The organism is Xanthomonas sp. 3075, assembly GCF_014197275.1.
GTDB classification, from domain to species: domain Bacteria; phylum Pseudomonadota; class Gammaproteobacteria; order Xanthomonadales; family Xanthomonadaceae; genus Xanthomonas; species Xanthomonas campestris_B.
The window spans coordinates 1-112,133 of record NZ_JACIFI010000004.1; the positions used below are offsets into that span (position 1 = coordinate 1).

The 112,133-nt window shown below is 63.0% G+C and carries 112 protein-coding genes, 9 tRNA genes, 1 other RNA gene and 4 pseudogenes (1 of these 126 running past the window's edge); 92 read left to right on the top strand and 34 right to left on the bottom strand.

Annotated features, from left to right (window positions below):
* The 29 genes and pseudogenes from GGR62_RS04885 to GGR62_RS05025 all read left to right on the top strand — a co-directional run.
* A pseudogene (locus GGR62_RS04885) lies at window positions 1-171 on the top strand (elongation factor Tu); the annotation flags it as partial.
* A 469-nt stretch (window positions 172-640) separates the two neighbouring features.
* Window positions 641-952: a 30S ribosomal protein S10 gene (rpsJ, locus tag GGR62_RS04890; protein WP_003486723.1), complete on the top strand. Its 312-nt coding sequence runs from the start codon at window positions 641-643 to the stop codon at window positions 950-952.
* An 11-nt stretch (window positions 953-963) separates the two neighbouring features.
* Window positions 964-1,614, top strand: a complete 651-nt coding sequence (rplC, locus tag GGR62_RS04895; RefSeq protein ID WP_184406854.1) for a 50S ribosomal protein L3 — start codon at window positions 964-966, stop codon at window positions 1,612-1,614.
* A gap of 13 nt (window positions 1,615-1,627) precedes the next feature.
* Complete coding sequence (gene rplD, locus GGR62_RS04900) at window positions 1,628-2,233, top strand: 50S ribosomal protein L4 (protein WP_184407024.1); 606 nt, start codon at window positions 1,628-1,630, stop codon at window positions 2,231-2,233.
* Window positions 2,230-2,529 carry a 50S ribosomal protein L23 gene (gene rplW / locus GGR62_RS04905; RefSeq protein WP_002811694.1) on the top strand — a complete coding sequence of 100 codons (300 nt, stop codon included), beginning with the start codon at window positions 2,230-2,232 and terminating at the stop codon, window positions 2,527-2,529. Before rplD ends, rplW begins: the two co-directional genes overlap by 4 nt.
* A 10-nt stretch (window positions 2,530-2,539) precedes the next feature.
* Window positions 2,540-3,367: a 50S ribosomal protein L2 gene (gene rplB, locus GGR62_RS04910; protein WP_003486715.1), complete on the top strand. Its 828-nt coding sequence runs from the start codon at window positions 2,540-2,542 to the stop codon at window positions 3,365-3,367.
* Window positions 3,368-3,373: 6 nt separating this feature from the next.
* Window positions 3,374-3,643 carry a 30S ribosomal protein S19 gene (gene rpsS, locus GGR62_RS04915; RefSeq protein WP_005993369.1) on the top strand — a complete coding sequence of 90 codons (270 nt, stop codon included), beginning with the start codon at window positions 3,374-3,376 and terminating at the stop codon, window positions 3,641-3,643.
* 12 nt (window positions 3,644-3,655) lie between these two features.
* Window positions 3,656-3,991, top strand: coding sequence for a 50S ribosomal protein L22 (gene rplV / locus GGR62_RS04920; RefSeq protein WP_002811686.1), 336 nt, complete (start codon window positions 3,656-3,658; stop codon window positions 3,989-3,991).
* A 17-nt stretch (window positions 3,992-4,008) separates the two neighbouring features.
* Entirely contained in the window at window positions 4,009-4,743 is a 735-nt protein-coding gene (gene rpsC, locus GGR62_RS04925) for a 30S ribosomal protein S3 (RefSeq protein ID WP_184406855.1), read from the top strand.
* Between the two features lie 5 nt (window positions 4,744-4,748).
* Complete coding sequence (gene rplP / locus GGR62_RS04930) at window positions 4,749-5,162, top strand: 50S ribosomal protein L16 (RefSeq protein ID WP_184406856.1); 414 nt, start codon at window positions 4,749-4,751, stop codon at window positions 5,160-5,162.
* A complete protein-coding gene (gene rpmC, locus GGR62_RS04935) occupies window positions 5,162-5,347 on the top strand; it encodes a 50S ribosomal protein L29 (RefSeq protein ID WP_003486703.1) in 186 nt (61 codons plus the stop codon). Before rplP ends, rpmC begins: the two co-directional genes overlap by 1 nt.
* An 11-nt stretch (window positions 5,348-5,358) precedes the next feature.
* Entirely contained in the window at window positions 5,359-5,628 is a 270-nt protein-coding gene (rpsQ, locus tag GGR62_RS04940) for a 30S ribosomal protein S17 (protein WP_102252624.1), read from the top strand.
* 14 nt (window positions 5,629-5,642) lie between these two features.
* Window positions 5,643-6,011 (top strand): 50S ribosomal protein L14, encoded by a 369-nt coding sequence (gene rplN / locus GGR62_RS04945; protein ID WP_003486699.1) that lies wholly within the window; start codon window positions 5,643-5,645, stop codon window positions 6,009-6,011.
* A gap of 15 nt (window positions 6,012-6,026) precedes the next feature.
* On the top strand, window positions 6,027-6,344 hold the full coding sequence (gene rplX / locus GGR62_RS04950; protein ID WP_006450639.1) for a 50S ribosomal protein L24: 318 nt from the start codon (window positions 6,027-6,029) through the stop codon (window positions 6,342-6,344).
* Window positions 6,345-6,355: 11 nt separating this feature from the next.
* A complete protein-coding gene (gene rplE, locus GGR62_RS04955; protein ID WP_184406857.1) occupies window positions 6,356-6,898 on the top strand; it encodes a 50S ribosomal protein L5 in 543 nt (180 codons plus the stop codon).
* Between the two features lie 18 nt (window positions 6,899-6,916).
* Entirely contained in the window at window positions 6,917-7,222 is a 306-nt protein-coding gene (gene rpsN / locus GGR62_RS04960; RefSeq protein ID WP_005917137.1) for a 30S ribosomal protein S14, read from the top strand.
* Between the two features lie 205 nt (window positions 7,223-7,427).
* Window positions 7,428-7,826 carry a 30S ribosomal protein S8 gene (gene rpsH / locus GGR62_RS04965; protein ID WP_010371096.1) on the top strand — a complete coding sequence of 133 codons (399 nt, stop codon included), beginning with the start codon at window positions 7,428-7,430 and terminating at the stop codon, window positions 7,824-7,826.
* Between the two features lie 15 nt (window positions 7,827-7,841).
* Window positions 7,842-8,369: a 50S ribosomal protein L6 gene (rplF, locus tag GGR62_RS04970; RefSeq protein ID WP_184406858.1), complete on the top strand. Its 528-nt coding sequence runs from the start codon at window positions 7,842-7,844 to the stop codon at window positions 8,367-8,369.
* Between the two features lie 91 nt (window positions 8,370-8,460).
* Entirely contained in the window at window positions 8,461-8,820 is a 360-nt protein-coding gene (gene rplR, locus GGR62_RS04975) for a 50S ribosomal protein L18 (protein WP_005993383.1), read from the top strand.
* A gap of 158 nt (window positions 8,821-8,978) precedes the next feature.
* Window positions 8,979-9,521 (top strand): 30S ribosomal protein S5, encoded by a 543-nt coding sequence (gene rpsE / locus GGR62_RS04980; RefSeq protein WP_184406859.1) that lies wholly within the window; start codon window positions 8,979-8,981, stop codon window positions 9,519-9,521.
* A complete protein-coding gene (rpmD, locus tag GGR62_RS04985) occupies window positions 9,514-9,705 on the top strand; it encodes a 50S ribosomal protein L30 (protein WP_006450646.1) in 192 nt (63 codons plus the stop codon). The genes rpsE and rpmD overlap by 8 nt, the downstream gene beginning before the upstream one ends.
* A 4-nt stretch (window positions 9,706-9,709) precedes the next feature.
* Window positions 9,710-10,153: a 50S ribosomal protein L15 gene (gene rplO, locus GGR62_RS04990; protein WP_012439114.1), complete on the top strand. Its 444-nt coding sequence runs from the start codon at window positions 9,710-9,712 to the stop codon at window positions 10,151-10,153.
* Between the two features lie 7 nt (window positions 10,154-10,160).
* A complete protein-coding gene (gene secY / locus GGR62_RS04995; protein WP_039412801.1) occupies window positions 10,161-11,528 on the top strand; it encodes a preprotein translocase subunit SecY in 1,368 nt (455 codons plus the stop codon).
* A 333-nt stretch (window positions 11,529-11,861) separates the two neighbouring features.
* Window positions 11,862-12,218, top strand: coding sequence for a 30S ribosomal protein S13 (rpsM, locus tag GGR62_RS05000; RefSeq protein WP_003486672.1), 357 nt, complete (start codon window positions 11,862-11,864; stop codon window positions 12,216-12,218).
* 10 nt (window positions 12,219-12,228) lie between these two features.
* Entirely contained in the window at window positions 12,229-12,621 is a 393-nt protein-coding gene (gene rpsK, locus GGR62_RS05005; protein WP_003486671.1) for a 30S ribosomal protein S11, read from the top strand.
* Window positions 12,622-12,636: 15 nt separating this feature from the next.
* Window positions 12,637-13,263 carry a 30S ribosomal protein S4 gene (rpsD, locus tag GGR62_RS05010; RefSeq protein ID WP_184406860.1) on the top strand — a complete coding sequence of 209 codons (627 nt, stop codon included), beginning with the start codon at window positions 12,637-12,639 and terminating at the stop codon, window positions 13,261-13,263.
* Window positions 13,264-13,316: 53 nt separating this feature from the next.
* Window positions 13,317-14,315 carry a DNA-directed RNA polymerase subunit alpha gene (rpoA, locus tag GGR62_RS05015; protein WP_002811635.1) on the top strand — a complete coding sequence of 333 codons (999 nt, stop codon included), beginning with the start codon at window positions 13,317-13,319 and terminating at the stop codon, window positions 14,313-14,315.
* Window positions 14,316-14,496: 181 nt separating this feature from the next.
* Window positions 14,497-14,880 (top strand): 50S ribosomal protein L17, encoded by a 384-nt coding sequence (gene rplQ / locus GGR62_RS05020; protein ID WP_003486665.1) that lies wholly within the window; start codon window positions 14,497-14,499, stop codon window positions 14,878-14,880.
* Between the two features lie 302 nt (window positions 14,881-15,182).
* Entirely contained in the window at window positions 15,183-15,701 is a 519-nt protein-coding gene (locus tag GGR62_RS05025) for a disulfide bond formation protein B (protein WP_184406861.1), read from the top strand.
* 403 nt (window positions 15,702-16,104) lie between these two features.
* Here the strand turns inward: GGR62_RS05025 and GGR62_RS05030 are convergent, their stop codons facing one another.
* Entirely contained in the window at window positions 16,105-18,231 is a 2,127-nt protein-coding gene (locus GGR62_RS05030) for a TonB-dependent receptor (RefSeq protein WP_184406862.1), read from the bottom strand.
* A gap of 241 nt (window positions 18,232-18,472) precedes the next feature.
* On the opposite strand from GGR62_RS05030, the gene GGR62_RS05035 reads away from it, so the two are divergent.
* The gene (locus GGR62_RS05035; RefSeq protein WP_184406863.1) at window positions 18,473-19,870 is read left to right on the top strand and encodes a 3-deoxy-7-phosphoheptulonate synthase class II; all 1,398 of its coding nucleotides are present in this window, start codon (window positions 18,473-18,475) and stop codon (window positions 19,868-19,870) included.
* Window positions 19,871-19,955: 85 nt separating this feature from the next.
* Window positions 19,956-21,083, top strand: a complete 1,128-nt coding sequence (locus GGR62_RS05040) for a mechanosensitive ion channel domain-containing protein (RefSeq protein ID WP_184406864.1) — start codon at window positions 19,956-19,958, stop codon at window positions 21,081-21,083.
* Here the strand turns inward: GGR62_RS05040 and GGR62_RS05045 are convergent.
* The 3 genes from GGR62_RS05045 to typA form a co-directional block, all read right to left on the bottom strand.
* Complete coding sequence (locus GGR62_RS05045; RefSeq protein ID WP_184407025.1) at window positions 21,073-22,662, bottom strand: amidase; 1,590 nt, start codon at window positions 22,660-22,662, stop codon at window positions 21,073-21,075. The two genes, GGR62_RS05040 and GGR62_RS05045, sit on opposite strands and share 11 nt — an antisense overlap.
* Before the next feature lie 104 nt (window positions 22,663-22,766).
* On the bottom strand, window positions 22,767-23,186 hold the full coding sequence (locus tag GGR62_RS05050; protein WP_184407026.1) for a DUF2127 domain-containing protein: 420 nt from the start codon (window positions 23,184-23,186) through the stop codon (window positions 22,767-22,769).
* A gap of 69 nt (window positions 23,187-23,255) precedes the next feature.
* Window positions 23,256-25,085 carry a translational GTPase TypA gene (typA, locus tag GGR62_RS05055; protein WP_184406865.1) on the bottom strand — a complete coding sequence of 610 codons (1,830 nt, stop codon included), beginning with the start codon at window positions 25,083-25,085 and terminating at the stop codon, window positions 23,256-23,258.
* Window positions 25,086-25,305: 220 nt separating this feature from the next.
* Between typA and GGR62_RS05060 the strand changes: the two genes are divergently transcribed.
* Window positions 25,306-25,800 (top strand): peptidylprolyl isomerase, encoded by a 495-nt coding sequence (locus tag GGR62_RS05060; RefSeq protein ID WP_184406866.1) that lies wholly within the window; start codon window positions 25,306-25,308, stop codon window positions 25,798-25,800.
* Between the two features lie 116 nt (window positions 25,801-25,916).
* A complete protein-coding gene (locus tag GGR62_RS05065) occupies window positions 25,917-26,903 on the top strand; it encodes a malate dehydrogenase (protein WP_184406867.1) in 987 nt (328 codons plus the stop codon).
* 171 nt (window positions 26,904-27,074) lie between these two features.
* On the opposite strand, the gene GGR62_RS05070 is transcribed toward GGR62_RS05065, so the two are convergent.
* From GGR62_RS05070 to GGR62_RS05085, 4 genes are all read right to left on the bottom strand, one after another.
* A complete protein-coding gene (locus GGR62_RS05070) occupies window positions 27,075-27,689 on the bottom strand; it encodes a glutathione binding-like protein (RefSeq protein WP_184406868.1) in 615 nt (204 codons plus the stop codon).
* Between the two features lie 696 nt (window positions 27,690-28,385).
* Window positions 28,386-28,847: a cell wall hydrolase gene (locus GGR62_RS05075; RefSeq protein WP_184406869.1), complete on the bottom strand. Its 462-nt coding sequence runs from the start codon at window positions 28,845-28,847 to the stop codon at window positions 28,386-28,388.
* A 1,357-nt stretch (window positions 28,848-30,204) separates the two neighbouring features.
* Window positions 30,205-32,244: an NADPH-dependent 2,4-dienoyl-CoA reductase gene (locus GGR62_RS05080; RefSeq protein WP_184406870.1), complete on the bottom strand. Its 2,040-nt coding sequence runs from the start codon at window positions 32,242-32,244 to the stop codon at window positions 30,205-30,207.
* A 178-nt stretch (window positions 32,245-32,422) separates the two neighbouring features.
* Window positions 32,423-33,445 carry a zinc-binding alcohol dehydrogenase family protein gene (locus GGR62_RS05085; protein WP_184406871.1) on the bottom strand — a complete coding sequence of 341 codons (1,023 nt, stop codon included), beginning with the start codon at window positions 33,443-33,445 and terminating at the stop codon, window positions 32,423-32,425.
* A gap of 254 nt (window positions 33,446-33,699) precedes the next feature.
* Here GGR62_RS05085 and GGR62_RS05090 point away from each other — a divergent pair, with 254 nt between their 5' ends.
* From GGR62_RS05090 to GGR62_RS05105, 4 genes are all read left to right on the top strand, one after another.
* Window positions 33,700-33,864 carry a hypothetical protein gene (locus GGR62_RS05090; protein ID WP_184406872.1) on the top strand — a complete coding sequence of 55 codons (165 nt, stop codon included), beginning with the start codon at window positions 33,700-33,702 and terminating at the stop codon, window positions 33,862-33,864.
* Window positions 33,861-34,958, top strand: a complete 1,098-nt coding sequence (locus GGR62_RS05095) for an OmpA family protein (RefSeq protein WP_104532906.1) — start codon at window positions 33,861-33,863, stop codon at window positions 34,956-34,958. The genes GGR62_RS05090 and GGR62_RS05095 overlap by 4 nt, the downstream gene beginning before the upstream one ends.
* 190 nt (window positions 34,959-35,148) lie before the next feature.
* Window positions 35,149-35,667 (top strand): hypothetical protein, encoded by a 519-nt coding sequence (locus GGR62_RS05100; protein ID WP_184406873.1) that lies wholly within the window; start codon window positions 35,149-35,151, stop codon window positions 35,665-35,667.
* A 19-nt stretch (window positions 35,668-35,686) separates the two neighbouring features.
* Complete coding sequence (locus GGR62_RS05105) at window positions 35,687-36,547, top strand: pseudouridine synthase (RefSeq protein ID WP_184406874.1); 861 nt, start codon at window positions 35,687-35,689, stop codon at window positions 36,545-36,547.
* Here the strand turns inward: GGR62_RS05105 and GGR62_RS05110 are convergent.
* Both GGR62_RS05110 and kbl read right to left on the bottom strand, forming a co-directional pair.
* Window positions 36,501-36,890, bottom strand: a complete 390-nt coding sequence (locus GGR62_RS05110; protein ID WP_184406875.1) for an HNH endonuclease — start codon at window positions 36,888-36,890, stop codon at window positions 36,501-36,503. The genes GGR62_RS05105 and GGR62_RS05110 overlap by 47 nt on opposite strands.
* A 2-nt stretch (window positions 36,891-36,892) precedes the next feature.
* Complete coding sequence (gene kbl, locus GGR62_RS05115; protein ID WP_184406876.1) at window positions 36,893-38,101, bottom strand: glycine C-acetyltransferase; 1,209 nt, start codon at window positions 38,099-38,101, stop codon at window positions 36,893-36,895.
* Window positions 38,102-38,288: 187 nt separating this feature from the next.
* Between kbl and GGR62_RS05120 the strand changes: the two genes are divergently transcribed.
* From GGR62_RS05120 to GGR62_RS05140, 5 genes are all read left to right on the top strand, one after another.
* Window positions 38,289-39,308 carry a sulfate ABC transporter substrate-binding protein gene (locus GGR62_RS05120; protein WP_326520236.1) on the top strand — a complete coding sequence of 340 codons (1,020 nt, stop codon included), beginning with the start codon at window positions 38,289-38,291 and terminating at the stop codon, window positions 39,306-39,308.
* Between the two features lie 3 nt (window positions 39,309-39,311).
* A complete protein-coding gene (gene cysT / locus GGR62_RS05125) occupies window positions 39,312-40,172 on the top strand; it encodes a sulfate ABC transporter permease subunit CysT (protein WP_184406877.1) in 861 nt (286 codons plus the stop codon).
* Complete coding sequence (gene cysW / locus GGR62_RS05130; RefSeq protein ID WP_184406878.1) at window positions 40,169-41,122, top strand: sulfate ABC transporter permease subunit CysW; 954 nt, start codon at window positions 40,169-40,171, stop codon at window positions 41,120-41,122. The genes cysT and cysW overlap by 4 nt, the downstream gene beginning before the upstream one ends.
* A gap of 7 nt (window positions 41,123-41,129) precedes the next feature.
* Window positions 41,130-42,161 (top strand): sulfate/molybdate ABC transporter ATP-binding protein, encoded by a 1,032-nt coding sequence (locus tag GGR62_RS05135; protein WP_184406879.1) that lies wholly within the window; start codon window positions 41,130-41,132, stop codon window positions 42,159-42,161.
* A 307-nt stretch (window positions 42,162-42,468) separates the two neighbouring features.
* Window positions 42,469-43,185, top strand: a complete 717-nt coding sequence (locus GGR62_RS05140) for a TorF family putative porin (RefSeq protein ID WP_184406880.1) — start codon at window positions 42,469-42,471, stop codon at window positions 43,183-43,185.
* Between the two features lie 686 nt (window positions 43,186-43,871).
* Here the strand turns inward: GGR62_RS05140 and tdh are convergent.
* Both tdh and GGR62_RS05150 read right to left on the bottom strand, forming a co-directional pair.
* The gene (gene tdh / locus GGR62_RS05145) at window positions 43,872-44,906 is read right to left on the bottom strand and encodes an L-threonine 3-dehydrogenase (RefSeq protein WP_184406881.1); all 1,035 of its coding nucleotides are present in this window, start codon (window positions 44,904-44,906) and stop codon (window positions 43,872-43,874) included.
* Window positions 44,907-45,428: 522 nt separating this feature from the next.
* On the bottom strand, window positions 45,429-47,858 hold the full coding sequence (locus GGR62_RS05150; protein WP_184406882.1) for a TonB-dependent receptor: 2,430 nt from the start codon (window positions 47,856-47,858) through the stop codon (window positions 45,429-45,431).
* 102 nt (window positions 47,859-47,960) lie between these two features.
* On the opposite strand from GGR62_RS05150, the gene GGR62_RS05155 reads away from it, so the two are divergent.
* The 13 genes from GGR62_RS05155 to GGR62_RS05215 all read left to right on the top strand — a co-directional run bounded on the left by GGR62_RS05155 (window position 47,961) and on the right by GGR62_RS05215 (window position 63,103).
* Complete coding sequence (locus GGR62_RS05155; protein ID WP_184406883.1) at window positions 47,961-50,042, top strand: phospholipase C, phosphocholine-specific; 2,082 nt, start codon at window positions 47,961-47,963, stop codon at window positions 50,040-50,042.
* Window positions 50,043-50,288: 246 nt separating this feature from the next.
* On the top strand, window positions 50,289-52,373 hold the full coding sequence (locus GGR62_RS05160) for a S46 family peptidase (RefSeq protein ID WP_184407028.1): 2,085 nt from the start codon (window positions 50,289-50,291) through the stop codon (window positions 52,371-52,373).
* 92 nt (window positions 52,374-52,465) lie between these two features.
* Window positions 52,466-53,110 (top strand): histidine phosphatase family protein, encoded by a 645-nt coding sequence (locus tag GGR62_RS05165; protein ID WP_184406884.1) that lies wholly within the window; start codon window positions 52,466-52,468, stop codon window positions 53,108-53,110.
* A gap of 63 nt (window positions 53,111-53,173) precedes the next feature.
* Window positions 53,174-53,731 carry a hypothetical protein gene (locus GGR62_RS05170; protein ID WP_184406885.1) on the top strand — a complete coding sequence of 186 codons (558 nt, stop codon included), beginning with the start codon at window positions 53,174-53,176 and terminating at the stop codon, window positions 53,729-53,731.
* Window positions 53,732-53,869: 138 nt separating this feature from the next.
* A complete protein-coding gene (locus GGR62_RS05175; protein WP_184406886.1) occupies window positions 53,870-54,418 on the top strand; it encodes a hypothetical protein in 549 nt (182 codons plus the stop codon).
* A gap of 186 nt (window positions 54,419-54,604) precedes the next feature.
* Entirely contained in the window at window positions 54,605-55,897 is a 1,293-nt protein-coding gene (folC, locus tag GGR62_RS05180; protein ID WP_184406887.1) for a bifunctional tetrahydrofolate synthase/dihydrofolate synthase, read from the top strand.
* Window positions 55,898-55,957: 60 nt separating this feature from the next.
* Window positions 55,958-57,016: an SPOR domain-containing protein gene (locus GGR62_RS05185; RefSeq protein WP_184406888.1), complete on the top strand. Its 1,059-nt coding sequence runs from the start codon at window positions 55,958-55,960 to the stop codon at window positions 57,014-57,016.
* Window positions 57,017-57,245: 229 nt separating this feature from the next.
* Window positions 57,246-57,992: a CvpA family protein gene (locus GGR62_RS05190; protein ID WP_184406889.1), complete on the top strand. Its 747-nt coding sequence runs from the start codon at window positions 57,246-57,248 to the stop codon at window positions 57,990-57,992.
* Between the two features lie 30 nt (window positions 57,993-58,022).
* Window positions 58,023-59,489, top strand: a complete 1,467-nt coding sequence (gene purF, locus GGR62_RS05195) for an amidophosphoribosyltransferase (RefSeq protein WP_184406890.1) — start codon at window positions 58,023-58,025, stop codon at window positions 59,487-59,489.
* Between the two features lie 7 nt (window positions 59,490-59,496).
* On the top strand, window positions 59,497-60,063 hold the full coding sequence (locus tag GGR62_RS05200) for a hypothetical protein (RefSeq protein ID WP_326520237.1): 567 nt from the start codon (window positions 59,497-59,499) through the stop codon (window positions 60,061-60,063).
* Complete coding sequence (locus GGR62_RS05205; protein ID WP_184406892.1) at window positions 60,060-60,866, top strand: ferritin-like domain-containing protein; 807 nt, start codon at window positions 60,060-60,062, stop codon at window positions 60,864-60,866. Before GGR62_RS05200 ends, GGR62_RS05205 begins: the two co-directional genes overlap by 4 nt.
* Window positions 60,867-61,296: 430 nt before the next feature.
* The gene (locus tag GGR62_RS05210; protein WP_184406893.1) at window positions 61,297-62,550 is read left to right on the top strand and encodes a zinc-dependent metalloprotease; all 1,254 of its coding nucleotides are present in this window, start codon (window positions 61,297-61,299) and stop codon (window positions 62,548-62,550) included.
* 133 nt (window positions 62,551-62,683) lie between these two features.
* Window positions 62,684-63,103, top strand: a complete 420-nt coding sequence (locus GGR62_RS05215; RefSeq protein ID WP_184406894.1) for a hypothetical protein — start codon at window positions 62,684-62,686, stop codon at window positions 63,101-63,103.
* 326 nt (window positions 63,104-63,429) lie between these two features.
* Here GGR62_RS05215 and lpxH read toward each other — a convergent pair whose 3' ends face one another.
* The 8 genes from lpxH to GGR62_RS05255 form a co-directional block, all read right to left on the bottom strand.
* Window positions 63,430-64,173, bottom strand: a complete 744-nt coding sequence (gene lpxH / locus GGR62_RS05220; RefSeq protein ID WP_184406895.1) for a UDP-2,3-diacylglucosamine diphosphatase — start codon at window positions 64,171-64,173, stop codon at window positions 63,430-63,432.
* A gap of 758 nt (window positions 64,174-64,931) precedes the next feature.
* The gene (locus GGR62_RS05225) at window positions 64,932-65,474 is read right to left on the bottom strand and encodes a phosphatase PAP2 family protein (protein ID WP_184406896.1); all 543 of its coding nucleotides are present in this window, start codon (window positions 65,472-65,474) and stop codon (window positions 64,932-64,934) included.
* Complete coding sequence (locus GGR62_RS05230; protein WP_184406897.1) at window positions 65,455-66,591, bottom strand: glycosyltransferase family 1 protein; 1,137 nt, start codon at window positions 66,589-66,591, stop codon at window positions 65,455-65,457. The genes GGR62_RS05225 and GGR62_RS05230 overlap by 20 nt, the downstream gene beginning before the upstream one ends.
* Window positions 66,592-66,806: 215 nt before the next feature.
* The gene (ppx, locus tag GGR62_RS05235) at window positions 66,807-68,327 is read right to left on the bottom strand and encodes an exopolyphosphatase (RefSeq protein WP_184407029.1); all 1,521 of its coding nucleotides are present in this window, start codon (window positions 68,325-68,327) and stop codon (window positions 66,807-66,809) included.
* A 184-nt stretch (window positions 68,328-68,511) separates the two neighbouring features.
* Complete coding sequence (gene ppk1 / locus GGR62_RS05240) at window positions 68,512-70,614, bottom strand: polyphosphate kinase 1 (RefSeq protein ID WP_184407030.1); 2,103 nt, start codon at window positions 70,612-70,614, stop codon at window positions 68,512-68,514.
* A 121-nt stretch (window positions 70,615-70,735) separates the two neighbouring features.
* Window positions 70,736-72,064, bottom strand: a complete 1,329-nt coding sequence (gene phoR, locus GGR62_RS05245) for a phosphate regulon sensor histidine kinase PhoR (RefSeq protein ID WP_184406898.1) — start codon at window positions 72,062-72,064, stop codon at window positions 70,736-70,738.
* A 70-nt stretch (window positions 72,065-72,134) separates the two neighbouring features.
* A complete protein-coding gene (gene phoB, locus GGR62_RS05250) occupies window positions 72,135-72,824 on the bottom strand; it encodes a phosphate regulon transcriptional regulator PhoB (protein WP_184406899.1) in 690 nt (229 codons plus the stop codon).
* A gap of 181 nt (window positions 72,825-73,005) precedes the next feature.
* Window positions 73,006-74,652 carry a M48 family metalloprotease gene (locus GGR62_RS05255; RefSeq protein WP_184406900.1) on the bottom strand — a complete coding sequence of 549 codons (1,647 nt, stop codon included), beginning with the start codon at window positions 74,650-74,652 and terminating at the stop codon, window positions 73,006-73,008.
* Window positions 74,653-74,946: 294 nt separating this feature from the next.
* Between GGR62_RS05255 and grxC the strand changes: the two genes are divergently transcribed.
* From grxC to GGR62_RS05270, 3 genes are all read left to right on the top strand, one after another.
* Window positions 74,947-75,252, top strand: a complete 306-nt coding sequence (grxC, locus tag GGR62_RS05260; protein ID WP_184406901.1) for a glutaredoxin 3 — start codon at window positions 74,947-74,949, stop codon at window positions 75,250-75,252.
* Window positions 75,249-75,644, top strand: coding sequence for a carboxymuconolactone decarboxylase family protein (locus tag GGR62_RS05265; RefSeq protein WP_184406902.1), 396 nt, complete (start codon window positions 75,249-75,251; stop codon window positions 75,642-75,644). The genes grxC and GGR62_RS05265 overlap by 4 nt, the downstream gene beginning before the upstream one ends.
* Before the next feature lie 395 nt (window positions 75,645-76,039).
* Complete coding sequence (locus tag GGR62_RS05270) at window positions 76,040-77,047, top strand: isocitrate dehydrogenase (RefSeq protein WP_184406903.1); 1,008 nt, start codon at window positions 76,040-76,042, stop codon at window positions 77,045-77,047.
* Between the two features lie 121 nt (window positions 77,048-77,168).
* On the opposite strand, the pseudogene GGR62_RS05275 reads toward GGR62_RS05270, so the two are convergent.
* Window positions 77,169-77,930 (bottom strand): annotated as a pseudogene (locus GGR62_RS05275) (Bax inhibitor-1/YccA family protein).
* Between the two features lie 152 nt (window positions 77,931-78,082).
* Here GGR62_RS05275 and GGR62_RS05280 point away from each other — a divergent pair.
* From GGR62_RS05280 to GGR62_RS05300, 5 genes are all read left to right on the top strand, one after another.
* Window positions 78,083-78,159, top strand: a tRNA-Pro gene (locus GGR62_RS05280).
* A 42-nt stretch (window positions 78,160-78,201) separates the two neighbouring features.
* Window positions 78,202-78,278 (top strand) — tRNA-Arg (locus tag GGR62_RS05285).
* A gap of 32 nt (window positions 78,279-78,310) precedes the next feature.
* A tRNA-His gene (locus tag GGR62_RS05290) sits at window positions 78,311-78,387 on the top strand.
* A gap of 83 nt (window positions 78,388-78,470) precedes the next feature.
* A tRNA-Lys gene (locus GGR62_RS05295) sits at window positions 78,471-78,546 on the top strand.
* A 207-nt stretch (window positions 78,547-78,753) separates the two neighbouring features.
* The gene (locus GGR62_RS05300; RefSeq protein ID WP_326520238.1) at window positions 78,754-79,200 is read left to right on the top strand and encodes a hypothetical protein; all 447 of its coding nucleotides are present in this window, start codon (window positions 78,754-78,756) and stop codon (window positions 79,198-79,200) included.
* 75 nt (window positions 79,201-79,275) lie between these two features.
* On the opposite strand, the pseudogene GGR62_RS21105 reads toward GGR62_RS05300, so the two are convergent.
* Window positions 79,276-79,368, bottom strand: a pseudogene (locus GGR62_RS21105) (PAS domain S-box protein); the annotation flags it as partial.
* Between the two features lie 267 nt (window positions 79,369-79,635).
* On the opposite strand from GGR62_RS21105, the gene GGR62_RS05305 reads away from it, so the two are divergent.
* From GGR62_RS05305 to GGR62_RS05350, 10 genes are all read left to right on the top strand, one after another.
* Window positions 79,636-79,720: transfer RNA gene (locus tag GGR62_RS05305), tRNA-Leu, on the top strand.
* Between the two features lie 204 nt (window positions 79,721-79,924).
* Window positions 79,925-81,217: a trigger factor gene (gene tig, locus GGR62_RS05310; RefSeq protein WP_184406904.1), complete on the top strand. Its 1,293-nt coding sequence runs from the start codon at window positions 79,925-79,927 to the stop codon at window positions 81,215-81,217.
* A 121-nt stretch (window positions 81,218-81,338) separates the two neighbouring features.
* Window positions 81,339-81,965 carry an ATP-dependent Clp endopeptidase proteolytic subunit ClpP gene (gene clpP, locus GGR62_RS05315; RefSeq protein WP_184406905.1) on the top strand — a complete coding sequence of 209 codons (627 nt, stop codon included), beginning with the start codon at window positions 81,339-81,341 and terminating at the stop codon, window positions 81,963-81,965.
* A gap of 125 nt (window positions 81,966-82,090) precedes the next feature.
* Window positions 82,091-83,377 (top strand): ATP-dependent Clp protease ATP-binding subunit ClpX, encoded by a 1,287-nt coding sequence (gene clpX, locus GGR62_RS05320; protein WP_055845975.1) that lies wholly within the window; start codon window positions 82,091-82,093, stop codon window positions 83,375-83,377.
* Between the two features lie 144 nt (window positions 83,378-83,521).
* Window positions 83,522-85,993 carry an endopeptidase La gene (lon, locus tag GGR62_RS05325; protein ID WP_184406906.1) on the top strand — a complete coding sequence of 824 codons (2,472 nt, stop codon included), beginning with the start codon at window positions 83,522-83,524 and terminating at the stop codon, window positions 85,991-85,993.
* Window positions 85,994-86,207: 214 nt separating this feature from the next.
* Complete coding sequence (locus GGR62_RS05330) at window positions 86,208-86,480, top strand: HU family DNA-binding protein (RefSeq protein ID WP_024938423.1); 273 nt, start codon at window positions 86,208-86,210, stop codon at window positions 86,478-86,480.
* Window positions 86,481-86,491: 11 nt separating this feature from the next.
* Window positions 86,492-86,566: transfer RNA gene (locus GGR62_RS05335), tRNA-Val, on the top strand.
* Between the two features lie 28 nt (window positions 86,567-86,594).
* Window positions 86,595-86,671 (top strand) — tRNA-Asp (locus GGR62_RS05340).
* A 90-nt stretch (window positions 86,672-86,761) separates the two neighbouring features.
* Window positions 86,762-86,838 (top strand) — tRNA-Asp (locus tag GGR62_RS05345).
* A 163-nt stretch (window positions 86,839-87,001) separates the two neighbouring features.
* A complete protein-coding gene (locus tag GGR62_RS05350) occupies window positions 87,002-88,972 on the top strand; it encodes a peptidyl-prolyl cis-trans isomerase (RefSeq protein WP_184406907.1) in 1,971 nt (656 codons plus the stop codon).
* 601 nt (window positions 88,973-89,573) lie between these two features.
* Here GGR62_RS05350 and GGR62_RS05355 read toward each other — a convergent pair.
* The gene (locus tag GGR62_RS05355; RefSeq protein ID WP_184406908.1) at window positions 89,574-90,749 is read right to left on the bottom strand and encodes a lytic transglycosylase domain-containing protein; all 1,176 of its coding nucleotides are present in this window, start codon (window positions 90,747-90,749) and stop codon (window positions 89,574-89,576) included.
* Window positions 90,746-91,513: a hydroxyacylglutathione hydrolase gene (gene gloB / locus GGR62_RS05360; RefSeq protein WP_184406909.1), complete on the bottom strand. Its 768-nt coding sequence runs from the start codon at window positions 91,511-91,513 to the stop codon at window positions 90,746-90,748. The genes GGR62_RS05355 and gloB overlap by 4 nt, the downstream gene beginning before the upstream one ends.
* A gap of 12 nt (window positions 91,514-91,525) precedes the next feature.
* Between gloB and GGR62_RS05365 the strand changes: the two genes are divergently transcribed.
* Genes GGR62_RS05365 through dnaQ form a run of 3 tightly spaced genes read left to right on the top strand, consistent with a single transcriptional unit; the run spans window position 91,526 to window position 93,417 of the window.
* The gene (locus GGR62_RS05365; RefSeq protein WP_184406910.1) at window positions 91,526-92,182 is read left to right on the top strand and encodes a hypothetical protein; all 657 of its coding nucleotides are present in this window, start codon (window positions 91,526-91,528) and stop codon (window positions 92,180-92,182) included.
* Between the two features lie 28 nt (window positions 92,183-92,210).
* Window positions 92,211-92,663 carry a ribonuclease HI gene (gene rnhA, locus GGR62_RS05370; protein WP_184406911.1) on the top strand — a complete coding sequence of 151 codons (453 nt, stop codon included), beginning with the start codon at window positions 92,211-92,213 and terminating at the stop codon, window positions 92,661-92,663.
* 19 nt (window positions 92,664-92,682) lie between these two features.
* Window positions 92,683-93,417: a DNA polymerase III subunit epsilon gene (gene dnaQ / locus GGR62_RS05375; RefSeq protein ID WP_184406912.1), complete on the top strand. Its 735-nt coding sequence runs from the start codon at window positions 92,683-92,685 to the stop codon at window positions 93,415-93,417.
* A 235-nt stretch (window positions 93,418-93,652) separates the two neighbouring features.
* Here dnaQ and GGR62_RS05380 read toward each other — a convergent pair whose 3' ends face one another.
* Window positions 93,653-94,357: a PP2C family serine/threonine-protein phosphatase gene (locus GGR62_RS05380; protein ID WP_184406913.1), complete on the bottom strand. Its 705-nt coding sequence runs from the start codon at window positions 94,355-94,357 to the stop codon at window positions 93,653-93,655.
* A gap of 196 nt (window positions 94,358-94,553) precedes the next feature.
* On the opposite strand from GGR62_RS05380, the gene GGR62_RS05385 reads away from it, so the two are divergent.
* Together GGR62_RS05385 and GGR62_RS05390 are read left to right on the top strand one after the other, a co-directional pair.
* Window positions 94,554-94,644 (top strand) — tRNA-Ser (locus GGR62_RS05385).
* A gap of 257 nt (window positions 94,645-94,901) precedes the next feature.
* The gene (locus GGR62_RS05390) at window positions 94,902-95,306 is read left to right on the top strand and encodes a DUF6165 family protein (protein WP_184406914.1); all 405 of its coding nucleotides are present in this window, start codon (window positions 94,902-94,904) and stop codon (window positions 95,304-95,306) included.
* Between the two features lie 236 nt (window positions 95,307-95,542).
* Here GGR62_RS05390 and GGR62_RS05395 read toward each other — a convergent pair whose 3' ends face one another.
* Window positions 95,543-96,592, bottom strand: a complete 1,050-nt coding sequence (locus tag GGR62_RS05395) for a glycosyltransferase family 9 protein (protein ID WP_184406915.1) — start codon at window positions 96,590-96,592, stop codon at window positions 95,543-95,545.
* 20 nt (window positions 96,593-96,612) lie between these two features.
* Between GGR62_RS05395 and GGR62_RS05400 the strand changes: the two genes are divergently transcribed.
* Genes GGR62_RS05400 through GGR62_RS05430 form a run of 7 tightly spaced genes read left to right on the top strand, consistent with a single transcriptional unit; the run spans window position 96,613 to window position 100,720 of the window.
* On the top strand, window positions 96,613-97,362 hold the full coding sequence (locus GGR62_RS05400; protein ID WP_184406916.1) for a 3-deoxy-D-manno-octulosonic acid kinase: 750 nt from the start codon (window positions 96,613-96,615) through the stop codon (window positions 97,360-97,362).
* On the top strand, window positions 97,362-98,111 hold the full coding sequence (locus GGR62_RS05405; RefSeq protein WP_184406917.1) for an MBL fold metallo-hydrolase: 750 nt from the start codon (window positions 97,362-97,364) through the stop codon (window positions 98,109-98,111). Before GGR62_RS05400 ends, GGR62_RS05405 begins: the two co-directional genes overlap by 1 nt.
* Entirely contained in the window at window positions 98,111-99,142 is a 1,032-nt protein-coding gene (gene moaA, locus GGR62_RS05410) for a GTP 3',8-cyclase MoaA (RefSeq protein WP_184406918.1), read from the top strand. The genes GGR62_RS05405 and moaA overlap by 1 nt, the downstream gene beginning before the upstream one ends.
* A complete protein-coding gene (locus GGR62_RS05415; RefSeq protein WP_184406919.1) occupies window positions 99,139-99,519 on the top strand; it encodes a nuclear transport factor 2 family protein in 381 nt (126 codons plus the stop codon). The genes moaA and GGR62_RS05415 overlap by 4 nt, the downstream gene beginning before the upstream one ends.
* A gap of 24 nt (window positions 99,520-99,543) precedes the next feature.
* Window positions 99,544-100,041, top strand: a complete 498-nt coding sequence (gene moaC / locus GGR62_RS05420) for a cyclic pyranopterin monophosphate synthase MoaC (RefSeq protein ID WP_184406920.1) — start codon at window positions 99,544-99,546, stop codon at window positions 100,039-100,041.
* On the top strand, window positions 100,038-100,283 hold the full coding sequence (locus GGR62_RS05425) for a MoaD/ThiS family protein (RefSeq protein WP_184406921.1): 246 nt from the start codon (window positions 100,038-100,040) through the stop codon (window positions 100,281-100,283). Before moaC ends, GGR62_RS05425 begins: the two co-directional genes overlap by 4 nt.
* Window positions 100,280-100,720: a molybdenum cofactor biosynthesis protein MoaE gene (locus tag GGR62_RS05430; protein ID WP_184406922.1), complete on the top strand. Its 441-nt coding sequence runs from the start codon at window positions 100,280-100,282 to the stop codon at window positions 100,718-100,720. The genes GGR62_RS05425 and GGR62_RS05430 overlap by 4 nt, the downstream gene beginning before the upstream one ends.
* An 89-nt stretch (window positions 100,721-100,809) precedes the next feature.
* Here GGR62_RS05430 and ffs read toward each other — a convergent pair.
* Window positions 100,810-100,906, bottom strand: an RNA gene (gene ffs, locus GGR62_RS05435) — signal recognition particle sRNA small type.
* A gap of 302 nt (window positions 100,907-101,208) precedes the next feature.
* Between ffs and GGR62_RS21110 the strand changes: the two genes are divergently transcribed.
* Window positions 101,209-103,221, top strand: coding sequence for an ATP-binding protein (locus GGR62_RS21110; RefSeq protein WP_260305514.1), 2,013 nt, complete (start codon window positions 101,209-101,211; stop codon window positions 103,219-103,221).
* Complete coding sequence (gene vsr / locus GGR62_RS05445; protein WP_081327671.1) at window positions 103,214-103,624, top strand: DNA mismatch endonuclease Vsr; 411 nt, start codon at window positions 103,214-103,216, stop codon at window positions 103,622-103,624. The genes GGR62_RS21110 and vsr overlap by 8 nt, the downstream gene beginning before the upstream one ends.
* Window positions 103,625-103,636: 12 nt before the next feature.
* Here the strand turns inward: vsr and GGR62_RS05450 are convergent, their stop codons facing one another.
* The 4 genes from GGR62_RS05450 to GGR62_RS05465 all read right to left on the bottom strand — a co-directional run bounded on the left by GGR62_RS05450 (window position 103,637) and on the right by GGR62_RS05465 (window position 106,298).
* Window positions 103,637-104,683 (bottom strand): DNA cytosine methyltransferase, encoded by a 1,047-nt coding sequence (locus tag GGR62_RS05450; protein ID WP_081327672.1) that lies wholly within the window; start codon window positions 104,681-104,683, stop codon window positions 103,637-103,639.
* A gap of 131 nt (window positions 104,684-104,814) precedes the next feature.
* A complete protein-coding gene (locus GGR62_RS05455; protein WP_223571040.1) occupies window positions 104,815-105,198 on the bottom strand; it encodes a hypothetical protein in 384 nt (127 codons plus the stop codon).
* Window positions 105,195-105,509, bottom strand: coding sequence for a hypothetical protein (locus GGR62_RS05460; RefSeq protein WP_039512368.1), 315 nt, complete (start codon window positions 105,507-105,509; stop codon window positions 105,195-105,197). Before GGR62_RS05460 ends, GGR62_RS05455 begins: the two co-directional genes overlap by 4 nt.
* 36 nt (window positions 105,510-105,545) lie before the next feature.
* Complete coding sequence (locus GGR62_RS05465; protein ID WP_184406923.1) at window positions 105,546-106,298, bottom strand: hypothetical protein; 753 nt, start codon at window positions 106,296-106,298, stop codon at window positions 105,546-105,548.
* Between the two features lie 104 nt (window positions 106,299-106,402).
* Here GGR62_RS05465 and GGR62_RS05470 point away from each other — a divergent pair, with 104 nt between their 5' ends.
* Window positions 106,403-106,726, top strand: coding sequence for a helix-turn-helix transcriptional regulator (locus GGR62_RS05470; RefSeq protein WP_184406924.1), 324 nt, complete (start codon window positions 106,403-106,405; stop codon window positions 106,724-106,726).
* 235 nt (window positions 106,727-106,961) lie between these two features.
* On the opposite strand, the gene GGR62_RS05475 is transcribed toward GGR62_RS05470, so the two are convergent.
* The 3 genes from GGR62_RS05475 to GGR62_RS05485 all read right to left on the bottom strand — a co-directional run bounded on the left by GGR62_RS05475 (window position 106,962) and on the right by GGR62_RS05485 (window position 110,037).
* Window positions 106,962-108,017 carry a hypothetical protein gene (locus GGR62_RS05475; protein ID WP_184406925.1) on the bottom strand — a complete coding sequence of 352 codons (1,056 nt, stop codon included), beginning with the start codon at window positions 108,015-108,017 and terminating at the stop codon, window positions 106,962-106,964.
* A complete protein-coding gene (locus GGR62_RS05480; RefSeq protein ID WP_184406926.1) occupies window positions 107,962-108,480 on the bottom strand; it encodes a hypothetical protein in 519 nt (172 codons plus the stop codon). Before GGR62_RS05480 ends, GGR62_RS05475 begins: the two co-directional genes overlap by 56 nt.
* A gap of 156 nt (window positions 108,481-108,636) precedes the next feature.
* The gene (locus GGR62_RS05485; RefSeq protein ID WP_184406927.1) at window positions 108,637-110,037 is read right to left on the bottom strand and encodes a site-specific integrase; all 1,401 of its coding nucleotides are present in this window, start codon (window positions 110,035-110,037) and stop codon (window positions 108,637-108,639) included.
* A gap of 545 nt (window positions 110,038-110,582) precedes the next feature.
* Here GGR62_RS05485 and GGR62_RS21115 point away from each other — a divergent pair.
* The 4 genes and pseudogenes from GGR62_RS21115 to GGR62_RS05505 all read left to right on the top strand — a co-directional run.
* A complete protein-coding gene (locus GGR62_RS21115; RefSeq protein ID WP_104645224.1) occupies window positions 110,583-110,807 on the top strand; it encodes a hypothetical protein in 225 nt (74 codons plus the stop codon).
* A 403-nt stretch (window positions 110,808-111,210) separates the two neighbouring features.
* Window positions 111,211-111,690, top strand: a complete 480-nt coding sequence (gene radC / locus GGR62_RS05495) for a DNA repair protein RadC (RefSeq protein ID WP_184406928.1) — start codon at window positions 111,211-111,213, stop codon at window positions 111,688-111,690.
* 70 nt (window positions 111,691-111,760) lie between these two features.
* A pseudogene (locus GGR62_RS05500) lies at window positions 111,761-111,942 on the top strand (hypothetical protein).
* A gap of 89 nt (window positions 111,943-112,031) precedes the next feature.
* On the top strand, window positions 112,032-112,133 hold the 5' end (the start) of the coding sequence (locus tag GGR62_RS05505; RefSeq protein WP_184406929.1) for a hypothetical protein. It continues 606 nt past the right edge of the window; only the first 102 of its 708 coding nucleotides appear in the window; its start codon is at window positions 112,032-112,034; its stop codon lies beyond the right edge, outside the window.

Sequence of the window (112,133 nt, forward strand, 5' to 3'; positions counted from 1 at the left end):
ACTGGCGCTTGCCAGTTGCCGGAAGGCGTGGAGATGGTGATGCCGGGCGACAACGTGAAGATGGTCGTGACCCTGATCAACCCGGTCGCGATGGACGAAGGTCTGCGCTTTGCCATCCGTGAAGGCGGTCGTACCGTCGGCGCCGGCGTGGTTGCCAAGATCATCAAGTAAGTAGCCTGCAGTTCGGCGACTTCGGTCGTCGACGCGGCAACAAGGGTCGGCGCAAGCCGGCCCTTTTTTTTATGGAAGTCTTCATTGCGCTGAAGTGTTTCTGTGCGATGGGATTGATGGGTCAGGGTGCTTGCGCAGGGAAAACACCCTCGCTATAATGCGCGGCTCGGTGTCCCTGGGTAGGGCGCTGAGTTACAGCGAAAAGAACGGCAGGATGCCGCTCGTGTTCGCCAGACCGGGAAGGTCGCGTTGCTTGGAGCACTCAACAACTCATGCGTTGTTGACCGTGCTCTTGTTGCGCACTATACTTTTCCGTCTGGGCAGACCGGTTTACCGGTCTGCCTCAGTTTTTGGGCGGAGGAAGTGCCCTCGTCGGCAGGATGCGCGGCGATTTCATCTACGCAGGAATATCGGGGCAGGTATCCCAGAGGCCTTGCCCGTCGCTCTTTTAACGAAGGAAGCTTCCGTCATGTCGGAACAAAAGATCCGGATTCGGCTGAAGGCGTTCGATCATCGTTTGATCGACCGTTCGGCCAGCGAGATCGTCGAGACAGCCAAGCGGACCGGCGCGCAAGTGCGTGGCCCGATCCCACTGCCGACCAAGATTGAACGTTACACCATCCTCGTCTCCCCGCATGCCGACAAGGATGCGCGTGACCAGTATGAAACCCGCACGCACAAGCGTGTGCTCGATATCGTCGATCCCAACGACAAGACCGTGGACGCGCTGATGAAGCTCGAGCTCGCGGCTGGCGTCGACGTTCAGATCAAGTTGACCTGAGGACTACGACCATGACGAAGAAATATTCGTTGGGCTTCGTGGGCCGCAAGGCTGGTATGAGCCGCGTCTTCACTGAAGACGGCCGTGCAATACCAGTCACGCTGATCGAAGCAACTCCAAACCGCATCGCGCAGATCAAGACCGTCGAAGCCGACGGCTACAGCGCAGTGCAGATTACCGTTGGCGCGCGTCGCGCCGCACTGGTCAACAAGCCGGCCGCCGGTCACTTCGCCAAGGCGAAGGTCGAAGCGGGTCGTGGCTTGTGGGAATTCCGCGTTGAAGATGCGCAGCTCGGCGATTTCGCCGTCGGCGGCGAAATCAAGGCGGACATCTTCGAGGTCGGCCAGAAGGTCGACGTCCAGGGCGTCACCAAGGGTAAGGGTTTCCAGGGCACCATCAAGCGCTACAACTTCCGTATGGGCGATGCAACTCACGGTAACTCGCTGTCGCATCGCGCGCCGGGTTCGTTGGGTCAGCGCCAGACCCCGGGTCGCGTTTTCCCGGGTAAGAAGATGTCGGGCCACATGGGCGCCGTGCAGCAAAGCACGCAGAACCTGGAAGTGGTCAAGGTCGACGTCGAGCGTGGTCTGATTGCTATCCGCGGCGCCGTGCCTGGCGCAGCTGGTGGCGACGTGATCGTCCGTCCGGCGAGCAAGGCATAAGGGAGAGATGACGATGGAACTCGTTATCACGGGTAGCAACAACAAGGTCTCGGTCTCCGATGCCGTGTTCGGTCGCGAATTCAGCGAAGATCTGGTTCACCAGGTCGTCGTCGCTTATCGCAATGCCGGTCGCGCTGGTACCAAGGCACAGAAGACGCGTTCGGAAGTTGCGGGCACGACCAAGAAGTCGAAGAAGCAGAAGGGCGGCGGTGCGCGTCATGGCGCGCTGACGGCTCCGATCTTCGTCGGCGGCGGCGTGACCTTCGCGGCCAAGCCGCGCAGCTTCGAACAGAAAGTCAACCGCAAGATGTACCGTGCGGCCATCTGCGCGATCTTCTCTGAGCTTAATCGCCAGGGTCGCCTGATGATCGTCGATGCGTTCGACGTCGAAACCACCAAGACCCAGGCTCTGATCGAGAAGCTGAAGGGACTGGATGTGGGCAAGCGCCCGCTGATCGTCACCGAAGAAGCCTCCGAGCACCTGTATCTGTCCGCTCGCAATCTGCCGTATGTGCAGGTGCGTGATGTGCAGGGTCTGGATCCGGTCGCTCTGGTCGGGGCCGATACGGTCGTGATCACCGCCGATGCGGTCAAGAAGGTCGAGGAGTGGCTGGCATGAGCAGCAACGAAAAAATCTTCAGCGTGCTGCGTGCTCCGCGAGTCTCCGAAAAGACCGCGCGCCTGCAGGAAATCTCCAACCAGTATGTCTTCGAAGTTTCGAACGAAGCCACCAAGGCCGATGTAAAGGCCGCGGTTGAGCAGCTGTTCGACGTCAAGGTCAAGGCAGTCAACGTGGTCAACGTCAAGGGCAAGAGCAAGTCCTTCCGTAACCGTGCTGGCAGCCGTGGCAATTGGCGCAAGGCGTACGTCCGCCTGGTTGATGGTCAGTCCATCGACGTAACGGCCAAGGCCTGAGGTCCATCCCATGCCATTGATGAAGTTCAAACCCACCTCTCCCGGCCGTCGTTCCGCCGTGCGCGTGGTTACTCCCGATCTGCACAAGGGCGCACCGCACGCGGCGCTGCTCGATTCGCAGAGCAAGTCCGGTGGTCGTAACCACCATGGCCGCATCACCGTGCGTCACGTCGGTGGTGGCCACAAGCAGCACTACCGCATCATCGACTTCAAGCGCAACAAGGAAGGCATTCCGGCGCGTGTGGAGCGGATCGAATACGATCCGAACCGTACCGCCCATATCGCCCTGCTGTGCTACGTCGACGGCGAGCGTCGCTACATCATCGCCCCCAAGGGCCTGAAGGCTGGCGACCAGGTCATTGCCGGTGCCAACGCACCGATCAAGACCGGCAACACGCTGCCGCTGCGCAACATCCCGGTCGGTACGACGGTTCACGGTATCGAGCTGAAGCCGGGTAAGGGCGCTCAGATCGCACGTGCTGCCGGTGCAGCCGTCCAGCTGGTCGCTCGCGAAGGCATCTACGCCACGCTGCGTCTGCGCTCGGGCGAAATGCGCAAGGTGCCGGTCGAGTGCCGCGCCACCATCGGCGAAGTCGGCAACGACGAGCACAACCTCGAGAAGTTGGGCAAGGCCGGCGCCAAGCGCTGGCGCGGTGTTCGCCCGACCGTTCGCGGTGCGGCCATGAACCCGGTCGATCACCCGCACGGTGGTGGTGAAGCGAAGGCTGGTCAGGGTAATCCGCATCCGGTCACCCCGTGGGGTGTGCCGACCAAGGGTTACAAGACGCGCAAGAACAAGCGCACCCAGCAATTCATCGTCCGCGATCGTAGGGGCTAATCGACCATGGCACGTTCACTCAAGAAGGGCCCGTTCGTCGATCACCACCTTGCAAAGAAGGTGGAGTCCGCTGCGGGTAGCAAGAAGCCGATCAAGACCTGGTCGCGCCGTTCGATGATCCTGCCGGAAATGGTAGGCATCACCATCGCCGTGCATAACGGCAAGAACCACATTCCGGTGCTCGTCAACGAGAATATGGTCGGCCACAAGCTCGGCGAATTTGCCGTCACCCGGACCTTCAAGGGTCACGGTGGCGACAAGAAGTCGAGCAGGTAAGGAGAGATGACGATGGAAGCGAAAGCAATCCTGCGCACCGCGCGCATCTCCCCGCAGAAGGCCCGCCTGGTCGCTGACCAGGTGCGTGGTTTGTCCGCCGAGCGTGCGGTCAATCTGCTGAAGTTCTCGGACAAGAAGGCTGCACACCTGATCAAAAAGGTGGTGGAGTCGGCTATTGCCAATGCCGAGAACAATCAGGGCGCGGATGTCGACGAGCTGAAGGTCAAGACCATCATGGTTGATGAAGGTCCGTCCCTGAAGCGTTTCATGGCGCGGGCGAAAGGCCGCGGTACCCGCATCCTCAAGCGCACCAGTCACATCACTGTGATTGTTGGCGCCGCCAAGTAAGCGGAAAGGAAAAGACCATGGGTCATAAAGTTCATCCGACTGGAATCCGTCTTGGCATCGCCAAGGACTGGAATTCCAAGTGGTACGCAAACAAGGCCGACTTCGCCGGTTATCTGGCAGCCGACCTGAAAGTGCGTGAAATGCTGCGCAAGAAGCTCGCGCAGGCAGGTATCAGCAAGATCTTGATCGAGCGCCCTGCCAAAACCGCCCGCGTGACGATCCACACTGCCCGTCCGGGCGTTGTGATCGGCAAGCGTGGTGAGGACATCGAAAAGCTGCGCAAGGAAGTGAGCGAGATGATGGGCGTTCCCGCCCACATCAACGTCACCGAAGTGCGCAAGCCGGAGCTGGATGCGCAGCTGGTCGCCGAGTCGATCGCGCAGCAGCTCGAGCGTCGCATCATGTTCCGCCGTGCAATGAAGCGCTCGGTCGGCAACGCGATGCGCCTGGGTGCCCTGGGCATCAAGGTCAACGTGGCTGGCCGCCTCAACGGTGCAGAAATCGCCCGTTCGGAGTGGTACCGCGAAGGTCGCGTGCCGCTGCACACGCTACGTGCCGACATCGATTACGGTTTTGCCGAAGCGTCCACGACGTACGGCATCATCGGTATCAAGGTTTGGATCTATAAGGGCGAGGTCTTCGACTTCTCCCAGGTTGGCCAGGAGAAGCAGGACGACAGCCCGCGCAACGATCGTAACGATCGCGGCGACCGTGGTGACCGTCCTTCGCGCCCGGCTCGTGAAGCGAGGTAACGGCAATGTTGCAACCCAAGCGAACCAAATATCGCAAGATGCACAAGGGCCGCAATGACGGCCTGGCATGGAGCGGAAACGCCGTCAGCTTCGGCGAGTACGGTCTCAAGGCAACCGCGCACGGTCAGCTGACCGCGCGTCAGATTGAAGCAGCACGTCGCACGATCAGTCGCGTCGCCAAGAAGGGCGGCAAGATGTGGATCCGTGTGTTCCCCGACAAGCCGATCACCAAGAAGCCGATCGAAGTCCGCATGGGCTCCGGTAAGGGCAACGTGGAGTACTGGGTCGCGCAGATTCAGCCGGGCCGCATGATCTATGAAATCGAGGGTGTTCCCGAAGATGTCGCACGTGAGGCCTTCCGCCTTGCCGCCGCCAAGCTGTCGGTGACCACCACTTTCGTGACCCGGACGGTGCGCTGATGGATATCAAACAACTCCGCGAGAAGTCGGCTGACGAACTGAAGGCCCACCTGACCGATCTGCGTAAGGAGCAGTTCTCGCTCCGCATGCAGCAGGTCACCGGCCAGCTGCCGAAGACCCACGAAACCCGCCGGGTGCGCCGCGAGATTGCTCGCGTCAAGCACCTGCTCGGCAGCACCAAGTAAGGACGGCCGCGATGAGCGACAACAACGAAAAGCAAACGCTGCGCACGGTCGAAGGCCGTGTCGTCAGCAACAAGATGGACAAGACGGTCACCGTGTTGGTAGAGCGCCAGGTCAAGCACCCGTTGTACGGTAAGTACATCAAGCGCTCGTCCAAGCTCCACGCACACGATGCCGACAATGCCTGCAACGAAGGCGACGTCGTGCGTGTGACCGAGATTGCTCCGATGTCCAAGACCAAGAACTGGCGGGTGGTCGAAATCGTCACCCGTTCGGCCGAATAAGGGAGATCTGAATCATGATCCAGATGCAGAGCTACCTCGATGTCGCCGACAATTCGGGTGCCAAGGAAGTGATGTGCATCAAGGTGCTGGGCGGCTCAAAGCGCCGCTACGCACACATTGGCGACATCATCAAGGTGACCGTCAAGGACGCCATTCCGCGCGGTAAGGTCAAGAAAGGCGAAGTCTACGACGCCGTCGTGGTGCGTACCCGCAAGGGTGTGCGCCGTCCCGACGGTTCGCTGATCCGCTTCGACGGCAACGCCGCTGTGCTGTTGAACAATAAGCAGGAGCCGATCGGGACCCGCATCTTCGGGCCGGTGACGCGCGAGCTGCGTTCCGAGAAGTTCATGAAGATCGTCTCGCTCGCTCCCGAAGTGCTGTGAGCGGAGGACATACACATGGCTAACCGTATCAAGAAGGGCGACCAGGTCGTCATCAACACCGGCAAGGACAAGGGTAAGCAGGGTGAAGTGGTGCGTGTGGACGGCGATCGGGTGATCGTTTCCAACGCCAACATCATCAAGCGCCATACCAAGCCGAACCCGCAGGCGGGTGTCGCCGGCGGCGTGGTCGAGCGTGAAGCGTCGATCCATATCTCCAACGTCAATATCGTCAACCCGGCAACGGGCAAGGGCGAGCGCGTTGGCTTCAAGGTGCTGGAGGATGGACGCAAATTGCGTGTGTTCCGCTCCAGCGGTGAGGCGCTCGACGCCTGAGGAATGAGATCATGAACACTCGTCTCGAAAAGTTTTACAAGGAAAACGTGGTGCCGGCCCTGATGAAGGAATTCGGCTACACCAATCCGATGGAAGTGCCGAAGCTGGTCAAGGTCACGCTCAACATGGGCGTGGGCGAGGCGGCTACCAACAAGAAGATTCTGGAAAATGCGGTCGCCGACATGTCCAAGATCTCCGGCCAGAAGCCGGTGGTCACCAAGTCGCGCGTTTCGGTCGCATCGTTCAAGATTCGTGACGGTTGGCCGATCGGCTGCAAGACCACGTTGCGTCGCGCCAAGATGTACGAGTTTATGGATCGTCTGATCAACATCTCGTTGCCGCGCGTGCGCGACTTCCGTGGTGTTTCCGGTCGTTCCTTTGACGGTCGTGGCAACTTCAACATGGGTGTGAAGGAACAGATCATCTTCCCGGAAATCGATTTCGACGCTGTCGACGCGATCCGCGGTATGGATATCGCCATCACCACCACCGCCAAGACGGATGCGGAAGCGAAGGCGCTGCTGGCAGCGTTCAAGTTCCCGTTCCGTAACTGACCGTCGAGGACATCCGAAATGGCAAAGACCTCCATGATCCACCGCGACATCAAGCGTGCAAAGCTGGCGAAGAAATTCGCCGGCAAGCGTGATGCGCTGAAGAAGATCCTCTCCAGTCAGGATGCGTCCTACGAAGAGAAGATCGATGCATCGACCAAGTTGCAGAAGCTGCCGCGCGATTCGTCGCCGAGCCGTCACCGCAACCGTTGCGAGTTGTCCGGTCGTCCGCGCGGTGTCTACCGCAAGTTCGGTCTGGGTCGCAACATGCTGCGCAAGGCCACGATGAACGGCGACGTTCCGGGTCTGCGCAAGGCAAGCTGGTAACAGCATTGCCGGCCGTTCGCGGCCGGCTGGAACAGGATTGTTCTGTTCAACAAGGGAGTCCGACGCAAGTCGGGCTCTTTTGTCGTATACTTCCGCTTCTGTCTTGCCCGTACGGGCTCGGCATGGCGTCAAGGGTCCTGGCCCGTCCCCAGGAAAACACAAGATTTTCGCGAAAGCGGATATCGGTGCACTCAAAGGTACTCATATGAGCATGACTGATCCCATCGCCGACCTGCTGGTACGCATCAAGAATGCGGCCGCGGTTGGTAAGCAGACGGTGAAATTGCCGTCGTCCAAGATCAAGGTTGCGATCGCCCAAGTCCTGAAGGACGAGGGTTACATCACCGACCTGCGCGTTACGGCCACCGAAAACAACAAGTCGGAGCTGGAAATCGTGCTGAAGTATTTCGAAGGCCGTCCGGTCATCGAGACCCTGAAGCGTTTCTCGCGCTCGGGTCTGCGTCAGTACCGCGGCAAGACCGAGCTGCCCAAGGTCCTGGGTGGCCTGGGTATCGCCATCATCTCCACGTCGAAGGGCATCATGACCGATGCGCAGGCTCGCGAAGCCGGCGTTGGTGGTGAAGTTCTGTGCTTCGTGGCCTAAGGGAAGGAATCGAACATGTCCCGTGTAGCCAAGAAGCCTGTGTCCCTCCCGAAGGGTGTTGAGCTCAACGTCCAGCCTGAGCTGGTCAGCGTCAAGGGCCCGAAAGGCACCCTGACTCTGCCCAAGCCGGTTGGCGTCGAAATCGCTGTCGATGGCGGCGTCGCCACCCTGTCGGCCAACGATCCGTCGCAGATCGCCATCACCGGTACCGTGCGTGCCATCCTGGCCAATATGGTCAAGGGTGTCTCCGAAGGCTTCGAGCGCAAGCTGGAGCTGGTCGGCGTCGGTTACCGCGCTGCCATGCAGGGCAAGGATCTGAGCCTGGCGCTCGGTTTCTCGCACCCGCTGGTGTTCGTGGCGCCGGAAGGCATCACGCTGTCGACCCCGACCCAGACCGAAATCCTGGTGCAGGGTGCAGACAAGCAGCGCGTCGGCGAAGTTGCCGCCAAGATTCGCGGTTTCCGTCCGCCGGAGCCCTACAAGGGCAAGGGTGTGAAGTACGCCGGTGAAGTCATCATTCGCAAGGAAGCCAAGAAGGCGTAAGGCAGGTCCCTCTGCTAGGAGCCCGGCCATCCATGGCCGGACTTTTCAATGCAAAAGCCTGTTTTCCTTCAGCTTTCGTAGGATAAATATCATGAGCATCAACAAGAACATTGCCCGTCTGCGTCGCGCCAAGTCCACCCGTGCGCACATCCGCGAACTGGGTGTCGCCCGTCTGTCGGTGCTGCGCACCGGCCAGCATCTGTATGCGCAGGTGTTCACTGCCGACGGCTCCAAGGTGATCGCTGCGGCTAACACGCTGCAGGCCGACGTCAAGGACGGCCTGAAGAACGGCAAGAACAGCGATGCGGCCGTCAAGGTCGGCAAGCTGATCGCCGAGCGCGCCAAGGCTGCGGGCATCGAGAAGGTCGCATTCGACCGCTCGGGCTACCGCTACCACGGCCGTATCAAGGCGCTGGCCGACGCAGCTCGCGAAGGCGGCCTGCAGTTCTAAGCACTGCTGCGGATGTGGCCTTCGGCCGCATCCGCAATCCCGCCGGCAGGGAGATGCCGGGCCGTCCCGTTCTTTTGCAACGGAGCCGGGAACACAGCGTGACTTCCCAACCATAAGCGGCTTCGAGCCGTACATACTCAATCAATCAAGGATTCAAAATGGCAGAAGAACGTGCACCGCGGGGTCGTGATCGCGACCGTAACCGCGAAGAGAAAGTCGACGATGGCATGATCGAAAAGCTGGTCGCGGTCAATCGCGTCAGCAAGACGGTCAAGGGCGGTCGCCAGTTCACCTTCACCGCGCTGACCGTGGTCGGCGATGGCTTGGGCAAGGTTGGTTTCGGGTATGGCAAGGCGCGCGAAGTGCCGGTCGCCATCCAGAAGTCGATGGAGCAGGCGCGCAAGAACCTGGCCACTGTCGATCTGAACAACGGCACCTTGTGGCATGCCGTCAAGTCGGGTCATGGCGCAGCACGCGTCTACATGCAGCCGGCGTCGGAAGGTACGGGCGTCATCGCAGGCGGCGCCATGCGCGCTGTGCTGGAAGCGGTTGGCGTGAAGAACGTGCTGGCCAAGGCCGTCGGTTCGCGTAACCCGATCAACCTGGTCCGTGCAACCCTGAAGGGTCTGTCGGAAGTGCAGTCGCCGTCGCGTGTTGCGGCCAAGCGCGGCAAGAAGGTGGAGGAGCTCAACCATGGCTAAGGACACTGGCAAGACTGTGAAGGTGCGCCTGGTGCGTGGCCTGCGTGGTACCCAGTCGCGTCACCGCCTGTCGGTGCATGCGTTGGGCCTGAATAAGATCAACGATGTGCGTGAACTCAAGGACAGCCCGCAGGTGCGTGGCCTGATCAATACGGTTCACTACCTCGTCAAGGTTGAGGACTAATCCCATGACTATGCATCTCAATGACCTCAAGCCCGCCGACGGCGCCCGTACCGAGCGCACCCGCGTCGGTCGTGGCATCGGCTCCGGCCTTGGCAAGACCTGCGGCCGCGGCCACAAGGGTTCGTTCGCGCGTAAGGGTGGCGGCAAGATCAAGGCCGGCTTCGAAGGCGGCCAGACCCCGATGCAGCGTCGTCTGCCGAAGATCGGTTTCCGTTCCAAGATGGCGCGTGACAGCGCAGAAGTGTTGTCCTACCAGCTGGACAAGCTGGAAGCCGGTGAGATCGACTTTGCAGCGCTGCGTGCGGCCAATCTGGTCCCGAGCCGCGCCAAGAAGGCGAAGATCGTGCTGAAGGGCGAGCTGAGCAAGAAGTTTGTGCTGAAGGGTGTCGCTGCAACTGCAGGCGCCAAGGCGGCAATCGAAGCTGCCGGCGGCAGCGTAGAGGAGTAATCGGCAGATGGCGCAGGCTGGCATTGGTAACCTCGGTGGCGGGCTCGGCAAGTTCACGGAACTTCGCCAGCGGCTACTGTTCGTCCTCGGGGCATTGATCGTCTACCGCATCGGCTGCTATGTGCCAGTGCCAGGCGTCAATCCCGATGCCATGCTTTCGTTGATGCAGGCGCAGGGCGGCGGCATCGTGGACATGTTCAACATGTTCTCGGGCGGCGCCCTGCACCGTTTCAGTATTTTTGCGTTGAATGTGATGCCGTATATCTCGGCGTCGATCGTGATCCAGTTGGCCACGCATATCTTTCCCGCCCTCAAGGCGATGCAGAAGGAAGGTGAGTCCGGCCGACGCAAGATCACCCAATATTCGCGCATCGGTGCGGTGTTGTTGGCGGTGGTGCAGGGCGGCAGTATCGCGCTCGCACTGCAGAACCAGACCGCGCCCGGTGGCGCACCGGTGGTGTATGCGCCGGGCATGGGCTTTGTGCTCACCGCAGTGATTGCATTGACCGCCGGCACCATCTTCTTGATGTGGGTGGGCGAGCAGGTCACCGAGCGCGGCATCGGTAACGGTGTGTCGCTGATCATCTTTGCAGGCATCGTGGCGGGTTTGCCGTCGGCGGCGATCCAGACCGTGGAGGCCTTCCGCGAAGGCAACCTGAGCTTCATTTCGCTATTGCTGATCGTCATCACCATCCTGGCGTTTACGCTGTTTGTGGTGTTTGTCGAGCGCGGGCAGCGGCGGATCACGGTCAACTACGCGCGCCGCCAGGGCGGTCGCAACGCGTACATGAACCAGACCTCGTTCCTGCCATTGAAGCTCAATATGGCCGGTGTGATTCCGCCGATCTTCGCGTCGAGCATCCTGGCCTTCCCGGCGACGTTGTCGATGTGGTCGGGTCAGGCAGCATCGGGCAGTGGCGTGGGGTCATGGCTGCAGAAGATCGCCAATGCGCTTGGACCGGGTGAGCCGGTGCACATGTTGGTGTTCGCGGCGCTGATTATCGGGTTTGCGTTCTTCTATACCGCGCTAGTGTTCAATTCGCAGGAAACGGCAGACAACCTCAAGAAGTCGGGTGCACTGATTCCGGGTATCCGTCCGGGCAAGGCCACGGCGGATTACGTCGACGGCGTGCTGACGCGCCTGACGGCGGCCGGTTCGCTATACCTGGTCATCGTTTGCCTGCTGCCGGAAATCATGCGTACGCAGCTGGGCACCTCGTTCCACTTTGGTGGCACCTCGCTGTTGATCGCGGTGGTGGTGGTGATGGACTTCATTGCGCAGATCCAGGCGCACCTGATGTCGCATCAGTATGAGAGTCTGCTGAAGAAGGCCAACCTGAAGGGCGGCTCGCGCGGCGGTCTGGCGCGCGGTTAAGTGGTACACTAGAGCTTCATTACGTGAAGACGGCCTGGTTCCCGGGCCACGATCTTCCGATCAGAAGGGCGGCTCGCGCGACGTCTCGCGCGCGGGTGTGACGAGGTGGTCCTGTGCGGGAGTAGTACAGGCGATTCGGAGAAGTTTTCTGGATCAACATCGTCCGGCGCCGGAGCGAGGGCACACTCCCCACGCCGGGTCCATGGAACTTTTTGGTTCCACGGGCTTCAAAGCAATCCGAGGCCTTGCTACAATTCCGAGTTCACTTTTGATCCATCCTGCCGGATGGCGCCTGGGCGCTGTCGGGCCATCACTCAGTTGGAGAATCGCGTCATGGCGCGTATTGCAGGCGTCAACCTGCCAGCCCAGAAGCACGTCTGGGTCGGGTTGCAAAGCATCTACGGCATCGGCCGTACCCGTTCGAAGAAGCTCTGCGAATCCGCAGGCGTTACCTCGACCACGAAGATTCGTGATCTGTCCGAACCCGAAATCGAGCGCCTGCGCGCCGAAGTCGGCAAGTATGTCGTCGAAGGCGACCTGCGCCGCGAAATCGGTATCGCGATCAAGCGACTGATGGACCTGGGCTGCTATCGCGGTCTGCGTCATCGCCGTGGTCTCCCGCTGCGTGGTCAGCGCACCCGTACCAACGCCCGCACCCGTAAGGGTCCGCGCAAGGCGATCAGGAAGTAAGGGATAGATCATGGCAAAGCCAGCAGAAAAGAAAACGAAGAAGAAGATCAAGCGCGTCATCACTGACGGCGTCGCCCACGTCCACGCTTCGTTCAACAACACCATCGTCACCATCACCGATCGCCAGGGCAATGCACTGTCGTGGGCTACGTCCGGCGGCGCCGGTTTCCGTGGTTCGCGTAAGTCGACCCCGTTCGCTGCTCAGGTTGCCGCCGAAAAGGCCGGCCGCGCTGCGCTCGACTACGGCGTGAAGTCGCTGGAAGTACGTATCAAGGGTCCGGGTCCGGGCCGTGAGTCGGCCGTGCGTTCGTTGAACAACGTGGGCTACAAGATCACCAACATCATCGACGTGACGCCAATCCCGCACAACGGGTGCCGTCCGCCGAAGAAGCGTCGCGTCTAAAGGGAGCGATAAGAAATGGCTCGTTATATCGGTCCTACCTGTAAGCTCGCCCGCCGCGAAGGCGCCGATCTTTCCCTCAAGAGCCCGGCGCGTGCGCTGGACTCCAAGTGCAAGCTTGAGCAGAAGCCCGGCCAACACGGCGCGGCGCGTAAAGGCAAGCTCTCCGACTATGCTACCCAGCTGCGTGAAAAGCAGAAGGTCAAGCGTATCTATGGTTTGCTGGAGCGTCAGTTCCGCAACTACTACAAGAAGGCCTCGACCAAGAAGGGCAACACCGGCGAGAACCTGCTGCAGTTGTTGGAAACCCGTCTGGACAACGTCTGCTATCGCATGGGCTTTGCGGTCACCCGTCCGGCCGCGCGCCAGCTGGTGTCGCACCGTGGCGTGCTGGTCAACGGCAAGTCGGTGAATCTGGCTTCGTACCAGATCAAGGCTGGCGATGCGATCACGCTGTCGGAAAAAGCACAGAAGCAGCTCCGCGTGCAGGAAGCCCTGACCGTGGCTGAGCAGCACGAGATGACGCCGTCGTGGGTTGAAGTCGATTCGAAGAAGTTCAGCGGCGTGTTCAAGGCCGTGCCGGATCGCGCTGACCTGCCTTCGGATATCAACGAAGCGCTGATCGTCGAGTTGTATTCGAAGTAATTCACATTGGAGAGCCTCCGGCACCGCCGGAGGTTCGCAGGAGACCCCGCAACATGACGGTTACCGCCAACCAGGTTCTGCGCCCCCGTGGTCCGCAGATCGAACGTCTTACCGACAATCGCGCAAAGGTCGTGATCGAGCCCTTGGAGCGCGGTTACGGGCACACGCTGGGCAATGCCCTGCGTCGTGTGCTGTTGTCGTCGATCCCGGGTTTTGCGATCACCGAGGTCGAGATCGACGGCGTGCTGCACGAGTACACCACGGTCGAAGGGCTGCAGGAAGACGTGCTTGACGTCCTGCTCAACCTGAAAGACGTGGCGATTCGTATGCACAGTGGCGACAGCGCAACGCTGTCGTTGTCCAAGCAGGGTCCGGGGACGGTCACTGCGGCCGACATCAGGACCGATCACAACGTTGAGATCATCAACGGCGACCATGTGATCTGCCACCTGACCAAGGACACGGCGCTGAACATGCGCCTGAAGATCGAGCGTGGCTTCGGCTATCAGCCGGCTGCCGCACGTCGTCGTCCGGACGAAGAGACCCGTACCATCGGTCGTCTGATGCTGGATGCGTCGTTCTCGCCGGTGCGTCGCGTTGCCTACGCCGTGGAAGCTGCACGCGTTGAACAGCGTACCGACCTCGACAAGCTCGTCATCGACATCGAAACCAACGGCACGATCGATGCCGAGGAAGCCGTGCGCACCGCCGCCGACATCCTCAGCGATCAGCTGTCGGTGTTCGGCGATTTCACCCACCGCGATCGCGGTGCGGCCAAGCCGGCTGCCAGCGGTGTGGATCCGGTGCTGCTGCGCCCGATCGACGACCTCGAGCTGACCGTGCGTTCGGCCAACTGCCTCAAGGCCGAGAGCATCTACTACATCGGCGATCTGATCCAGAAGACCGAAGTGGAGCTGCTCAAGACCCCGAATCTTGGCAAGAAGTCGCTGACCGAAATCAAGGAAGTGCTGGCACAGCGCGGCCTTGCGCTGGGCATGAAGCTGGAGAACTGGCCGCCGGCCGGTGTCGCCCAGCACGGCATGCTTGGTTAATGTGTCAAGACATGGGCGTCTTCGGGCGCCCATGTTTGTTTTTTCTACATCGACGGGCCAAAGCCCGCGGTGACACCCGGTCAAAGGACGGCCGGCTCGGACCAACCGCAGTCCATTCAACAGCGCCAGGATGGCGACAACGTCTCTCAAGCAGTCTCAATATTCTTAGGAAATCACACTCATGCGTCACCAGAAATCCGGTCGTAAATTCAACCGCACCAGCGCGCACCGCGAAGCCATGTTCCGCAATATGGCCGCGTCGCTGTTCAAGCACGAGCTGATCAAGACCACCTTGCCGAAGGCCAAGGAACTGCGTCGCGTCGCCGAGCCGCTGATCACCATCGGCAAGGTCGATGGCGTGGCAAATCGTCGTCTGGCGTTCGCTCGCCTGCGCGACAAGGAAGCGGTGGGCAAGCTGTTCGTCGAACTGGGCCCGCGTTATGCGACCCGTCCCGGCGGCTACCTGCGCATCCTGAAGGCCGGCTTCCGTGCCGGCGACAATGCGCCGATGGCGTATGTCGAACTGGTCGACCGTCCGGTCGTCGCCGAGGAAGTGGCCGAGTAATCGGATCGCTCTTCGCAAAGATTCTTGAAAAGCCCGGCTTGCGCCGGGCTTTTTCATTGGCGGACGGAGCGAAGCGTGTCGAAGCAATCAGATAGCTACTGTGGCGTTGCAGGTCGGCCACGTGAGACGTTTTGGCCGGCTGTTTCGTTCCGGTTTTTTTGCTGCGGAGCATTGCGAAGACACTGCCGATAGGCGCCGGACCTGGTGTGCTACGTGGCGTGCGACACCGCATCCACCGCATCCGTGGTCATGGCGGCGGCAATGGCTGATAATCGGCCAATGATCCTAGGCAAGCAGTGGCGATGAATCCATTCCGTTGGAGCTTTCGGGCGCAGTTTCTGCTGGGCTTTCTTGCATGCGCGGGTCTGCTCGGCTACGCCATCTATGTGCAGTTGCACCTTGGGCTGGAACCTTGTCCGCTGTGCATTTTCCAGCGGATCGCGTTTGCTGCGTTGGCGCTATTGTTCCTGCTCGGTGCGCTGCATGGGCCACGCGCGGCGGGCACGCGCAAGATCCACGGCGTCCTGAGTTTCATCGCTGCCGGAGTGGGCATGGGCATCGCGGCGCGGCACGTCTGGGTGCAGATCCGTCCCAAGGACATGATGTCTTCGTGCGGGCCGCCGTTGAGCTTTTTGAGCGAGACGATGGGGCCGTTCGAAGTGTTCCGCACCGTACTGACCGGCACCGGCGACTGCGGCACTATCGATTGGCGTTTTCTGGGCTTGAGCATGCCGATGTGGAGCATGGTGTGGTTCGTGGCGCTGGCGCTTTGGGCGCTATATGCCGGCTTCAAGGCACGGCGGAGTTCGGTCCATCACTGATCGGTGATGCGTTGTGCGGATGCAGAAGATACTTGCGTGCCGTGAGCGTTGGTGTCGATCGGTGGGGATTCGCGTTACAGGGTGAGTTGGCCAAGGTTGTCGCCCTGACCTCGATCGTTCGAGGGATCGACAGCCTCGCGTCGTTCATGCATTCGTCGTTGAATGCACGAAGAACGCCGCCGTTGAGGGACTGTACGCCTAGGATTGCATCAATGCGTGCAGAGCGCATCGAGCGATGGGCGTAAGCGCCAACGAGCCAGCCTGGCAAACGAGCTTTTCCGCTGGCGGGCTGAGCGGTTGACGGTAAGGCAATCGCCACGCCAATCGATCCAGCCGGCGCGCCGGGTCCTGCAGTCTGACGGACCTGCTTCTGTCAGGTCCGTGCGCTGTTCCTGCTCGGCGGTCAGAAGTCCTGCTGCAGACTCAGATAGACCCCGCGGCGTGGTGCCCATTGCGGCGCGAACACGCCGATGCCACCGCCATCGCGTAGCTGGTAGCTGCGATCTAGCACGTTGAGCACCGCCAGCTGTGCGTGCAGCGGATGCGCACTGACGTCGAAGTCGTGGCCGGCACTGAGGTTCAACTGGAAGTACGACGGCAACGCTGCGCCATTGGGTACGGTGTCGGTATCGGTGCGTAGGCCGCTGCCGTACAGGTAGTTGGCGCCGATCCTGCTGCTGTCGTCGATGGCGTAATTGATGCCGCCGGAGGACGTCAGCTTCTGGTCGTGATCCAGATGGATCCAGTTGTTGTAAGCGTAGGCCAGTGCATCCGGGTCGAAGTTGTACAGGCTGGTCATGACCCGCTTGCCCATCGCCTTGCTGTAGGCAACGTTGAAATACGCCGTCACCGGGCCGTTGCTGTAGTCGGCGCTGAACTCGGCGCCACGGATGCGGCCGTAGCGGTAGTTGAAGGTGGAATAGACGTAGGCTGCGCCAAACTGGCCCTCGTCCTGCAGCCGGTCTGCCTTGCGGTAGTAAGTATCCAGGCCCAGGGTCAGATGCTCGCCGACCGCTTGCGAGATGCCCAGATCGTAGTAATCGCTGCGTTCGCTCAGTGGCGTGGTCGAGCCGCCATCGGTGGATTGCTGATTGGTGGTGCCGTCGTAGAGCGCGATATCGCTGGTGGAGATCAACTCGCTGGCCGGCGGGGTGAAGTAGCGTGCGTAGCCGGCATGCACGGTGGTGCTGTCACTGGCGCGCCAGACCACGCCCAGGCGAGGGCTGAGCTGGCCTTCGGTGTTGCCGAAGGCCTTGTATTTGTCGCCACGGACGCCGTAATTGACGGTCCAGTCGTCGCCGATTTTCCATTCGTCCTGCAGGTACAGCGCGTAAGTGCTGGCATGAAAGCGACTGCCATCGGGAATGAACAGCGGCGTGTTGCTGGTCTGGTTGCCGTCTTCGTCGGCGGGGAAGGCATAGGAATCGTTGCTGGCGCTGGCGTGTTCGAAGTTGCCGTACAGGCCATAGCGCAAGGTGTGCGCGCCGCCGCCCCAGGGGGTGGAGAAGTCGGCTTGCACCGTATTGGAGCGGTTGCTGCGATCTACCTGCGAGGCCACTCCGTTGAAGATCAGGTCGCCGGCAACGTCGGGCGAGAACGCCACGCTGCTGTACCGCTGGCCGGCAGAGAGCTGGTAGCTGGTGTCGCCGAGCATGCCTTGCAGGGCCAAGGTGCCGAAGCGGGTGTTCTCGCGCTGGTTTTCGTCAAGGGCAGATGAGTCGAAGTCGGTGGTGCCCAGATAGTCGAAGGCGGGTGTCTGGCCGGGATTGTTGGGGATCTGGAAGCGGTTGTTGGCGTAACCGACCAACAGGCTGAGACGGGTGTTTTCGTCGATCAGATAGCTCAGGTCGGCAAAGCCCTTGCCTTGGTGGGTGGTGTCGTGGTCCGGCGAGCGGCTGTCGACCGGGTTCTCCAGGCCGTGCTTGTTCTGTTCGTAGTCGCCGGTGACGAACCAGCTCCAGCGCCCGTTGCTGCCCCACAGCGAGGCATTCGGGTTGACCGTGCCGAAGGAGCCGCCGGTGATCCCCACGCTTCCGCCATTGCCCAACTCGGCGCCATTCTTGGTGGTGATGTCGACCACGGCGGCGGTACGGTCGCCGAACTGAGCCGGTAGTGCGCCGTCGAGCAGTTTGATGTTCTTGATGATGCGCGGCTCCAGACTCTGGCCGAAGCCGGAGATGGATTCGGGAATCATCACGCCATTGATGCGGTATTGCAGATTGGCGTGGTCGCCGCGCACGTGGATGCTGCCATACGAATCCTGCACCACGCCGGGCGCCTGCAGCAGCACCTGATTGAGCGGTGTGGAGGCGCCGAGCGGCAGGCGATCGATGTCCTCGGCGGTGATGACGTATTGGCTGCTGCCGATATCCGGCGACAGCGCATTGCGCGCGGCTTCGAGCTTGGCGATGACGTTGACGGTGTCCAGATCGGTGGTGCGTTCAGGCGCGACGTCGGCGGCAAGTGCGGCGCCGGTCGGGGTGGCCAGCAGAACGGAGACGATGGCGGCGGAGAGGAGGCGAGGAGTCATGGCAGTGGCGAGGCGGCGTGGGGAGGTGTGTTACTTCATAACACTCCGCTTCCGCGCGCACGCTGGCGTAGGCCGAAAGTCATGCCGGGCCGTGAGGCTTTGCTTGCCGTTCAGTCGCGTCCGCCTTGCCACGCCTGCCTGGGCGGTACATCGCGGCGCAGCGCTGCCGGAATCGGATGCGCCGATGCTTTGCGTGGCGGTCAGGCTCTGCCACCATCGCAGGCTGTCCAGGAGCTTTGCCATGAATCTTTCCGCCCCCTCTCCCGTTTCCGACTCCGCTGCCGCATCGTGGGCGCCGGACAGCTGGCGTGGCAAACCCGCGCTGCAACTGCCGGTTTACCCGGACCAGACTGCATTGCAGGCGGCCATGGACGAGTTGGGGCAGTTGCCGCCGCTGGTGACCTCGTGGGAAATCTTCGCGCTCAAACGCCAGCTGGCCGAAGCGCAGGAGGGCAAGCGCTTCCTGCTGCAAGGTGGCGACTGCGCAGAAAATTTCAGTGATTGCGAATCGGGCACGATCTCCAATCGCCTGAAGGTGCTGCTGCAAATGAGCCTGGTGCTGGTGCACGGCTTGCGCCTGCCGGTGGTGCGCGTGGGCCGTTTTGCCGGCCAGTACGCCAAGCCGCGCTCGGCCGATACCGAAACCCGCGATGGAGTGACCTTGCCGAGCTACCGCGGCGATGTGATCAACGCGCCGGCCTTCACCGAAACGGCACGCATACCGGATCCGCGCCGCATGATCACTGCGCATTCGCGTTCGGCGATGACGATGAACTTCGTGCGCGCCTTGATCGATGGCGGCTTCGCCGACCTGCATCACCCCGAATACTGGAATCTGGACTGGGTGGGCTATTCGCCGCTGGCGGCGGACTACCAGAAAATGGTGTCCTCGATCGGCGATGCGGTACGTTTCATGGAAACCCTGTCCGGGTCGGAGGTGTACAACCTCAATCGCATCGATTTCTACACCTCGCACGAAGCGCTGTTGCTGCCCTACGAAGAAGGCCTGACCCGTCAGGTGCCGCGCCAGTGGGGCTGGTTCAACCTGAGCACGCATTACCCGTGGATCGGTATGCGCACCGCCGCGCTGGATGGTGCGCATGTGGAATATCTGCGTGGCGTACGCAATCCGATTGCGATCAAGGTGGGGCCGTCGGTGCAGCCGGATCAGCTGCTGCGCCTGATCGACGTGCTCAATCCGGAAGACGAACCCGGCCGATTGAGCTTCATCCATCGGATGGGGGCGGCGCAGATCGCCGAGAAGTTGCCGCCGTTGCTGGATGCGGTCAAGCGCGACGGGCGGCGGGTGTTGTGGGTGTGCGATGCGATGCACGGCAATACCGAAAGCACCGGAAATGGCTATAAAACACGGCGTTTCGACAACATCCGCAGCGAGGTCGAGTTGTCGTTCGATCTGCATGCGGCGGCCGGCACGCGGCTGGGCGGCGTGCATCTGGAACTCACCGGCGAAGACGTCACCGAATGCACCGGTGGTGCGCGCGAATTGACCGAGCGCGATCTGGAACGTGCCTATCGCTCCAGTGTGGATCCACGCCTGAATTACGAGCAGTCGCTGGAGATTGCGATGGCGATCGTGCGCAAGCAGCAACAGGTGGCTGCGCAGCCGTTGGGTGCATGATGCGTCTGTGCGCATGACGTGATGCTCATGCCGCGTGCGGCATGATGTTGCAGCCATCCCTCTTTCCCCCCACAGGAGGAACGGTTTGACTGCCGATTGGAACGTCATCCGCGAATACGCAATCCCGCTTGGCGCCGCGCTACTGGCGGGTGTTGCCACCTGGTCGTTGATGCTGTGGCTGTTTCGCCGCATGCAGGGCCGCGATTACCGCCGCGCGCGCATCATTCGCGTGGTCACCTTGCCAGCGGCATTCATCCTTCCGTTGCTGTTCCTGTCTGCAGCCACCGAGGCAACGCCGCTGGCCGACAAGGCGCTGTCGGCGGTGCAACATCTGCTGCATGTCGGCATTGTCGGGTGCGTGACCTGGTTACTGGTGCGTGCAGTGGCTGCCGGCGAGGCGGCGATCCTGCGCAGCAACCCGATCGAAGTGTCCGACAACCTCACCGCACGGCGCATCCAGACCCAGACGCGCGTGTTGAGCCGGGTGGTGATGGGGACGATGATCCTGCTCGGCATCTCGGTGGTGTTGCTGACGTTTCCGCAGGTGCGCCAGATCGGCAAGACCTTGCTGGCATCGGCCGGCATCATCGGCCTGGTGGCCGGTATTGCGGCCAAGCCAGTGTTCGGCAACCTGATCGCCGGTCTGCAGATTGCCTTGACCCAACCGATCCGGCTGGACGATGTGGTGATCGTCGAAGGCGAGTGGGGGCGCATCGAAGAGATCGGCAGCTCCTATGTCGTGGTGCGCATCTGGGACGAGCGGCGCATGGTGGTGCCGTTGACCTGGTTCATCGAAAATCCCTTTCAGAACTGGACACGCAGCAGCGCCGATCTGCTCGGCACCGCGTTTCTATGGCTGGATTACCGCACTCCGATCGCCGCGGTACGCGCCGAGCTGGAACGCATCTGCCAGAGCGAGCCGCTGTGGGACGGGCGTGTCTGCGTGACCCAGATTACCGACACCAGCGACAACACCATCCAGGTGCGCCTGTTGGTGAGCGCGCGCAATTCCGGCGACGCATTCGATCTGCGCTGCCTGGTGCGCGAGCGCATGATCGACTTCCTGACCCGCGAGCATGCCTACGCATTGCCGCGCATCCGCGCCGAAATCGCTGCGCAGGAAAAACCGCTGGCGCGCGCGGCCGAGCCGATCGCCCAGGAGAGCGTGCGTTCGCCGGGTGCCGAAGACGGCGAGCCTGCGGCTACGGTTTAGACGCGGGCGTCGCGGCCGGCACGCTTGCTGCGTAGCTGGGTGCGAAACGCGCACGGCTACGTTGCTCGTACGCGTAGGCAAGCTCGATCAGGCGCGGCTCGCTCCAGGCCGTACCGATGAACAACAGGCCGAGCGGCAGGCCCTGGGTCTGCCCCATCGGCACGCTGAGGCTGGGATAGCCGGCCACGGCTGGCGCACCGTAGCCGGCACCCGGGAAGGTGTCGCCCTTGACCAGGTCGGTGACCCAGGCCGCGCCGGTGGTGGGCACGATCAACGCGTCCAGGCGATGGGCCTGCAATGCGGCGTCGATGCCGTCCGGGCCTGCCAGTCGTTTGGCCAGGGCGCGCGCGTGCAGATAGCCCGCATCGTCGAGACCGCGTGCAGCTTGCGCCTGCTCGAACAACTCCTGCGCGAAGTAGGGCATCTCGCGCTGGGCATGCGCGCGGTTGAAGGCGATCAGCTGGTCCAGGCTCGACACCGGTGCGGTGCGGCTGCGCAGATACGCGTTCAAGCCGGCCTTGAATTCGACCAATAAGACCGTTTGCTCGGCCGCGTCCCATTGGCCATCGGTTGCCAGGCTGGTTTCGATCACCGTGGCGCCTGCCGCGCGCAGGGTCTGTACGGAGCGATCCAATGTGGCGGCGATCGCGGGATCCTCGCGCAGTGGATTGCGCAGCAGGCCCAGGCGTGCACCGCGCAGGCCATCGGGTTTGAGGTGGGCAAGATAGTTCGGTGTGGACGTGGGCGCATTGCGCGTGGCCGGATCCTGCGGATCGGGTGCGGCAATCGCCTGCAGCAGTGCGGCGGCATCGGCGACGCTGCGCGTCATCGGGCCGGCGGTGTCCTGGCTGGCAGAGATCGGAACGATGCCGTCGCGGCTGACCAGGCCCACGGTCGGTTTGAGCCCGACCAAGCCGTTCACCGAGGCCGGGCAGGTGATGCTGCCATCGGTTTCGGTGCCGATGCCCACCGTGGCCAGACTGGCGGCAATCGCCGCGCCGGTGCCGGCGCTGGAGCCGCAGGGGTTGCGATCCAGCGCGTACGGATTGCGGGTCAGGCCGCCGCGCGCGCTCCAGCCGGAGCTGGATTGGGTGGAGCGAAAGTTGGCCCATTCGCTCAAGTTGGTCTTGCCCAGGATCACCGCGCCGGCGTTGCGCAGGCGCTGCACCAGAAATGCGTCGCGCGCGGGGCGAAACTCGGCCAGGGCCAGCGAGCCTGCGCTGTTGACCATCGGCAGCGCATCGATGTTGTCCTTGAGGAGCACCGGGATGCCGTGCAACGGCCCGCGCACATGGCCGCGACGGCGTTCGGCGTCCAGCGCACGGGCATCGGCTTCGGCCTGCGGATTGAGTTCGATCACCGCGTTGAGCGTGGGGCCGGCCCGATCGATGGTCGCGATGCGTTGCAGGTAGGCGCGCGTCAGTTCCAGGCTGCTGCCCTGGCCGGCGCTCATGCGTGCCTGCAGGCTGGCGACGTCGGCTTCGATCAGATCGGGTTGGCGGGCCGTCGGTGCCGACGTAGGCGCGGGGCCATCGGCATGCGCACAGCCGCACAGCGCAAACAGCAGCGCGAAGGACAAGGTGGTGCATCGCATTGGCGGTCATCCCCGGAGGCGTGTTCGCAGGCTAATGGCGCTGCGTCGGGGTGACAACGTCTTTGAGCTGCCCGCAACGGGCAAGTGCGTCAGCGACGTCGGCGCTTGATCAGATCGCGTGCCAGCACGCCGACAACGATCAGATTGATCGCCAGGACGCCCCAGGCGGTCCAGCCGGGATGACGGACGATGGCGTAGATATCGAACGGCAGGTAGATGGCCGCCGACAGGCAGCCCAGCAGCGAGGCCCATGCCTTGGCACGCCACAGACCCCAGGCTTCCACCACATGCAGCAGGCCGTAGGCCAGCATGGCGGCGGCGGCCAGATGCACCGCATCGGGGCTGATGGTCTTGAGCAACGACGGCAGTGCGCCGTGGTCGGGATCCAGACTGAAACGGCGGATCAGCGTACTGACCGCGTGTTGCAGCGGGAGCGGGCCCAGAAGTTCCAGGCCCGTCGCCGCCAACAGCGCAAGCACCCCCTTGACCGCCTCTAGCAAGGCGATCACATGCAGCCCCGGATGCGCGCGCGGATCCGGGCTGTAGGGCTTATCGCTCACGCGTGTCGGCCTGACAACTCAGCCGGAACGGCCAGCGCGCTTACGGTCGCTTTCGGTCAGGAACTTCTTGCGCAGGCGGATTTCCTTCGGGGTGACTTCGACCAGCTCGTCGTCCTCGATGAAGTCCAGGGCCTGTTCCAGCGTGTACTTGATCGCCGGGGTCAGCTTGATCGCATCGTCCTTGCCCGAAGCGCGCATGTTGGTCAGCGGCTTGGTCTTGATCGCGTTGACGGTCAGATCGTTGTCCTTGGAGTGGATACCGATCAGCTGGCCTTCGTACACGTTGTCGCCTTCAGCGGCGAACAGACGGCCACGCTCTTCCAACGGTCCCAGCGCGTAGGCCGGCGTCGCGCCCGGTGCGTTGGCAATCATCACGCCGTTCTGGCGCTTGGCGATCGCGCCCTGTTCCTTCGGGCCGTAATGGTCGAACACGTGGAACAGCAGGCCCGACCCCTGGGTCAGGGTGCGGAATTCGTTCTGGAAGCCGATCAGGCCACGCGCCGGGATCATGTAATCCAGACGCACGCGGCCCTTGCCGTCCGGCTCCATGTTCTTCAGCTGGCCCTTGCGGGTGCCCAGCTTTTCCATCACGCCGCCCTGGTGCTGTTCTTCGATGTCCACCACCAGCTGTTCGATCGGCTCCATCTGCTTGCCGTCGATTTCCTTGATGATGACTTCGGGGCGCGACACGGCCAGCTCATAGCCTTCGCGACGCATGTTTTCGATCAGCACCGACAGATGCAGTTCGCCACGGCCGGAGACCAGGAACTTGTCGGCGTCGGAACCTTCCTCGACCTTCAGCGCCACGTTGTGCACCTTCTCGCGGTCCAGACGGTCGCGCAGCTGGCGGCTGGTCAGGAACTTGCCACCAGACAGGTCCTTGTTGCCGGCGAACGGCGAGTTGTTGACCTGGAAGGTCATCGAGATGGTCGGCTCGTCCACGGTCAGCGGCGGCAGGCCTTCCGGCGCGTCGAGCGCGCACACGGTGTCGGAAATGGTCAGCTCGGCCACGCCGGAGATGGCGACGATGTCGCCGGCCTCGGCGGTGTCCTGCTCGATGCGCTCCAGGCCCAGGAAGCCGAGCACCTGCAGTACCTTGCCCTGGCGCTTCTTGCCTTCGCGGTCGATCACGCTGACCGGCATGTTCTTCTTCAACACGCCGCGCTGGATGCGGCCGATGCCGATCACGCCGACGAAGTTGTTGTAATCGAGCTGGCTGATGCGCATCTGGAACGGGCCGTCCGGATCCACGTCCGGTGCCGAAACGTGCTGCATGATCGCTTCGTACAGCGGGGTCATGTCGCCGTCGCGCACGTCCGAATCCAGGCTGGCGTAGCCGTTCAACGCGGAGGTGTAGACGATCGGGAAGTCCAGCTGCTCGTCGGTTGCGCCGAGCTTGTCGAACAGGTCGAACACCTGGTCGATCACCCAATCCGGGCGTGCGCCGGGACGGTCGATCTTGTTGACCACCACGATTGGCTTGAAGCCCATCGCGAACGCCTTCTGGGTCACGAAGCGGGTCTGCGGCATCGGGCCGTCCATCGCGTCGACCAGGATCAGCACCGAGTCCACCATCGACAGCACGCGCTCGACTTCGCCACCGAAGTCGGCGTGTCCCGGGGTGTCGACGATGTTGATGCGGTTGCCGTTCCAGGTGATGGCCGTGTTCTTGGCCAGGATCGTGATGCCACGTTCCTTTTCCTGATCGTTGCTGTCCATCACGCGCTCAGCCAACACGGTGCGTTCGGACAGGGTGCCGGACTGCTTCAGCAGGCAGTCGACGAGGGTGGTCTTGCCGTGGTCGACGTGCGCGACGATGGCGATATTGCGGAGTTTTTCAATGGACATGCGGAAAGGGCCCCTGTCTGGCGCCAGTCTTGAGATGAGGTAAGCCCAACATTATAGCGGTTTCATTGCCGTGCCGTTGCGTCCGGCGTCGATGTGCTCCGGGATGCCTATTCAGCTTTCCCTGCCACCCCCCGACGATGGTCTCAAGCTGCACGGACGCCTGCGCGCCCGGGTGTATCCTAATGGGCTGTCGTACACCCTGAAACCTGCAAGGATTTCCATGTCCCTGATTGCCCATTTAGACACCTCCCGTGGCCCGATCGTGGTCGAGCTGTTCGCCGACAAGGCGCCGCTGACCGTTGCCAACTTCGTCAACCTGGTCCAGCGCGGCTTCTATGACGGCCTGAGCTTCCACCGCGTCATTGCCGACTTCATGATTCAGGGCGGTTGCCCGGAAGGTTCCGGTCGCGGTGGCCCGGGCTACCGTTTCGAAGACGAAGCCAACAACGGCATCGGGCACGACCGGGGCGTGCTGTCCATGGCCAATGCCGGCCCGAACACCAACGGCAGCCAGTTCTTCATCACCCATGTCGCCACCAACTGGCTGGACGGCAAGCACACCGTGTTCGGCAAGGTCACCCAGGGTCTGGACGTGGTCGATGCCGTCGCCCAGGGCGATGTGATCAACAAGGTGACCATCGAAGGCGATACCGACGCCGTGCTGGCCGCCAAGGCCGACCGCGTTGCGGAGTGGAACAAGATCCTCGCCGCCTGATGTCTTCTCCGAACGGCCGCCATGTGCGGCCGTTTGTTTGTCGCTGCGCGCCGCCAGGCCTTGCGCCCCGCCAGCGTGCATCTTCACCCATGTTTTTTTAGCAGAGGAAACTCCCCATGAAAGCACCCGTTCGTGTTGCTGTGACCGGCGCTGCCGGCCAGATCGGCTATGCCCTGCTGTTCCGCATCGCCTCCGGCGAAATGCTGGGCAAGGATCAGCCGGTGATCCTGCAATTGCTGGAACTGTCCAACGAAAAGGCCCAGGCCGCGCTCAAGGGCGTGATCATGGAGCTGGAAGACTGCGCATTCCCGCTGCTGGCCGGCGTGGTCGGCACCGACGACGCCGAAGTGGCGTTCAAGGACATCGACGTCGCCCTGCTGGTCGGTGCGCGTCCGCGCGGCCCGGGCATGGAGCGCAAGGACCTGCTGTTGGAGAACGCCAAGATCTTCACCGCGCAGGGCGCTGCCCTGAACAAGGTCGCCAAGCGTGACGTCAAGGTGCTGGTGGTCGGCAACCCGGCCAACACCAACGCCTATATCGCGATGAAGTCGGCCCCGGATCTGAACCCGAAGAACTTCACCGCCATGCTGCGTCTGGACCACAACCGTGCGCTGAGCCAGCTGTCGCAAAAGCTCGGCAAGCCGGTCGGTGGCATCGAGAAGCTGGTGGTGTGGGGCAACCACAGCCCGACCATGTACCCGGACTACCGTTTCGCCACCTCCGATGGCGCATCCATCGGCGATGCGATCAACGACCAGGAATGGAACGCGTCCACCTTCATCCCGACCGTGGGCAAGCGCGGCGCGGCGATCATCGAAGCGCGCGGCCTGTCCTCGGCGGCGTCGGCCGCCAATGCCGCCATCGATCACGTGCGTGATTGGGTGCTGGGCAGCAATGGCAAGTGGGTGACGATGGGTGTGCCGTCCGACGGCTCCTACGGCATTCCGGAAGGCGTGATCTTCGGCTTCCCGGTGACCACCGAGAACGGCCAGTACACCCTGGTCAAGGATCTGCCGATCGACGACTTCAGCCAGAAGTACATCGACAAGACCCTGGCCGAACTGGAAGAAGAGCGCAGCGGCGTGTCGCACCTGCTGGGCTGAGTCTGTGCAGTAGATGAAATGAAAACGCCGGGCATTGCCCGGCGTTTTCATTGGTGCCTCACGTGTTCGGTGCAGTGCAGATGGTGCCTGCGCAGGCTGGCGGCCGCGCGATGCCATACCGGTGCGTTGCGATGCAATGCAGCCTCTCCTGCATCGCGTGTGGCGATCGGCTCAGGCCAGGCCTTCGGCCTGCAATGCGGCTTGCACGTCGACATCGGCCAGCATGCGCTGCACGAATGCCTCCAGTGCATCCAGGCCACTCAGATCCACGCCAACCTTCTTCGCCCACAGCAAGGTCACGAACAGATACGCGTCGGCGCCGGTATGGGCGTCGCTGGCCAGCCAGGTGCGTCCCTGCAGATGCGTATCGGCGCGTGCATACAAGGTGCGCAGCTTGGCGCGTGCATCTTCGTGACTGCGTGCAATCAGCGCCTCGTCCTGCAGATACGCGGTGCTGCCGAAGATCGGCTTGAAGGTCGGATGCACGTCGGCATTGGCGAAGGCGATCCAGCGATTGATTTCTGCACGGCTACGCGCGGTGCCGTCGCCGGACAAGCCGGTGAGCGGGGCGATGTCGGCGATGTAGTTCAGGATGGCGGCGTTCTGGGTCAGCGCCCAGTCGTCGACCACCAGTAACGGAACCGCGCCGGCTGGATTGAGGCGCAAATAGTCGGGCGATTTCATCGTTGCCGCATCGACCACGGTCAGCTCGAACGGCAGGCCGGACCAACGCAACACGATGTGATCTGCCAGCGAACACGCGCCGGGCTTGGTGTAGAGCTTCATGGACAGTCCACGCAGGGATGAAGCTGCAAGCTTAGAGCAGCTAACAAAACCTGGCGAGCGAGCGCCTGTCAGTGAGTGCAGTGGTTTGTCGGCCGTATCTTGGTGGATGCAGTCAGAAGTCCAGATCAAACACTGAGTGGGTCGAATGCGCGGTGCCCTCACCGCTCGCGGGACACGCCGTGAATCCATCCCTGGAGGCTCGGTGGCGGCATCCATGCCGCCACACGGTCCCGCCAGCGGCGAGGACACCGCACCAGAGACTCCGCTGGTTGCTTTGTTTAAACCCATGCATGCCGACCATCTCGACTGGCCCTTGCCCGCCCAGCGTCGCGGGACCTTACGAGGCATGGATGCCGCGTAAGCGCTTACAAGGACGTACTTGCAGCGTGTCCCGCGACGCTGGGCGGGCAAGGGCCCTGCAGCCAGGCCGCAGATAGCCGGCCTGCAGTAGGCTGACGCGAAGTCGTTTTGTTAGCCGCTCTTAGCTCGGCGGGCGCAGCCACGTGCAAGCGCGCCGCAACAAGATGCCTGGAGGCAGCCACCTCGCATTGCCTGCGCGATCCCACGCAGCGCGTGGGTGCAGGATCTCCGCATCCACGACGCATCATGCGTTCATCGTCGAAGGCGGGCGCTGGTTGCAGTGGCGATGCGGCAGAAGCGCAGGGACGTTGCGCGCCTGGCGCGCACGTCGCTCGCTTACGATGCGGTGCGGGGACGCAGCTTCTGCACGCGATAGAACGTGTGGTCGCCGATGGTGGCCACTTGGTAGGCATTGCGCCAACTCGGACTTGCGATTGCGCTTGCGGCAAAGTGACTCGCGCCGGGCACGATTTCCTTGCGTTGACCCACCGGCAGCGCCCAGTTGCGCTCTGCGGCCAGTGCCACATCCAACGCTTTGTTCCAGGCCTGATCGTTCTTCAATTGGGTCCCCGGCGACACGATGGTCGGGGCAAACTGCTTGCGTGCGGTAACGACCTGACACATCGAGTCGCCCCACAAACCACTGTCGAGTCGACGCAATGCAACTTCCGCAACCGCCTGTTGGCCACGCAAGGTCTGGTCGCGTGCTTCCAGGTACACGGTGGTACTCAAGCACAGCGAATCTGCAGCCGGCTGCGGCAATAATTGCGACAGCCAAAGTATCCAAGCCAATTTCATAAAACTCCTTGCTCCGTATGGGCCGATCCGCAGAGCATCCAACGTGGATGTACCAGTGCAGAGGGCTTGGCGTCATGGGGAGGCGACCTGTCACGGGTCGCCCGGGCTCCGGCGAAAGAAAGCTCTAACCGGGGGCGCCCACCGGATGAGGTGGGTCAAAAAGTTGGCGCAAGGTAGGCGGCCATCACATAATCCCGGCTGAATAGGTGCGGTTTCGCCTGGGATTGCTAGTGGTGTCTGGTATTTCGTCGGGTGACGACGATGTAAATATCGTCTCGAATGCGTCGCATGCCCTTGGCGATTGCAGTAACGCACTCCAGTGTCGTGAAATCGCGGGCAATGCCTAGCGTAGGCGTGATGTCCGCGTCGATGTCAGGTGTAGTGCTAGCGCATGCAACGCCAATTCGTATTACACGCCGTCGTCACTGGTCGCTATGCGTTGAAAGCAGCGGCAGCGCAGATGTTCGGCGGTGTCTTTCCTGCACTGCTCACCATCTCGTGTGATACGCACGGCGCCCCAGGCTAGTTATTGTGCGGTCTACACCACGGCGTATCGCGCTCTAGCAGTGATGTGCGACGGTTGCTCGGCGTGCATTGATGTGGCATCCGGTTGAATGCAAGGCATTGGTGTCGCCATTCGAGCTGCATAACGGCGCTGGTTGGCCATTGCGCCTCAGTGGATCGAATATTCGCTGCAGCGTGGATCGTGGTGACTGTTGGCGCCATCCAAGATGCGACGTTGTAGGTGCCGTCACTCATCCGCGTCGTAAATTTCAACGTGGTCGTTGGAATGTCCGCAATGTTCGACGGTTGCCATCGAGCATTCGCTGCGAAGTGCGTCAGCACGTTTTTCAGCTGTTTGAGTTTGTACGTGTGTGGATCAAAGGTGCGGATGGAGTGCACGTCTTGGGTCTATGCGATGGAAGCTTTCGCGCTCAATGAAGTTGCAGCGTTCTCCTGAGAGCATTGATGCGTGTCCGCGCAATCAGGGTTGAGCTTGTGCGTAATCTCTACGTATCTGGCCATGTCGGCAATGCGGTCATGCGCATTACAAGCCTCGATCGACTATCTGCGTCCTGCTTAATCAAATTTGCTGCAGCGCGCAGGTAAAAACGCAGGGCATGCTGTTGTGGAGCGCAACCTGTGGCATGACCCAGATGCGACTCTGCATGGTGTGGTCAGACCCATTAGCGGGCATTGCTCGCTCCAGACCAGCGCGTGTCCAGCAAGGCATCGAGATGCCGCGCTGCTGTGTCGGCCTGCTTGTCACCGTACCGTTGCCGGCGCCTCGCGCGTACGCACATGCGCGCTTGGTGAGCGCTGGCGGGTGCCGCCATCAGGGCGTCGCAGCGGCGCGTTACAACCTCGCCGCCAACCGACACGCCTGATCGATCGCGCGCTTGGCATCCAGTTCGGCGGCGACGTCCGCACCACCGATCAGATGCGGCTGCTGGCCAGTGGCCTGAAGCGCGGCAAGCAGCTCGCGGCGTGGTTCCTGCCCGGCGCAGATCACCACCGTGCCGACATCGAGCAACTGTTCGGTGCCCTCCACGCGGATGCGCAGGCCAGCATCGTCCACGCCCAGATATTCCACGCCGCCGAGCATCTTGACGCCCTTGGCCTTGAGCGTGGCGCGATGGATCCAGCCAGTGGTCTTGCCTAGACGCGCGCCGGGTTTCCCGGGGCTGCGCTGCAGCAGCCAGACCTGGCGGGCTGGGTGCTCGGGCTGCGGTTTGGTCAGCGCGCCGCGGGTTTCGAAGCTGGGGTCCACGCCCCATTCGGCCATCCAGCGCGCAGGGTCCAGCGATGGCGACTCGCCGGTGTGCACCAGAAATTCGCCGACATCGAAGCCGATCCCGCCAGCGCCGATGATCGCCACCTTGTCTGCGGCCACATGGCGGCCCAGTACCACGTCGAGGTAGCTGACGACCATTGGGTGATCGGCGCCCGGGAAGTTGACCTTGCGTGGCTCGATACCGGTGGCCAGCACGATCTCGTCGAAATCGTTCAGATCCTCCGCCTGCACGCGTGTGTGCAAGCGCAACTGCACGCCGGTGGCCTCGATACGGTGACCGTAATAGCGCAAGGTCTCGTTGAATTCTTCCTTGCCCGGGATGCGCTTGGCGACATTGAATTGCCCGCCGATCGCATCGCTTGCATCGAACAAGGTGACCCGGTGGCCGCGCTCGGCCGCCACCGTCGCGCAGGCCAGGCCGGCGGGGCCGGCACCGACCACCGCAATGCGCTTGGGATTGGTGGTCGGTGCATAGATCAGTTCGGTTTCGTGCGCTGCGCGTGGATTGACCAGGCAACTGGCCAGCTTGTTGTCGAACACGTGATCCAGGCAGGCCTGGTTGCAGGCGATGCACGTATTGATGGCCTGCGACTGGCCGGCGCGGGCCTTGTTGGTCCACTGCGGGTCGGCCAGCAACGGGCGCGCCAGCGACACCATGTCGGCCGCACCATCGGCCAGGATGCGCTCGGCCACGTCCGGCATGTTGATGCGGTTGGTCGCCACCACCGGGATGCGCAGGTGCGGCTTGAGTTTGGCGGTGACGCCGGCAAACGCCGCGCGCGGCACCGAGGTGGCGATGGTCGGGATGCGCGCCTCGTGCCAGCCGATGCCGGAATTGATGATGGTCGCCCCGGCCGCTTCGATCGCCTGCGCCTGCGCCAGGATCTCCTGCCACTGGTTGCCGCCTTCGACCAGGTCCACCAGCGACAGCCGGTAGATGATGATGAAGTCCGGTCCGCAGGCTTCACGGATCCGCTGCACGATCTCCACCGCAAAGCGCATGCGCTTGGCTGCATCGCCGCCCCAGGCATCGTTGCGCCGGTTGGTGCGTGCGGCGGTGAATTCGTTGATCAGATAGCCTTCCGACCCCATCACTTCCACGCCGTCGTAGCCGGCCTCGCGCGCCAGCCGTGCGGCGCGTGCATAGGAGGCGATCTGCCGATCGACGCCACGTGTGGACAACGCACGCGGGGTGAACGGGTTGATCGGTGCCTTGATCCTGGAAGGCGCCACCGACAGCGGGTGATAGGCATAGCGCCCGGCATGCAGCAATTGCATGCAGATCTTGGCGCCGTGCGCATGCACCGCCTGCGTGACCTGGCGATGCGGGCGCACTTCCCACGGCCACGACAACTTGCCGCCGAAGGGCTTGAGCCAGCCCACCACGTTCGGGGAAAAACCACCGGTGACGATCAGGCCGACACCGCCGGCCGCGCGCTCGGCGAAATACGCGGCCAGTTTGGGGAAGTCGCGCGCCCGGTCTTCCAGACCGGTATGCATCGACCCCATCAGGACGCGATTGCGCAATTGCGTGAAACCGAGATCCAGTGGGGCGAACAGGTGCGGGTAGGGCGGGACGGGCGTGCCGGTGGCGGGCGACATAGCATGGATACGCTGGCGTACGGAGTGCGCACGATGCAGGCAAACGCGCTCGTCGGCAAGTCTTGACACATGCTGCCGGTGTCGGCGGCACCGGCAGGCGAGGTCGGGCACTGTTTCGCAGGCCTGGTAAGTCCTATCCCACGCCACTGCGTTGAAGGAGCCAGCCAGCGCGGTTTGCTTACCAGCCAGCCAGGACCAGTTTGCCGATCGTGCCGCCGCTTTCCAGTCGCCGATGCGCCTCGCGCAGTTGCTGCGCATTGATCGGCGACAGCGTCTCGGTGTGTGTGGTGCGCAGTTCGCCGGCATCGATCAGGCTGGCGGCGCGGTTGAGGATGCGGTGCTGTTCGATCATGTCGTCGGTCGCATAGCGAGACCGCGTGAACATCAGCTCCCAATGGATGCCGATGCACTTGGACTTGTACGGGTCGCCAATCGGCAGCGGGCCACGCGGTTCCACGATCAGGCCCACGTGCCCTTGCGGTGCCAGGATCTCGCCCAGCTGCTGCCAATAGCGATCGGTGTCGGCCAGGTTGAGCGCCGCATCCACCGTCTGCATGCCCAGCGCCTGCAGCTGCGGGTGCAGCGGCTGGTGATGGTCGATGACATGCTGTGCGCCCATCTGCCGCACCCACTCGACGGTTTCCGGCCGCGAGGCAGTCGCGATCACGGTGAAACCGGCATGCCGCGCCAGCTGGATCGCAATCGACCCCACCCCGCCGGCACCGCCGATGATCAACAGGTGCCTGCCGCGATTGCGGTCGCCGTCGAACGCAAACGGCATGCGCTGGAACAACAGCTCCCATGCCGTCAGCGTGGTCAAGGGCAGGGCTGCGGCCTGGGCGAAGCTCAGCGAGGTCGGCTTGCAGCCGGCGATGCGCGCGTCCACCAACTGATACTGCGCGTTGCTGCCCGGTCGTCCGATGTCGCCGGCGTAATAGACCTCGTCGCCGACCACGAACGCGGTGACGTCCGGGCCGATGGCTTCGACCACGCCGGCCGCGTCGTAGCCCAGGATCTTGGGCGCGTCCAGCGTCTGCGGCTTGGGCGCGCGGACCTTCGTGTCCACTGGATTCACCGAAATCGCTTCGACGCGTACCAATAAGTCATACCCAGATGGCGCTGCCGGCGCCGGGAGCTCCATGTCGCACAGGGCGTCCGGATCGTCGATGGGAAGGTGGCGGGTGATGGCGACGGCTTTCATCTGAGCGCTCCGGGTGGGGGAGTTCAGGGTGCGTTGTGGCGCCGTCACCCGCAACCACTGGCAGTGCAATTCAGCTCGGACAGGCTCCTGCGTTCACCAATGTGGTCGCCACGCAACACAACCGCCGCCCGTTGCCGACGATCCGGAACCGTATTCACCTGGGTCAATTGGGCTGCCGTTCATCCGTGCTGATACCGCGATGCAAACGATGAGCGCTTTCCTTCATAAAACTGTATACGTAGGATTGTGTGGGCTTGGCGGATCTGGTGATTGCTTTCACATGTTATATGACCGTTAACGCGATCTTCACTGAAGCGGGCTTAATCTGCGCCCCGATGGCTCTGGATGTGATGAGCATCTTTACCAAGAACACCGCCTCTATCGGTTTTTATCTCCCAAAGAAGGAGCTGTATAAATGAACAAGAAAATTCTCACTGCCGCGTTGCTCGGCGGTCTGGCAGTTGCCCAGGCTGCTTCCGCGCAGGAGTTCGATGACCGTTGGTACCTGACCGGTAGCGCTGGCTTCAACTTCCAGGACAGCGATCGTCTGACCAATGATGCTCCGTTCGTCACCCTGGGTCTGGGCAAGTTCGTCAGCCCGAACTGGTCGATCGACGGCGAGCTGAACTATCAGAACCCGAACTTCGATGCCAACCAGGACCAGAACTGGAGCCAGTACGGCATCTCGTTCGACCTGCGTCGCCACTTCATCCAGGAAGGCCGCGGCTGGAACCCCTACCTGCTGTTCGGTCTGGGCTATCAGCGTTCGGAAGAAGAGTTCGACGCCACCCCGAACCCGGTTTCGCCGGGCCAGCAGAAAGACGGCAACTTTGCCGCCAAGGCTGGTGTCGGTCTGCAGACCACCTTCGACAAGCGCGTCGCCGTGCGTGCCGAGTTGGCCTACCGCGCTGACTTCAACGACCAGAGCGTTGCTGCTCCGCAGGAAGACTGGTTCGGCGACGTGCTGGCTTCGGTCGGCGTCGTGATCCCGTTGGGACCGGCTCCGTCGACCGCTCCGCCGCCGGCTCCGGCTCCGGTTGCCCCGAGCTGCGCAGACCTGGATGACGACGGTGACGGCGTCAACAACTGCGACGACAAGTGCCCGGCTTCGCAGCCTGGCCAGACTATCGGCCCGGACGGCTGCCCGGTTCCTGTCTCGATCGACCTGAAGGGCGTGAACTTCGACTTCAACAAGTCGACCCTGCGTCCGGACGCTGTGTCGATCCTGAGCGAAGCGACCGAGATCCTGAAGCGTTACCCCGACCTGAAGGTCGAGGTTGCCGGTCACACCGACTCGAAGGGTACCGACGCGTACAACCAGAAGCTGTCCGAGCGTCGTGCGACCACCGTGTACGACTACCTGACCAAGAACGGCGTTGACGCGTCGCGTCTGGTCGGCCCGATCGGCTACGGCGAGAGCCGTCCGATTGCTCCGAACGCCAACCCGGATGGTTCCGACAATCCGGAAGGCCGTGCGAAGAACCGTCGTACCGAGCTGAACGTCCAGAACTAATTGGGCCGCTAGCTTGCTTCATACAAAACCCGGCCTTGTGCCGGGTTTTGTCTTTGTAGGGCCAGGACAAGCGGGCTGATCTACCGCCAATGCTGTCTGTGTTGCCATCCGGGCACGGTTCCGGTTGAAACAGCGTTCATCGCTGCCTACACTCGCCGCGTCAACACCATCCTCATACTGGAAGAACCCGATGCTGCGTACCGCCACGGCAGGATTGCTCTGTCTCGTCTTGATTCCCGCCGCCTACGCCGCTCCGAACTGCGCCGGCAGCACGGTGTCCCAGCCGCTGCCGTTGCCCGCCACCGCCATCGCACCGGCGGCTGCCGAGTTCTATACCCGCAGCGTGCAATTGGGCATGCCCACCGGCGTGCTCGCCCAGCCTTACACCAGCGAGCAATCGGTGGACCGCGTGCTGCTGCGTCTGCGCGTTGAAGGTTGCCAGGACCTGGCCAAGGTCATTCCGCCCGGCGGCACTGTCAATCCGAACGATCCGGCCGCCTACAAGGCCACCACCGCGTTCGACAACACGCCGTGGCGCTTTGACATGAGCCAGAACGGCAAGCGCATGACCGCCGAAGAATTCGATGCCTGGATGAAGGCGCGCGGCGTGCGTGTGGTCAAGGCACGTCCGGTGCCTGCCGCTGCCGCACCGGCGCCGGCTGCAACCGCAACGCCGCCGGCCGACGCCAAGTCGGTCGAAAAAAAGTAAGCGGCCAGGTCGGGACGGGATGACCCGGCGACCTGCGCCGGCAACGTCCCGGCAGCGCAGTCTTGGTCCGGCATCGGCAGGCGCGTCCCGCGCGTCCGCCGCAGGAACGGCTGCCACCGCCTTACCACGGCATGGCCTGGCACGGGTGTTGTCCAAGCTCGGCGTGTGTTCGCGCACCGAAGCGGCGCGCTGGATCGCCGATGGGCGGGTCAGCGTGGCGGCGCGGGTGGTGCGCGACCCCGAATTTCCGATCCGTTCCGATCAACACGAAGCGATCGCAGTCGATGGTCAGCCATTGGCCGGGCCTGCGCGGGTCTATTTGATGCTCAACAAGCCACGCGGCGTGGTCACCACGGTGCGCGACGAGCAGGGCAGGGACACGGTGTATCGCTGCTTCGACGGCGCCGGCCTGCCGTGGATCGCGCCGGTCGGGCGGCTGGACAAGGCCAGCGAGGGGCTGCTGCTTTTCAGTAACGATCCGCAATGGGCAGCGGCGGTGACCGACCCCGCGACCGGGCCGGACAAGACCTATCACGTGCAGATCGATTGCCGCCCGAGCGCTGCGCAGCTGGCACAGTTGCAGGCCGGTGTGGTCGATCCCGATCCTGAGGGCGGCGGTATGCTGCTGCGCGCCAAGCACGTCGGCGTGCTGCGCGAGGGCGAGCGCAATGCGTGGCTGGAGATCGTGCTGGACGAGGGGCGCAATCGGCAGATCCGTCGCCTGCTGGCGGGGTTGGACATCGGTGTGCTGCGCCTGGTGCGGGTGGCGATCGGTGCGCTGGCGATGGGCGAGTTGGGCAAGGGAGCGTGGCGGATGCTAGGCCCGGCCGAAGTCAAGGCGCTGGCTGCGGCTCCCGCCACCGCGCCAGACGCGCGCTGAGCAGGGCGCTCACGACCTCAACGGCACGCGTGTTGCCGGCACCGTTGACATCGTGGTGGCGGCCTTTGGTGTGATTGCAGCTGGCACAGGCCAGGGCGAGGTTGCGCGCCGCATTCGGGTCGTCTCCGACCAGCGCACACAGCGCGGTCGCAGCGCGGCGGCCGAACCAAGCCTGCGGCACCACGTGTTCCAGCGTGGTGTGCCCGAGTGGTTCGCCATCGGCGCGCACCTGCAGACGCCGACGGCAATGCAGGCAACGGGTTTCCCAGTGGCCGCCGACCAAGTGCGCTTGGGCATCGGTGTGCGCCGCCAGCAACAGCCGTTGGCGCAGCACCGTGCGCATGCTCAGGCGTCAATGACCTTGAGCTCGCGGCCGATCTTGATGAAGGCGTCGATGGCCTGATCCAGATGTTCGCGCGTGTGCGCGGCGCTGATCTGGGTGCGAATGCGCGCCTGGCCCTTGGGCACCACCGGGAAGAAGAAGCCGATGGCGTAGATGCCTTCTTCCAGCAAGCGCTCGGCGAACTTCTGCGCCAGCGGCGCGTCGTAGAGCATCACCGGGCTGATCGGATGCACGCCGGGCTTGAGGTCGAAGCCGGCGGCGGTCATGCGCTCGCGGAAATAGTGGGTGTTTTCGACCAATTGCGTGCGCAGCTCGCCGGCCGCTTCCAGCATCTCGAACGCCTTGATGCCTGCAGCCACCACGTGCGGCGGCAGCGAGTTGGAAAACAGGTACGGGCGCGAGCGCTGCCGCAGCAGTTCGATGATCTCGCGCCTGGCGGTGGTGAAGCCGCCCAGTGCGCCGCCCATTGCCTTGCCCAGGGTGCCGGTGATGATGTCGATCTGGTCCAGCACGCCCTTGACCTCGGCCGAGCCGCGGCCGGTGGCGCCCAGAAAGCCGGTGGCATGGCATTCGTCGATATGCACCAGCGCGTTGTACTTGCGCGCCAGCGCGGTGATCTCGTCCAGCGGCGCGATGAAGCCGTCCATCGAGAACACGCCGTCGCTGGTGATCAGCTTGGTCTTGCACCCGGCGGCATCGGCGGCCTGCAACTGCGCCTCCAGGTCGGCCATGTCGCAGTTGGCGTAGCGGAAGCGCTTGGCCTTGCACAGGCGTACGCCGTCGATGATGGAGGCGTGGTTGAGCGCATCGGAAATGATCGCGTCGTGCTCGCCCAGCAGCGGTTCGAACAGACCGCCGTTGGCATCGAAGCAGGCAGCGTAGAGGATGGTGTCTTCGGTGCCGAAAAATTCGGCAATGGTGCGCTCGAGTTGCTTGTGCAAATCCTGGGTGCCGCAGATGAAGCGCACCGAGGCCATGCCGAAACCATGCGTGTCCAGCGCGTCCTTGGCGGCCTGGATGATGTCCGGATGGTCGGCCAGGCCCAGGTAGTTGTTGGCGCAGAAGTTGAGCACGCTGCGGCCGTCGGCCAAGGTGATCTGGGCCGACTGCGGGCCGGTGATGATGCGCTCGGACTTGAACAGGCCCTGGGCCTGGATGGTCTCCAGTTCGGCGGCGTAGTGGGCAGTCAGCGCGGCAGGTGCGTTGGTCATGGCGATCGCAGTGGCAAGGAGAGGCACAATGTTAACGATCACGGTGACATACCACTACGTCATGCAAAATGAGCATAAGCCTTGGCCCTGATGTCATTTCACCGCCTGCGTGCCGCTGCGCAGCATGGCATGCTTGCTGTTCGGCTGGGCCCCCAACCAGCTGCGCCCCACCGGCCTGGAGATTGCTGTGACCCACCCCCGTTTCCGTCTTGTGTCGCTCTTGTTGTCTGCAATGCTGGCGCTCGCCGGCCCGGCTGGTGCACGCGACATCGGCCTGCTCAACGTGAGTTACGACCCTACCCGCGAGTTCTACCGCGACTACAACGCCGCCTTCGCTGCGCACTGGAAACAGCAGCATCCGCAGGACACCGTCACGGTGGAAACCTCGCATGGCGGTTCCGGCAAGCAGGCGCGCGCGGTGATCGACGGCATCGAAGCCGATGTGGTCACCCTGGCGCTGGCCTACGACGTGGATGCGATCGCGCAGAAGGCCAAACTGATCGACAGCGGTTGGGAAAAGCGCCTGCCCGACAACAGCGCGCCGTACACCTCGACCATTGTGTTTCTGGTGCGCAAGGGCAACCCGAAGAACATCCACGACTGGCCTGACCTGCTGCGCTCGGGCGTGGCAGTGGTGACGCCCAACCCCAAGACCTCCGGTGGTGCGCGCTGGAACTACCTGGCTGCGTGGGCGTATGCCGACCATATCTTCAAGGGCGACCACGAGCGCATCGTGCGCTATATGCAGGCCCTGTTCCGCAACGTACCGGTGCTGGATACCGGCGCGCGCGGCGCCACCACCACCTTCGTGCAGCGGGGGATTGGCGATGTGCTGCTGGCCTGGGAAAACGAAGCGCTGCTGGCGCGCGAAGAGCTGGGCAAGGACAAGTTCGAAATCGTGGTGCCGAAATTGTCGATCCTGGCCGAGCCGTCGGTGGCGCTGGTCGACAAGAACGTCGACAAGCGCGGCACGCGCGCGGTGGCCGAAGACTACCTGCGCTACCTGTATGCACCGGAAGGCCAGAAGCTGGCAGCCAAGCATTTCTATCGCCCGCGTCACCCGGAATTTGCCGACCCCGCCGATCTGGCGCGTTTTCCGCAGATCAAGCTGGTGACCATCGAACAGGCGTTCGGATCGTGGGACAAGGCGCAGCAGGAACACTTCGCCGACGGCGGCATGTTCGATCAGATCCAGGCAAAAAAGTAGGCAATGCGGATGTCGGTTGCACCTCATCCCGCGCGGCCAATGCGCCGACGCGTGATGCCAGGGCTGGGCTTGAGTCTTGGCATTACCCTGGCCTGGCTCGGATTGATCGTGCTGATCCCGTTGCTGGGCGTCTTCGTCAAGACCAGCGGCCTGGGTTGGGACGGATTGTGGCGGGTCTGGAGCGAGCCGCGGGTGCTGTCGGCGCTGCGGGTGAGCTTTGGAACAGCGTTCGTGGCCGGTGCGTTCAATGCAGTGATGGGCACCTGGGTGGCCTGGGTGTTCGTGCGCTACAGCTTTCCCGGCAAGCGATTGTTCGATGCGGTGATCGACCTACCGTTCGCGTTGCCGACTGCGGTGGCCGGCATCGCATTGACCGCGTTGTACGGTGGCAATGGCTGGATCGGCCGTTGGCTGGAGGCGATCGGCATCAAGGTGGCCTACACCCAATTGGGTATCGTGCTGGCGCTGGTGTTCGTGGGTCTGCCGTTCGTGGTGCGGGTGGTGCAGCCGGTGTTGGCCGAGAGCGAACGCGAGCTGGAAGAGGCGGCCACCACGCTGGGTGCATCGCGTTGGCAGTCGGTCACGCGGGTGGTGTTGCCGGCGCTCTGGCCTGCGGTGCTGACCGGGTTCGCGCTGGCGTTTGCGCGCGGCGTGGGTGAGTACGGCTCGGTGATCTTCATCGCCGGCAACCTGCCCAATGCCACCGAGATCGCGCCGCTGCTGATCACCATCCGGTTGGAAGAATTCGACTATGCCGGCGCCACTGCAATTGCCGCGGCCATGCTGCTGCTGTCGTTCGTGATCCTGCTGGTGGTCAACACATTGCAGGCGCGCCTGCAGCGCTATCAACGGAAACCCGCATGAACGATGCCGGTTCGTCATCGCCTTCGGTGCTGCCCTCGCGCGTCGTGTCCGATCAGGCCCGCCGCATCACCGAGTCGGCCACCAACGAGCCGCGTTGGGTGCAGTGGTTGATGATCCTGGGCGCCCTGGTATTCCTGCTGGCGTTCCTGCTGTTGCCGCTGGTGCTGGTGTTTGCCGAAGCGCTGCGCGGTGGTTGGGACACCTTCCTGCGCGCGATCGTCGACCCGGATGCGTTGTCGGCGATCAAGCTGACCCTGATCGTGACCGCCATCGTGCTGCCGTTGAATCTGGTGTTCGGCGTGGCGGCGGCGTGGGCGGTGAGCAAACATCGGTTTCCCGGCAAGCGGTTGCTGGTCAGTCTGATCGACCTGCCGTTCTCGGTGTCGCCGGTGGTGGCGGGTTTGATCTTCGTGCTGATCTTCGGTCGCGGCGGTTGGGCGTGGCCGTTGATCGACGAAGGCTGGCGCGTGCAGTTGCCGTTTTTTGGCGACATGCTGATCCAGCTGCCGCGCATCGTGTTTGCGTTGCCCGGCATCGTGCTGGCGACGACCTTCGTCACTTTCCCGTTCATCGCGCGCGAGCTGATGCCGCTGATGGAGCAGCAAGGCAGCGACGAGGAACTGGCCGCGTTGAGTCTGGGTGCGAGCGGGTGGCAGATGTTCTGGCGGGTGACCCTGCCCAACATCCGTTGGGGGCTGATGTACGGCGTGTTGCTGTGCGCGGCGCGCGCGATGGGCGAGTTCGGTGCGGTGTCGGTGGTGTCCGGGCATATCCGTGGGCGCACCAATACGCTGCCGCTGCATGTGGAAATTCTCTACAACGAATACGCCTACAGCGCCGCATTCGCGTGCGCGTCGCTGCTGGCATTGACCGCGCTGCTGACGCTGGCGCTGAAGACGTATCTGGAATGGCGGCACGGCGATTCGCTCGCCGCCAACCACCGACACTGAGGTGAACATGGGCATCCGCATCCACCGCCTGCGCAAGCAGTTCGAGACGTTCACCGCGCTGGACGACATCACCCTGGACGTGCGCCAGGGCGAGTTGCTGGCGTTGCTGGGGCCGTCCGGTTCGGGCAAGACCACCCTGCTGCGGATCATGGCCGGTCTGGAGCACGCCGATGGCGGGCAGGTGCTGTTCGGCGACGAAGATGCCACCCGCATGAGCGTGCAATCGCGCCGGGTCGGCTTCGTGTTTCAGCACTACGCGCTGTTCAAGCATATGGACGTGTTCGAGAACATCGCCTTCGGCTTGCGGGTGCGGCGTGGCAAGCAGTGCTGGGCCGAAGCGCGTATTCGCGCGCGGGTGGAAGAATTGCTGTCGCTGGTGCAGTTGCAGGGCCTGGAACAGCGCTATCCGACCCAGTTGTCCGGTGGCCAACGGCAACGTGTGGCGCTGGCGCGTGCGCTGGCGATCGAGCCGCGCGTGCTGCTGCTGGACGAACCCTTCGGCGCGCTGGACGCGCAGGTTCGCCGTGACCTGCGCCGCTGGTTGCGCGAGTTGCACGAACGCACTGGCCTGACCACGGTGTTCGTGACCCACGATCAGGAAGAGGCGCTGGAACTGGCCGACCGCGTGGCGATCCTCAACCGTGGGCGCATCGAGCAGCTCGATACGCCGGCAATGATCTACGACAAGCCGGCCTCGCCCTTCGTGTATTCGTTCGTGGGTGCGGTAAACCGTCTTCCCGGCGTGCTGGCGCAGGGGCAGATCCAGGTCGCCGGGCATGCGCTGCCAGCGTCGGACTCCGCGCTGGCGGCCGGCCCGGTCGAGGTCTATGTGCGACCGGAAGATCTGGTGCCGGACGATGCCGGCTGGCCGGCCACGGTGGCATGGTCGCAGCGCAGCGGTGCGCGCCTGCGCCTGCGCGCAACCTTGGAGCCTGCAGGCAACGAAGTGGAAGTGGAGCTGCCGGCCTCGGCGGGCAGCTTTCAGCCAGGGCAGCAATTGCGCCTGGCTGCGCGGCAGTACGGGGTGTTTCCGGCGTGATGCAGCGCCGGCTGCGTCTGGTCTTGCGCGCGGGGTGAGGAAACAGGAACAGCGAATCGCACTGCATGCGCCGTGCGCCTTGGCTGTCACCAGTCCCTAATCCCCCGCCAATCCCGAGGGTGATGCATCAAGATTCTGTGTTATCGGTCGATGAGATAGCACCCAGATCAACGCCATCGGCGCTCCAGGTTGTGCGCTGGGTCAAGCGAACCCGACTTTTATGTTGCACTGCAATGACGGTTGGACTAATAACGTCAGTGCGGTACTGCATCGCATATCCAATCGTCCCTTGTTTCAGGAGATGTCCATGAAGCCGTCCTCGCTCGCGTGTTGCCTGTCGTTACTGATGCTCAGTGTGGTGCCGTTGGCACAGGCGCAGGATGAAGACGTGCCCGCGTCGCCGTTCAGTGGCACCTTCGCGGTCACCAGCGACTATCTGTTTCGCGGCATCTCGCAGACCAATGAAGCGCCTGCCTTCCAGGCCGGGCTGACCTATAAGACGCCGTTAGGCCTGTATTTCGGCACCTGGACCTCCAATGTGGACTACGGCGCCGGCGACCCGGATTGGGAAGTGGACGGCTTTGTCGGCTACAACACCGACCTGGGCAGCAACTGGAATGTCGATGTGCTGCTCAATCGCTACCAATACCTGGGAGCGGGCGCCTCCAATTACGCAGAACTGATCACCAAGACCACGTTTCTGAAGACCTATAGCGTCACCATCGCCTACACCAACGACTTGTACGGCTCCGATACCGACGGCTACTACTACGCAGTGGATGCCAACTGGTCGTTGCCGTACGACTTCACGTTCGGCGCGCATGCGGGACACAGCATCTACACCTCGTCGCTCAGCCAGGTGGATCACGACTACAACGACTTCGGCGTGAACGTGGGCAAGGCGTTCGGCCCGCTGGGCTTGAGCGTGGGCTATTACGACACCAGCAAGGCGGCCGAATTCGGCTTCGGGCGGCAGAATTCGCAGAACCATCTGGTGGCCACTGCCACGGTCACTTGGCCGTGAGTGCAGCGCCTGAGCAGTGGTTCTGACGCCCTGGTTGTGTCGTGGTGGGGCGGGAAGAATCGATGCTCGGATTGTTCGCCTTATATCTGGACGACGTTAGGGCTCTAAATCTCGATTGGTTTGTCTTTGAATGATTGCATCGTGCGGATGGATCGCTTGTCGAGCGGTTGATCTGCTGCTTGGCTGCAGGGCCCTTGCCCGCCCACCATCGCAGGACACGCCGCAAGTACGTCCTTGTAGGCTCTTATGCGGCATCCATGCCGCATAAGGTCCCGCGACGGTGGGCGGACAAGGGCCATCGGAGATGGTCGGTGGGCATGGTGCAAGCAATGCGCGATGCGGGCTGTTCGACCATGATGCACAGGCTCAACATCCACTATAGGTCGAGCCAGAAGCGCTTTCTTACGCGGTCACCAAACCTATCTGATGTCCTCGCCGCTTGCGGGAACGTTGGCGGCATGGATACCGCCATCTAGCCTGCAAGGACGTACTTGCGGCGTGTCCCGCGAGCGCTGAGGGCATCGCGCCCTCGACCCATTGAGAGCCTTTCTGCATCCTCGCAGACCATGCGTTTCCTGAAGTGCTCCGTCCGCACCAGGAGTGCTTGCCGCGTTTGTCGGCATTTCTGAAGATGGACATGCAAAAGGCGCCGAGCGGCGCCTTTTGCGTTGAAGCGTATGCGCCGATCAGTTCCAGCTCAACACGACCTTGCCGGCCTTGCCTTCTTCCATCAGGTCGAAGCCTTTCTGGAAATCGTCGATCGGCATCTGATGGGTCAGCACCTTGTGCAACGGAAAGCCTGACAACACCAGTTGCGTCATCTTGTACCAGGTCTCGTACATCTTGCGGCCGTAGATGCCCTGCACGGTGAGGCCCTTGAAGATGATCTTGTCCCAGTCGCAGCCGGCACCGCGCGGCATGATGCCGAGCATGGCAATCTTGCCGCCGTGATACATGCAATCGAGCATGTCGTTGAAGGCGCGCGGGTTGCCGCTCATTTCCAGGCCGACGTCGAAGCCTTCCATGTGCAGGTCGGCCATGACGTCCTTGAGCGAGGTCTTGGAGACGTTGACCACACGGGTGGCGCCCATGTCGGCGGCCAGCTTGAGGCGGAAATCGTTGACGTCGGTGACCACCACGTTGCGCGCACCGATGTGCTTGCAGATGCCGGCGGCAATGATGCCGATCGGGCCGGCGCCGGTGATCAGCACGTCTTCGCCGATCACATCGAATTCCAGCGCGCAATGCGCGGCGTTGCCGTATGGGTCGAAGAACGCGGCCAGCTCGGACGGGATCTGGTCGGGGATCGGCCACAGGTTGGATGCCGGCATCACCATGTACTCGGCGAATGCGCCGTTGACGTTGACGCCGATGCCGACCGTGTTGGGGCACAGGTGCGGGCGGCCACCGCGGCAGTTGCGGCAATGCCCGCAGACGATGTGGCCTTCGGCAGAGACGCGTTGACCGACCTGGTAGCCAGTCACCGCAGAACCGAGCTCGGCCACGCGGCCGACGAACTCATGGCCGATGGTCAGGCCGGGCTTGATGGTGCGCTGGCTCCACTCGTCCCACAGGTAGATGTGCAGGTCGGTACCGCAAATTGCGGTCTTTTCCAGCTTGATCAATACCTCGTTGGGGCCGGGCGCGGGCACGGGAACCTGTTCCAGCCAGATGCCTTTGTTCGCTTCGCGCTTGACCAGCGCCTTCATTGTCTGCGCCATCTGGCGGGCCTGCTGAGTGGAAAGTAAGGCGCCAATTATATGCGGGGCGAGGTGGCTTCCATGTGGCGGTGCAAGAACCATGGTCTGCGCTGGTGCTTGCAGTCCGGGTGGGGGCGACGGTGGCGCTGGGTTGCTTGGCAGACAGCATGCGTCTGTTGCCGGGCGGGTGCCCCCATCCGCCCTTCGGGCACCTTCCCCCGCAGGCGGGGGAAGGGCAGGGACGTCGAGAAACAGGCAAGCCAACAAGCTAGGGAAGCAACCACGCAAGGAGCCACCACGCAAGAAGGCCACCACGCAAGGAGGCCACCACGCAGGGAAGGCAGAAAGGAAACGCAGGAAGGCAGGGAGACAGGAAGCAGATAAAGCCGGGATGCGGATGCGCCGAGCAAGCATGAAGGCTGGGAAGGGAATCGGCGGACCGGCTTGAGGCGTCGGGGCACCGTCGGCATGCACCTTCTCCCGCACGCGGGAGAAGGTGGCGCGTAGCGCCGGATGAGGGCGCTTCAAGTGGTGCAGAGTTGCTTAAAACTTCACGTCCAGACTCATGAAGTACTGGCGCGGTGCGCCGACCACCATCGTCTGGTTGTAGCCATCCGGGTCGGAGGCGACATAACCGTTGGTGCCGGTGCTGGCGAAATAGCGCTTGTCGGTGAGGTTGGTGATGTTGAGGGCCAACGCCACATCGGCCACGCCGCCGACACGGCCGAAGTCGTAGCGCGCACCTGCATTGAACAGCCAGTACGAGGGCACCTGCGAATCGTTGAGGAAGCTGATGTAGCGCTTGTCGACGTATTTGCCGTCCAGATCCAGGCGCAGGTTGCCGATCTGGTAGCTGGCGCTGGAGGAGAACATCAACGCAGGGATGCCCACAACGTCCTTACCGGATGTCGCGACCACGCCGTTGTTGAGGTAATCGTCCTGATAGCGCGAGCGGTTCCACGACAGCGAGTTCAACCAGCTCAGGCCTTCGGTCGGGCGCCACATCAAGGCCAGGTCGGCGCCGGCGCTGTGGACGGCGCCGACGTTGCTCAGGATTGCCGCACAGGTCTGCACCGCGCTGCACGGCGATGTGGTCAGCAGGCGGTTGGAGAACTTGGTGAAGTAGGCGTCGGCCGAGAGCTGGAATTGCGCGTCCTGCACGCGATAGCCCACCTGCACGGTCTGCGATTCTTCCGGCTCCAGCGTGGAGCGGCTACGGTCGAAGGCGGCCTGCGAGGTGCCGAACGGGGTGAAGCCGAACGCGGCGATGTTCTTGCTGTAGGACGCATAGAGGTCCTGGCGCTCGTCCAGCTTGTAGTTCACGCCGACCTGCGGCAGGAAGTTGTCTTCGGCGCGGATGCGGCCCTGCGCCAGCGAGTTGGTCGGCACCAGCGACTGTGCGCGTGTGGTGGTGCTGAGCGCCTTTGCGCCGTAGTTCAGCGTCAGGCGGTCGTCGAGCAGACGCACGGTGTCCTGCAGATACAGCATGCGGGTCTGGGTGGTGTAGCGCTGCAGGAAATCGCGACGGAACGGGGTCTGCGCTGCGTACACGTTGTACAACGAGGTGTACCCGTCGGCACCGAGTGCGAAATAGTTGCGCTCCTGCGTGGTACGTGCGTTTTCTGCCCAGACACCGGCTTCCAGATCATGGTTGCCCCACGACCATTTCAGCGCGCTGGTGCCGCCGAAACGATCCAGGCCGTAGTCGGTGGTGCGCATCGACACCGGCACCTGCGCAGACGTCGGCACATACGGCGTCACCCACTGACCTTCGCCACGATTGCCATGGTAATAGCCGGAGGCGTCGAGCGTTGCATCGCCGAACACGAACGTGCCCGACAAACCGGCCAGATTGTCGCGGCGCAGACCGCCGCCGGCGTAGTAGCTGGCATCGAGCCAGCTGTAATCGCTGGGCAGCCCGGCCAGCGATTGCGGATAGCCGTTGGCCACGCCACTGGTCGCGCCGGTGGTCTGGTAGGCGCGCGCCATCTGCACGGCGGTGGCCCAATCCGGCTGCAGATAGTCGTAGTCCCAGCCCAGCACGCGCTGGCTGGTCAACGACAGATCCATATAGTCGTATTCCTTGCGCCGCGAGGTATCCACGAACAGGCTCAGGCGATTGCCGTCGCCCCACTGGTACACGGTCTTGAGGTTGGCCTGCTCGGACTGCTGGTCGCCGAAGCCTTTCCACTTGTCGGTACTGGCGTTGGCATAGGACAGATACGCCGACAAGCCATTGCGATCGCCGGTGTCGCCACGCACGAAGGTGCGACGCGTCGCATCGCTGCCGACCGTCTGCACCAGCCGCAGGCCCGGCGTGGATTGCGGATCGGCCGAATAGAACTGCATCGTGCCGCCCAGGTTGGTGTTGGACGCAGTACCGAGCGCACCGGCGCCTTGCGCGATCTCCACCGAACCGAGGTTTTCCGAAATGATGGCGCGGGTGATATGCAGGCCGTTGGTGACGCCGTAGCTCATGTTGCCGAGCGGGATCCCGTCGAGCGTGTAACCCAGGCGGCTCTGATCGAAGCCGTGCAGGGTCACCTGTGCGGACCATTCGTAGGTGCCGAACGGGTCGGCCGATTGGAACTGCACGCCCGGCAGTTTTTCCACCGCCTTGAAGGCGCTGCTGCCCGGTGCCAGCTGCTCGATGTCCTGCCGGCTGATGCGCTGCACCTGCCGCGTGCTGCCTTGCGACACCACGTTGATCGCATCCAGCTGGGTGGCGTTGTTGGCGGCACCGGCCACGGCTGCGGATGTATCGGCTGCCGGTGCGTCTGCGACTGGGTCGGCAACCGGTGTGATGGCGTACGCAACGCCCGGAAGCAGCGCTGCCAGGGCGAGCGCCAGCGGTGTGACATGAAAGCGACGAGCGGAAGTCATGGGGGAGTCCTGTGCGGGCACGGCTGAGATCGGACGCACGGTGAAACACCGGCGTTTCGCGACGCAGGGTGTCAACGACGTATGAAACATTGATGACGGCGGCTGTCGCAAAACTGTCGTGCTTGCCCGCTATACGTGTCGTGCCCAGCCGCCACGTGCGGCGTCGTATCCGTATTGGCAGGACCTGCATTTATGACGTCTTCCTCCTCGCGCCGTGACTTTCTCAAGCGCGTCGCCGCGCTCACCGCTGCAGGCGCCTTGCCGTCCTCGATCGGCCGCGCACTCGCGTTACCTGCCAATTCGCGCACCGGCACGCTGCGCGACATCGAACACGTGGTGATCCTGATGCAGGAAAACCGCTCCTTCGATCACTACTTCGGTGCCCTGCGTGGCGTGCGTGGGTTTGGCGATCCGCGTCCGTTGCAGCTGCGCGACGGCCATCCGGTGTGGAGCCAGCCGGCGGCGGATGGTCGTCGCCTGTTGCCGTTCGCCTTCGATTCGCAAAACACCTGCGCGCCGTTGATCAAGAGCCTGGATCATTCCTGGAAAGCCGGTCACGGGCAGGATCCTGCCCGGTGGGCCGAATACGACGCCTGGGTGCCGTACAAGGGCGAGTTGACGATGGGGTATTTCCAGCGCAACGACATTCCGTACTACCACGCACTCGCCGATGCGTTCACCATTTGCGACGGCTATTTCTGTTCGTTGCACGGGCCGACCAATCCCAATCGCATGTATCTGTTCACCGGCACCAGCGGCCCGAGCGTGGGCAATGTCGGCGCGCAAGCGGTGACCAATGCCGACGACGGCAACTGGACCGCCGACATGGCGCGCGACAAGCCCGGTTATGCGGCAATGGACTGGACCACCTACGCACAGCGCCTGCAGGCTGCAGGCGTGGATTGGCGCGTCTATCAGGAATACGACAACTTCGGCTGCAACTCGCTGGCCTATTTTTCGCACTATCGTGATCTGCAACCCGGCGACGAACGCTATCGGCGCGCCCGTGCATGCGTGCCCGGTTCCACTGCGGACAATGCCGCCACCACGCAGGCCGATCATCTGGTCGCCGCCATCGCCGCCGATGTGCAGGCCAATCGCTTGCCGCAGGTGTCGTGGATCATTCCGCCGACCGCGTATTGCGAACACCCGGAAGCGCCGCCGGCATACGGCGAATCGCTGGTGGCGCGTTTGATCGATGCGCTCACCGCCAATCCGCAGGTGTGGGCGAAGACCGCGCTGATCATCAACTACGACGAGAACGATGGCTTCTTCGATCACGTGCCGGCGCCCTTGCCGGCGCTGGACGCGCGGATGGGGCGTAGCAACGTCGATACGCGTGGCGAAGTCTATGAAGGCGTGCCGATGGGCCTGGGCATTCGCGTGCCGATGCTGGTGATCTCGCCGTGGACGCGCGGTGGCTGGGTCAATTCGCAGGTGTTCGATCACACCTCGGTACTGCGCTTGCTGGAGCGTCGTTTCGGTGTGGCCGAACCGAACATCAGCCCATGGCGTCGCGCGGTGAGTGGCGATCTGACCAGCGTGTTCGATTTCCGCAACCCGGACGATTCCGCAGTGAGCGCGTTGCCGACGATCGACGACTATCGCGCGCGCACCGCAGCCGTGCGCGACAAGCCGATCCCGGTGCCGCCGACGAAGGCCGTCATGCCGCGGCAGGAACCCGGGCAACGACCGGCGCGCGCGCTGCCCTATGCCTTGCAGGTGCACGCACGCGTACAGGACGAGCGCGGCGTGCAGTTGCAGTTCGTCAACAGTGGCGCTGCTGCGGCTGCGTTCAACGTCTACACCAGCGCTGCAAGCGGTGGCCCGTGGTACTACACCGTGTTGCCAGGCACCCAGCTCGACGATGTGCCGCTCGGCGCTGCGCACAACGGTGCGTATGCGCTGAGCGTGCATGGACCGAATGGCTTTCTGCGCGAATTCGCTGGCGCACTTGCTGTCGCCGGGACGCCATCGGCAGCGCCGTGGTTGGAAGCGCGGCAGGACGGCGACATGCTGGTGCTGGAGATCGGCAATGCCGGCCAGCAGGCCTGCACGCTGCAACTACGCGCGCTGGACTATGCGAGCCCGGTGGCGCGAACGCTGCAGGTGGGCGCGGGTCAGCGCGAGACCATCCGGCTGTCGCTTGCGGCAAGCGACCATTGGTACGACCTTGTCGTCGAGCAGCCGGGTGCGGCATTCCGCCGACGTCTGGCCGGGCATCTGGAAACCGGCAAGCCCAGCCGTAGCGACCCGGCGTTCGGGCGCGCCTGAGCGGATCGTCCGATCACCCGCCTTGCGGATGCCACCCTCGCTACCCGGAAATACGGGGGGCGAACGCATCGGCAAGCGTCCTGGAGTGAGGCGTCGACCCTGCCGTTAGTCATGGGAGCAGTCGCAGGTGCGAGGGTTACACTGTAACGCTCACGAATCCGGGGCTGTACGATGCGTCTGAACCTGCTTGTCCTTTCCCTGCTGTCCTCCTTGGCAGTCGCCTCTTCCGCGCAGGCAGCCGAAGGGATGTGGGTGCCGCAGCAATTGCCCGATATTGCCGGGCCATTGAAGCAGGCCGGCCTGCGCCTGTCGCCGCAACAACTGGCCGACCTGACCGGCGATCCGATGGGTGCGGTGGTCGCGCTGGGCGGCTGCACCGCCAGCTTCGTTTCGCCGCAAGGCCTGGTGGTGACCAATCACCATTGCGCCTACGGTGCGATCCAGCTCAATTCCACCGCGCAGAAGAATCTGATCAAGGACGGCTTCACCGCCGCCAGACCTGCCGACGAACTCAGCGCCGGGCCCAACGCGCGTATCTACGTGCTCGATGCCATCACCGACGTGACCGCGCCGGCCAAGGCGGCGATGGCGACGGCCGGTGAGGATCCGCTCAAGCGCACCCTGGCCCTGGAGGATTTCAGCAAGCAGCAGATCGCCGCCTGCGAGGCGCAACCAGGCTATCGCTGCCAGTTCTTCAGCTTTGCCGGCGGCAACACCTACCGCTTGTTCAAGAACCTGGAAATCAAGGACGTGCGCCTGGCCTATGCGCCGCCAGGCAGCGTGGGCAAGTTCGGTGGCGATATCGACAACTGGATGTGGCCGCGCCATACCGGCGATTTTTCCTTCTACCGTGCCTACGTGGGCAAGGACGGCAAGCCGGCCGCCTATGCCAAGGACAACGTGCCTTATCAGCCCAAGCACTTCCTGAAGGTTGCCGACCAACCACTGGGCGCGGGCGACTTTGTGATGGTGGCCGGCTATCCGGGCCGCACCAACCGCTATGCGCTGGTAGCCGAATTCAACAACACCGCCACCTGGACCTATCCGGTGGTCGGCCAGTACTACAAGGACGTGATCGGCCTGATCGAACAGGCCGGCAAGCAGAACCCCGACATCCAGGTGAAGTACGCAAGCACCGTTGCCGGTCTCAATAACTCCGCAAAGAACTTCGACGGGCAACTGGAAGGCTTCAAGCGCATCGATGCGCAGGCCACCAAGCAGGCCGACGAAGCCGCGGTGCTGGCCTGGCTCAAACGCCAGGGCGCGTCCGGGCGCGAAGCGCTCAAGGCGCACGACACGCTGGTCACGCTGGTCAAGCGCGTCCAGGCCACCCAGCAGCGCGATATGGTGCTGCGTCAGTTCGACAACACCGGCACGGTGGGTGCGGCGGTGACGCTGTACCGGTTGGCGCTGGAACGCGCCAAGCCCAATGCGCAACGCGAATCCGGGTACCAGGACCGCGACCTGCCGGCCATCGAGGGGGCGATGAAGCAGATGGAACGTCGCTATGTGCCGGCGATGGATCGTCAACTTCAGCAGTACTGGCTCGGCCAGTATCTGAAGCTGCCGGCCAACCAGCGCGTTGCAGCGCTGGACCAATGGCTGGGCGGCAACGACGCGGCCGCCGTGCAGGCGGCGTTGGGCAAGCTCGATGCCACCACGCTGGGCAGCACCGACGCACGTTTGAAATGGCTCACGGCCGATCGCGCCGCGTTCGAGGCCAGCACCGATCCGGCGATCCAGTACGCCGTGGCGGTGACCCCGTCGCTGTTGCAGATCGAACGCGACGACAAGCAGCAGACCGGCGAGCAGCTCAGGGCGCGGCCGGTGTATCTGCAAGCCCTGGCCGACTACAAGAAGAGCAAGGGCGAGGCGGTGTATCCGGACGCCAACCTGTCGCTGCGTATCACCTTCGGCAACGTCAAGGGCTACACCCCCAAGGATGGCGTGGCGTACACCCCGTTCACCACGCTGGAAGGCGTGGCAGCGAAAGAAACCGGCGCCGATCCGTTCGATTCGCCAAAGGCCCTGTTGGATGCGGTCAAGGCCAAGCGCTATGCAGGCCTGGACGACAAGCGCCTGGGCTCGGTGCCGGTCAACTTCCTGTCTGACCTGGACATCACCGGCGGCAACTCCGGCTCGCCGGTGATGGACGCGCAGGGCAGGCTGGTCGGCCTGGCCTTCGACGGCAACTGGGAGTCGGTGAGCAGCAACTGGATCTTCGATCCGGCGATGACCCGCATGATCGCCGTGGACAGCCGCTATCTGCGCTGGATCATGTCCGAAGTGGCACCGGCGCCGCAGCTGTTGAAGGAACTCGGCGTGCGCTGACGCAGGCGGCCGGCACGGGGGGCAGGAGGGGTTATGATGCGCTCCCGTTTCGCTGCGGCGAGTCGGCCTCTTCCCCAAGGAATCTCTCGCGCATGCGCATCCTGCTTGCTCGTCACGGCGAGACGCCGTGGAACGCCGAAGGCCGCTACCAGGGCCAGATCGATATCCCGCTGTCGCCGGTCGGCGAAGGCCAGGCGGCCGCGCTTGGCGCGCGTCTGCAGTCGCTGGAGATCACCCGCGCGGTGGCATCGCCGCTGTCGCGTGCGCAGGCCACTGCCAAGCTGGCACTGGGCAGCGCTCGTGAGAGCTTGCTGCAGACCGATGTGGACCTGCAGGAAATCGCGCACGGCGAATGGGAAGGCCTGCTGGCCAGCGAGATCAACGACAAGGATCCGGCACGTCTGCGTGCCTGGCGCGAGGAACCAGACACCGTGCTGATGCCCGGCGGCGAATCCTTGCGCCAGGTGCTGGACCGCAGCTGGCGCGGCCTGGTGCGCGCCGCCGATGGCCTGGGCGCCGACGACACCTTGCTGGTGGTGGCGCACGATGCGGTCAACCGCGTGATCCTGTGCAAGATCCTGGGCCTGCCGTTGTCCAGGCTATGGAGCTTCCGCCAGGCACCGACCACGCTCAACCTGCTCGAAGGCGAGGATGTGGATCACCTGGACGTGGTGCGTCTGAACGACTGCGCGCATCACACGCCGTTCTTCGGCGAAGCCAAGCATCGGGCGCTGTAGCAGTCACGGGTAGGTGAGGCGCACAAGGAAGGACTGTGTCTACTTTTGTCGGGTGTCCAACGAATGCATAGGCCGCGTCATATACGTTTAGCTATTTTGTTTTTAACGCCGACGGCGTTGCTTTTCTTTGCTAATTCTTTCAAATTTCTTCCGCCTGTCAACGCTTCAATCGACCTCACCCTTGTGGTCTTCAGTCTCGCTGCGATGGCCCTGTTCGGTACGCTTTTCTGGGCCAATGCGACTGGCAGGCTCCAACGTCAGTCGCAGCGGATAGGTATCGAACGCTGTGTCTTTCGGTGGCTGATGTCGACGATGGTGATCGGGCTGGTTGCGTGGGCGCTTGTTGTCAGAATTGTGCCCTGGGCATGGACCGAGGCGTTCGGCAGCATGTATTCAGAGCAAGTGCTCATACACCCAGGGCCTAAAAGCCTGATGTGCCCTAACGCACTCCTGATCTACCCATTGCCTCATGGCGCACCTATGCGGCTTTGCGTTCGCGAGCACGAGGTAATGAGCTTCCCGAAAGTTGCGGTTAGTGCGGTCATCCAAGGCAAGCGTTCATCACTGGGCTCCACTGTGCATGATTACTATCCCACCGCACCGCAGGTAACGTCGCCCTAGCCATGCTGATGTGCTGTATGAGCCAGGAGTGAGTGCAATGAATGCTTTGCTTTTTTTTGGTTGTATAAGACGATGTTTTAGCCCTCGTCGCACTGCTCATGAGTGTGTGGTGTAACGAGCGATTACAAGGGCGGTCCAGTGAAGTTAAAGTTGTTCGCATGGATGAAGATCGGAACATTTTTTGTCTTGATGGGACTGCTTGTCTTAGGTCTGTTTGCCGATTTTGTTCCTGCAGATTTCCTGCAGGGACGCAATTTAAAATGGCCATGTTTAGCGGTTGGTATCGTGCTGACAGTGTGGCTACGCAAGCACAACCGGCGTCTAGGTCGCCCAACGGACCTGGACGGACACGGGCGTATTTTCAGTGTCTTCATGTTCTTCGCAACACCCGTAATGCTGGCCTTTGTGTCGTGGTTGTTGCTGGCAAAAACGGTACCCTGGTTGCTGACCTGGGCCATTGGCGGGTCATTCGAAGAAGCGTATGTCATGCAGACGGACCATCAATCGAGTCGAAGCACCTGTGAATATCGGCTGCGGGGTGGGCCAATGGAACATGGGTTTCCAGATTACCTCTGCATCCACGAGGAGCTGTATCACCGCTATCCACAGCAGCAGGTCGCAGTGATATTGAGAGGGCAGCGCTCACGATTGGGGACACACATCGTCGAAATCTACGGTCCGCAATGACGCACCACTCGATTATTGTCGTGTTGGCCGAATAGATGTCGTCCCACATTCAGCGCGTTGCCAAGTGCTCACGGATGGCAGGCACCGAGCGTCTGCGATTCAACGGTGGAAAACTGCTACTGCTGGTAGTCCAGGACCCGGGCAACCGCGATAATGCGCGCTGCCCGCAAGACGTCAGGTAGCACAGTGACCACCCCCAACACACTCTCCGACTGGCTCGCCTATATCGAGCAGCAGCATCCGCAGAACATCGCCATGGGCCTGGAGCGCGTGCGCGAGGTCGCTACGCAGTTGCAATTGGTGGCGCCGGCCAAACACGTCATCGTGGTTGGCGGCACCAACGGCAAGGGCTCCACCGTGGCCTTTATCGAGGCGATCGGGCGCGCGGCCGGCTGGAAGGTGGGTGCCTACACCTCGCCGCATCTGCTGCGCTACAACGAGCGCGTGCGTCTCGATGGCAGTGAAGCGAGCGATGCGCAACTGGTGGACGCATTCGCAGCCGTCGAAGCGGCGCGCGGCCAGACCGCACTGACCTATTTCGAGTACGGCACGCTGGCCGCGCTGTGGCTGTTGCAGCACTCCGGGCTGGACCTGGCGGTGCTGGAAATCGGCCTGGGCGGGCGGCTGGATGCGGTGAATATCATCGATTCCGATGTTGCTGTGATCACCACCGTGGATATCGACCACACCGATTGGCTGGGCGAAGACCGCGAGGCGATCGGCGCCGAGAAGGCCGGCATCATCCGCGCCTGGAAACCGGTGGTGCTGGGCGAGATCGATCCGCCATCGAGCGTGTTGCGGCGCGCCTATCAGCTGGGCGCCAATGCGATCCGCGCCGGCAGCGATTATTTCTTCGAGCGGATCGACGCACCGCACGCGGACGTGCAGCATTGGCGCTGGCGCGATGTTGCAGTGACCCTGGAACTACCGATGCCGGCCCTGCACGCACCCGTGCAACTGGCCAACGCCGCCGCCGCGATCGCCGCGGTGCAGGCATTGCCGGTCGAGGTACCCCATGCCGCCTGGGCGCAGGGCATCGCCAACGCGCAAGTGGCCGGGCGCCTGCAGCGTATCGACGCCGATGGCGTGCAGGTGTTGCTGGATGTCGGCCACAACCCGCAGGCCGCGCGCGCGCTGGCCGACGCGCTCGGCGCGCAGGCGCACGCCGGCAGCACGCACGCGATCTATGCCGCATTGGCGGACAAGGATGTGCTGGGCGTGGTGGAGGCTGTGGCCGCGCAGGTCGACCACTGGGCGCTGGCCGGGCTGGAAGGCGCGCGCGGGCAGTCGGCGCAGGCCTTGCTGGCCCGTCTGCATAGCAGTGCCGCCGCGCAGGCGGCCTGTCACGTCGATGTGGCGAGCGCCCTGCGCGCGGTGCTGGCGCAGGCCAAGCCCGGCGATCGCGTGCTGGTGTTCGGTTCGTTTCACACCGTGGCCGACGCAGTGCAGGCACTTCATTCAGCCCATCCGGGTCGGTAGCCGGGCGGCGGCCTTATAATCGCTGCGGCACCCCGCCACGCCGCCTCCTGTCTCTATCACGTGGATACTGCTCTGAAACAGCGACTGATTGGCGCCATCGTTCTGGTGGCGCTTGCCGTGATCTTCCTGCCGATGCTGGTCAAGGGCCCCGCGCCTTCGAGCGGCGTGGCCGATGTGCCGCTGGAGGCACCTGCCGCACCGGCCAATGGCGAGTTCGAAACCCGCGAGCTGCCGCTGGTCACCCCGGGTGATGCGCCGGCCGGTGGCGCGCTGGGCATGCGCGGTGCCGCGAGCGCGCCGGCAGCGGTGCAGGACAACCCCGATGCGGCCGATCTGGCCAACCCCGCCAGTGCGCCATCCGCGCCTGAGGTGGCGGCCGGCAACTACGCAGTCAACTTCGGCGCCTATGCCACCAGCGCCGATGCCGACGCGGTATTGGCGCGACTCAAGCAGGCGCAGCTGCCCGGCTTCAGCGAAAAGACCCAGATCAACGGCCGCCCGGCCTGGCGCGTGCGCGTAGGGCCGTATGTCGATCGGGCGCAAGCCGAGTCGGCCCGCCTGCAGGCGGTGAAGGTGCGCAGCGACGTCAATGCCCAGGTGGTGACGCTGGATGCCAACGCCGCCGCCCCGCCGGCCGCCGCTGTCGCCTCGACGCCTGCACCGGTGGCAAAGCCGAGCAGCAGCGTGGCCGCCGCCAGCAGTGCCGCTGCGACCAAGACCGAAAGCCTGCCGCCTGAGCCGGCCAAGCCGGTCGCCGCCGCGCCCAAGCCGGCCGAAGCCCCCAAGCCTGCGCCGGCCAAACCGGACATGGCCAAGGCTGAGCCGGCCAAGCCCGAACCTGCCAAGCCGGCAGCAGCTGCGCCGGCTGCACCGGCTGCCAGTTCGGTCGGCTTTGCCGTGCAATTGGGCGCCTTCGGTCGCGCAGAAGACGCCAACGCATTGCGCGACCGTGTGCGCGCCGCCGGTTTCAGTGCATTTGTCGAGCAGGTGCGCACCGATAAGGGCGCGCTCAACCGCGTGCGCGTCGGTCCGGTGGCCAATCGTGGCGATGCCGAGCAATTGCGTGCACAAGTGGCGGCCAAGGTCGGTATTTCCGGCATGGTGCGTCCGCATCCGTAAGTCGATCGCGCCACCGTCGGGTGAGCGCAGTCGATGCAGCACCTGGCCATCGGCATGACCCCCCGTACACTGTGGGTGTCGCACGCCGTCGGCCGCTATCGGATTGCCGCCGATGCCATGCGATCGGCTGCGGTCAGCGCTTGGATCGCCTCACACCCACGGAGGGGAGGGCAATGAACACCGAGTCACGTTGCAGCAACGGCGCGCGCGCCGCGCGGAGAGGTTGGCGATGATCGACATGGTGTTGGGCGTCATCATTCTGGTCTCGGCCCTGTTGGGTTTGCTGCGCGGCTTTGTCGCGATCGTGGTCGGCACGCTGTCGTGGCTGCTGGCCGGCTGGGCCACCTTTCAGTTCGGCGGCTCGGCCGCGCGCTGGCTTGCCGACGGCAAGCATCCGTCGGCGACCGAGTCGTTCGGCGGCTACGCAATGGTATTCGTCGGCGTGCTGATCACCGTGGCGGTGATCGGCATGGTGATCCGCGCAGGCGTCGATGCGGTGCGGCTGGGCGGCATGGACCGCATGCTCGGGTTTGGCCTGGGCGTGGTGCGCGGCGGGTTTCTGGCCAGCGTGCTGGTGCTGCTGATGGGCTTTACGCCGCTGCCGCGCGAGCCGTCGTGGCGCCAGTCGGTGTTGCTGCCGGTGCTGTCGCCAGGGGCGGGCTGGATGCGCGCGCAACTGCCGGCCTGGCGGATGCCGTCGATGGACATGCCATCGATGGAACTGGGCAACCTGCAAACGGAGTTGGGGAAGTTGCCTTCAACAGGCGATAATACCGACCTGGGCAAGGCGCTGTCCGGGTCCGGTCTGAGCGATACCTTCACGCGTGCACTTGGGCAACCCGGTAAAGCCGCCAGCGACGGACGCGGTCCGACGCAGGCGATGCCGGCCAATATCGATCCGGCGCAGGTTCGCGGCGGAGAAAGTGACCCGGCTCGGGTCGAGTCCCAAGGCCAGGCACGGCCCCCTTCACAGTAACGGCGCAAGCCGTAGCGGAGAACGCGCACCATGTGTGGCATCGTCGGTATTGTCGGCAACCAGAACGTCGCCGGGCAGCTGTATGACGGCCTGACCGTCCTGCAGCATCGAGGGCAGGACGCCGCAGGCATCGCCACCGCAGACGGCACGCGCCTGCGCGTGCAAAAGGCCAACGGGCTGGTGCGCGATGTCTTCGACGAAAAGAAGATGGCGGTGCTGGAAGGCCGTGTCGGCATCGCGCATTGCCGCTATCCGACCGCAGGCTCGGAAGGCATGGACGAGGCGCAGCCGTTCTACGTCAACTCGCCCTACGGCATCGCGCTGGCGCACAACGGCAACCTGATCAACACCGAGGCCTTGCGCCAGCAGGTGTTCGAGGCCGATCGTCGCAACATCAATACCGATTCGGACAGCGAAGTGCTGCTGAACGTGTTCGCCTACGAGCTGGACGCACAGCGCATGCTCACCCCCGAAGCGGCGATCCGCGCGGTGGCCGGCGTGCACCGCCGCTGCAAGGGCGGCTATGCGGTGGTCAGCGTGGTGCTGGGTTTGGGCCTGGTGGCATTCCGCGACCCGCACGGCATCCGTCCGCTGGTGCTGGGCAAGCGCGAGCACGCCGAAGGCATCGAATACATCGTGTCCTCCGAATCGGCGGCGCTGGACATCCTGGGCTATCAGCGCGTGCGCGATGTACGCCCGGGCGAAGCCTTGGTGATCACCGCACGTGGCGAGTTGTTTTCGGAGGTTTGCGCCTCGCCGACCACCAATGCGCCGTGCATCTTCGAATATGTGTACTTCGCGCGTCCCGATTCGATGATCGACAACATCTCGGTGCACAAGGCGCGCATGCGCATGGGCCTGAAGCTGGGCGAGAAGATCCTGCGCCTGCGCCCGGATCACGATATCGACACCATCATTCCGATCCCCGACACCTCGCGCGACGTGGCGCTGGAGATGTCCAACGTGCTCGGGGTGAAGTACCGCGAGGGCTTCGTCAAGAATCGCTACGTGGGCCGCACCTTCATTATGCCGGGGCAGGGCGAGCGGCAGAAATCGGTGCGTCGCAAGCTCAACCCGATCCACCTGGAATTCCGTAATCGCGTGGTGCTGCTGGTGGACGATTCGATCGTGCGCGGCACCACCAGCCGGCAGATCGTGCAGATGGCGCGCGACGCCGGCGCGCGCAAGGTGTATCTGGCCTCGGCCGCGCCGCCGGTGCGTTACCCCAACATCTACGGCATCGACATGCCGGCGGCCGAAGAGCTGATCGCGCATGGCCGCAGCGAGCTGGAAATCCAGGAGTTCCTGGGCTGCGACTGGCTGATCTACCAGGATCTGGAAGACCTGGAGGTGGCGGTGCGCGAAGGCAATCCGGACATCCAGCAGTTCGATTCCTCGTGCTTCAACGGCGAGTACATCACCGGCATCGAGCCGGGCTATTTCGAACGCATCCAGCAGTTGCGCTCGGACGATGCCAAGAAGCGTCGTCGCGCCTGAGTCGCTGGTGCGACGTAGCCGGCGGGCCAGTGCGGCTGCCGTGCTTGCCGCGTTGATGCTGGTCGGCTGCATCGGCCGCGATCCGGTAGCGGTCCACAGCGTGGACGACCCGCGTCTGCGCGATGGCAGCGTGCCAAGCGCGCAGTTGACCGCGCTGCAACTGTCCATGGCCCCGGACCAGTTGGCGGTGCTGCAGCCCGGCTACAGCGCACCGCTGGCGATTGTCGGCGGCTACCGGATCGGCCAGGATCTACTCATGTTGCGACTGCGCGCGCAGCGCTCCTCCGACGACGTACGCGCCGATGCGCTGCAGTGGGGCTATGCGGTTGACTGCCGGGACGGCACGGATCGTCTGCTCGCCGCCGGCATCGGCGTCGATGCCGGCTGGCCCTCGCACGCACCCGTGGCGGACATTGCCGAACCGACCATCACCGACCGCCGCCGCGCGTTCGCCCTGGCCTGCGCGCATCGCGTGGATTGCGAGCTCAAGGTGGCTGGCAACCGTTGCGAGCAGGCCGCGCGCGCCTGGCTGGACATGCGCCAGGCGCCGCCGCGCGCGCCGGCAGTGTCGTGAACGGCGACCTGTACCAGGCCGCGCGCGCGTGCCTGGACGAGGCCGACCCGCTGCACAAGGTGGCGCTGACCCAGCGCTACGCCGCCGCCTGGCGCGATGGCGCGCTGAGGCGCGATGCCGATGCGCCGGCGCCGTGCCCGATCCGCATGCCGGGCCGGCCCGCAACGCCGGTGCTGGTGCATCCGCGCGAGCTGCCGCGACGCGGCCTGGGTACGCCGGAAGGGCGTGCGGCCTTCATCCATGCCATCGCGCATATCGAACTCAACGCCATCGATCTGGCCTGGGATGCGGTCTACCGGTTCCGTGGCCTGCCCGAGGCGTTTTATGCCGACTGGGTGGCGGTGGCCGACGACGAATCGCGTCACTTCATGCTGCTGCGCGCGCGATTGCACGCACACGATCACGCCTATGGCGACTTCCCTGCGCACAACGGCCTGTGGGAAATGTGCGAGAAAACCGCGCACGACGGACTGGCGCGCATGGCGCTGGTGCCGCGCGTGCTCGAAGCGCGCGGCCTGGATGTGACACCGGGAATGATCGTCAAACTGCGCTCGCTCGGCGATAGCGCCACCGCCGACGTGCTGGACACCATCCTGCGCGAAGAGGTGGCGCATGTGGCCGCTGGTTCGCGCTGGTATCGCTGGTATTGCGCGCAGGCCGGCATCGAGCCGCGCGCGCGTTTCAAGCAGTTGCTGCGCGAATACGCGGGCGGCTATCTGCACGGGCCATTCAATATCCAGGCGCGGCTGCTCGCCGGCTTCGATGAAGACGAACTCGCCAGCCTGGTGGAGCAGGCCGGCTGAGAGCGGGAAGGGCGCGTGGGCGCTGTGACGCATCATCGCGCGCAAGGACTGCGCCGCCGATCTGCTGCGGCCGGCATGCGCCGATGCAGCGCTGCGTCCAACGCGGGTTGCTCATGCACCGTGTGCCGATGCAGCTCCGATTCCGGTCGCGTCTCCAAATGGCGGCAGCGATTGCTTGCTTCTGCGCGGTCGGCGGGCGTTGCACTCGATATCCGCCCCGTCTTGAGTGCCTCCCGCCGCCCGACTGTGCGCTGGTTCCGATCGCATGGCCGCCGGAATCGCATCCATTCACAGATAAACATCACAGAACCGTACTTTCATGGTGTAACACCTTGCATTGGATGCAGTCCGGCGCGCCCTAATGGCGTCCCGGGGGCAGGGGCCCGGCGTTTCACATCCGTTACTTCCATGTCTTAAGGAGAGAGAGACGATGAAGTCGAAGTCGATGTGCACCACGGTGGGTCTGATCGCCATGTGTCTGGCCGGGTCGGCCGCTGCTGCCGGCAAACCGCTGTATCAATCCGGCCCTGCGCTGAGTCGCGGCGCGACCGCCACGGCCAATGCCGAACCCTCATTGCAGCGCTTGCTGAGTGCACCGTCCACGGCCAACGCGCAGGTGGTCCAGCTCGATGCCGACGCGGTTGCCGCGTCGGAAAAACTGCTGGAACTGCAGCTCGATGGGCAGACCGTCACCGCCACCCAGGCCAAGGTCGATGCCCTGGAGGGCGGCGATAGCGTGTGGTACGGAAACCTGGGCCCGCGCGCGGGCACCCGTGCACGCACGCTGTCGGGCGTGGATCCGCTGAATTCGGCCATCCTGGTGCGCAGCGGCGACACCGTCACCGGCACCATCCGCTATGCCGGCAAGCTGTATCGCCTGCGCCCGCTCGCCGATGGCCGTCATGTGCTGGTGCAGCTGGAAGAAAGCCGCATGCCGCAGGAGCATCCGGCCGACTACTCCCTGTTGCCGACCATCGACATGCCCAGCGACGGCCGCGTCACCGCCGCTGCCGCATCGTCTGGCAGCCCGGCCACCATCCGCGTGCTGGTCGTGGCCACCAATCAGGCGGTCGCCGCGTACGGCGGCAACATGCAGTCGCTGGTGCAGCTGGCCGTGGCCGAGGCCAACCAGGGCTACATCAACAGCAATGTCGGCATCACCTTGCAGCTGGCCCGCTACGAAACCACCAGTTACAGCGAGAGCGGCAACTTCACCACTGACCTGCAGCGCTTCCGCGTCACCAACGACGGTTACATGGACAGCATCCACAGCAGCCGCAACACCTACACCGCCGACGTGGGCGTGATCGTGTTGAACAACAACAGTTACTGCGGCCTGGCCTCGGGCATCGGCTCCACCGCCGCGAGCGCATTCGCATCGGTGTACTGGGATTGCGCCACCGGTTACTACAGTTTCGCGCATGAAATCGGGCATCTGCAGAGCGCCCGCCACGACAGTGCCAACGATCCGAGCACCTCGCCGTACGCCTACGGGCATGGCTATCGCTACGGCAACAGCTGGCGCACCATCATGGCCTACGACTGCACCGGCGGTTGCCCGCGGTTGAACTACTGGTCCAACCCCAACATCAACTACAACGGTGTGCCGATGGGCAATGCCAGCACCGCCGACAATCAGCGCGTGCTGGTCAACACCAAGGCCACCATCGCCGGGTTCCGTTGATGGCGTGAGGATGAGCTGTTCACTTCCCGGCACCGCGTGTGCCGGGAAGTGACGCTACACCCGCGCGCGATCATCGCGCAGACTAGACCCACCGCCGGCAGTGGCCGGCCATGTCTTGTCGAGCGGAGCCCTCATGTCCACGTCCCTGCGTTATGCGGCCCTGTGCCTCGCCGCGCTGACGGTTGCCGGATGCAAGCAGCAACCTGCCGAACCCACTGCGTCGCAGCCTAAACCGGCGATTGCGACTCCCGCGCCGGTCACCGAACGCGATGCCAGGGCACGCGCGCTGCATCTGCTGGAAGCCAGGTTGCAGGGCGACCAGTTCTATCCGGACAACTGCATCAGCATCCTGTCCGAGGAGGCTGACGCCGGCAGTCCCGGTGCCTTGGATTTTGCGGTACACGAGCGCCATGGCAACGGCTGCCCCGGCGACCCGCAGACCAGCCCGGTGCGCGATCGCTTCCGCGTGCAGGCCGATGGCAAGGTGCTGTGGTACGACGTGGTCAATGCCGATTTCGTCGACTACGCCGAGCATGCACGCGCGCCGCAGTGATGGACTGCGATCGCAGAGCCCGGTGCAGTCGTTCGGGCGCGTGCGTGCGATGGGGCTTGATCGATGAAGCCCCATCGCGCCCGGCTGTCGTCCACGCCGACGGTGCTGCGTTGGTCGGCTACATGCCCTGGTATGGCTGGCACAAGCGTGGAGCACTGTTTGTCGGGTGAGGTCGGCGGCTCGCCCAGGCCCATCGGGCCGCTGGTCCGCGGCATAAGCGCGGCACCAGATCGATGTCGCCCGGCGGTGCATGTGGTGGATGTGGCAGCCACTTCTGCATGCAGCTGTCGCCGCGTTGGGCGGCGACATGCGACAGCTGGCAATGCCTATGGAGTCAATTGCTCCAGCACGACGCCATCGGCATCCACGCGCAACACCGAGCCTTGTTCGTACCAGTCGCCCAACACGATGCGTGTACAGGTCTGGCCGCCGGCTTGCAGGGTGTGGATGGCCGGGCGATGGGTATGCCCGTGGATCAGGCGATCCAGTCCGTAACGCACGAAGGTCGCTTCCACTTCGGCTGGCGTGACGTCGGTGACCGTTTCAAAACGCGACTGGTCGCCTTGCTTGAGTTCGGTATGGCGCGCCTGGCTGGCCGCACGCGCCTGTTGCGCGAATGCCACCCGTGCTTCCAGTGGCTGTGCCAGAAACTGCGCCTGAAACACCGGGTCGCGGGTTTGCGCACGGAACGCCTGGTACGCGGTGTCGTCGGTGCACAGCAGATCGCCGTGCATCAGCAACGTCGGGTGTGCGTACAGATCGATGACGGTAGGGTCGGGCAGGATGCGAAAACCGGCGCGCTGCGCGTAGTCGTCGCCGACCAGAAAATCGCGATTGCCCGGCATGAAGAATACCGGCACGCCGGTATCGGCCACCGCGTGTAGCGCCACCGCGACGGTGTCGGCGGCGGTCGATGGGGTGTCATCGCCGATCCAGGCTTCGAACAGATCGCCGAGGATGTAGAGCGCGTCGCTACCGGGGACCTGCGTGCGCAGGAAGTCCAGAAACAACTCGGTGATCGCCGGCCGGGCCGGATCCAGATGCAGGTCGGAAATGAACAGTGTCGTCATTACGCCATTGTACGGCGGTAGCGCGGGACGGGAACCGGGGCTCGGGGATTCGGCGAAGCGTCGCATCGGCATGGCAACTGCCGTGCGGGTGGTCGTGCTCTTTACGGCGAGGAGCAGTGATAAACAGCCAAGGTGCACACCCGGGCGGTCACGCGATGTCTGGCGGCACAGGCGTTAGCAGTCGGCAGATGCTGTCCGTTGCCAGCACGACCGTCGGGGCGGACGTCGCCTCGCCTGTGGCGGAAGAGCAACCGGCGTGAGTGGCTGCCGGCGACCCCTCCCCCATCCGCCCTGCGGGCACCTTCCCCCGCATGCGGGAGAAGGGACATGGATCGACTGCGCAGTGGCCCACTCGCGCGTGCGGCAGAGGGGACGTAGATCGATGCGCATAGCCCCTCTCCCGCGTGCGGGAGAGGGGACGTAGGCCGACGCGCAGAGCCCCACTCCCGCGTGCGGCAGAAGGGACGTAGACCGATGCGCAGTGGCCCACTCCCGCGTGCGGCAGAAGGGACGTAGATCGATGCGCAGAGCCCCTCTCCCGCGTGCGGGAGAGGGGTTGGGGTGAGGGGACGGAAGCGGTAGCTGCAATCGATTCGCGCCGGCGTTTTTTCAAACTCCGTAGAAGATCTTCTCTGCCGAATGCGCGCGGCTTTGTTGGTACGTTCATCCGCCCCTACGTGGCACCTTTTCCCGACGGGAGAAAGGCGCGGGGCTGTTGCTTGAAGGTCAGACCGTCAGCCCGGCAGTTGCCTCACCTGTCACCCCAACAACAGCGGCAGCCCCCACAGCGAGAGACTGGCCAGCACCACGCCGATCGCCGTGGCAGCCAGCACATCGCTGGGATAATGCAGGCCCAGCACCACCCGCGACAGCGCCACGCCGGCCGAAAACGGCACCAGCAAGGGCGCCAGCCACGGGTAATAGGCCAGTGCCACGATGCTGAAGGACACCGCATGCAAGGTGTGGCCGGACGGGAAACTGAACTCGTCCAGGGGGGCGACCCAGGCGCGGATGCGCACGTCGGCCGCGTACGGGCGCGGCCGACGCGTCCAGCGCTTGAGCGACTTGTACAGCGTCAGCGCGAGCACGCCGGTGGCCGCCATATGCGCCGATGCGCGTACGCCGTCCATGCCGTCCAGCACCACCAGCAACGCCATCAGCCCGTACCAGAACATTCCATCGCCCAGGCGGCTGATGGTGGCGAAGACGCGGCGTACCGCATGACGCCGGCACCAGTGATTGGCGCGCCGGCACCAGCGTGCTTCGTGACCGCGTAGAACCTCAAGCCGCGTTGTCGACATAACGCCCCCGTGCAGCGGTGATGCCCAACAGCAGGGCTTCGAAATCGGACACCACATTGTCCGGATGCAATTTCTTCATCGCCTGCGCCGCTGCCGCGCCCATGCGCTGGCGCAGTGCATCGTCTTCGGTCAGGGCGACGGCGGCCTGGGTGAAGGCCTCGTCGGTCTCGACGGCCTCGCCGCTCTGGCCGCTGCGCAGGTACTCGCGGGCCGCGCCGTAGTCGAAGGCGATGGTGGTCACGCCGCTGGCCATCGCCTCCAGGGTCACGTTGCCGAAGGTCTCGCTGCGGCTGGGGAACAGGAATAGATCGCCGCTGGCGAAGTGACGCGCCAGCGCCTCGCCGCGCTGCACGCCGCAGAAAATGAAGTCGGGATTTTCGTGCGCGATCTTTTCGCGCGCCGGTCCATCGCCGACCCAGACGAAGCGCGCCTTCGGGCGGATCTGCTGCAGCTTGCGAAACGCGCGCACGGCCAGCGGCAAATTCTTCTCGTTGGCGATGCGTCCCACATAGATTGCGGCGAAGCCTTCGCCTTCGATGCCCCATTCGGCGCGCAAGGCGGGATCGCGGCGCACCGGGTCGAACTGCTGGCTGTCCACCGCGCGGGCCAGCAACTGCACGCGCTCGAAGCCGCCATCGCGCAGAAACTGCTGCAGCTCGCGCGTGGGCACCAGCGTGGCCTCGGCCTGGTTGTGGAAACGCCGCATCCAGCGCAATGCGGTGCCTTGCAGCCAGGCCGCACCGTAGTCGGGCAGGTATTCGTCAAAGCGCGTATGGAAGCCGGTGGCGACCGGGATGCCGAGCCGGCGTGCGGCACGCATGGCCGACCAACCCAGGGGGCCTTCGGTGGCCACGTAGATCGCATCCGGTTGCGTGGCGCGCCAATGGCGGATGAGGCGTTGGGTGGCAGGCAGGCCGAATTTCAGTCCCGGATAGCGCGGCAGCGATGCGCCGCGTACCAGCAGCGCCGTGGTTGGCTCGCTCTCGTCGGTTTGCCGTGGGCGGACCACGTCCACCTGGTGCCCGCGCGCGCGCAGGCCGGTTTCCAGCCCGTGCACGGTCAGTGCGACGCCGTTGACTTCGGGGGGATAGGTTTCGGTAACGATCGCGTAGCGCATGCCCGGACTCCCGTTTTCGCTAGCTTCAGGGAAGGCCATGGCATTGATGTTGCGCCGACAAGACGCAGCGGTGACAAGCGCGACGGGTTTGGGGATTCGGGATTGGAGACTCGCAAAAGCGGCCTCTGCGCATCTCGGCGAGCACGCAACACATCACGAGCCGCGGTCAACAAATCCCCAATCCCCAATCTCGAATCCCGCCTGAGGCCCAGGCCTCAGGTCACAAACGGTTTGAACTCGATCCCCAGCCCGGCCATGCTTTCGACTTCGCCGATCAGGTCGGCGCGCAGCAGCGGGCGCGAGTCGATCCAGCTTTGCGACAGGATCAATGACAGCCGCGTGTCGTCGGCGCTGAGTTCCAGCGTCGGAATGGGGTCGGACTCGTGCGCGCGATGCAGCAGTACCGCCAACCGCAACAGTGCGGCCTTGCGACGGGTCGGCAGCAGCAGGCGATCGGGCAATGCGTCGAATGCGGTCTTGGGCACATTGCGTCGATGCGTGCGCACCAGCGACGCCAGCACCTGCTGTTCCTGCCGCGAAAAACCGGCGATATCCGAATGCTCCAGGATGTAGCTGCCGTGCACGTGATACTGGCTGTGGGCGATGATCAGCCCCAGCTCGTGCAGGCGTGCGGCGCGGCGCAACACCTGCGCATCGTCGCCGTCCAGTTGCCAGGATTCGCAGATCTGATCGAACAGGCGGCACGCAGTGGCTTCCACGCGCTGGGCCTGTACTTCGTCGATGCCGTAGCGCTGCACCAGCGAAGCCACCGAGCTGTCGCGCGGGTCGTTTTCGCCGCCACGGCCGAGCATGTCGTACAGGATGCCTTCGCGCATCGCCGCCTTGCTGACCATCAGCTTCTCCAGTCCCAGGGCCTGGAATGCCGCTTCCAGCACCAGGATGCCGCCGGCGATGATCGGTCGCCGTTCGGCGGCCAGGCCGGGGAGTTGGATGTCTTCGATGCGCTTGGCCTTGAGCAATTCGTCGCGCAGCGCGGGCAGCGCCTCGGCGGTGATCGCGCCCTTGGTCAGCTTCATCGCCGCACAGATCTCGCCAATGGCCTTGTGCGTGCCGGACGAGCCGATCGCCTCATGCCAGCCCAGCGCCTTGTACTGATTGGCGAACTGCTGGAACTCGGCGCCGATCTCGGTCAGCGCATCCTTCCATTTCTTCTTCGACAGCTTGCCGCCGGGAAAGAAGCGCCGCGTGCTGGCAATGCAGCCGGCCTGCAGGCTTTCGCGTTCCAGCGTCTGGAAACCGCGGCCGATGATGAACTCGGTCGAGCCGCCACCGATGTCGATCACCAACCGGCGTTGATCGTGCTTGGGGGGCTGTGCATGCGCAACGCCCAGATAGATCAGGCGCGCTTCCTCGCGCCCGCTGACCACTTCGATTGCATGCCCGAGCGCGGTCTCTGCCGGCATCAGGAACGTCTGCGGAGAGCGTAGTTGACGCACCGTGTTGGTGGCCAGCGCGCGCACGCGCAGCGAGGGCACGTCGCGAATGCGTTGGCCAAACCGCGCCAGGCATTCGAGCGCGCGCTGGCGCGCGTCGTTGGACAAACCGCCCTTGCCATCGAGGCCGTCGGCCATGCGCACGGTTTCGCGTAGGCGATCGACCACGCGCAGCTGACCCATCAGGTAGCGCGCAATGACCATATGGAAGCTGTTGGACCCTAGGTCGATGGCGGCAAGATAATCGCCATCGCGCAGGGGCGGTATCGTGGGGGAGGGCATTGGCATGGCCGAATGGTAGCCGATGGGCCGTTGGCCCCGTGAGAGCAACTCGCTAAACGCCTGCGCGCGTTGCCCGGCAGGCGCGATCGATGCTCGGTGCGGATGCTCGGTGCGGCCGGGATCACGCGGCCACTGCGTCGCCGCAGCCACCCGACGTGCGCTCGCCAGGTGGGGTCAGCCGTGCTCAGACCCGATCGAGCAAGGTCATTTGCGCCGAATGTGGCGGCTCGCCGGGGCCCGGCGTGCGCTTGTGGTAGACACCTTCGGCATCCAGTTCCCACGCGCTGACGTTGTCGTCCAGATAGTTCTGCAGCCCCTCGCGATAGACGCGCTTGGCCAGGTCCGGGTCCAGGATCGGGAAGCAGGTTTCCACACGCCGCAGCAAGTTGCGCTCCAGCCAGTCGGCGCTGGCGCAATACAGCTCCGCTGCTCCATCGTTGCCGAACCAGTACACGCGGCTGTGTTCCAGGAAGCGCCCCACGATCGAACGTACCCGGATGTTGTCCGACACGCCTGGTACGCCGGGGCGCAGCGTGCAGGCGCCACGCACGATCAGATCGATCTGCACGCCGGCTTGCGAGGCGGTATACAACGCACGCACCACCTGCGGCTCGTTGAGCGCGTTCATCTTGGCGATGATGCGGCCTGGCCGGCCATTGCGGGCCAGCCGTGTTTCGCGCTCGATCCGCTTCAACACGCCGGCATGCAGCGTAAATGGCGATTGCAGCAACTGATCCAGTTTCAGGCGCGGTGCAAGCCCGGACAATTGCTGGAACAGCATGTGCACGTCGTTGCCGATATCCACATCGGCGGTGATCAGGCTGATGTCGGTGTACGCACGTGCGGTGCCGCTGTGGTAGTTGCCGGTACCCAGATGCACGTAGCGTTTGAGCTTGCGTCCTTCGCGCCGCACGATCAGCAGCATCTTGGCGTGGGTCTTGAAACCGACCACGCCGTAGACCACCTGCACGCCGGCTTCCTGCAGCTTGTCGGCCAGGCCCAGGTTGGCTTCTTCGTCGAAGCGCGCGCGCAATTCCACCACCACGGTGACGTCCTTGCCGTTGCGTGCGGCCAGGATCAATGCATCGACGATCAGCGAATCCTTGCCGGTGCGGTACAGCGTCTGCTTGATCGCCAGCACGTTCGGGTCGACGGCGGCCTGGCGGATCACATCCAGCACCGCAGTGAACGCATCGAAGGGATGATGCAGCAACACATCGCCCTTGCTGACGATCTGGAAAATACCGTCGTTGTCGCGCAAGGTGCGCGGATTGAACTGCGGATACTTGAGCTCCGGGCGCTGCACCAGGTCGTAGACCTGGGTGACGCGGCTCAGATTGACCGGCCCGACGATGCGATACACCGCGTTTTCGTTCAAACCGAAATTCTGCAGCAGGGTGCGCATGATCGGCGCCGGGCAGTCGTGTGCGATCTCCAGGCGCACCGCCGGCCGGTAGCCGCGCGTGACCAGTTCGTCGCGCAAGGCCAACGCCAGGTTCTCGACTTCTTCCTCGTCCACCACCAGCTCGGAATTGCGGGTGACGCGGAACTGATAGGAGCCCTGGACCTGCATGCCCGGGAACAGTTCGTCCACGAACTCCGACAACACCGAGGACAGGAACACGAAGCTCTGCGTCCCCTCCGGCGACAGGCTGGCCGGCAACTGGATGATGCGCGGCAACGAACGCGGCGCACGCACGATGGCCAGGTGGCCGGCGCGGCCGAATGCGTCCTGGCCTTCCAGCACTACCACGATGTTCAAGGTCTTGTTGAGAATCTTCGGGAACGGATGCGCCGGGTCCAGGCCCAACGGCGACAGCACCGGCATGATCTCGTTGCGGAAGTAGGCGCGCAGCCAGCGTTTCTGGCGCGAGGTCCACGTCGCGCGGCCGAGCACGGCAACGCCGGCCGACTCCATCGCCGGGCGCAGCACTTCATTCCAGGCGTGGTACTGCTGCTCGACCAGCTTGGCGGCACGATCGTGCACGGCATTGAGGATGGCGGTCGGACTCAGGCCGTCCGGCGAAGGCGGCAGTCCGAACTCCTGCGCATGCCGCACGGTGGCGGCACGGATCTCGAAGAACTCATCCAGATTGGTGCAGGAGATACACAGAAAGCGCAGCCGTTCCAGTAGCGGCACCTGCTCGTCCAGCGCCTGCGCCAGCACCCGGAAATTGAAATCCAGCTGCGACAGTTCCCGGTTGATGTACAGCGCCGGATCGCGTAACGGATCGGTGGCGATGTCTTCGGAAGGTGTGGTGTCGTGCAAATTTTTGGCGTGGCCCATGGAGTCGGTCATCAAGACGGAGATGGTGTGCGGTGTTACAGCGCGCAAGCTGCGGCGCAGGCAATGCAGCGCGCGTTGCGCGGCTGCATCGCGCCGCGCTGCGGCACGCGCTCTCTACATATCACGCCAAGCGTGACAGTGGCACCGACTGTTCGCGTTGCGCGACGCGTGCCGCACCGAAATGGCATGAAAATTCGCTGCCGCGTCCGACTTCGCTTTCGATTTCCAGCCGCGCCTGATGCAGCCCCAGGATGTGCTTGACGATCGACAGCCCCAGCCCGGTGCCGCCGCTTTCGCGCGAGCGGCTGCTGGACACGCGGTAGAAGCGTTCTGTAATGCGCGGCAGATGCGAGGCGGGAATGCCGTAGCCGGTGTCGCGCACGGCCAGTGCGGCGCCATCGCCTTCGCGCACGAAGCGGATCGTCACCATGCCGCCGCCGGGGGTATAGCGCACCGCATTGGTCACCAGGTTGGAAAACGCGCTGTGCAATTCCTTGTTGGAACCGAGCAGGTCCACGCCGGCTTCATCGATCACTTCCACCGTGTGCCGGCCCTGGCTGTGCGCTTCGGCCTCGCGGCGCAGGGTCGAAAGCATCGGCGCCATCGCCACGTGTTCTTCGCCGAGCTCTTCCTGCGATTCCAGCCGCGACAGGGTCAGCAGGTCTTCGACCAGTTGCGCCATGCGCTGAGACTGCTTGCGCATTTCGGCCAGCATCGGGCCGGAGTCGGGAAAGTCCTCCGGGTCGAGCATGTCCAGATAGCCGTGCACCACCGTCAGTGGTGTGCGCAGTTCGTGCGAGACGTTGGCCACGAAGTCGCGGCGTACCTGCTCCAGCCGCAGCAGCTTGCTGACATCGCGGGCCACCAGCAGCCAGTAATCGTCCGAGTAGGGGATCAGGCGCAGATTCAAACGCAGGTCCGGGTCCACCGGCGAGGCCGCATCGAGCATGGGTTCGGCATTGCGGCCGGCCGCCAGCCAATGCGCCAGCGGCAGCGGCTGCAGCCGCTCCACCACCGACACGCCCATGTCGCCAGGATGATGCAGGCCCAGCAGTCCGCCGGCGGCCTTGTTGAACCACTGCACGCGCTGGCTGTTGCGATCCACCACCACCACCGCGTCGGGCAATGCCTGCGCGGCGGCGCGGTAGGTCCGCAGCATGTCGATCAAACGGCGCTTGCGCGCGCGCATTTCGGCCTGGCTGCGGTAGAGCAGCCGATCCAGTTCGTTCCACGCACCGACACCGGCGGCCGGCTCGGCGCGCTGGCGCGCGGTCAGGCGGCGCAGCACCTGGCGCAGTCGCCAGTAGTGCCACGCCAGCACGCCCAGCGCGGTCAACGTCAGCGCCATCCAGATATGCTCGATCAGGATGCCGACCAGCACGGCAGCGCCCAGCAGCAGGGCAAGGGTGCCGAGCGTCTTGAGCCAGGCGGAACGGATATGTCGGGGCATGGAAGGCGTTACCACAAAGCGTCAGGTAGGCGTGCGACCCGGCCAGTTTGCGCGGCCTTTGCGACAACCACTACGTTGCCGAAGAGAAACGGTAGCCCGAGCCCCGCACGGTCTGCACCATGTTTTCCAGGCCGAAGGGCTCCAGCGTCTTGCGTAGGCGGCGGATATGCACGTCGATGGTGCGCTCTTCCACGTAGACGCTGCCGCCCCAGACATGGTCCAGCAACTGGGTACGGGTGTACACCCGCTCCGGATGGGTCATGAAGAAATGCAGCAGGCGGTACTCGGTCGGGCCGATCGGCACCGGCGCGTCGCCGGCGAATACCCGGTGCGCGGCGCCGTCGATGCGCAGGCGACCCACCGCCACGCTGCCGTCCTCGTCGTCGTCGCGGGTGCGGCGCATCACCGCACGGATGCGTGCCAGCAACTCGCGCGCCGAGAACGGCTTGACCACGTAGTCGTCGACCCCGGCCTCCAGGCCGCCGACCCGGTCGTTTTCCTCGCCGCGCGCGGTCAGCATGATGATCGGGATCTCGCGGGTCAGCGATTCCTTGCGCCAACGCCGTGCAAGATCCAGCCCGCTGGTGCCTGGCAACATCCAGTCCAGCAGGATCAGGTCGGGCACACGGTCGGCAATGGCGGTCTGCGCCTCGCGTGCGTCGCCAGCATGGATGGGCTCGAACTCGCCTTTGCGCAGCGCGAACGCCACCATGTCGCGGATCGCGGGTTCGTCATCGACGATCAGAATGCGTTTTTGCACGCGGGGCGTACCGTCTGGCTTTGGTTGGTCGCCAGTAGACTACGGTTTTGTGACTCTAATGTGACATGGATGGCGAATCCTCAGCGCGCTGACACATTCCGAAGCGAACTGTTCCTTGAAGCTGACGGGGATGGCGATGTGCTGTCGTCGCTCGGTGTGCGGGACGCGGCCGGGTGGCGCATCAATCCCTGGAGAGATCCGGGTCGCGAATCCCCTGGCGGCGCAATTCGAGCACGGTCGGGGTGATCGCCGCGATGCGCGCATCCACACGCGCCCGTGTCACATAGTCGAGGTCCTTCTTTTTCAGTGCTTCCAGCTGGATCAGGGCCTGCTCCGGGCGGCCGTTCAAATATGCCGACTCGGCATACGCCTCGCTGGCACGCAGGTGGTCGCCGGCCAATTCGCAGGCGCGGGCGTAGGTCTGCTGCAGCAACGCGTCGTCGCCACTGCGATGCAGCAGCGGTTCCAGCACCTGACGCGCGCGCTGGCCGGAGTCCTTGCTGGACTGCTCGTTGAGCGCGCCGGCATAGGTCAGCACCACTGCGCGGTTGTTCGGCAATTGTTTGAGTAGTGCATCGAAGCGCGCGTTGGCCGCCTCGCGCTGGCCCACCCGTGCCTGCGCCTCGCTCAGGCCCAGGGTGAGCCAAAGATTGTCCGGATGCGCTTCCAGCAGGCTGCTCAACTCGGCGATCGGTTCGCTTGGGCGACCGCCGCTGTTGCGTAACTGCGCCAGCGCCAGCCCGTAACGCTGGGCGTCGGTCAGGCCGTGCTTGGTGCCGCGACGCAGGGTGTCGTATTCGCGGATGGCGGCACTCGGCGTGGCGGCGCTGAGCACCCGCAGGCGCTCCTTTGCCCAGTCGAAGCCCTGTTGGTCGCCACCCCGGCTCAGTGCGTCCACCGGCAGCCGCAGCGCATACGGAAGCAGTGCGTTGCCGTTGCGGCTCAGTGGTTCGGACAGCGACGGATCGGAGGGGTTCACCCGCTCCTGGCGCGTCCCGCCCGGTACCGAGGTGGTCAGCACCACGGTGTTCTTCTTCATCTGCTCGGCGCGCGCCTTGGCCTCGCTGATGCGGGTGACGGTGACCGGGTGGGTCTGCAGGAAATCCGGCGCGCTGTAGCCGCCTTCGTTGGCGCGCATCGCCACCGACATGCGTTCAAAGAAGCCGGCCATCGCATCGGCGTCGTAGCCGCTGCGGACCAGCGTGCGGATGCCCAGGCGGTCGGCTTCGGATTCGTTGGAGCGGGTGAAGTCGATCTGGCGCTGCTGCATCAGCCCCATCGCGCTGGTGATGCCGGCCATGGTGGCATCGCCCTTGGAGTTGCCGCCGGCCTGCTGTGCGGCGACCACCGCCGCCAGCATGCCGAGCAGGATCGGGATCTGATCGCGTTGCGCGCGCTCCACTCCGCGCAGCACATGCTGCTGGGTGACATGGGCGATTTCGTGCGACAGCACCGCGGCCACCTCGTCCTCGCGCTCGGCGGTCAGCACCAGTCCCGCATTGACCGCGATATAGCCGCCCAGGGTGGCGAAGGCATTGATCTGGCGGTCGCGCAGCATGAAGAACGTAAACGGCTGCTGCGGCTGGTCGCTGTTGGCGCCCAACCGGGTGCCCATGGTCTGCAGCCAATCGGTGATCAGCGGATCGTCCAGCACATAGTCGTAGTTGCGCAACTCGGCCAGCATCATCTTGCCGTATTCGGCCTGGCGCGCCGGGGTCAGCAACTCGCCGGCAGACGAGCCGATGTCGGGCAGGCGGCTTTCCTGCGCAGGTGCCACACCCACGGCAATGGCCAACGTGAGGGCGGTGGCGAGCGGTAGCAGGCGCAAGTGAAACTCCCAGGTGGTGCGCGGAGCATGCAGGCAGCGCGGCGCAATGGCGTGAATCGGCAATTAAGGGCGACTATCAAGCACGGCTGCGGCGTTGACCAGACGGGCGCTACAGTTGGCGGGCGCGCACCAGGTGCCACCCTTGCTGCGGCGCCTGTCCTCCATCCGCGCACCCTGACGCCCGGTTGCCACGGTCCGACAGTTGGCATGATCCACAGTGTTGCGGTGACGACATGGAAATTCCAGTCGCCCGGTACCATGTGTCAGACCTTCAGACCAACCACGGAGTTTCCCGTGAGCCAAGACGATACCGTGCAGGCAGCTACTGGCCCGCAGATCACCCTGTATTCCTCCGCGATCTGCCCGTATTGCGTGGCGGCCAAGAATTTCCTCAAAAGCAAGGGCCAAACCTGGACCGAGGTGCGCATCGACCTGGATCCGGCCGAGCGCGACAGGATGGTCGCCCTGGCCAAGCGCACCAGCGTGCCGCAGATCTTCGTCGGCGACGTGCATGTCGGCGGCTACGACGACATGATGGCCATGCACCGCGCCGGCAAACTCGAACCGTTGCTGGCCGGCGCCACGGGCGGTCAGGCATGAGTGGGGGCGATCACGATACCGACGATCGTCTGCGCGAGTTCACCGAATTCCGCCAGCGCATGAACCAGCGCATCCTGGCCGAGCCGAACCAGGTGGTCCGCCGCTTCTTCGCACTGGACACCCAGACCTACCAGGCCGGCGCGCTGGACGTCAAAACCAAGGAGCTGCTCGGCCTGGTCGCCTCGATGGTGCTGCGCTGCGACGACTGCATCAGCTATCACGTCGCCCAATGCAAGGAGGCCGGCGTGACCCGCGAGGAATTCTTCGAAACCTTCTCGGTCGGCCTGGTGGTCGGCGGTTCCATCGTCATTCCGCACCTGCGCCGCGCGGTGGATTTCCTCGACCAGCTCGAAGGCGGCGCGCCGGCGCCGGCGCAGCACGCGCACGGCTGACGCGCGGCTGATGGATGACAGCCGGAACGTCTGCGCGCGCGCGTCGGGATTGGTGATTCGGGATTCTTTAGAGGCATGACAGCGCGTGCCGCCATTCGAGGCGGCACGTTGCGTTTGGGTGGTCTGGTTTTCTGACGGCCAGGCATGGGCAGATACGTCCCTACGGTATCTGCCTGCGTTGGCGTTCGGTCTGCCGACGTGCGATGGCCGCACGTCGGCATCCTGCGCCATCGCGCTTCACCGGCTCCCGCAGCGGGCATCGCGCTCGCTCTTAGACCAAGGTCGGTTTGGGCGCCTTCACCGGCATCGGGCATAATTGCCGGTGAAACCTCCTTGCGCCGATCTGCCGGGGTTCCGGCTGGCGCTCCCCCCTTCAAGTTCGGAAACCCAACGTTATGACGCAGACAATCACGGTCATCCGCGGCGACGGTATTGGCCCGGAGATCATGGATGCCACGCTGTTCGTGCTCGACGCGCTGCAAGCTGGCCTGACCTACGAGTACGCCGATGCCGGCCTGGTCGCGCTGGAAAAGCACGGCGACCTGCTGCCCGAGTCCACCCTGGCCTCGATCACCAAAAACAAGGTCGCGCTGAAAAGCCCGCTGACCACGCCGGTGGGCGAGGGTTTCAGCTCGATCAATGTCGCCATGCGTCGCAAGTTCGACCTGTACGCCAACGTGCGTCCGGCCAAGTCGTTCCCCAACACCAAGTCGCGTTTTGCCGATGGCGTGGACCTGATCACGGTGCGTGAAAACACCGAAGGCGCCTACCTGAGCGAAGGCCAGGAAGTCTCGGCCGATGGCGAAGTCGCCATCTCCGGCGCCCGCGTCACCCGCAAGGGCTCCGAGCGCATCGTGCGCTATGCCTTCGACCTGGCGCGCGCCACCGGCCGCAAGAAGGTCACCGCCGTGCACAAGGCCAACATCATCAAGTCGACCTCGGGCCTGTTCCTGAAGGTGGCCCGCGACGTGGCCGCGCAATACCCGGAAATCGAATTCCAGGAAATGATCGTCGACAACACCTGCATGCAGCTGGTGATGCGTCCGGAACAGTTCGACATCATCGTGACCACCAACCTGTTCGGCGACATCATCTCCGACCTGTGCGCCGGTCTGGTCGGCGGCCTGGGCCTGGCTCCGGGCGCCAACATTGGCGTCGATGCGGCGATCTTCGAAGCCGTGCACGGCTCGGCGCCGGACATCGCGGGGCAGGGCAAGGCCAACCCGTGCGCACTGCTGCTGGGCGCCGCGCAGATGCTGGACCACATCGGTCAGCCGCAGAACGCCGAGCGCCTGCGCGAGGCGATCGTCGCCACCTTGGAAGCCAAGGATTCGCTGACCCCCGACCTGGGCGGCACCGGCAACACCATGGGCTTTGCGAAAGCCATCGCCAGCCGCCTCTAAGCGACGCGGCGACTCAAGAAAGAAAGGGCGCCCAACGGCGCCCTTTCTTTTTGCTCGAAACGCAGGATGCGCAGGGAATCGGCTCTTACGATTCCCCAATCCCGATTCCCCAATTCCCGGCTCAGTTGCGCGACTGCAACTTGGACAGCAAACGCAGGAACTCCAGATACAGCCACACCAGCGTGACCATCAGGCCAAACGCGCCGTACCACTCCATGTGCTTGGGCGCGCCGTGCTCCACGCCGCTTTCGATGAAGTCGAAGTCCAGCACCAGATTCAATGCAGCGACCACCACCACGAACAGGCTGAAGGCGATGCCCAGCCAGCCGGAGTCGTGGATCATCGGCACCCTGATGCCGAAGAAGCTCAGCACGAACGAGGCCAGATAGACCAGGGCGATACCGCCGGTGGCGGCAACCACGCCGAGCTTGAAGTTCTCGGTCGCCTTGATCAATCCACTGCGGTAGGCGAACAGCAACGCAAACAGCGTGCCGAACGTCAGCAGCACCGCCTGGAAGACGATGCCGTTGAAACGTGCTTCGTACACCGCCGAAATCGCACCGAGGAAAAACCCCTCCACCAGCGCGTACAGCGGTGCGCTGACCGGTGCCCAGGTCGGCTTGAAGATGGTGGCAAACGCCAGCACCAGACCGCCGATGGCGCCGCCGATCATCTACACGCTGGCAATCGGCAGCGGCTTGCCATCCAGGCCGATCGACTGATTCCAGGCGAAAGCGGCGGTGACAAGCGCCATCAGCAACAGCGCGCCGGTCTTGTTGACAGTGCCGTTGAGCGTCATCGCTTGACCGTCGCGGGTGACCACCGCGCCGGAGCCAAGGTCGAGGAACGTGGATTCCCGAAGGGCAGGATTGCCGCTACGCATGCGTGTTCTCCATGAAATATAGATGCCTGCCGACTTGGCGAGCAGTGTTGCGAGGATACCGGATTGGCGAATTGACACGCAGTGATTGACAGCAAGGCCAATCGTTCCCAAAATAGCCGACCTTTCGAGCCTTCGGGATCGGAAGGTCCCGCCGGGGTATAGCGCAGTCTGGTAGCGCGCCTGCTTTGGGAGCAGGATGTCGGGGGTTCGAATCCCTCTACCCCGACCATTCCGAGCTCTTGACGGCGTGGGAATGCGAAGTTCGGTCCGGGCGCCCGTAGCTCAACCGGATAGAGCACCGGCCTTCTAAGCCGGCGGTTACAGGTTCGAGTCCTGTCGGGCGCGCCATCGGCGGTACGGTAGGAAGTAGGTTTTCAGTGGTGGCTGTAGCTCAGCTGGTTAGAGTACTGGATTGTGATTCCAGATGTCGGGGGTTCGAGTCCCCTCAGCCACCCCACTGATTGCTGGAACGTTGGACCCGATGCATCGCGGGGTGTTGCAACGAAGCAAAAATGCACATACAATGTGCGACCAGTTTCAGGGCCGTTAGCTCAGTTGGTAGAGCAGTTGACTCTTAATCAATAGGTCCAAGGTTCGAATCCTTGACGGCCCACCAAATAAAAGCACTTAGGCGATGCCTAGGTGCTTTTCTTTTTGTCGCCTGGAAAGATGGGGCGTCGGGGCGATTTACGCTTCTGTCGCTGCGCCCGACATCGGGGATACGCTCAATGCTTCGGCAGCCCTGCACATCGGGTTGTGCATCGGGAGCGTGATTGCGGCTGGCTGCTCCAGCCACGGCTGGTGAGCGCAAATGAGGCGCGATGTGTCTGAGTCTATGCGGCGTTCGATCATGGGCCATGTGGTCATCTTTGCACTGGCCGGTCCTGCGGTCGGCGGCTTGCTGAGCGCGGCGCGCTGGGTTCGCCTCGATGTCTCGGCTGCGCTGTCGATCATCGTCTGGTCCTATGGACTGGTGTTGCCGATGATTGCGTGCGCGGTTGCCGGATGGATATGCGCGCGAGCCTGCGCTTGGCTGTATCGCGGGCGTCGGCCCCCCGTATTGGTCCACACCGGCATCGGTGCGCTGAGTGGGCTGCTTTCGGGCGGGATGGTGGTGCTGTTGCTGGCGATCATCGGTGGCTGGTCGATGGTGTCCGATCGCGCTTTTATTCTGGGCCTGTTGCCATTCGGGCTGTGGGCAGGTGGTGTCTGCGCGGTGCTTGCCTGGCTTGGATGGTCGCAGTTTTCTCCAGTGGCCGATGCCGGTTGAGCGGCGCGACGAGGGACGCATCACGTCCGTGCAAGGCAACCTCTCTATCTTCCGTATGACTGGCGCCCGATCCGCCACGCCGTTGGCGTTGATCGCCATGATTCGCCCGTCGAGGTCGATCTTCTTGATGCAGTCGCGGGACAGCGCGGCGATCTGCCGATCCCTCATCGCGGCAGCGCTACGCGCAGTCGGGTTTAACGTAATTTTAGCGAATACAAGAGTTGCCCTGCGCTGGTGGGGCACCATGCATGGGCGCGCATCTATCGGATGGTGAACAAGTTCACCTCGAAAGGCAGCCGCTTTGGCGGTCGCAGAATCCCGCCAGGCTGCTTCGGGCGCAGGACGGAGTGGATGTGCGTTGGTGGCCTGAATCTGCCTCGCAATGCTTTTTCTTTCCCGGCATCCCTGCAACAATGCCCCGGTACGCGCGGCACTGCGAAAGTGGCGGAATTGGTAGACGCACCAGATTTAGGTTCTGACGCCGCAAGGCGTGGGGGTTCGAGTCCCCCCTTTCGCACCAATGCCCTGCGGTCGTGCATATTCCGGCCGCTGCGACGTTCATAAACCAGGTCATCTCCAGGCAAGCGGCACCGACTGTGCGCGTTTCGCTGGCAGCGGCCGCCGTTATCGGCGAAACTACAAGGCTCGGCGGCTTTCTCGCCATCCGTCAACCCGCATCTTCCATCTCGTGCCGACGCTTGTGCAGTCGGTGGCAGGAGTCAACATGCAAGCATCGATCGAATCCACCGGCAATCTGGAACGCCGCCTGACCTTCACCCTGCCGCAGGAGCGCCTGGAGACCCACGTCGGTGGCCGCCTGCGCGAGCTTGCGCGGACCACGCGCATCAAGGGCTTCCGCCCAGGCAAGGTGCCGACCAAGGTCATCGAGCAGCGCTTCGGTCAGCAGGTGCGGGCCGAGGCGATGGAAGGCTTGCTGCGTGAAACCTTCGACTCGGCGGTGCGCGAGCATTCGCTGCGCCTGGCCGGCAACCCGCGCATCGATCAGGGCGAAAGCGATTTCGACTTCGTCGCCACCTTCGAAGTGGTGCCGGATTTCGGCGATATCGACGTGGCCAAGCTGTCGGTGGTGCGTCATACCGCCGAGGTGACCGACGCCGACATCGACCAGATGATCGAAAACCTGCGCCTGCAGCGCCGCACCTGGAACCCGGTCGAGCGCGGCGCGCAGGTCGGCGACCTGGTGGCGTTGGAGACCTGGTCGCAGGCCGGCGACGAGCGCCTGCCCGCCGAAGGTGTGGAAACCGGCAGCAGCGTGCTGGGCTCGGGCGTGATGTTCGACCAGATCGAAAAGGGTCTGGAAGGTCTGACCAAGGGGCAAGAGAAGACCCTGACCGTCGACTTCCCGGCCGAATGGCGCGTGCCGCAGCTGGCCGGCAAGACCGTGCAGGTGCACGTCAAGGCGGTCGAGGTGTCCGAGCCGGTGTTGCCGGTGGTGGACAAGGAGTTCATCAAGAGCTTTGGCGTGAAGAGTGGCGATGCCGAGCAGTTCCGCGCCGACATCCGCACCAACCTGGAGCGCGAGCTCAAGGGTGCGCTGATGAATCGCCTGCGTCGCGAAGTGGGCGAACAGCTGATCGCCGCCTATGCGCACGTCGAAATGCCGCCGCGTCTGGTCGAGAACGAAGCCCGCTCGATGCTGGCCCAGCAGGTCGAACAGATGCGCCGCAGCGGTCGCGACCCTGGCCAGGTGCCGGACGACGCACACCAGGGCTTCATGGAAGCCGCCGCCAAGCGCGTACTGGTCGGTCTGCTGGTCGGCGAAGTGGCCCGTCGCAACGAGTTGCGCCTGGAATCCAAGCGCGTCAGCGAAACGTTGCGTTTGATCGCCTCGACCTACGAAGAACCGGAGCAGGTCATTGAGATGTATCGCAACGACCCCCAGTTGATGAGTGGGCTGCAGAGCCGTGTGATGGAAGAGCAGGTGATCGACTGGATCGCCGAGCGCGCCCAGCACACCGAGCAGCCGCTGTCGTTCCAGGACGCGATCCGTCAGTAATGCGAGTCCCTCGCAAGAGCCCGCATATCATGCGCGGGGATTCAGTAATGCGAGTCCCTCGCAAGAGCCCGCACATCCATGTGCGGGGATTCAACTAATAGACACAGGAGATTCCCCTCGCGTGGACAATGTAACCAGAGCTTTGAACCTCGTGCCGATGGTGGTCGAACAGACCAGCCGCGGCGAGCGTGCGTATGACATCTACTCGCGTCTGCTGAAGGAGCGTCTGATCTTCCTGGTCGGTCCGATCGACGACCACATGGCCAACGTTATCGTGGCCCAGTTGCTGTTCCTGGAAGCGGACAACCCGGAAAAGGACATCAGCATCTACATCAATTCGCCTGGTGGCGTGGTCACGGCCGGCATGGCGATCTACGACACCATGCAGTACATCAAGCCGGACGTGAGCACCATCTGTGTCGGCCAAGCCGCCTCGATGGGCGCGCTGCTGCTGGCCTCGGGTGCGGCGGGCAAGCGTTATGCGCTGCCGAATTCGCGCGTGATGATCCATCAGCCGCTGGGCGGCTTCCAGGGCCAGGCGACCGATATCGACATCCACGCGCGCGAGATCCTGACCCTGCGTTCGCGCCTGAACGAGATCCTGGCCAAGCACACCGGCCAGTCGCTGGAGACGATCGCGCGCGACACCGAGCGCGACAATTTCAAGAGCGCGGTCGACGCGCAGGCCTATGGCCTGGTCGATCAGGTGCTGGAACGCCGTCCGGAAGAGTCGATCCAGCCGTCTTGATCGCCAGATCGCTGAAATTGCAGGAAAAACCGGCAGGGTCGGGCTGGGCGAATGTCCTCCCGACCCTGTGCTATTCTCGAAATCGAACCCCCGTGCATCGGGTGGGGTAACTGGGTAACAGAAGCATGAGCGAAGACCGCCAAGGTCGTTCCGGCGACAGCAACAAGATTCTCTACTGCTCGTTCTGCGGTAAGAGTCAGCATGAAGTCCGCAAGCTGATTGCCGGTCCCAGCGTATTCATCTGCGATGAGTGCGTTGAGCTGTGCAACGACATCATCCGCGAAGAACTCGAAGAAAAGGCGCAGTCGGCACGGTCCAGCCTGCCCAAGCCGCGCGAGATTCTTGAGGTGCTGGATCAATACGTGATAGGGCAGTTGCGCGCCAAGCGCACGCTCGCCGTGGCGGTGTACAACCACTACAAGCGGATCGAGAGCCGTAGCAAGAACGACGAAGTCGAGCTGGCGAAGTCCAATATCCTGCTGGTCGGTCCGACCGGCTCGGGCAAGACGCTGCTGGCCGAAACGCTGGCGCGCCTGCTCAACGTGCCGTTCACGATCGCCGATGCCACCACGCTGACCGAAGCCGGCTATGTCGGCGAGGACGTGGAAAACATCATCCAGAAGCTACTGCAGAAGTGCGATTACGACGTCGAAAAGGCCCAGCAGGGCATCGTCTATATCGACGAAATCGACAAGATCTCGCGCAAGAGCGAGAACCCGTCGATCACCCGCGACGTGTCCGGCGAAGGCGTGCAGCAGGCGCTGCTGAAGCTGATCGAAGGCACGGTGGCGTCGGTGCCGCCGCAGGGCGGTCGCAAGCATCCGCAGCAGGAATTCCTGCAGGTCGATACCAAGAACATCCTGTTCATCTGTGGCGGCGCGTTCGCCGGGCTGGACAAGGTGATCCAGGCGCGTTCCAACGACGCCGGCGGCATCGGCTTCGGTGCGAAGGTCAAGAGCAGCGAGCGCAAGCAGGAAGTCGGCAAGATCCTGGCCGAGGTCGAGCCGGAAGATCTGATCAAGTTCGGCCTGATTCCCGAGTTCGTCGGCCGCCTGCCGGTGGTCGCCACGCTTGAGGAACTCGACGAGCCGGCGCTGATCAAGATCCTGACCGAGCCCAAGAACGCCATCACCAAGCAGTTCAAGAAGCTGTTCGACATGGAAGGCGTGGAGCTGGAGTTCCGCCCGGACGCCTTGTCTGCGATCGCCAAGAAGGCGCTCAAGCGCAAGACCGGCGCGCGTGGTCTGCGCACCATCGTCGAATCGGTGCTGCTGGATACGATGTACGAGCTGCCGTCGCAGGAGAATGTCAGCAAGGTGGTGGTGGACGAGTCGGTCATCGAGCACAAATCCGAGCCGTATCTGATCTACCAGGCGCAACCGGCCCCGGCCAAGGCCGCGTCCGGCGACTGAGTCCTGTCGCCGTGGAGCCAGGCCCCGGCCCGGCTCGCGGTTAAAGGGGATCCAAGCGCTACTTGCAACACCTCGCCGATGGCCCCATAACGGGGCCATCGGCTTTTTTTACGCCTCAAAATCCCCATTCCTGCGGAGCGCCCCATGGCCCAGTCCCAACCAGAAGTTCTTGATCTGCCGGTGTTGCCGCTGCGCGACGTGGTGGTGTTTCCGCACATGGTGATTCCGCTGTTCGTCGGCCGTGACAAGTCGATGCGCGCGCTGGAAAAGGCCATGGAGGCGGACAAGCGCATCCTGCTGGTGGCGCAGAAGTCGGCCGAGACCGACGATCCGGCCGCCAATGATCTGTATACCGTCGGCACCCTGGCCCAGGTGCTGCAACTGCTCAAACTGCCCGATGGCACCATCAAGGTGCTGGTCGAAGGGTTGTCGCGGGTCACCGTGGACAAGGTCGTCGAGCTCGATGGCGCGCTGCAGGGCCAGGGCGTCGAGGTCGAAGCCAGCGACGCGCGCGAGCCGCGCGAGGTGGAAGCGATCGCCCGCTCGCTGATGTCGCTGTTCGAGCAGTACGTCAAGACCAATCGCAAGCTGCCGCCGGAGTTGTTGCAGACCCTGGCCGGCATCGACGAGCCAGGCCGTCTGGCCGATACCATCGCCGCGCACATCGGCGTGCGTCTGGCCGACAAGCAGCGCCTGTTGGAAATCACCGAGATCGGCGAGCGGCTGGAGCTGCTGGTGGGTCTGGTGGACGGCGAGATCGACGTGCAGCAGCTGGAAAAGCGCATCCGCGGCCGCGTCAAGTCGCAGATGGAGAAGAGCCAGCGCGAGTACTACCTCAACGAACAGATGAAGGCGATCCAGAAAGAGCTGGGCGATCTGGACGACGCGCCGGGCGAGCTGGAAGAACTGGCGCGCAAGATCGCCGAGGCCGGCATGCCCAAGCCGGTCGAGACCAAGGCCAAGGCCGAGCTCAACAAGCTCAAGCAGATGTCGCCGATGTCTGCCGAAGCCGCGGTGGTGCGTAACTATCTGGACTGGCTGTTGGGCGTGCCGTGGAAGAAGCGCACCAAGGTCCGCAAGGATCTCAAGGCCGCAGAGGACACGCTGGATGCCGATCACTACGGCCTGGACAAGGTCAAGGAGCGCATCCTTGAGTACTTGGCAGTGCAGTCGCGCGTGAAGCAGATGAAGGGGCCGATCCTGTGCCTGGTCGGCCCGCCCGGCGTGGGCAAGACATCGCTCGGTCAGTCGATCGCCAAGGCGACCAACCGCAAGTTCGTGCGCATGAGCCTGGGCGGCATCCGCGACGAGGCCGAGATCCGCGGCCATCGCCGGACCTACGTCGGGTCGATGCCGGGTCGTCTGGTGCAGAACCTCAACAAGGTCGGCAGCAAGAATCCGCTGTTCCTGCTGGACGAGATCGACAAGATGTCGATGGACTTCCGCGGCGACCCGTCGTCGGCATTGCTGGAAGTGCTCGATCCCGAGCAGAACAACTCCTTCAACGACCATTACCTGGAAGTGGACCTGGACCTGTCGGAGGTGATGTTCGTCGCCACCTCCAACTCGCTCAACATCCCGGGCCCGTTGCTGGACCGCATGGAAGTCATCCGCATCCCCGGTTACACCGAGGACGAGAAGCTCAACATCGCCATGCGTTACCTGGTGCCCAAGCAGATCAAGGCCAACGGCTTGAAGCCGGAGGAAATCGAGATCGGCAGCGATGCCATCCAGGACATCGTGCGTTACTACACGCGTGAATCGGGCGTGCGTAACCTCGAGCGCGAGATCGCCAAGATCTGCCGCAAGGTGGTCAAGGAAATCGCGCTTGCCGGCCCGCAGCCGGTTGCAAAGAAGGTGGTCGCCAGGAAGGTCAAGCCAAAGGCATTGGTGACCGTCGGTTCGAAGAATCTGGACAAGTACCTGGGCGTGCGTCGCTTCGACTTCGGTCGCGCCGAGGAAGAAAACGAAATCGGTCTGGTCACTGGTCTGGCCTGGACCGAGGTCGGTGGCGAGTTGCTGCAGGTCGAGTCCACGCTGGTGCCGGGCAAGGGCAATCTGATCCTCACCGGTCAGCTCGGCAACGTCATGAAGGAATCGGCATCGGCGGCATTGTCGGTGGTGCGTTCGCGCGCCGAGCGACTGGGCATCGATGTGGATTTCCTGCAGAAACAGGACGTGCACGTGCACGTGCCCGATGGTGCGACGCCGAAGGATGGCCCGAGCGCCGGTATCGCGATGGTGACCTCGCTGGTGTCGGTGTTGACCAAGGTGCCGATCCGCGCCGATGTGGCGATGACTGGCGAGATCACCTTGCGTGGTCGCGTCTCGGCCATCGGCGGGTTGAAGGAGAAATTGCTGGCTGCGTTGCGCGGCGGCATCCGCACCGTGTTGATCCCCGACGAGAACCGCAAGGATCTTGCCGACATTCCCGCCAACGTGACGCGCGATCTGAAGATCGTCCCGGTCAAATGGATCGATGAAGTGCTGGATCTTGCGCTGGAGCGTCCGTTGGCGCCGAAGAAGGCGGGCAAGGAAAAGGCCCGCAAGACCGCCTCCCGCGTTGCCGTGCGCGGCAAGTCACGCACTACCCCGGGTACCCGCGTCAAGCACTGAATCGCCTTGTCTAAACCCAGGCAAAACAAGCCAAAACCCGCGTCGTTATTGGGTTTTGGCTTGCGTGCGGTTGGGGGCGCTGGTATAAATGCACGACTCGTGGGCGCGGCAAATTGTGATGCGTCATGCGATACCACTTGTGTCGGGTTCTTCGCTAACGGCAAGAGCGCCGATTGTCGATTCCGCGGCATCTGCCGCAAAGGGAGTTTCAAGAATGAATAAAACCGAATTGATCGATGGCGTTGCCGCTGCCGCTGACATCTCCAAGGCTGAGGCCGGCCGTGCTGTTGACGCGGTTGTGAGCGAAATCACCAAGGCGCTGAAGAAGGGCGATGCCGTCACCCTCGTTGGCTTTGGCACCTTCCAGGTCCGTGCGCGCGCTGAGCGTACCGGCCGCAATCCGAAGACCGGCGACAGCATCAAGATCGCTGCTTCGAAGAATCCTGCATTCAAGGCTGGTAAAGCCCTGAAGGATGCAGTAAACTAATCGACTCGCTAGGGTGCTTAGCTCAGCGGTAGAGCGTCTCCCTTACACGGAGAGGGTCGGGGGTTCGAAACCCTCAGCACCCACCATTAAGCACCAGGCAAACGTTTCAAGCGCGGAGCGGTAGTTCAGCTGGTTAGAATGCTGGCCTGTCACGCCGGAGGTCGCGGGTTCGAGTCCCGTCCGCTCCGCCAGTTACACACAAAGCCCCTGAGCAATTGGGGGCTTTGTTTTCTCCACCGCATTTGCACTTGCAGTGGAGAAGGAAAGTCCAAGTTTAAAGCGGAGCGGTAGTTCAGCTGGTTAGAATGCTGGCCTGTCACGCCGGAGGTCGCGGGTTCGAGTCCCGTCCGCTCCGCCAGTTCTACCAAAGCCCTCGGCCTCGTGCCGGGGGCTTTTTTGTGGGCGATGTTCGCACTAGTGGCCGCAATTACATTGCGATTCGGTGCCGTGTGGCATTGGGCTGGGTGCCCGGCGCCAAGCGCGTTACACTGCGCGGCTCGCCCACAGGCCGTGATTTGCCAATGCTGCAGAAACTTCGCGACAAGACGTCAGGCTGGATCGCTACCGCCATCCTGGGGTTGCTGATGATTCCGTTCCTGTTCGTCATCGACAACAGCTACCTCGGCGGCATTGGCGCCAACAACGTGGCCAAGGTGCAGGCGCCACCGACGTGGTGGAAATCGGCACCATCGTGGTGGCCGGTCTCGCTGCTGTGGCAGCACCATGAAATCAGCACGCAGGATTTCCGCACGCGCTTCGAGCAGGCGCGTATGCAGGAGCGTCAGCGCCAGGGCGAAAATTTCGATCCGCGCAGCTTCGAATCGCGCGAAAACAAGCTGCAGGTGCTCGATCAGCTGGTCGACGAGCAGGTCGTACGCCTGGGTGCGGAAGATGCCGGCATCGTGATCGGCGATGCAACGGTGCGCGATTACATCACCGGCATTCAGGCGTTTCAGGTCGATGGCAAGTTCAGCCCCGACCAGTACCGCGCCGCGCTCGCGCAGGGCACGCCTCCGCGTACACCGGCGCAGTTCGACGCGTTGGTGCGCGACAGCCTGCAGCAGTCGGTGATTCCGCAGGCGATTGCCGAGTCGGGTTTTGCGACCAAGACCGAGTTCGAACGCCTGCTCAAGCTGATGGGCGAAACGCGCGATGTGGAGTTGGCGATGTTGCCGGCGCCGGCTGCCGACACCGCGCCGGTCAGCGATACGCAGGTCAAGCAGTGGTACGAGGGGCATGCACAGGATTTTCGTCAGCCGGAGACGGTGACGATTGAGTATGTCGAGCTCAACGCCGCCAAGATGCCGCCGGCAACCGCTGCCGATGAAGCCACGTTGCGCAAGCGCTATGACGAAGAGAAGGCGCGCTTTGTCGAGCCGGATCAGCGTCTGGCATCGCATATCCTGATCAGCGCTGGCAGCGATGCCGCTGCGCAAAAGGCCGCCGAAGCCAAGGCCGCCAAATTGGCTGCGGAGGCCAAGCTACCGGGCGCCGATTTTGCCGCGTTGGCCAAAGCCAATTCGCAGGATCCCGGTTCCAAGGGCGCCGGTGGCGACCTGGGCTGGGTCGAGAAGGGCACGATGGTCAAGCCGTTCGAAGACGCACTGTTCTCGATGAAGGCTGGCGAGGTGGTCGGCCCGATCAAGAGCGAGTTCGGCTACCACGTGATCCAGTTGCGCGAGGTCAAGGGTGGGCAGGGCAAGTCGTTCGAGCAGGTGCGCGACCAACTCGCCGCCGAGCAGCTCAAGGCCGATGCCGACAAGGCGTATGCGGACGTGAGCGGCAAGCTGGTCGATCAGGTCTACAAGAATCCCACCGCGCTGGAGCCGGCGGCAAAGCAGGTCGGCCTGCCGGTGCAGACGCTGGGCCCGTTCTCGCGCGCCGATGCCAGCGGCATTGCGGCCAATCCGGCGGTGCTGCGTTCGGCATTCTCCGAGACGCTGGTGCAGGACGGCACGGTGAGCGACCCGATCACCATCGCGCCGAATCATAGTGTGGTGTTACGCGTGACCAATCACACCGCCGAGCAGGCCTTGCCGTTGGACAAGGTGCGCGACAAGGTGATCGCGGCGATTCATGCGGATCGCACCGAAAAGGCTGCCGCAGCGGCTGCCGATGCACTGTTGGCACGTGTGCAGAAGGGCGAGACCTTGCAGGCACTGGCGGCCAGCGAAAAGCTGCAGGTGCAGCCGATTCCGGGCCTGCCGCGTACGGCGCCGATTCCGACCCCGGCGGCGAACCGCGCGATCTTCAGCGCGCCGCGTCCGAGCGAAGGCAAGCCATCGGTGGGCAAGGTGGAACTCGATGGTGGGCGCTTTGCGGTCTTCGTGGTCAGCAAGGCCACGCCGGGCGATCTGAAGCAGATGCCGGCCGAGCAGCAGACGATGCTGCGTGAGCAGTTGAGCCAGATCGACGGCAACAATGCGGCGCAGGCGTACGTCAAGGAAATGCGCAAGCGCTACAAGATCCAGATCGAAGAAGCGCAGCTGTGATATCGCGCAGCGACTGGTAAAACAAAAAGCCCGGGTGACCGGGCTTTTTCTTTGGATGAAGGTGTGTCACTGGCCGACGTGTCGTGTAGCAGCCCGACCGCTGGCTTGTGGCTGCGTGCTGGTGGGCGCTCACTTAGCGCGATGACAGGCGATGCCGGGTACTGAGACGGGCTTGTCTGGGGATTTTGTGGATAGCGGGTGGGCGAATGGGGGTGCGGGCTACGTATCGTTCACGACGCTATTGAGAGGCGCTAGACGGGTCGAGAACCGGTGTGAATGCCCGTAGGGTGCACGTCCTAATGAACGGCCGTGCGAGTCGGTTCACCGCATCGCACACGGTCTGCCGGGGATTGCTCGCATATCGCAGCTGGCGCAGCTCATGGCTGATGTCAGTGGACCCGACGGTGGGCCGATCGCCTCGGCCATTGCGTAGCCAGCGACGCTGCGATGAACCATGTGGTCATTGCTTGTCACGCTCTGACCTGGTCTGGCGGATCTGCGCAGACCGCGAAGAGGCCGAAGCGTGAACGCGGCAAAACGTGATTACGGACGGCAGGCCTGATGCCAGTGCGGACGCACGACGCGCCAGTCGCGCCGCGCGTTAAGGCGTGTCGTCGAACGACAGCACCATGCCGGGCTTCAATACGGCGCGCTTGTCCAGCCCATTGTTGGCAAGCAGCGTGGCAACGGTAATGCCGTAGCGGCGTGCGATGGCCCAGGCGGATTCGCCGCTGCGAACCGTATGCGTCGTGCGCGGCTTGGCGTTCGATGCCTTGGTAACCACGGTGGGAGCGCTATCGCTGTTATCGGGCATCCTTTCCGCATTGCTCGATGCCACCATTTCACTGGCCGAGCCTGGTAGGGCCGGTGCGACCGGAGCGAGCACATGCACGCCACGCGGCGCGGCGCGTGCGCTGGCCAGGGCGGGATTGAGGCGGGCAAGCAGCTGCGGCTCGATCGCGCGCTGTCCGGCCCAGGCGTTGAGGCTGGTGCCGGCCGGCAGCGCGTGTTCGGTCAGCACCGGAACCGGGCGATCCAGCGAGGTCAGCAGGTTGCCCTTCTGCTGCGCATGGTCGAGAACACAGGCCAGCGCATGCAGCTTTTCGACGTATTCGTAGGTGACCTTGGACATGCCCGGCAACTCGGACGGGCGGGCGTTCTGCGCGTTCATCCCGGCGGTGCGCATTGCTTGCAGTACGCGATACTCGCCAGCGTTGTACGCCATCAGGGCCAGTCGCCAGTCGCCGCCGAACATGCCGTAGAGGGTCTTGAGGTAGCGCACCGCTGCCGTGGTGGAATCAACCGCCGAGAGGCGGCCGTCGTATTGCGCCCCGACCGGGACATGGTGATTGCGTGCGGTAGTGGCAATGAACTGCCACAAGCCTGCCGGGCCGCTGCCATTGCGTGCGCCCGGGCGATAGCCGCTTTCGACAAACGGAATCAGTGCAAATTCGGTCGGCATATCGGCTTCGCGCAGCTCGTCGACCACGTAGCCGAACAGCGGCAGGACATCCTGCGCATCATCGGCCAGCCGGGCCGGTGCGCGTGAGAAATGCTGTTCCCAACGCGCGTCGCTGTGTTCGCTGTCGCAACCCGGATCGGCGCGGCCATCCAGAAATGCGGAAAAAATATCCTGACCATTGCGCACGCTGGGCGCCGCTGCGCGCGCGATCGAGCTATCGGCGGGTGTGAGGCGGCTGGCGTCGTTGGACGATGCGGCTGCTGCAGGTGCGATGGCGGCCGAGGCGGCCAGCACTGCTAGAAGCAGGCGCCTCATGCGCGAAATTCGTCTTTCCAGCGCCTAAGTTCGGCGAAAACATCTACTTCGGAGGACAGTGTGCCGGTTGCGCGGGATGCCACTGCAGCGCGGATTTCGGGACGGCTGGTGCGTAAGAACGGATTGGTGGCCAGTTCACTCTTGAGCGAAATCGGCAGGGTAGGACGGGCTGCATGACGCATGGCCTGGGCTTCCTGTTGACGGCGCTGCAAGGCAGCGTTGGTGGGATCGACATGCAGCGCGAAGGCCGCATTGGCCAGAGTGTATTCGTGGCCGCAACACACGAGCGTTTCGCCGGGCAGGCAAGCCAGGCGCTGCAACGAGTCGAACATCTGAGGAGCGGTACCTTCGAACATCCGTCCACAGCCTAGGCTGAACAGGGTATCGCCGCTGAACACATGCCCGTCGGCGACGAAGGCGATATGGCTGCGGGTGTGGCCCGGAACCTCCAAGACCTCCACATCGCTCCCGAGCAGGCTCAGATGGTCGCCCTGGCCAAGCTGACGGGCGTCGGTGGGCATGCGTTCGTCGGCGGGACCGAACAGCTCCAGAGCCGGCCAGCGGTGCTGCAGCGCCGCCACGCCGCCGATGTGGTCGGCATGGTGATGGGTCAGCAGGACCGCGCTGGGGGTGAATCCGGCATGTTCTGCGGCAGCGATCACCGGCTCGGCCTGACCGGGGTCCACGATGATTGCGCGGCCATCCGTGGCGACCAGCGCCCAGATGTAGTTGTCGTCGAATGCGGGCAGGGCGGTCAGTCGCATAGAATTGGGACCATGCCTGCCACGCCATTCTCCCGTCAAGCTGGTGTCTCATCCTGGTTTGATACGGATGTGGGGCGAAGCCTGCTCCAATCGGAGCGCCGGCTGGCGTTCTCGGCATTGCAGACGCGTCCGTCGCAGCCCTGGTTGTGGCTGACTCCCAATACGGAATTGCCCGCCCGCGATGCATTGCAGGGACGCGGTCTGCGGCTGTATCGCAGTGCCGGGCGCTTTGGCGGCGATGCGCACTGCGCGATGCCGTTCCCGCTGCCCACCGAGAGCCTGCAGGCGATCGTGGTGCAGCATGCCGTGGTCGGCGGCGCGGCGGAGTTCCTGGCCGAGTGCGAGCGCTTGCTGATGCCGGGCGGCCGCTTGTGGCTGTTTACGCTCAACCCGCTGAGCCCGTACCGTTTTCACTGGGCACGACGCGGCCCGGTGGCCATGCGTCCGGATCGCTGGCGCTCGCTGGCACAACGCGCCGGCCTGCAATGCGTAGAGGCCGAGCGCTATCTGGGGCCAATCTGGCGCGCCGGGCGCGGCTCCGATCCCCCTGGCCGTGCGCCCTGGCGCGCGGTGTATTTACTGGAAGTGGAAAAGCGCGCTGCGACACCGATTGCGCCTACCCCGATCGCGATGCCGTCGCGCTGGCCGCAGCCGGTGGCCACGATCTGACCTGTCCACGTTGCAACAATGGAAGCTGATGAAATCAATTGAAGTGCATACCGACGGCTCCTGCCTCGGCAATCCCGGGCCGGGCGGTTGGGCGGCCTTGCTGCGTTACAACGGCCGTGAGAAGGAATTGGCCGGTGGTGAAGCCAATTCGACCAACAACCGCATGGAGTTGATGGCGGCGATCATGGCGCTGGAGACGCTGACCGAGCCGTGCCAGATCGTGTTGCACACCGACTCGCAGTACGTGCGCCAGGGCATCACCGAGTGGATGTCCGGCTGGGTGCGGCGCGGCTGGAAAACCTCCGGCGGCGATCCGGTCAAGAACCGTGAACTGTGGGAGCGGCTGCATGCGGCCACGCAGCGTCACAGCATCGATTGGCGTTGGGTGAAAGGCCACAATGGCGACCCGGACAACGAGCGCGTCGACGTGCTTGCCCGCGATCAAGCCATCGCCCAGCGCGCTGGCATCGCAACATCGTAAGCAACAAGCAAGAGGATTCATGCGTCAGATCATTCTCGATACCGAAACCACCGGCCTGGAATGGCGCAAGGGCAACCGCGTCGTCGAAATCGGTGCGGTGGAGCTGCTGGAGCGGCGCCCCAGCGGCAACAACTTCCATCGCTATCTGAAGCCGGATTGCGACTTCGAACCAGGCGCGCAGGAAGTGACCGGGCTGACCCTGGAATTTCTGGCCGACAAGCCGCTGTTCGCCGAGGTGGTCGAGGAGTTCCTGGCCTACATCGACGGCGCGGAGCTGATCATCCATAACGCCGCGTTCGATCTGGGATTCCTGGACAACGAGCTGTCGCTGCTGGGCGACAACTACGGGCGCATCGTCGATCGCGCCACGGTGGTGGATACCTTGATGATGGCGCGCGAGCGTTATCCTGGGCAGCGCAATTCGTTGGACGCCTTGTGCAAGCGCTTGGGCGTGGACAATTCGCACCGCCAGTTGCATGGCGCCTTGCTCGATGCGCAGATCCTGGCCGATGTGTATATCGCGCTGACCTCTGGCCAGGAAGAAATCGGATTTGCCAGCGCCGATGCTGGGCGCAATACCGACAACACCGGCGGCATGATCGCGTTCGACCCGGCACTGCTGTTGCCACGTCCGCGCGTTGTGGTGACGGCGTCGGAGTCGCAGGCGCACGAGGCGCGTCTGACGCATTTGCGCAAAAGGGCCGGCCGCGCGTTGTGGGACGAGCCGGTCGAAGAAGCGGCCGTCGCGCAATAGAGCGGTGATGTAGAACGTCGTTTCCAGGCGCGACACGCGCAGGCAATCTGCGTGTGTCGTGCATTGCCCTGAGTCTTGCGGGCGTCTGCGTCGATGCGCCGAGCGATGGCGGCAAGCAGCAACCAAACGTGGCGAGCGGGTGCGTGTGCTGAGTAAAAACCGGCAATGCGCGCAGTCCACGCTCGAACCCACGATGACCACGCCCGCCTGGTGCTGAGCGCCTGCGTTTCGATCGTCAGTAACTGCGCACCAGGATCGCGGTGATGTTGTCCGAGCCGCCACCGTCCAGTGCGGCGGCGACCAGGCATTCGACACACTCCTGCGCGCTGCAATCGGCTTGCGACAAGGTTGCGGCGATCGTGGCATCGTCCACCTCTTCGGTCAGGCCGTCGCTGCACAACAGCAACTGCATGCCGGATTTCAGTTCGCCCTGCATGGTGGCGACATTGAGGTGGACCGGATCGGTCACGCCCAGTGCCTGGGTCACCACATTGCGATGGGGATGCGCGCGCGCCTGCTCGCTGGTGAGCGTGCCCTGGGCGATGAGTTCCTGCACATAGCTGTGGTCCTGGCTCAGCTGGGCCAGCCGTCCGTCGCGCCAGAGATAGGCGCGGCTGTCGCCGACCCAGGCCACTTCAAAGCGTTGACCCAGCACGCGTGCGGCGACCACGGTGGTGCCCATCGGCAAGGTGTCGTTGCTGCGGCGCGAGGTCTTGATGATCTCTTCGTCGGCGATGCGCACCGCCTGGGCAAGTGGGGTGCCTGCGCGGACTTCGCGCACGATGGTTTCGCGTGCCAGTGCGCTGGCCACTTCGCCGCAGGCATGCCCGCCCATGCCATCGGCCACCAGCCACAGCCCCAGCTCGCTATCGCCGTAGTACGTGTCCTCATTGAGGTCACGGCGCAGGCCGACGTGGGTGAGGTGTCCGAATTCGAGCATGGGGCGGGTCGCCAAAGGGAGAGGTGCGTCACCATCATCGCGGCGCGGCCGGCCAGCAGCAACACACCGTTGGCGGACATCGCAGTGCAGGTTCACGCCCGGCCCATCGATTGCGCCGGCAGCGCTGGCCCGGGCCGCTTGTGGCTTGGCGTCCGTGCCCGTATGATGCACGGCCCCAGGACACTGGGGACCATCTGGAGAGGTGGCAGAGCGGTTGAATGTACCTGACTCGAAATCAGGCAGGCGTTTATAGCGCCTCGGGGGTTCGAATCCCCCCCTCTCCGCCAGATTGAGGCGACGGGTTGTGTCAGTGCCGCGTGTGTTTCGCCGGCGGCATTGGGGGGTGAGAAGCCCCGGGTTCGACAGACAGCGCAGCTGTCTGCACGGCGAAGCCGCCCGTAGGGCGAAGGCACGTCAGTGCCGAGTGAATCCCCCCCTCTCCGCCAGATTCGCATCAGCCCCCGCAAGGGGGCTTTTGTTTATGCGTCGCAGCCAGTCGCTGCAGCGGCGGCTACAATCGCTGAATATCCGTTGGAGGCCTGTCATGTCCGAGATTCTGGTGCCCGTGTCCTTTGGTGAGTTGCTCGACAAGATCGCGATCCTGCAGATCAAGTCCGAGCGCATGCGCGATCCGGCCAAGCTAACCAATGTGCGCAACGAGCTGTCTGCGCTGGAAATCAGCTGGATGGCGCATCCGGCCGCCGGTCACGACATCGTGCGTTTGCGCGCCGAGCTCAAGGCGGTCAACGAACGCCTGTGGGTGATCGAGGATGACATCCGCCTCAAGGAACAGGCGCAGACCTTCGACGACACTTTCGTGCAGCTTGCGCGCAGCGTCTATATCGAAAACGACGAGCGGGCGCGCATCAAGAAAGAGATCAACCTGGCGCTCGGGTCAGCGTATGTGGAAGAAAAATCGTATCAGGACTATCGCGCCACAGGTGTCTGATAGCCGCTGACCGCGCGTCTGCGTGACTCAACGCGGGGGCGGTGCTTGAGCGGCATCCTGAGTGCGTTGCCAGTGATGTGTCTCCGCCAGCGCCGCAATGGATGTCTGCCGCGCGCGAGCCGCAGGCAGTTCGCTCTTGATTCCGGGCGGTTCTGGAGCGGTTGAGCCAAGGGGGAAGCGCGGGTTGCTCTGCAGCGGATGGAGCGCTTGTTAGAGCGCCGCTCCCTCGCCGATCCTCAGTGTGGATGATCGGCGCGATAACGCTCGAACGCGGCGATCGCATCGTCCACGGTGATCAGCGACATCACCTGGTCGAATTCGATCTTGGTTCCCCATTTCAGCTGGTCGGCCGGTTTACCCAGATGTTTGCGGGCCGCCGCGTCGTAACGATCCACGCAATAGCGCACGTCCGAATACGGGCCACTGCGCAGCGGATTGCTGGCTGCGTGCAGGCCGAGCACTTTGGTGCCCATCGCGTTGGCGATATGCATCGGCCCCGAATCAGGCGTGACCACCAGATCGGCGCGGGCGAGCAGGGCGGGGAGTTGTTTGAGCGTGTCCTTGCCGACCAGATCCAGTATCGGCGTGCGCGCTGCAGCAACGATCGCGTCCGCCGTGGTTCGCTCCAGTTCGCTTCGGCCACCGCACAGGACGATTCGCCACCCTTGCGCGGCGGCGTGGTCGGCCAGGGCGGCATGCCGGTCGGGATACCAGTTGCGGCGTGCGTGGCTGGAACACGGCGAAATCATCAGCACCGGGCGGCCGTCGTCGTCCCATTGCGCGCGCGCCCAGTGATACGCCTCGTCGGGAACCGGCAAGTCCCAGCGCACCTGGGTCTGGGCCAGGCCGAGCGGCTGCGCAAAGCTGCCGATGGCGTCGAGCACGTGGATGCCGGGGCGGTCGGCGATGCGTTCGTTGACGAACAGCCCGTGCAGGTCCTTGGAGCGGCTGCGGTCGTAGCCGATGCGGCGCTGCGTCGGCACGAAGGCCGACAGCACATTGGCGCGAAGGGCCACCTGCATCTGCAACAAGGCATCGAAGCGCCCCAATGGCGCCAGCGACTGGCGTAGTGCACGCATGCCGGCCACGCCGGTGCGCTTGTCGTAGGCATGAAACTGCACGCCCGGCAGGCCGTCGAGCAACTTGAGCCCGGCCTTGTCGATGATCCAATGCAGGTGGGTTGCCGGAAGGCCCGCCTGCAACGTGCGCACCAGCGGCACCACGTGGGTGACGTCACCCAGGGCAGACAGGCGCAGCAGGCATAACGAAGCAGGCGTGGAAGCCATGGTGTTGTTAAACTCGATAGATGGTCTCTTTCGACGCCACTGAAGCGTTGGCGCCGTACCGCGAAGGCCGCGGTTATGGCGCCATTCTGTTCGACCGCGAGCGGCTGCGGCAAGCCGACGCTGGCCTGTTTTCGCCGCAGCACTGGGGCGACAGGGCGCGGCCGGTCGACGAAGGCGGGCGGGGTGGGGCGTGGTTCGTGGATGCGCCGTTCGGCCACAGCGTGTTGCGTCAGTACCGGCGTGGCGGTCTGGTTGCGCGCTTGAGCCGCGACCAGTATCTGTGGAAAGGGGCGGGGCGCACGCGCAGTTTTGCCGAGTTCCGGCTGATGCGCGAGCTGCTCACGCGCAAGCTGCCGGTGCCGCGGCCGTTGGCGGCCTGCTATCTGCGCGAAGGCCTGCGCTATCGTGCTGCGTTGTTGATGGAGCGCCTGGAAAACGTGCGCTCGCTCGCCGATCACGCGCAAGTCGCCGGACGCGGTGCGCCGTGGGAAGAAACCGGGCGGCTGATCGCGCGGTTTCATCGCGCCGGCCTGGATCATGCCGATCTCAATGCGCACAACATCCTGTTCGATGCCGGTGGGCATGGCTGGTTGATCGATTTCGACCGCGGCGTGTTGCGCATTCCGGCCACGCGCTGGCGCGAGCGCAATCTCAAGCGCCTGCATCGCTCGCTGTTGAAGCTGCGCGGCAACCGCAGCCGCGAAGAGGTGGACAAGGATTACGAGCGCCTGCATCGCGCGTATGACCTGGCCTGGGGCCGGGGCTACTGATGCAGTGGGCGTTGCGGATGCAGGGGGTCGGCAGCGCGGCGGCGGTGGCGCTCGGTTCGCCGATGGCCACGATCGAGCGTGCGGGCGCGCCCTGGCTGACCATCGATTGCGGTAGCGAAGGGCTGACGGCCTACCAAGCCCACTATGCGCAACTGCCGCAGGCCATCTTCATCACCCACGTGCATCTGGACCATGTTGGCGGGCTGGAGCGGATGTTCGTGGACAGCTATTTCTCCGAACGGCGTGGTCGTACCCGCTTGTACGTCCCGGCGCCGGTGGTGCCGTTGCTGCAGCGGCGCATTGCCGACTATCCGAATGTACTGGCCGAGGGCGGTGCGAACTTCTGGGACGCGTTTCAGCTGGTGCCGGTTGGCGATGCCTTCTGGCACGACGGCGTGCGGCTGGAGGTGTTCCCGGCGCGTCACCACTGGCCGGAAACCGCCTACGGGCTGCGCCTCAAGGGTGCACTGGTGTGGAGTGGCGATACCCGGCCGATTCCGGAAATGCTGGCCCGCTATGCCGATGACAGCGAGCTCATCGCGCATGACTGCGGCGTTCACGGCAACCCGTCGCATACTGGGGTGGACGATTTGGAGCGGGAATACCCGCAGGACTTGTTGAGCCGCATGCTGCTGTACCACTACGCCAGCGACGCCGATGGCGACGTGCTACGCGCACGCGGCCATCGCGTGGCCGTGCCTGGGCAGTATCTGGCATTGGCGGACCCGACCGCTGCAATGGTGCCTTGATGAGCGCGCGCCTGTTGCCGGATCTGACAGCAGCACCGACGCAGGACCGCTATGGCCGGCCGTTGCGCGACCTGCGCCTGTCGGTCATCGAGGCCTGCAACTTCCGCTGCGGCTACTGCATGCCGGCCGATCGCGTGCCGGACGACTACGGCTTCGATGCGCAGCAGCGGCTGAGCTTCGATCAACTCGAAACGCTGGTGCGCGCATTCGTTTCGGTGGGCGTTACCAAGGTGCGGCTGACCGGCGGCGAGCCGCTGCTGCGCCGCGACCTGCCGACCCTGATTGCGCGATTGACGGCGATCGACGGCATCGAGGATCTGGCGCTCACCACCAATGGCGCGTTGCTGGCGCGTCAGGCCGGCGCATTGCGTCGGGCCGGATTGCGCCGCATCACCGTGAGCATGGATGCGCTGGAGCCGGAGCTGTTCAAGCGCATGAGCGGCGACCGTGGCGAGATCGCGCAGGTGCTGGCCGGCATTGCCGCCGCCGAGCAGGCCGGCTTCCAGCGGTTGAAGATCAATTGCGTGGTGCAGCGTGGCGTCAACGAAGATCAGGTGCTGCCGTTGGTGGAGCACTTCCGCGGCACCGGGCATGTGCTGCGCTTCATCGAATTCATGGATGTGGGCAGCTGCAACGGCTGGACGCCGGATGCGGTGGTGACCTCGGCGCAACTGCACGGCCGCATCCACGCGCGCTGGCCGCTGGTTCCGCTGGATGCCAACTACACCGGCGAGGTTGCGCAGCGGCATGCGTTTGCCGACGGTGCGGGCGAGGTGGGATTTGTCAGTTCGGTCAGCGTGCCGTTTTGCGGCGACTGCCAGCGCGCCCGCGTGTCCGCCGATGGGCAGTTGTACACCTGCCTGTTCGCCAGTCAGGGGCACGACCTCAAGCCGGCCTTGGGCGAAGGCGAGCAAGGATTGTCCGAGCATTTGCGCGCGCGTTGGAGCGTGCGTGGCGACCGTTACAGCGAGGTGCGCGCCTCGACACCGCGGCGTGGCAAGCCGGTCGAGATGTTTCTGATCGGCGGGTGAGCGAAACCTCGCTCCTGACGCAGCTGCGCGCGCTGGAGTTGCGTTTGCTCGGTCCGCAGGTGCGTAGCTCCGTGCAGGCCCTGGAGGAGTTGCTCGATCCGGAGTTCGTGGAATTCGGTGCGTCCGGACGACGCGACACGCGAGGCGATGTCATTGCAGCATTGATGGCTGACGATGCGTTGGTCGATTACCGGGCCGACGGCTTTGAATGTGTGCTGCTGGTACCGCATCTGGCGCAGCTGCGTTATCGCTCGATCGACCGCCGTGGCGGGATCGAGCGGCATGCGTTGCGCAGTTCGTTGTGGCGCGCCGATGGCAATGGCTGGCGGTTGCTGTTTCATCAAGGCACCGCTTTCACCGAGAATGCCGCATCCTGAGCGTCTGCCACCGTGTCGTTTCCCATGCCTGCAAACCCCCGTTCCGCACGCTTGACCCACCTGGATGACGCCGGGCTGCCCGCCATGGTGGATGTCTCGGACAAGGCGGTCACCGCACGCAGTGCCACCGCCGAAAGCCGCGTGCGATTTCCCGCAGCCGTGGCAGCGCAGTTGCGCGCCAACGGATTGCGCAGCGCCAAGGGCGGCATCGTGGAAACGGCCGTGATCGCCGGCACCATGGCGGTCAAGCGCACGCACGAATTGATTCCGTTCTGCCATCCGCTGCCGATCGATGCGTGTCGCTTCGAGATCGACTGGGCGGGCGAACAGGTGTTGGACATCAGGTGCACGGTGCGTTGCGTGCATCGCACCGGCGTGGAAATGGAAGCGCTCACCGGCGCCAGCGTGGCGGCATTGACGGTCTATGACATGTGCAAGGCGTTGTCGCACAGCATGAGCATCGGCCCGACCAAGTTGGTGTCCAAGCGCGGCGGCAAGCGCGATATCGGAGCAACGCGATGAGCGCGACAGTGACGGTGCTGTACTTCGCCAGCCTGCGTGAAGCGGCAGGTATTGCCAGCGAGCAATTGCGATCGGATGCGCAGGATTTGCGCACTCTGTATGCCGAGCTCGATGGGCGTCACGGGCTGCGCTGGACACCTGCGCAGTTGCGCGTGGCGGTGGATGGCGCATTCGCGCGCTGGGAGGATACGGTGCGCGATGGCAGTGAAGTGGTGTTTATTCCGCCGGTGTCGGGAGGTTGAGCGTGAGCGAGCAGACAACCGCCACCTTCGCGCTTTCCGATGTGCCGTTACCGATCGACAGCTTGCGCGCTGCGCTGGAGCACCCGCATGCCGGCGCGTTCGCCAGTTTCGAAGGCTGGGTGCGCAACCATAACGAAGGTCGTGGCGTGGCCGGCCTGCGTTACGAAGCCTACGCCGCACTCGCGCAGGCCGAAGGCCAGCGCGTGCTCGACGAGGCGATGACCCGGTTTGCCATCGTCAATGCGCATTGCGTGCACCGCGTGGGCGAACTGCGCATCGGCGACATGGCCGTGTGGGTAGGCGTCAGTGCGGCACATCGCGGGGCTGCATTCGATGCGTGTCGTTTCATCATCGACGAAGTCAAGGCGCGCGTGCCGATCTGGAAACACGAGCATTACCTGGAAGGCGATGCGGGCTGGCTGCATCCGGAATCGTAGGCCTGTCATCAGCACTACCGGGGCAGCGCCATCACCTGGACGCTGCCTTGCATGCTGAAGAGGCGTGTGCTGAACGGGTTAGGGTGGTGTCCCCGCCGGTTGACCTCGGCGCCCGCATCAATCGATACCGTTGCTGCCTTCCGGCCCTGGCGGGATTTTCGATCTAGCGTCGCGAGGGACCGACGGGGCCACCATAAGACGTGGGCCACTGGCGCGACCCTGGACCCGTGCAATCGCGTTGCAGGATCATAAAACTGGCGGAGAGAGGGGGATCGACTGATCCCGATCCAACTTCCTGACTCTCCTACAGCCACGCAAACCAGGAGGGTGTCCTGCTTTGTGGTCCGCCATTGTAGCTTCACGGAGGGTAAGGCGCTAGCGTAATCTGCTGGGGTCAACGAACAGAGGTGTGGCACTGAGGCTAAGCAAGCGCGGGTAGAAGCGCCCACTCGGTCCGCAACGCGAAAAGTCTGCAACGAGGGAACGAGATGCCAAAGAAAGTTGTAAAGAAAGGTGCGACCGCCAAATCCTCAGGACAAGGGGGAGGGGCGGCGGCGGGCAAGAAGTACACCTTGCAGATTGAGCTGGGCGTTCTCGATCACCTAGCGGGAAATCTTTACAGCAACGTTCCTGCCGTCTTGACGGAGATGGTGGCTAACGCATGGGATGCCGATGCCAAGGAGGTTCGAATTGATGTCGACCTCAAAGCGGGAAAAATCGTTGTGACCGACGACGGATTTGGCATGACGGCGAAGGACATCAACGAAAAATTTTTGACGGTCGGCTATCGCAAGCGGGAACAGCCCGGAGGTGATGTGACCCCCGGAGGTCGGCCCGTGATGGGGCGTAAGGGAGTGGGGAAACTCGCACCATTCTCGATCGCCGATAGCATTGAGGTCTATTCGAGAAGCAAAAATCAAAAGTCCGGCCTGTTGATGACGACCGCCGGCATCAGGACTGCCAAGAAGCGCAAAAAGTCTTATCACCCTGATGTGCGCGACTCGTCTGAGCTCATTCCCAAAAAGGGGACGACAATCGTCCTCACTGAACTAAAGATGGAGAGGTTCCGGCGGCCTAACTTCCGCGAGAGGCTTGCTCGGCGCTTCTCAGTTATCGGGACAGAAGAATTCAGGGTTTTCTTGGATGGAGTCGAGATAACGGGAGTTGATCGCGGTGACCTTCAAGTCCTGCAATACATTTGGACTCTTGGTGATTGGAAAAAGCCTAACTGGTGCACTGCTAAACGAGAGTCCGAACTGCCCGAAAAGCTCGACGGTTGGATAGGCGATTGGAAAGTGAAGGGTTGGATTGGGACTTCCCATAAACCCAAGGACCTGGAAAAAGTGTCTGGGAATTTAAACGGCGTTGTTGTGCTGGCTCGAGGAAGGCTCTTTCAAGAAAACATATTGTCTAATTTTAATGATGGAAGACATTACACTAAATATCTTACTGGTCAGATTGAGGTGGATTTTTTGGATGATGGCGATGCTGACATGGCTACAAGTGATAGGCAGCGCCTAATTGAGGACGATGAGCGATACGTTCAGCTTCAGGTTTATTTGAAGTCCGTATTAAACAAGTTGGAATCTCAATGGAGTGCCTGGCGCTCGCTAGATGACCCGGAGGTGGTCGAAGACAAGTATCCTCAAGTCAGGGTATGGATAGAATCTTTAGGCGACGAGCGTATTAAAAGAGATGCAAAAAAACTGATTGGGGCAGTGGAGCGTTTGGCCTTGGCGGAATCGGAAAAGGTTGAAGTTTTAAAGCATTCAATCTTCGGTTTTGAACGAATGAAATTGAAAGGGAGGACTGCAGAGCTGGCTGAGGCCGTTTCCCTTAGCGATGCTGCGTTGATTAAACTCTTTGCGGACCAAGATGCACTTGAGGCGGGTGTTTACCGGGACATCGTTAAAGGTCGGCTTGGTGAGATTCGCCTGCTTAAAGACGCGGTGGATAAAAACGAGAAAGAAAAGGTTCTTCAACAGTTACTTTTCGATCGTTTATGGCTTTTGGATCCGTCTTGGGAGCGCGCCACTGGAAGTCCACAAATTGAACAACAATTTAAGAAGCTTTTTCCAAGCTCATCTGATGAAAAAGATGAGGAGGCCTCGAAAGGCCGTTTTGACATTACTTATAGGACTGCGGCTGGCAAGCACATAATTGTAGAGTTGAAGCGGGCTAACCGCAGCGTAACCTTGGCGGAGTTATCTGAGCAGGGCATGAAGTATGTTGATGAGTTGAATAGGCTTCTTGTAAAGCATGGGGCGATCAAAGAGGGGTTCCAGCCGGATATCGAGGTGATCTTTGTGCTCGGCAACCGCGTGCCTGAACAACAGAATAATGTTCAGCGATATAAGAACCAAATGGATGCCATTTCGGTTGGTTCGCGCGTCAAGACTTATGAGGAACTTGTGTCACAGGCGCTGGATGCATATAAGGATTATCTTGAGAAGACGAAGGACCTAGGCTCCCTCTCAGACCTGATTGAAAGCATTGGTTGATAAACTTTCAAAGGATGCACGAAGCGCGTTGATGCGCTCGGTGAGACAGAAAGACACTTCCCCTGAAGTGATCGTTCGTCGCGCAGCTCACTCGCTGGGCGCCAGGTTTAGGCTGCACCAAAAAAGCCTTCCTGGAAGCCCAGACATGGTCTTCCCCTCACGAAAGCTCTGCATTTTTATTCATGGTTGTTTCTGGCATCGCCATCCGGGATGTCGATTAGCATCCACTCCAGGCTCTAACGTTGATTTCTGGCTGGAAAAATTTCAAAAGAATGTAGATAGGGATAATCGGAAATCCGAGGAGCTAAAATCTCTCGGGTGGAGGGTCGAAGTTATTTGGGAGTGCGAGACCCGCAATCGAGATTCACTTCTGGCCCGCTTAAAGGAAATCCTTTTCCCTTAAGGCTGGTTTGAATCAAGCTAAATTCAAATCTTTGAGGTGTTGTCGGAAGCTCAAGGCAATGATCTCACCAAGACGAACCGGAACAGCATTGCCAATCAGCCGCCCGACTGTCCGGAAGTGGATGGGCTGCCCCTTTTCTGTGAACTGATAATTTTTAGGGAAGGTTTGAAAAATTGCTGCTTCCCTAAGCGAAATAGCCCTGTCCTGCACGGGGTGACCAAATCTTCCATTGCCAAATCCGTAGCACAGAGTTGTCATTGTTGGCGCAGGCTCATTCCAACGCATTCGGCCATAGACCGATCCAAATGTCTTGCCTGACTCTTCTTTGTGGCATGCGGCCACTAAATCACTATCCCAGTCCGCCCATGTTCCTCCGGGCTTGGATTGTCTGATTCTCTTAAGATTTGTTTCGTTAAGGCCGGCGGCAGTGTGAAGCGGGTCTTTGATGTCTGTCTGTCCGGCAGACAACTCGGGCAAGTTGCCAATTGTGTCTTTGACAGTTTTGTGCTTGCGCGAGTGCGTCGGATCTATAAGCTTGATATCACCAAGTCGGGAAGCTAGGAATACCAGACGCTTTCGCTTTTGGGGTATCCCATACTCTCTGCAATCGACCACGCCATACCATGTATGATATCCATCAAACGCTTCTAGAAATTCCTGGAATATTTCGTGCGTGGGCAATTGTGGAACATTCTCCATCGTTACCAAATCGGGCTGGGTTTCTTTTACCAGTCGCGCAAACGACTTAAGAAGCCCCCATTTGGCATCTTTGGAGGTGTCTTTTCCTTTGGCATACGTCGAAAATGGCTGGCACGGAGCGCATCCAGCCAACAATGAGTATTTGCTTTTTAGGAAGTGACGATTGATGTCTGTCGCACCAAGGGATTCGACATCCTTTTCCAAAAATTTGGCTCCGGCATTGTTGTGCTCATATGGAAACCGGCAGGCAGGGTCAACATCTATTCCTGCTCTCACCCAGATTCCTTGGCGCTTCAATCCATGGGTAAGACCACCAGCCCCACAGAAGAGGTCAACGCAGGCGACAGGGATTTCTTGCATGTTTCCATTGACTCCGGTTCAAACCCATTGCCCAGAGCGATGCTCACAGGTCTGTTGATTGTAACGCCGAGCCGAGCTCTGTGAGCGCTTTGGAAAGCATTAGCAAAGCTGCGAGTGGGAGTCTTCCGTGACTATGGCTGGCTCAGTTGGAGCCACAACACGAGCAGCACCATGGGAAGGCCACTCAGCACCGAGCTGACCCAGAAAGCCCCCATCACGGTCAGCGGCGTCATGACCCACCACTGGGCAGCGGTAAACCCTTGGTCGAGCCTTCGAGCCGCGTAGGCCTCCTGCGGGTAGAGCCGCTCCGCCTTCCGCAGGCCGCGCCGGGCCATCAACGGCCCGACGATGAAGCCGAGCGGGCCCAGGACGAGCAGGCTGAGCGAGAACCACCAGAAGAACCGGTTGTGTGGGGTGGTCACCTTTTTAGGGGCAGCGCGCATGGCGGCGTCCCCACCAAGCCCACCCCCGGTGCCGGCGGACGGTCCAAGCATCGGATTCGATTCGGTCTTCATTTGGTGTAGGCCCTCCAGACTCCCGATTCCCGCACATAGCGAAGATTTTTGCTGACGGGGATCGGCACTTGCCGGCCCTCGATGTTGAGCACCGCTTGGCCGCGGGTATCGCAGCGATAGCCCTCGGCGCCTTCCGCTTCAACGCAGCCGGAGAGCTCGAATTGCTGGACGTCGGTGACCTGTCCGGCGCCGCTGTCTTGCAGCAGCCGGACAAAGGCTTCCTTGGCGTTGTCGGCCGACGGCTTGTCACTACAGGCAGTGAGGCCCAAGGCCATGGTCAACGCGACCAGGCCGATCCATACGTTTTTCATGTCGTTCCTTTGAATGAGTGATAGAGGGCGACCGGCTTACTTGTCGCGGTTCCCATCGGGCTTGAACCCAGCGATCCAGAGCCTGGTGTCTTTGAAAGGCGTAAGCATTCCGGAGGGGCCCGGGTGTAGATCAGCGGTCTGGATAAAGCCGGCCACCCAAGCGATGCGCAGCGACACGTCTACGGCGCGGTCAGCGACGCCAGGACGACTCACGTTGACCACGAACGGCTGAGCGGGCGGGTTGGGACCGGTGGAGCGCTGAGCGCCGGTGTTCGGCTTGCTGGGCGGCACGCGGATGCCATTGAGGGTGTCCCGCCCCTTCCAAAGAGCCGCTTGGTTCAGTTCGGCCGTCTCGCCCAGGTCGTCGGTCTCGGTCAGCGGCACGTCGGCGCACGAGCGGAAGGTCTCGACGCTTGACGCGGCGGGGCTGGTCCAAATGCGCGCTTCAGCCGTCCAACAGGGCAGAGCGGCGCTCCATTCGGTGAACGTGATCGCGACGCGGGGCCAGTCCAGTTTCCCGAGCTGGGCTGTCTGGTGGTTGTCAGTCTTGAAGAGGTTGGGCAGCTTCCCGGCGCCGCTGATGGGCGTATAGATCGAGCTATTCCCCTGACCGCTGGCCTTGCCAGCGATCTGCGGCTTGATGCCCACCATCTGCTTGCCTGTGTCTGCCAAGCCTTTGCCCAGCTGGCGAAAAAAGCCCGGCTTCTGTTCTGGTGCTTTTTGGGCCTGAGCTACGCCGGCCACGGTCAATGCGAGCAGGGCTGCGCCTGCGATCCTTGCGATGTCCATGAAATCCCCGTGTGTTGGTGGAGGGTGCTACATTTCATGAAGAGTCTGCCATGCAGTGGAGGAGCAAGTCATGCTGTCCGGCCAACTTTTCAACATTCGTTCACGTGCCGAAGGCTTCTCCCCGAGCTCTCTTTGCTGCCCGCCTGAAACAGGCTCGGGAACTGCAAGGCATCCCAAGCCAGCGAGCTTTGGGGGTGCTGATGGGGCTCGATAAGAAGTTGGCCAGTAGCCGGGTCAATCGCTACGAGAACGAGACCAGTGGCATCGACTTGGATGGGCTGGGGAAGCTGGCCGAGACGCTCGGGGTTCCGATGGCCTACCTGGTGGCTGAAGACGATCAAACGGCTGAAGCGATTCTGGCACTGGGGGAAATGTCAGTCGAGGACCGGGCAAAGGCTCTGTCTTGGCTCCGGAAGTTCAGCCGTTAATCGCCCCTGTTTGGCGTCTGCGGCAAGTGTATTCACGGAGTGCACTGCATTTTCATCTATGTTGGTAGGAGTTGGCACCTTCGTTTCTGCGACGAGAGCGATAGCTGGCGTGATGCTGAAGGTCTGTTCAAACGACAGTGACAAGTGTCTCTGGCAAGGTGCTATACGGTCCTGTCACCTATGCGGAGCGCTGCGCATAGGTATGAGCTTAGAGGCACAACAGACTTGGGCTCGACTAACCTTGAAATCTAGGCCCCGTGGGGGCAGGTTTCCCTTTGGCACCACTAGTCGGCGATGCCGTAACGTAGTTCTTTGCCGCGTTATTGAGGTGATTGATGATTGTGGCATCGGCAGAAGGCTTGGGGTGCATGGTTCCGCGGAGCTCTACAATATTGACTTCACTAGCGAAGGTCTTTATGAAGCCGTCAATAGCTGAGGCGCTGTCGAGCTTGAGCCAGCCTAGTGCGCTATCTTCCGGAAATGTCGACGCGCCAACTGATAGCAAGTGAATGAGCTCTCGTGTAGCTCCGTTTCTCGTCATGCTTGAGCCTGCGCAGTCTTTGTAAATAATTCTCGCCCTTTCTTTTAGGATGCCTGAAAGAGAGCTGGACTTGATTTTGTCATAATGGAGCTTTTCGAGTTCTTTATCTGCCTCAGTCTTGATATTCCTATAGTTGCTTATGATGCCTGCTGCTTGGTTCAGAGGGGCGCAGAAGAAAGAGGATTGTCCATAGGCGCAGTAATGGAGCCAATCAAGATCACTTTCATTTTTTGACTGGGCAACCTCTAGCCCATAGCTGAGCAGGCGAAGAATCTGGGGCTCAGGTAGCTTTATAATGTCATTTGGGCGCTTTGCCGCGCGGAAGGGGGCGATCCGATGGACATTAACGATATTGTTGCTATCGCTGCGCTTGGCTTGAAACACGCTAGCCCGTGCAATATCATCTGAAAATCGGATGATCAAGGCAAAGTCGGCACCGGTGCTTCCCTCGCTCTTCTTGCTAGAGCCATGCTTACTATACTGACCCCAAGCGAACCCAGGTGGTGATCCTGAATCAAGACAATCTAGAACCCAGTCGGTTGAGCCGATAAAAGCTCCGAGGAGCATGGAGGTTAGATCCTCCTCTTTTTGTGGCCTATTTAAATGGGCTCTTAGAGTTTTGAACGTTGCAATCTGCAACGCACCGGCAAGCGGTGTAGGCCTGATGGGCTGATCAATCGCTCCAATGCAGGCCTCAACGAGTTGTTCTACTCTCGATATAATCTCGTCGCTCGGCCATTCTATGGTCATTCTTGGCCTCTCTTTCGCTTGGTAAGGAGGGGGCTTTTTGCTCCGAGCGAGCATGCTTCAATACTTGGGAAATATCAACTCTCGCGATAGAGCCTTCCCTTGCAACCCAGCCCTGGATTACTTCCTTCCAGTTGCTAGGAAACGATACTTGCGTGCATAAGTTTGTCATCACTTCGGGCATTGAGCCTGCTGATACGTCAATCCATTGATCAAAGGCGGCTCTATCTTCAAGATCCAAGGTCATGGCATGTTCTACAAGGACTTTAGCAAGGGCGGTATCATAGGCAACCCAGCGTGCCCGTTCATCCCAGTATTCAATCGCTGCTCGAATCGATGGAAAGCAGCGCCAGTCTTCAACGTCGTTGGCTGGCCTTGTCAGCCAACGATCAGACTCCCGAGCATCTTGACGAGACAGCAATATGCCGTATCTGTTTAGGCGTTTTTTGGCTCTAGCTTGGTTCACGATATATGGCCCGTAAGGATTGAGCCCTTTTTAGTGCGAAAGAGAATCCTGTCAAGACTCCGCGTGTGCGCGGTTAAATCGCTGGAGGGCCGTCAATTTGCGTTGTCTCCTCCGGAGTTCTCAGTGTATGACTTTCATGGCATGCGCGAGTCTGCCTTAAGGATAAAACTTGCGCGGATCAGCCAAGCATGAAACGAACTGCCCCCGCTGGTAGCGCGGCAGCTCCACGTTGGGCTGATACAGCTCTAAAGCGGCAAGCTGCTTGCTGCGCGTCACCTGCGGCTTCTTGTGGAGGTAGTGCCTGCGCAGCACCTGGACCCGGTCCCGTGGATCGGTGCTATGGCCCGTGACCAAGGCAATCTCCTTCTCTGGAACGTCGTTGACATCAAGCTCGGTGGCCAGCGTGTGGCGGAAAGCATGGAACCCGATGCCTTTGGGAAAGCCCAGGCTTTTCAGGTAGCGGCCAAAGTCCACCACGAACTGTTGGCTGTAACGTGCATTCGTTTCGCCTGTCGTGCGGTTCACGCCGGCAGAGAGCAGCGGGAACAAGCGGGCATGGCCCGTGGCCTTCATGTCTTCCACGAAATCCAAGAAGCCGGCTTCCAGCAGCGGCTGAGCGATGGGGATGATGCGCATGCAGCCGGCTCCCTTCATGCTTTGCCTGCTGCGCCGCTTCTTCTTCGGGTCGGCAGCCAAGTCCTTGTCCAACGTTTTCTGGAAGGCGATGCACCAGATGCCGCGTTCCTCGATGATGTCGGTCAACTTCAACTGGCAGACTTCATTGACTCGCGCCCCCGTATAGAGGCCAATCATCGGCGCCCACCAATACTGCGGCTTCTTGGCCCAGGGCAGAAAGTTGGCCGGGTCAAAGATCGTTTGAAGGTCTTCGTCTTCGAACAGGCGGATGGCCTTTTCTGGATCGATGGTGTCGTCCTTCTTGGGCTTTCGGAATGCCTTCATCGGTGACACGTCGATGGCTTGTCCGTTGACCAAGTGGTTGAAGAAGGCGACCAAAAACCGGCGGTGTCGCTCCTCGGTGGCAGGCGCCAGCGGCGGCACGTCTTGCTCTTTACCCAGGGCGATTGCCTCGTCAAAGGAGAGGTCCTTCAGCAGCGGATCCGACACCAAGTTCCTCGGAGCCCAGCGCAGCAGCGTCCAGAGCGCTTGGATGTGGTAATAGTCGACTCGAGCTGCCGAGATGTTGCCGCAGGTGAGCAGCAGCAGTTTCAAAGTGCGCTCTGTGGACTGCACAGTCTTCGGGTCGAGCTGCCGGCGGCGCATGTCTTCGAGGTGGTCCTCGATTTCCTTGGCCAGTGGGCGTGACGGTGTGCCCATGGGCAGCTGCGCGGGGTAGCGTGTGTTGTTCTTCAGGCCGATCTTCCGTCCGGTTTCGTCGAGCGCGGCGAGGATGCATTCCTGGAGATTGATGGCGGCTTCCCGGCCTCGGATAATAGCGAGGTCAATACGGTAGCGACCAATGTGGATGCCTTCCAAATGCAGGAGGCCGAACGGCGAGGCGATGTAATCGTTGAGTGCTGCGGAGGGTAGAGCGGTCATGGGTCACTTCCATCTAGAGATGGAAGTAGGGATATGACAGGACGAAAATTCGTCAACGGGGGCGATACAAAAATCTGCGGTGTCGGCGCAGTCCTTAGGCGTCGGGGTGTCCTCTCTGGAGTGCCCTCCAGATTCGCTAATCCGTTACCTGGCGGAAACCCTTATAAAACAAGGGTTGCGAGGGAATTTGTGTCGATTTATCGCAGTCAATTCTGTACTGTTTGCAGTAAATAAGCTAACTAAATGAGCTTGTTGCTCGATTTTTAAAATGAATTTAAGTTAAATGTTAGCCTATTATTGTTAGTCTGAATTTATATTCAAAGCAGCGATATGCCTGGATCGGAACTTTCTGACATCCGATAGGGCGCGACACCGATGGTGCGTCGAATGCCAGGAGTGCAGTCTGACCTTGCCGGACGTGGGACCTGATGGTCGCTCACCCTGCGGACGCTTGAGCAGCGTCGTGCCGGCCCCCGGAACTGATTCCGCGCTGCCTTGGTGGATGCGTCTCAAGCAATGCGACAAGGCTGCTGATACTCAAGCCCATGGACAGAGCCGAGCTTCGCCGTCACCTTGAGCGTCTGGATGCCGCGGTGCCCGCCTTGCGGGCTTCCAGTCCTGATCGCCGCCACTTCTGGCAAGTCTTTGCCAACATGGCTGCTGCTATCGAGCAAGAGGCTACGACTGGTGAGGACGTGCAGTTCGTCGGCCGTCGAGCTGACGAAATCTTGTCCTGGCACGGGCTCGAAAGCACAGACCAAAACGTCTGAGTCCATCGGTGCTGCCTTGGTCCATCCTTTTGGATAGCAGTGCACTTGTTGTGCGCAGGCATGCAGGCCTCACGCAAGCAAGCAAATCTCCGCAGTGGCCTTATCACTGGCTGCAAAGCCCAGCCATCGCCTGCTGACATCAATCGCCCCCGTCCATCCGAATACCGTTTAGCCCGCAGGTCTTATAGGGCATGCACGTGCTGTCTCCACCAGCGCTGGGCCTATTGAAGGGAATCTTGGCTTCGCTGTCCCGACCGCAAGGACAGGCCTCCTTCTCGACGCTGACGCTCTGTTGCGGCCCTTCGCTGCGCGCCTAGCGGTGCTCGCTCTCGGGTGCGGTAGGGCCGGACGCTCCGCCTACCGGTTCCCACGAGGCGCACAACGCGCTGGTGGAGACAAACCGATGAAGCGCACCCAAGACATCAAGGCGCAATACCAACTCCAGATGGACGAGGAGGGCATCTTGCTCGCCGCCGCGACCATCCTGGAACAACGCCTTCAACGCCAAGGCCGCATCCACAGCCCCGACCAGGCTGGCGATTATCTGATTGCCCGCTGCGCTCACCTGCCGCACGAAATTTTCGGCGTCGTCTTCCTCGACACCAAGCATCACATCCTGGCCACCGAGCACCTCTTCACCGGCACCACCGACGCCTGCGAAGTCCACAGCCGAGTCGTCGCCAAGCGCGCCCTGGAGCTCAACGCCGTCGCCGTCATCCTCTTCCACAACCACCCGAGCGGGAACCCGGAGCCGAGCGAAGCAGACCGCAAGGTCACCGAACGCCTGAAGCAGGCGCTGTCGCTTCTCGACATCCGCGTCCTCGACCATCTGGTCATCGGTGGGCGGCAGCACACCAGCCTGACCGCAAGGGGGTGGGCATAGCCCGCCCCTTCACCTGCGCAGCCTGCCGAAGCTAGACTGCCAAGGCAGATGCACTTCCAAGGAGCAGGAAATGAAGGCGTTTCATGTGCGCGGGATTGTGTGGGAGACCGATGGCAAGCGTCCCGCGTTGCCGATGGAAGCCACGGTCGAGTGCGCGAGCGAAGAAGACATCGCAGATCGCTTAGCGATGCTTACGGATGGCTGGTAAGTGACTTCGCAGTCGTAGACGGTGCTGATGTGCCAGTGATTTGAGAGCGTGATTCCATTCTGGGACGCACGCTACGCCTGACGGTTAGACTCTGGCGGCAACGAAGGACATCGAGCACTCACGGAGGCTCAGCTTGCGCTTACTGATTCGCAGCATTGCGGTGCTTACCCTTTCGTTAGGAACGCTGGCCTGTGCTCAAGGACCGGCGAGTGGTTACGCCTCTCAGGAGAAAACG

Coding starts and splice junctions, on each gene's coding strand:
- rpsJ (WP_003486723.1), top strand. CDS start 641: ATGTCGGAACAAAAGATCCGGATTCGGCTGAAGGCGTTCGATCATCGT.
- rplC (WP_184406854.1), top strand. CDS start 964: ATGACGAAGAAATATTCGTTGGGCTTCGTGGGCCGCAAGGCTGGTATG.
- rplD (WP_184407024.1), top strand. CDS start 1,628: ATGGAACTCGTTATCACGGGTAGCAACAACAAGGTCTCGGTCTCCGAT.
- rplW (WP_002811694.1), top strand. CDS start 2,230: ATGAGCAGCAACGAAAAAATCTTCAGCGTGCTGCGTGCTCCGCGAGTC.
- rplB (WP_003486715.1), top strand. CDS start 2,540: ATGCCATTGATGAAGTTCAAACCCACCTCTCCCGGCCGTCGTTCCGCC.
- rpsS (WP_005993369.1), top strand. CDS start 3,374: ATGGCACGTTCACTCAAGAAGGGCCCGTTCGTCGATCACCACCTTGCA.
- rplV (WP_002811686.1), top strand. CDS start 3,656: ATGGAAGCGAAAGCAATCCTGCGCACCGCGCGCATCTCCCCGCAGAAG.
- rpsC (WP_184406855.1), top strand. CDS start 4,009: ATGGGTCATAAAGTTCATCCGACTGGAATCCGTCTTGGCATCGCCAAG.
- rplP (WP_184406856.1), top strand. CDS start 4,749: ATGTTGCAACCCAAGCGAACCAAATATCGCAAGATGCACAAGGGCCGC.
- rpmC (WP_003486703.1), top strand. CDS start 5,162: ATGGATATCAAACAACTCCGCGAGAAGTCGGCTGACGAACTGAAGGCC.
- rpsQ (WP_102252624.1), top strand. CDS start 5,359: ATGAGCGACAACAACGAAAAGCAAACGCTGCGCACGGTCGAAGGCCGT.
- rplN (WP_003486699.1), top strand. CDS start 5,643: ATGATCCAGATGCAGAGCTACCTCGATGTCGCCGACAATTCGGGTGCC.
- rplX (WP_006450639.1), top strand. CDS start 6,027: ATGGCTAACCGTATCAAGAAGGGCGACCAGGTCGTCATCAACACCGGC.
- rplE (WP_184406857.1), top strand. CDS start 6,356: ATGAACACTCGTCTCGAAAAGTTTTACAAGGAAAACGTGGTGCCGGCC.
- rpsN (WP_005917137.1), top strand. CDS start 6,917: ATGGCAAAGACCTCCATGATCCACCGCGACATCAAGCGTGCAAAGCTG.
- rpsH (WP_010371096.1), top strand. CDS start 7,428: ATGAGCATGACTGATCCCATCGCCGACCTGCTGGTACGCATCAAGAAT.
- rplF (WP_184406858.1), top strand. CDS start 7,842: ATGTCCCGTGTAGCCAAGAAGCCTGTGTCCCTCCCGAAGGGTGTTGAG.
- rplR (WP_005993383.1), top strand. CDS start 8,461: ATGAGCATCAACAAGAACATTGCCCGTCTGCGTCGCGCCAAGTCCACC.
- rpsE (WP_184406859.1), top strand. CDS start 8,979: ATGGCAGAAGAACGTGCACCGCGGGGTCGTGATCGCGACCGTAACCGC.
- rpmD (WP_006450646.1), top strand. CDS start 9,514: ATGGCTAAGGACACTGGCAAGACTGTGAAGGTGCGCCTGGTGCGTGGC.
- rplO (WP_012439114.1), top strand. CDS start 9,710: ATGACTATGCATCTCAATGACCTCAAGCCCGCCGACGGCGCCCGTACC.
- secY (WP_039412801.1), top strand. CDS start 10,161: ATGGCGCAGGCTGGCATTGGTAACCTCGGTGGCGGGCTCGGCAAGTTC.
- rpsM (WP_003486672.1), top strand. CDS start 11,862: ATGGCGCGTATTGCAGGCGTCAACCTGCCAGCCCAGAAGCACGTCTGG.
- rpsK (WP_003486671.1), top strand. CDS start 12,229: ATGGCAAAGCCAGCAGAAAAGAAAACGAAGAAGAAGATCAAGCGCGTC.
- rpsD (WP_184406860.1), top strand. CDS start 12,637: ATGGCTCGTTATATCGGTCCTACCTGTAAGCTCGCCCGCCGCGAAGGC.
- rpoA (WP_002811635.1), top strand. CDS start 13,317: ATGACGGTTACCGCCAACCAGGTTCTGCGCCCCCGTGGTCCGCAGATC.
- rplQ (WP_003486665.1), top strand. CDS start 14,497: ATGCGTCACCAGAAATCCGGTCGTAAATTCAACCGCACCAGCGCGCAC.
- GGR62_RS05025 (WP_184406861.1), top strand. CDS start 15,183: ATGAATCCATTCCGTTGGAGCTTTCGGGCGCAGTTTCTGCTGGGCTTT.
- GGR62_RS05030 (WP_184406862.1), bottom strand. CDS start 18,231: ATGACTCCTCGCCTCCTCTCCGCCGCCATCGTCTCCGTTCTGCTGGCC.
- GGR62_RS05035 (WP_184406863.1), top strand. CDS start 18,473: ATGAATCTTTCCGCCCCCTCTCCCGTTTCCGACTCCGCTGCCGCATCG.
- typA (WP_184406865.1), bottom strand. CDS start 25,085: ATGTCCATTGAAAAACTCCGCAATATCGCCATCGTCGCGCACGTCGAC.
- GGR62_RS05060 (WP_184406866.1), top strand. CDS start 25,306: ATGTCCCTGATTGCCCATTTAGACACCTCCCGTGGCCCGATCGTGGTC.
- GGR62_RS05065 (WP_184406867.1), top strand. CDS start 25,917: ATGAAAGCACCCGTTCGTGTTGCTGTGACCGGCGCTGCCGGCCAGATC.
- GGR62_RS05070 (WP_184406868.1), bottom strand. CDS start 27,689: ATGAAGCTCTACACCAAGCCCGGCGCGTGTTCGCTGGCAGATCACATC.
- GGR62_RS05075 (WP_184406869.1), bottom strand. CDS start 28,847: ATGAAATTGGCTTGGATACTTTGGCTGTCGCAATTATTGCCGCAGCCG.
- GGR62_RS05080 (WP_184406870.1), bottom strand. CDS start 32,244: ATGTCGCCCGCCACCGGCACGCCCGTCCCGCCCTACCCGCACCTGTTC.
- GGR62_RS05085 (WP_184406871.1), bottom strand. CDS start 33,445: ATGAAAGCCGTCGCCATCACCCGCCACCTTCCCATCGACGATCCGGAC.
- GGR62_RS05095 (WP_104532906.1), top strand. CDS start 33,861: ATGAACAAGAAAATTCTCACTGCCGCGTTGCTCGGCGGTCTGGCAGTT.
- GGR62_RS05100 (WP_184406873.1), top strand. CDS start 35,149: ATGCTGCGTACCGCCACGGCAGGATTGCTCTGTCTCGTCTTGATTCCC.
- GGR62_RS05105 (WP_184406874.1), top strand. CDS start 35,687: ATGACCCGGCGACCTGCGCCGGCAACGTCCCGGCAGCGCAGTCTTGGT.
- GGR62_RS05110 (WP_184406875.1), bottom strand. CDS start 36,890: ATGCGCACGGTGCTGCGCCAACGGCTGTTGCTGGCGGCGCACACCGAT.
- kbl (WP_184406876.1), bottom strand. CDS start 38,101: ATGACCAACGCACCTGCCGCGCTGACTGCCCACTACGCCGCCGAACTG.
- cysT (WP_184406877.1), top strand. CDS start 39,312: ATGCGGATGTCGGTTGCACCTCATCCCGCGCGGCCAATGCGCCGACGC.
- cysW (WP_184406878.1), top strand. CDS start 40,169: ATGAACGATGCCGGTTCGTCATCGCCTTCGGTGCTGCCCTCGCGCGTC.
- GGR62_RS05135 (WP_184406879.1), top strand. CDS start 41,130: ATGGGCATCCGCATCCACCGCCTGCGCAAGCAGTTCGAGACGTTCACC.
- GGR62_RS05140 (WP_184406880.1), top strand. CDS start 42,469: ATGAAGCCGTCCTCGCTCGCGTGTTGCCTGTCGTTACTGATGCTCAGT.
- tdh (WP_184406881.1), bottom strand. CDS start 44,906: ATGGCGCAGACAATGAAGGCGCTGGTCAAGCGCGAAGCGAACAAAGGC.
- GGR62_RS05150 (WP_184406882.1), bottom strand. CDS start 47,858: ATGTTTCATACGTCGTTGACACCCTGCGTCGCGAAACGCCGGTGTTTC.
- GGR62_RS05155 (WP_184406883.1), top strand. CDS start 47,961: ATGACGTCTTCCTCCTCGCGCCGTGACTTTCTCAAGCGCGTCGCCGCG.
- GGR62_RS05160 (WP_184407028.1), top strand. CDS start 50,289: ATGTGGGTGCCGCAGCAATTGCCCGATATTGCCGGGCCATTGAAGCAG.
- GGR62_RS05165 (WP_184406884.1), top strand. CDS start 52,466: ATGCGCATCCTGCTTGCTCGTCACGGCGAGACGCCGTGGAACGCCGAA.
- GGR62_RS05170 (WP_184406885.1), top strand. CDS start 53,174: ATGCATAGGCCGCGTCATATACGTTTAGCTATTTTGTTTTTAACGCCG.
- GGR62_RS05190 (WP_184406889.1), top strand. CDS start 57,246: ATGATCGACATGGTGTTGGGCGTCATCATTCTGGTCTCGGCCCTGTTG.
- purF (WP_184406890.1), top strand. CDS start 58,023: ATGTGTGGCATCGTCGGTATTGTCGGCAACCAGAACGTCGCCGGGCAG.
- GGR62_RS05210 (WP_184406893.1), top strand. CDS start 61,297: ATGAAGTCGAAGTCGATGTGCACCACGGTGGGTCTGATCGCCATGTGT.
- GGR62_RS05215 (WP_184406894.1), top strand. CDS start 62,684: ATGTCCACGTCCCTGCGTTATGCGGCCCTGTGCCTCGCCGCGCTGACG.
- lpxH (WP_184406895.1), bottom strand. CDS start 64,173: ATGACGACACTGTTCATTTCCGACCTGCATCTGGATCCGGCCCGGCCG.
- GGR62_RS05225 (WP_184406896.1), bottom strand. CDS start 65,474: ATGTCGACAACGCGGCTTGAGGTTCTACGCGGTCACGAAGCACGCTGG.
- GGR62_RS05230 (WP_184406897.1), bottom strand. CDS start 66,591: ATGCGCTACGCGATCGTTACCGAAACCTATCCCCCCGAAGTCAACGGC.
- ppx (WP_184407029.1), bottom strand. CDS start 68,327: ATGCCCTCCCCCACGATACCGCCCCTGCGCGATGGCGATTATCTTGCC.
- ppk1 (WP_184407030.1), bottom strand. CDS start 70,614: ATGGGCCACGCCAAAAATTTGCACGACACCACACCTTCCGAAGACATC.
- phoR (WP_184406898.1), bottom strand. CDS start 72,064: ATGCCCCGACATATCCGTTCCGCCTGGCTCAAGACGCTCGGCACCCTT.
- GGR62_RS05265 (WP_184406902.1), top strand. CDS start 75,249: ATGAGTGGGGGCGATCACGATACCGACGATCGTCTGCGCGAGTTCACC.
- GGR62_RS05270 (WP_184406903.1), top strand. CDS start 76,040: ATGACGCAGACAATCACGGTCATCCGCGGCGACGGTATTGGCCCGGAG.
- tig (WP_184406904.1), top strand. CDS start 79,925: ATGCAAGCATCGATCGAATCCACCGGCAATCTGGAACGCCGCCTGACC.
- clpX (WP_055845975.1), top strand. CDS start 82,091: ATGAGCGAAGACCGCCAAGGTCGTTCCGGCGACAGCAACAAGATTCTC.
- lon (WP_184406906.1), top strand. CDS start 83,522: ATGGCCCAGTCCCAACCAGAAGTTCTTGATCTGCCGGTGTTGCCGCTG.
- GGR62_RS05330 (WP_024938423.1), top strand. CDS start 86,208: ATGAATAAAACCGAATTGATCGATGGCGTTGCCGCTGCCGCTGACATC.
- GGR62_RS05350 (WP_184406907.1), top strand. CDS start 87,002: ATGCTGCAGAAACTTCGCGACAAGACGTCAGGCTGGATCGCTACCGCC.
- GGR62_RS05355 (WP_184406908.1), bottom strand. CDS start 90,749: ATGAGGCGCCTGCTTCTAGCAGTGCTGGCCGCCTCGGCCGCCATCGCA.
- gloB (WP_184406909.1), bottom strand. CDS start 91,513: ATGCGACTGACCGCCCTGCCCGCATTCGACGACAACTACATCTGGGCG.
- GGR62_RS05365 (WP_184406910.1), top strand. CDS start 91,526: ATGCCTGCCACGCCATTCTCCCGTCAAGCTGGTGTCTCATCCTGGTTT.
- rnhA (WP_184406911.1), top strand. CDS start 92,211: ATGAAATCAATTGAAGTGCATACCGACGGCTCCTGCCTCGGCAATCCC.
- dnaQ (WP_184406912.1), top strand. CDS start 92,683: ATGCGTCAGATCATTCTCGATACCGAAACCACCGGCCTGGAATGGCGC.
- GGR62_RS05380 (WP_184406913.1), bottom strand. CDS start 94,357: ATGCTCGAATTCGGACACCTCACCCACGTCGGCCTGCGCCGTGACCTC.
- GGR62_RS05390 (WP_184406914.1), top strand. CDS start 94,902: ATGTCCGAGATTCTGGTGCCCGTGTCCTTTGGTGAGTTGCTCGACAAG.
- GGR62_RS05395 (WP_184406915.1), bottom strand. CDS start 96,592: ATGGCTTCCACGCCTGCTTCGTTATGCCTGCTGCGCCTGTCTGCCCTG.
- GGR62_RS05400 (WP_184406916.1), top strand. CDS start 96,613: ATGGTCTCTTTCGACGCCACTGAAGCGTTGGCGCCGTACCGCGAAGGC.
- GGR62_RS05405 (WP_184406917.1), top strand. CDS start 97,362: ATGCAGTGGGCGTTGCGGATGCAGGGGGTCGGCAGCGCGGCGGCGGTG.
- moaA (WP_184406918.1), top strand. CDS start 98,111: ATGAGCGCGCGCCTGTTGCCGGATCTGACAGCAGCACCGACGCAGGAC.
- moaC (WP_184406920.1), top strand. CDS start 99,544: ATGCCTGCAAACCCCCGTTCCGCACGCTTGACCCACCTGGATGACGCC.
- GGR62_RS05425 (WP_184406921.1), top strand. CDS start 100,038: ATGAGCGCGACAGTGACGGTGCTGTACTTCGCCAGCCTGCGTGAAGCG.
- GGR62_RS21110 (WP_260305514.1), top strand. CDS start 101,209: ATGCCAAAGAAAGTTGTAAAGAAAGGTGCGACCGCCAAATCCTCAGGA.
- GGR62_RS05450 (WP_081327672.1), bottom strand. CDS start 104,683: ATGCAAGAAATCCCTGTCGCCTGCGTTGACCTCTTCTGTGGGGCTGGT.
- GGR62_RS05455 (WP_223571040.1), bottom strand. CDS start 105,198: ATGAAGACCGAATCGAATCCGATGCTTGGACCGTCCGCCGGCACCGGG.
- GGR62_RS05460 (WP_039512368.1), bottom strand. CDS start 105,509: ATGAAAAACGTATGGATCGGCCTGGTCGCGTTGACCATGGCCTTGGGC.
- GGR62_RS05465 (WP_184406923.1), bottom strand. CDS start 106,298: ATGGACATCGCAAGGATCGCAGGCGCAGCCCTGCTCGCATTGACCGTG.
- GGR62_RS05475 (WP_184406925.1), bottom strand. CDS start 108,017: ATGACCATAGAATGGCCGAGCGACGAGATTATATCGAGAGTAGAACAA.
- GGR62_RS05485 (WP_184406927.1), bottom strand. CDS start 110,037: ATGACCGCTCTACCCTCCGCAGCACTCAACGATTACATCGCCTCGCCG.
- GGR62_RS21115 (WP_104645224.1), top strand. CDS start 110,583: ATGGACAGAGCCGAGCTTCGCCGTCACCTTGAGCGTCTGGATGCCGCG.
- radC (WP_184406928.1), top strand. CDS start 111,211: ATGAAGCGCACCCAAGACATCAAGGCGCAATACCAACTCCAGATGGAC.